We start from the raw sequence: 112034 nt of genomic DNA on the forward strand, positions 1-112034 counted from the left end.
GACGACGGTGATGCGGTGCGCGGCGGCCGGCTCATCGGCGAAGCGCGACAGCAGGGCCTCCACGAGCCGGTGGGCGGCGGGGCCGCCTCCGACGATGAGCGTGTTGCGGGACGTCATGCGTGCCCCCTCCGGTTCGGTGGTTCCCGAGCGTACGAGCGCGCGATTTCCCGACCGTTTCGGCAATGTATCCGTAACATGACAGCGCCCGCACACGACGAGCGGAGGGTTGTGAGGGGACTTTCACACGGCCGACACATGCCGCGACCGCAGCTGAAACACGCGCGACCTACCGTCGTGGCATGACCACCATCACGCAGACCAGGTCCCGTGTCGTCTCCTCGCGCACCGCCCCGGTGCGCACCGTGTGGGAGCGCGCATGCCGCGTCGACGACCTCGAGCCGTCCTGGGGCGAGGCCGTCCTCATCCGGATGAGGCAGATCGCCGTGTTCCTGCTCTCGCCGCGCGAGGTCTACGCGGTCGAGCACAACGATCCCGCCGCAGACGGCGCGCCGGTGATGGCGCGCGGGATCGTCGGATCCAGGGGCGATCGTCCCACCCTCGCGTCGCCCCTGCACAAGGAGATCTACGACCTCGGCACGGGGGAGTGCTATTCGGATCCGGCTCTGCTGCTGCGGACTTTCCGCACGCGCATCGTCGGAGGCTTCATCGAGATCGAACTCGACGACTGAGCCTCATCCTGCGGCGCGGCCGAGCAGCATCGCGGGCCCGCCCGGGGACGGAATCGCCTCGGTCGCCGTCAGCCCTCGGCGAACGACGGCCGACGGGGTCCGGCGCGGGCGGAGACTGCTGGTCATGGACGACGGTGAAGCGCTGGACGCGTATTCGACCATCGTGGTGCGCGTCGCCGAGACCGTGCTCCCCGCGGTCGCGGCGGTCAGCGTGCGCACGGCCGGCGGCGCGGGCGCGGGCAGCGCCACGGTGATCCGCGAGGGGCTTCTGCTCACGAGCGCGCACGTGGTCGCGGGGGCACGCGAGGTGGGTCTCGCGTTCGGCGACGGCACCTCGATCGAGGCCGCGGTGGTCGGATCCGACGTGCTGAGCGATCTGGCGGTGCTGCGCGCCCGCGGGCGGACGCCGGATCCGGTTCCGCTCGGCGACGCCGCACGGCTGCGCGTGGGGCAGCTCGTCGTCGCCCTCGGCAACCCCCGAGGGCTCGCGGGCAGCGTCACCGCGGGCATCGTGTCGGCGCTCGGCCGCTCGCTGCCGACCGCGTCGGGCCGCGTGATCGACGAGGTGATCCAGACGGACGCGGCGCTGAACCCGGGCAACAGCGGGGGCGCGCTGGCCGACAGTGCCGGCAGGCTCATCGGCGTGAACACCGCCGTCGCGGGCGTCGGGCTCGGCCTCGCCGTGCCGATCAACGCCACCACGCTCGAGATCATCGACACCCTCGCCACGGTCGGCCGGGTGCGCCGCGCCTGGCTCGGCGTGGCCGGAGCGAAGACCCCGCTCACCCCGGAGGCCGCCGCGAAGGTCGGCTCCGCGACCGGGATGCAGGTCATGTCGACGGTGCCGGGCAGCCCGGCCGCGCTCGCCGGAGCCCGCCCGGGAGACATCGTGCTCTCGATCGACGGCACGCCGGTGTTCGATCCGACCGGGCTGCAGCGCGTCATGGTCGAGGCGGCGATCGGGCGGCGCATGGAGATGACGGTCTTGCGCCACGGCGCCCTGATCGACCTCGTCCTGGAGCCGGAGGAGCTGCGGCTGGCGTGAGGCCCGCGCCGAGTGGCCGCATGTCGGAGGCGGGGAGCCTCAACAGGCACGAGGATGGTCTCGTGAGCTATGACGCGGACGAGACCGTCTTCGAACATGCGGGACGGCGGATCCGGCTCGAGACGAACGCGCAGTTCGATGCCCTGGTCGGGGCGTTCGAGGCCGCGGTCCCCGCGCTGCCGGAGGAGCAGGCGCTGGCCGAGGTGCGCGGCGGCGACTGGGCGGGGTTCGGGCGGGGGCTGCAGTGGGAGGCGCCCAGCGGGTTCGTCCGGGTCTGGACCTCGCGTCCCGACGCGCTCATGGAGCACGCCGGCAGCGGGGCGCGCAGCGTGGTGTGGCTGATCGCGCACCACGGCATCACTGCGCGGCTGTTCCGGCACGACCCCGGCACGATGCTCTACGCCCCGCTGCGCATCGAGGCGCACACCTCGACGGCGCCGGGAACCACGTTGAGCTTCGAGGTGCCCAGTTCCCGGCTCGCCGGCTTCGGCGTCAACAAGATCACGCAGGCCGGCGCCGAGCTCGACCGCGCCCTCGGTGACCTCGTCGAGGACCTCGGGCTGCCGCGCCCCGCCGCGCTGCGCCGCTGACCCGGCCCACCTCCGGATCGGCCGGTGGCCCTTTCGGGTGATTCGTGGCATCCTCGGGGACACGATCCTCTCGAGCGTTGGGATGAGCCATGCACCTACGCGAAGCGGACGCCCGCACCCGTCATGCGCCCCATTCGACCACCGTCGGCTTCGTCTTCGGTGCTCTCTCCGCCGCCGTGATCCCGGATCCCGTGCTCATCGAAGTGCTGAAGAGTCTCGGACTCACCGACTCCGACGCGCGCGCCACCATCTCACGGATGCAGCGCCTGGGCTGGCTGATCGATGACCGCGGTGGCGAGGGGCCGGTCGTCGCGCACCGTCTGTCGCCCGCGGCGCTCGTCAGGTACCGGGAGCTGGAGGGCACGACGCCGGTGCCGCACTGGTCCGGGGCTTTCCACGGGGTGGTCTTCGACATCGCCGGGGTGCATCCCGAGTTCCGTGATCGCTTTCGCCGGCTGGCGGAGCACGCGGGCTTCGGGTTGCTTCGCCCCGGCGTCCTGATCCATCCGGAGGACCGCTGGCAGCCGATCGCGGAGGGCGTCGGTCGCGCGCCCGAGGACAGCTGGTACTCGTACATCCGCCTCGTGCCCGGCAGCGAGCAGGAGGCTGTGCGGATGACGGCCAAGGCCTGGGATCTCGACGGGATAGCGGACCGCTATCGGGCGGCGATTTCCGAAGTGACGCAGAGCCACGATCTCGTCGTCAGCGGCACCGCCGAACGCGACCCCTGGGAGCTGCTCGACATCTGGCATCGCATGTACGCCAGGGTCATCGTCCTGCGTATGGACGACCCCCGGCTGCCCGGTGAGTTGCTGCCGCAGGATTGGCCGGGCGATGGCTTCGCGCCGGCGCTGCGTGCGATGAACGCGACGATCGCGCCGCGGATCCAGCCGTACCTGCAGGCGGAGGTCTCACAGTGGGACGAGACCGGCGACTGCGTCTTCGCCCCGCCGGCGTGGACGGCGGCGTGAGCGCAGTCCGACGCCTCGGGCGGCTTCCCTCGGCATAGGAGAGGCGTGACGGACACGGAACCCCGGATCGAGACGCTGGGCATCATCGGTGCCGGCCGGGTCGGCGGCGTGCTCGCCAGGCTCGCTGCGTCCGCCGGGTACCGCGTGCTGGTGGCGGGATCGTCGGATCCGGCCCCGATCGCGCGCGCGGTGCGGGCGCTCGGCGCGACGGCGGTCGACGTCGCAGAGCTCGCCCGCAGCGCTGACGCCGTGTTGCTCGCCCTGCCGCTTGCCCGGCACACGGCGCTGCCGGTCGAGCAGCTGCGGGGCAAGCTCGTGATCGACGCCATGAACTACTGGTGGGGCGACGGGCTCCGTGGCGATCTGGACGATCCGCGTACCTCCACGAGCGAGATCGTGCAGCGCTTCCTGACCGGATCCCGGGTCGTGAAGGCGTTCAACCACATGGGCTACCAGGACCTCGAGGATGAAGTCCGCCCGGCGGGCGCGCCTGGTCGCAAGGCGATCGCCATCGCCGGAGACGACCCGGCGGATGTGGCGATGGTGGCCCGGTTGGTCGACGACCTCGGGTTCGACCCCGTGGTCGCGGGTGGCCTGGCCGCCGGCATCATGCTGGAGCCCGGCGCCGAGGCCTTCGGCGCCGACGTCGACGCTGCCGAGCTGCGTGCGATGCTGCAGCGCTTCTGGACTTCGCAGCGCGGCATCGTCGTGGCGAGAGCCCGCGCTGCGGATCCAGCGTCCTGAGCCGGAACCGGTTCAGGACGTGGCGGCCAGTTCTCTCCTGGACGAGGGCTTCGCTGTGCGTCGCATGCCGGTGCTGAGGTGCGTGCCGGCCCGCGCGGCCCGCGGTCGAGCCGAGTCCTCCGGCGTGCCTGCCTCGACCACGACGCGCACCCCGTCGACGAGGGCGTCGGCGGCGCCGCGGACGTAGCCGCCGGGCATCGCCGCGATCCCGCGCAGGAATGCGATCGTCTCGGCGGTGAGGATCTCGCCGGGCAGGACGTTGGGGATCCCGGGCGGATAGGCGGCCAGCGCGTCGGCGGAGACCCGGCCCACGGCGTCCGCCGCCGGGACGATCTCGGTGTGCGCGAAGGCGGCATCCCGCGGGCGCATCACGGCGGGGCCGGTCTTGGGCAACGCGATCGAGCCGAGCTCCCCGCGGGCGGCGAGGTCGCCGACCGGCTGCAGCGCCTCGAGCGCCGCCACGAACGGGGCGGCGTCGGGCGTCGTGCCGGGGCCGACGAACGCGACGATGCAGGATCCGGTCGAGATCTCCGTCATGATCCCCGTGGTGCGCAGGAGCTCCTCGCGCACGGCGTGGCCGTCCAGGCCGGCCGCGCCCACATCGATCGACACCCGCAGCGGATCGTGGTCGACGATGTCGGGGAAGTCGCCGAAACCGTCGCTCACGATCGGGAAGCGTCCCGTCGCACGCACGGCGTCGCGCAGTTCGGCGGCGGCGGTGAGCGACGCGGTGATGCGGTCGTGGCCGTCCTCGAGCGTCGCCCGGGCGAGGTCGAGGGAGGCGAGCAGCAGCGAGCTGGCGCTCGTGGACTGCGTGAACATGAAGGCGCGGTCGATCAGAGGCTCGAGCTCCGCGGCGTAGGGGCCGTCCGCGAGATGGAGCATGGCCGACTGAGTGAGGCTGCCGCCCATCTTGTGCGTCGACGAGACGACGAGGTCGGCGCCGAGCGCGATCGGGTTCGCGGGAAGGTCGGGGTGGAAGCCGAAGTGCGCGGCCCACGCGGCGTCCACGACCAGCGGCACGCCGGCCTCGTGGCAGACCTCGGCGATGCCCTCGACGTCGGCGACCGCGCCGAAGTAACTCGGACTGATGATGTAGGCGGCCTTCGCGTCCACGCCCGTGAGCGCCTCGCGCATCGCGGCGGGCGTCACGCCGTGATTGATGCCATGGTGCTCATCGATCGTCGGCTGCACGAAGCGGGGGTCGAGGCCGCCGAGGATGATGCCGTCGAAGAAGCTGGAGTGCGCGCTGCGCTGCGCGACGACGATCTCGTCCGGGGTGCGGAACGCGGCCAGTGCGAGCGCCGCCATCCGGTTGGCCTCGGAGGCGCCGTTGGTGAGGAACCAGGTGCGCCGCGCGCCCCACGCCCGGGCGGCGGCCTCGCGCGCCTGGGCGAGCGGGTTCACGGCTCCCTTGTCGATGCCGTCCAGCAATGGCTCCACGTCGTAGCGCAGTACGTCCTCGCCGAAGAATTCCGCCAGCAACGGTGCGGCGGTGGGGTCGGCGCTGTGCCCGGGGACGTTGAGGCGCTGCAGGTCGCGTGCGGCGAATCGGCGGATGGCGTCGGCGTAGGGCGTGGATGTCGTCACGGATCGATTCTGACGGCGAGGGATACGATGAGGAATGACGACATATCTTCATTCCTCAATACTCACTATGGAGCGCGGATGCTCGATCTGAGGCAGCTCAAGGCGCTGGAGGCCGTGGCCGAACACGGGTCCGTGCTGCGTGCGGCGGACGCCCTGCAGTGGAGCCAGCCCACCGTGACCCACCACCTCCGCGGCCTGGAGCGCGTACTCGGCGCCGCGGTCGTGACGAGCGGATCCGGCGGCACCCGGCTGACGGCGGTGGGAGAGGCGATGATGCCGCACGCGATCGCGATCCTGGACCGCTCCGAACGCGCCGTCGACGAGCTCAGGGCGCTGGTCGAGTCAGACCGCCGCCGCATCGCGATCGGCGTGTTCCCCTCCGCCGGAGCGAGGCTGCTGCCGCAGGTCGTGCGAGCACTGCAGGAGGCCGGCTTCGACCCGGACGTGAGCGAGGCCGAGCTCGACCCGCTGATGGCGGACGTCGTCGGGCTCCGCCTCGATGCCGCGATCGTGTACGACGCCCCGGGCCGGCCCACCATCTTGCCGCCGGGGTTCCGGATGATCCCGGTCCGCCAGGAGCACCTCGCCGTCATCGTCCCGCCGGCGCACCCGCTCGCCGGCCGCACCGGCGTCGCTCTCGCGGACCTCGGCGACGAGGCCTGGATCGCGGGCGCGACGGAGGCGGATCCGGTCGACGCCGCCCTGGCCCGAGCCGCCGAGCAGGCCGGCTTCACCCCGCGGATCGCGATGCGCAGCGACGACTACGCCGTCGTGGCGGCCTACGTCGCCGCCGGGTTCGGCGCCGCCCTCGTGCCGGAGCTGGCGCTGCCCGCGCATCTGGACACCGTGGCGACCGTCGAGATCGCCGACGCCGTGTTCGAGCGGCGCATCTTCCTCGTCACCGCGCCGACCGTCGACGCAGCGGCGCGGACCGCGCTCGAACAGGCGCTGCGCACGACGGCCGGCGGCTGAGCGGCACGAGCAGGGCCTCGAGAAGCCCCGCGCATCCGGGGCACGCGGCCCGCCGGAGGGCGCCGGAGCGCGGTTGTCGGAATCGGCGCGCAGAATGTGTCGAGAAACGCGCATCGACTCCGACCACATACCGAGGCGGACATCGGGTCGCCCGACGAACAGAAGGAGAACGACCATGAAGTACATGATCCTCATGCAGGTGCGTCAGGACGTGCTGGATGCGCTCACGGCGGAGCAGATGCAGGCGATCGGGGAGGGCCACCAGGCGTTCATGGATTCCATCACCGCTTCGGGCGAGATGCTCGGCACCGTCGCGCTCGCCGACCCCAGCCAGTCGAAGGTGGTGCGCGCCTCGGCGGGCGCTCCCGAAGTGGTCGATGGACCCTTCGCCGAGACCAAGGAGTTCATGGGCGGGTACTACCTGATCGAGGTCGAGTCCGAGGAGCGCGCGGTCGAACTCGCTCAGCAGATCCCGGACGCGGCGATCGACGGTCTCGCCCTGGAGGTCCGCCCCGTGATGTTCTCCGCCGGGTCCGACGTGTGACCGATCGCGGATACGAGGACCTGTGGCGCAGCAGCGCGCCGCAGGTCCTCGCCGCGCTGCTGCGCCGCTACGGTGCCGCACAGCTGGACCTCTGCGAGGACGCGGTGCAGGAGGCGCTTCTCGCCGCGCACCAGCAGTGGCCATCCGAGGGCGCCCCCGAGGACGCGAAAGGCTGGCTGCTCACCGTCGCGCGCCGCCGCATGATCGACCGGATCCGCAGCGAGCACCAGCGTCGCGAGCGCGAGCACGCCTACGTCGATGCCTGGCGACCGCTCGAGGACGCGTCGACCGCAGACGCCGACGACAGCGTGCAGGTGCTGCGGCTGTGCTGCCATCCCGCGCTGAGCATGCCCGCCCAGGTGGCGCTGACGCTGCGCGCCGTCGGCGGTCTGTCGACCGCGCAGATCGCGCGTGCGCACCTGCTGCCCGAGGCGACGATCGCCCAGCGGATCAGCCGCGCGAAGGCGAAGATCCGTGCCGCCGGGGCCGTTTTCCCTGAGCCGTCCGACCCCGAGGACCGTCTGGATCCGGTGCTCGCCGTCCTCTACGTCATGTTCACCGAGGGGCACACCACGACCGAGGGCGCGGAGATCAACGACGTCCGGCTCAGCGACGAGGCGATCCGCCTGGCCCGGATGCTGCACCGCGAACGCCCGGACGACGTCGAGGTCGCGGGGCTGCTCGCGCTGATGCTGCTCACCGACGCCCGCCGGTCCGCGCGCACCGGCACCCGCGGCGAGCTGATCCCGCTCGACGAGCAGGATCGCACGCGGTGGGACCGGGACCGGATCGAGGAGGGCACCGAGATCCTGGACGCAGCGCTCGCCGCAGGCCGCCACGGACCCTACGCGATCCAGGCCGCGATCGCGGCGCTGCACGATGACGCCCCGAGCACCGCGACCACGGACTGGCCGCAGATCCTGGCCCTGTACCGCCTGCTCGAGCGGGAGACCGGCAACCCGGTCGCGACGATCAACCGCGCCGTGGCCCAGGCGATGGTGCACGGCCCGGAATCGGGTCTGGCGGTGATCGATGGGATCGCGGATCCGAGGGTGCGCGGCGACCGCCGCCGCATCGCGTCGGTGCGCGCGCATCTGCTGGAACGCGCGGGGCACACTCCGGAGGCGATCGCCGAGTACCTCGACGCGGCCCGGGCGACGCTCTCGGTCCCCGAGCGCGACTACCTGCGGGCCCGTGCCGCACGGCTGCGGGACTGAGCATCGGCCACCGCCGGGATCGGCGCCGGATGCGGTGCGGACCCCCGACGCGGCGCCGAAGGATCGTAGCCGACGGAGAAGATCGGCCGCCAGTCCCTTCCCGGGCGAGCGACGGCACGGCAGAGTCATCGTGACCGCGGCGGAGTGCCGCCGGTGCGAGAGGAGGCGCGGATGGCCGGGCGGCTCGACGGCGGTTCCCGGTTCCACGGAGCCGGCGGATGACGCGCGGTGCCGCGGGGTCGGGCCTCGTCCGTGCGCGTCCCGACAGCGACCCGGGCTATCGGCGGAGGCGGTCCGGATCCGGGTTCCGCTACACGGATGCGCGGGGGCACGCGGTGTCGGACGCCGATCTCGAACGGATCCGCGCACTCGCCATCCCGCCGGCGTGGCAGGACGTCTGGATCGCGAAGGATCCACGCGCCCACATCCAGGCGGTGGGCGTCGACGCGGCGGGGCGGCGGCAGTACCTGTACCACCCGCGATGGCGGCAGCGCCGGGACCGGAGGAAGTTCCGCCGCGCGATGGCGCTCGCCGCCGCGCTGCCGGGCGCGCGCGCCAGGGTGACGCGCGCGCTCGCGCAGGGCGGCGAGGCGGATCGGGAGCGGGTGCTGGCCGCCGCCTTCCGGTTGCTGGACGATGTGGCGCCGCGCGTCGGCTCGCAACGCTATCTGGCACGCCACGGCAGTCGCGGGCTCACCACGCTCCGCTGCCGTGATGTGCGTATCGACGGGGCCACGACCGTGCTCGCCTTCCCCGCCAAGAGCGGGCGTCGCATGCATCTCGAGGTCGAGGATCCGGCGCTCTCGGCGGTGCTCGCGGACCTCTCGGACGGCGCACGCCCGAGCGCGCCTCTGCTCGCGTATCGCCGCGGACGGCGGCGGGTCGCGGTGACGGCCCGGGAAGTGAACGAGCACGTGCGCGCCCTCACCGGCACGGCCTTCACGGCGAAGGACTTCCGGACGCTCCGCGGCACGATCGCGGCGGCGAGTGCGCTGGCAGCTGCGGGAGCGGCGGACGACGCGGCTCAGCGCCGACGTGCGGAACGGGATGCGGTCGAGGCCGCCGCCGCGGCGCTCGGCAACACGGCTGCGGTGGCGCGGGCGAGCTACATCGATCCGCGGGTGTTCCGCCGCTACGCCCGGGGTCGGGTGCTCGATACGACCGTCACTCCCGAGTCCGCGATCCGGCACCTGCTCGAGAACTGATCCGGGTCTGGCGGAGCCTCTGGTGGCGTGCCCCGCCGAGTGCCACACTGAGGCATGGCGAACGGCTGACCCGCGTCGTCGCGGGCCCGTCGCTGGCGGAAAGGTCAGCATCATGGCAGTCGTCGGCAACCTCGGTCGGTCATCCCACGCGGCGCCCCGCGGGCTGCTCGCCCGGAATCCGCTCACCTCCTACTTCGTGATCGCCTACCTCGTCTCGTGGCTGATCGAGGTGCCGGTCGCGCTGTCGGCGCAGGGCGTGCTGCCGGCCCTGCCGAAACCGGTGATCGCGATCGCGGTCGTCGCCGCGACCTTCGGACCCACGGTCGGTGCCTTCGTCATGACGGGCGTGCTGGAGGGGAAGGCAGGAATCACCCACCTGCTCCACCGGTACGTGCAATGGCGAGTCGGGATCGTCTGGTACCTGTTCCTGCTCGTCGGGGTGCCGATCATCATCGTGCTGGGCACGATCGTCGTGCCGGGGGCGCTGTCGTCGTTCCAGCCGATCGTCGGGCCGCTGCTCGCCGCCTACCCGCTGGCATTCCTGATGACGTTCCTCCTCGGCGGCCCGCTGGGCGAGGAACCTGGATGGCGAGGGTTCGCCCTGCCGCGGCTGCAGGACCGCTACGGTCCGCTGACGGGGAGTGTCATCCTCGGCCTGCTGTGGGCGTTCTGGCACTTCCCGCTCTTCTGGAGCGGGGTGTGGACGCCGCCGACGCTCACGAACATGGTGATGTTCGTGGTGATGATCACGGCGCTGACGATCATGATGACCTGGGTCTTCAACCACGCGGCGGGCAGCGTGCTGATCACAATGCTGATGCACGCCTCCTTCAACACCTTCGCGAACAAGGTGGGCGCGCCGCTCTTCCCCGCGCCGATCTTCAACGACTACGGGCTTCTGCCGGTGCTGATCGGCTTCACGGTCACGGCTCTCGTGCTGATCCTCGTGACCCGCGGCCGGCTCGGCCTCCCGAAGGGGGCGCGATCGCCCGGACTGGACGCGACGACGACAGCGACGTGAGCCGCGTCTCGGCGGCACGCGGCGATCAGTCGATCCGCTGCGGATCCACCATGGTCATGCCCGCCACGGTGGCCCGGTCGAAGCCCGGCAGCAGCGCCGCGGCCTCCTCGAGACCGATGGTGCGCTCGATGAGACGCTGCGGGGCGAGGCGCCCTTCGGCGATCAGCGCCATCATCGCGGGGTAGTCGGCGGCCGCCATGCCGTGGCTGCCGAGCAGGTCGAGCTCCCAGCCGATCACGCGGTCCATCGGCACACGGGGATGCCCGTCGATCGGCGGGAGGAGGCCGATCTGCACGTGCCGACCGCGCCGGCGCAGCCCCAGGATCGCGTCGGCGAGGGTCTGCTCGCTGCCCACGGCATCGACGGAGACGTGGCTTCCGCCTCCGGTCAGCGCGGCCACGGCGGCCGGGATGTCGGTCCCGTCCGCGAGGAGCGTGTGCTCGGCGCCGACTTCGGCGGCCACGGCGAGGGCCTCCGGGTTGCGGTCCACGGCGATGACGCGCGCACCGGCCGCCCGGGCGATCATCACGGCGCTGAGCCCGACGCCGCCGGCTCCGATCACCGTGACCCATTCGCCGTCGCGCACCTGCGCGCGTCCGACGAGCGCGCGGAACGCGGTGGCGAAGCGGCAGCCGAGACTCGCCGCCGTGGCGAAGTCCACCTCGTCCGGCAGCGCGACCAGGTTCACGTCGGCTGCGTGCAGGGCGACGGCCTCGGCGAAGGATCCCCAGTGCGTGAAGCCGGGCTGCTGCTGGTCGGGGCAGACCTGCGCGTTGCCGGAGAGGCACCATTCACAACGCCCGCAGCCGCACACGAACGGCACGGTCACGCGATCGCCCACCTGCCAGCGGGTGACCCGCGGTCCCACCTCGGTAATGATCCCGGCGAGCTCGTGCCCCGGCACATGCGGGAACGCGATGTCGTCGTGCCCGGCCCAGGCGTGCCAATCGCTGCGGCACATCCCCGTGGCCATCACCCGGACGAGGACGCCGTCATCGGGCACGTCCGGCTCGGGGACCGAGCGCACCTCCGGCTGGGAGCGGACCGCATCGAACACCACTGCACGCATGGGCTCATCCTGCCAGGCGGCGGGCCCCGCGTTACAGCTTGTTCACGTCGGGTGCGTTCGACGAAACGGAATGGAAACACAGCGCGCGTCGAGGCGAAACGCACGGGTGACAGTCTGACCTCACCCGACGCTGCAGGAGCGTTCTCACTGAGAGAGGAGCGGACCCATGGATCAGGGAAACACCGCCTTCGTTTTGATCTGTGCAGCCCTCGTGCTGCTCATGACGCCAGGTCTGGCGTTCTTCTACGGTGGCCTCGTCAAGGCCAAGAGCGTGATCAGCATGATGATGATGAGCTTCGGCGCGATCGGTCTGATCGGCGTGCTGTGGGTCGTCTTCGGCTATGCGATCGCGTTCCCCAGCGGTAAGGGCCTGATCGCCCCGTGGACCATCGACTGGTCCGCGATCGGCCTGAACAGCCTGCTCGAGGTTCCGAAGGGCGCAGCGTACCCGCCGCTCGCGTTCGTCGCGTTCCAGGCGACCTTCGCGATCATCACCGTCGCCCTCGTCTCCGGCGCCATCGCCGACCGTGCCAAGTTCGGATCCTGGATGATCTTCGCCGGCATCTGGGCGACGGTCGTCTACTTCCCGGTCGCGAGCTGGGTCTTCAACTTCGGCCTGAACAAGGACGGCACCTTCGCCTACGGCGGCTGGGTCACCAAGGGCCTTCAGGACTGGCTCGGCGTCGGTGCGATCGACTTCGCAGGCGGCACCGCGGTGCACATCAACGCCGGAGCCGCCGGTCTCGCGCTCGCCCTCGTGCTCGGCCGCCGCATCGGCTTCCAGAAGGGCGCCGACGTGCCGCACAACCCGCCGTTCGTGCTGCTCGGCGCCGGCCTGCTGTGGTTCGGCTGGTTCGGGTTCAACGCCGGTTCCGAGCTCGGCGCCGACGGCACCGCCGCGATCGCGTTCGTGAACACCCTCGCGGCTCCCGCGGCCGCTCTGCTCAGCTGGCTGGTGATGGAGAAGATCCGCAACGGCAAGCCCACCTCGGTCGGCGCCGCATCCGGTGCTGTCGCCGGTCTCGTCGCGATCACCCCGGCCTGCGCCGCGCTCACCCCGATCTGGGCGGTCGTGCTCGGCCTCCTCGCCGGTGCGGTCTGCCAGCTCGCGATCGACCTGAAGTTCAAGCTCGGCTTCGATGACTCGCTCGACGTGGTCGGCATCCACCTCATCGGCGGCATCCTGGGAACGCTCTACCTGGGCGTGTTCGCCAACGGCACCGGCCTGATCTTCAGCGGCAGCTTCGCACAGCTCGCGGCCCAGGCGCTCGCAGCAGGCGCAGTGCTCGTCTACTCGTTCGCACTCGCCTTCGGGATCGGATTCGTCATCGAGAAGCTCCTCGGATTCCGGGTGAAGAACGAGGACGAGATCGCAGGGCTCGACACCGTGGTGCACGGCGAAGAGGGCTATGTCCTCATCGGCGCGCGGGTCTGAGCCGGTGAACCCCGCCTTCCTCGCGGCGAGCTCCGCCACGGCCGGTCTCCTGCAGTTGCGGAACCTGCCGAGGCGCGGGCTCGCCGCAGGAGGCGGCCATGTGCGCGAGATCTGCGGACTGCGCGGTCCGAATGGAGAGCTGCACTGGGCCCTGCAGCTCGTCGAGCTGCGGGGCCCGGTGGGCATCCTGCATCTGGTGGACGAGGCGACGCACGTGCTCGCCGGGATCGGCGGCCCGCAGGTCGACGTCGGTCCTGGCGCGCCGGTCGGGCTCCGCAAGGAGCGGGTGCTGCGGCACACGGGCCCGCTCCTGGAACTGCGCCGGCCCCGGCTCCGTGCCGCGGAGCTGAGCCGGATCCTCGTCCTGTCCACGGTGACATCCCGGGCGAGGCCGGCGCTGGTCTTCGCCGACCTGCACGGTGCATCCGATCTGCCCGAGGATACGCGCGCGGTGGTCGTGCGCTCGGGGCGGGTGAGCATGGGCGGCAGCACGGCATCGGCGATGGAAGCGCTGGTGCTGCCGTCCGCAATGACGGGGGACAGTGCGGTCACTCGCGGACCCGGGATCGTCGCCGATGACGCCCGGGTCCTCATGGTCGTCGGCTGAGGCCGCCTCGAACCGGCGGCCCTCAGCTGGCCGGATCAGCCGCGTCGGATCAGTCGCTCAGGATCAGCCGTACCGGATCAGCCGCCCAGCACGGCGATGATCGCGAGGTGATCGCTGGCGCCGGCCGAGGCCGTCCGGCCGGAGGCGGCCGCGAAGCCGCGCTGGAAGAGGTGGTCGATCCGGACCGCGGGGAACGAGGCGGGCCAGGTGAACGAGGGGCCGATCCCGCCGAACCGCACCTCGCCGAGCCTCCCGGCGATCGCGGCGAGAGCCGGATCCGTCGACACGGCATTGAAATCGCCGAGGGCGATCACGCGATGGCTCCGATCCGCACCGATCTGCTCGCCCAGCGCGGAGAGCATCCCATCTCTGGCGCTCTGCGCGCCCGGGCGCAGCGAGGCGGCGTGCACAACGTAGACGCTGACGGGGCCGCCGGGTGCGTCCACCTCGACGCGCAGCGCGCGCTTCCAACCCAGCCCGAGGTCGAGCGCTTCCTCGTCGAGGATCGGGTACCGGCTCCAGACCCCGACGGTGCCGACCCGGTAGGCGTGCGGGTACGCATCGGCGAGCTCGTCCGCGATCGCCGCCCCCGAATCGCCGTCGAGCTCCGTGAATGCCAGGATCTGGGCGCCCTGGCCGGCGAGGGCGCGCGCGGACGCCGCCCCGGTGCCCGATCCTGCCTGCACGTTCTGCGTGGCGACCAGCAGGCCTGAGGCTCCGGGGGACGGATCGCCCTGCCACGGCACGGGGAGGAACCCCCACAGCGCCACGGTCCAGGCGACGACGGGCACCGCCGCGATCCATGCCGTCCGCGGCCGGATCAGCAGGGCGGCGATCACGAGCGGTGTCAGGAGCAGCCCCAGCCAGGGCAGGGCCACGGCGATCGCCGTGCCGAGCGGGCCGGGGACCGATCCGAGCAGCACGGCGACGGTCAGCGCCATGGCTGCCATCAGCAGTGCGACGATGGCACCGCGGCGGGGCGCGGCGCGTGTCGTCCTGACCGGGTCCCGCGTCGCCTGACTCACGGATCCATCCTTCCGGTCCCGGTCTGAGGAACGGCTGACGGTCCGGTTCCGGGGTGCTGCTGCTGGCCTCGTCAGTCGTGCGAGCGGTACGGCAGCCCAGGCTCGGGCCCCGTGTCGGTCAGGCCGGGCACAATGGATCCGAGCCGATCGCCGGAGGGAGCGCCATGGATCCGTTCTGGGACCCGCGCAGCCGCCGGCGCCGGCAGCAGCCGGTCGTGGCAGTGCACCCGGCCGATGACGCACCCTCCGCGAGCGGCACGTGGCCGGCGAGCATTCCCGCGGTCGCCCAGGTGCTGCGGGAGGGCATCGACCTGGATCCGGGAGTGACGTTCCTCGTCGGCGAGAACGGCAGCGGCAAGTCGACGCTGGTCGAGGGCATCGCGGTCGCCTACGGGCTTTCGCCGGAGGGCGGATCCCGCCAGGCCCGGCACAGCACCCGCCCGACTGAGTCGCCGCTGTCGGAGTGGCTCCGCATCCAGCGCGGTGTCGGCGCGAACCGGTGGGGCTTCTTCCTGCGCGCCGAGACGATGCACTCGTTCTACACGTACCTCGAGGAGAACCCGTCAACCGGACCGGAGCCGTTGTTCCACGAGATGAGCCACGGCGAGTCGTTCCTCGCCGTGCTCGAGACGCGCTTCGACGATCCCGGCTTCTACTGCCTCGACGAGCCCGAGGCGGCGCTCTCGTTCTCCTCGACCCTGAGCCTCATCGCCGTGCTGCGCCGGATCGCCGACGAGGGAGGGCAGGTGCTCTGCGCGACGCACTCGCCGGTGCTCGCCGCGCTGCCGGGCGCGACGATCCTCGAGGTCGGGGAGTGGGGCCTGCGCCCGGCGGTGTGGGAGGACCTGGAGCTCGTGCGGCACTGGCGGTCCTTCCTCGACGAACCCGGACGCTACACCCGGCACCTGCTGGACTGAGTGGTGCACGTACTGGACGGGCCCGGTCTGCCAGGGCGACGTGGGCCGGAGGGCCGAGCCGTCACGCGGCTGGGCGGCTCTCGACGGATCAGCCGAGGTCGTGCGTCTCCTCCGAGTGCGCCGTGGAGGGCGGGGTCATCGCGGCGAGCAGGGCGGAGACCTCGACGTGCGCGACGCGGATGCGCTGATCGTCTACCCCGTACGGGATCCACAGCACCCCGTCGTGGACGAGGCCGCCGCAGCTGTAGACGACGTTCGGCACGTAGCCGCCCCCGTTCCGCGGCGGTTCGATCAGCGGCGTGGGGAGCACGCCGATGACCTGGGACGGATCGTCGAGATCCAGCAGCAGCGCGCCGATGCTGTAGAGGCGGAACGGTCCGACGCCGTGCGTGAGGACGATCCAGCCCTGCGGGGTCTCGATCGGTGAGCCGCAGTTGCCGGTCTGCACGATCTCCCAGGGGGCGCTCGGAATGTGCAGGATCGTCTCGTCCTCCCAGACCAGGCCGTCCACGGACCTGGTCAGGGTGATCGACTCGCCGTCGCCGCGACCGAGCGCGAGATGCGTACCGTGGACGGGCCGGGGGAACAGGGCCATACCCTTCGTCCGGGTCGCGGATCCGACGAGGCGATGAATCGAGAAGTCCCGGAAGTCGTCTGTCGTCAGCAGACGCGACGAGATCGCGTGACCGTCGTAGGCCGTGAAAGTCCCCGCGTACGCGGGCCCATCGACGCGCGGTGTCCGGACGAGCCGGAGGTCTTCGATGCCCTGCCGCTCTTCGTCGGCGGCCGGGAGCAGCACGCGTGCGGTGAGCGCGCTGCCCGCCGGGAAGGTCGCGTGATAGGCCGAATCGGCGACGATCCGCATCGCGTCGAGATGCGCACGAGCACCCGCCCGTCGCAGGAAGGGAGCACGCAGCGTCTGAATGGTCTGCTCGATCAGACCGCTCCCGAACCGGTCCGGGAGGATCTGGCCGATCGCGTCCGTGAGCTCGTCGGTGCCGCCGTCGTGCTCGAGAGCACGCAGGAAATGCTCCTTCTGCCACTCGCCCTCGCTGACGGACGCAAGGCGCGGCGGGGCCTGCCTTGGCAGGAAGCGCCATGTCCGTCCCGACCCGATCACCGCTTCGCAGAACTGGATCGAGGAGACGTGCCCCTCGCCGATCGAGCGCAGCGACAGCAGCACGCGCAGTTGCCCGTCGGCCAGGCCGGTCTGATCCGGATGCGGCACGGTGCTCGGGTTGCACAGCGCGGCGCCTTCGAGCGAGTACTCCGCGGTGAAGGTCGCCCCGATGACGAGTGCGGCGTCCTCGTCGAGCTCTGGCGCGTCAGCGAGGCGCACCATGGCGGCGTTCTGAAGGACGCCGCTCAGCAGAGACGGATCCCGCCCCGAGAGACGGTCGCGAACGCGGTGCGCGCAAGCGGCGAGCACATCCGCGGGCAGGGCCAGCACCCGATCGAGCACCGCCTGCGTGCGGGAGGATCCACCCGGGGTGCTCTCCCCGGGGAGGAAGAGCCGAGCGACAACCCGGTCGGACTCCGCGCCGAGCTCGATGCCGGCGTCTTCGGCGAGGACCGTCATCTCAGGCCGGCCCGCGCGGAGCGCGCGCACTGGAAGGCGCTGAGCGCTGCGAGGGTCGACTCCGCCCCGCGGTTCTCGTTGCGTCCGGTCGGCGTGAGCCCGTCGTAGCCGGCGCCTGTGAGCGAGTCGAACATCGCGATGCCGGCGTCGTTCTCGCCGGTGAACCAGGCCCAGATCCGCAGCGACTCGTGGTGCCAGCGCTCGTCGCGCGTGACCGAAGCCGCGCGCAGGCAGGCGTCGGCGATCGTGGCGGGCTCGATCGGCTGCTGGTCGCCCGCCCGCTCCCGATCCGACCGATCCCGTCCCCCGGGGCCCGCGAACGACAGCATCCCCGACGGTCTCGTCTCCAGCCGCAGCAGCGTGTCCAGCATCTCCAGGCCGGTGTCGATCGCATCCGACCGCTGCAATGCCTGCCCTCCCGCGATGAGCGCCTCGCACAGGGCGCCGTTCGCGTAGCGCAGCCGCTGTTCCGGCCAACCCCGATCGGCGCCCTCCGGCCGGGGGACGCGGCGCAGGCCGTCGGCCAGCAGCATCCGGGCGGCGGTGAGCTCCGGGAAGGCGAGGAGGGCGTCGGCCGCGCCGATCGCCGCGAAAGCGGACGCGCGCACGTCGGGGGAGCCCTGCTGCGCTGCTCGCAGGAAGACACGAAGTGCACGTGCGCGGATCCCCGGGTCCCGTGAGTGCCGGATGGCTGCACCGAGTCCGAGGACGGCCCGCCCCCACCAATCGCCGATGCTCGGCGGATCGGTCCAGGTGCCGTCCGCCGCCCTCCGGTTGCGCACAGTACCGTCGGGGGCGACCGCGCTCTCCAAGAAGGACAGGGAGAGCTCGATCAGGTGGTGCAGCTCCACGGTGTTGGGCGAGGCGCGTCGGGACGGTTCCCGGACGGCCACCGCGAGTACCCGGGCGACGTCGTCCGTGCAGTGCCCGTGTTCGAGGCGAGGGGTCTCGCACAGAGCGTGCTCGTAGACCCCGTACGGGCCGGTCAGCGCGATGAGGTGCCCCAGGGGAAGGGGTCCCGCGGTCGTCGCCGGCGCGTCCGGAACCGCGATGGCGGTGGCGGCCGCGTTCATCCGGCCACCTGCAGCGCCATCGTCAGGTCGGCGGCGAGCGCCCGATACTGATCGGCGACCGACGTCCAGCCGTTGGCGAGCGCGCCGTGCGCCGTCCGTGACGCCGCGCTGCGAGCCGGGGCGGGTGCGCGCAGAACCGTGCCGATCGCGGCTGCGATCTGCGTGGGGCTCTGATGCGCGACGAGGATGCCCGCACCGTCGGACAACAGTTCCACGGCGTGCGGGAACCTCGTCGCGATCACGGGTCGTCCCGCCGCGATGGCCTCCACGAGCACGCCCGAGGTGGTCTGCTCGCGGGAGTCGTAAGGCAGGAGCACCACGTCGGCGGTGACCACCTCGAGCGCGAGCTCGTCCTGCGTGCGATATCGCGCGTCGATCTCGACCAGATCTCCCACGCCCAGTTCGTCCGCGAGCGCCCACAGGGATCGGCGGTACTGCTGACCATGCTCCGCGAGGACCTTCGGGTGCGTCTGCCCGAGCACCCGGTAAAGCGGAGGGGACGCGATCCCGGTGCGGCGCATCACGGCGATCGCCATGATGCCCCATTCGATCCCCTTGCCGGGACCGAGCAGCCCCCAGGTCAGCACCGTCGGTCGATGGGGAGCATCGGAGGCAACGACGGGACCCCACTCGTCGACGCCGTGCGGGATGACGCGCAGCCGCGACGCAGACACCCCGAATTCGTCGACGAGCAGTCGCGCTCCCGACTCCGTCATCGCGACGACGGTGTCGCTGTGGTCCACGACCGCGGTGGTGACCCGGCGCTGATGCGGGCGGGGCGCGGCGAGGATCGTGTGCATGACCGTGATGACCGGCCGCCGGATCAGATCCAGCAGATCGATGATCTCCGCGCCGTCCGGACCGCCGTAGATCCCGAACTCGTGCTGCACGATCACGACGTCGCAGCCGTTCAGCGCCTGTGCGGCTGCGCGTCGGCTCGGCGGATCCCCCGGGCTCAACGTCGTGGCGATCCGCAGGCGGAGGCCTGGGACGGAAGGGCCCGCCGGCACGCCGTCGTCGACGCGGACGATCACCGACTCGTCGCCCGGGCTCTTCGACAGGGCCCCCGCCAGCGCGGCGGTGAACGTCGCGAGGCCGCATCGTGTCGGGGGGAACGTGCTGACGAATCCGAAACGTGTCATGAGAAGCACGCCTTTCCGCTCGGGCTCGCGCTGCAGCGCGGAGCCGATGGCGAGACGTCTGCCGAAGGGCACCTCCCGTGGAACCGCGATGCGCGACCCGGTCAGCGGCCGGCCGATCGGCCCAGGTGCCGCTGTTGATCCTCAGCGTACGCCCGCCGAACCGCCTTCGGGGCCGGCCGTCTCGCACGTTCGGGATACCGTGACCTCGGTTCTCGCCGTTCGATGCCCTCAGAACGCGTGTGCGAGCTTGTCGGGGTTGCAGACCTGGCGGAGCCCGTGGATGAGGCCGTCGGCGCCGAACTCGAGGGTGAGCACGTCGGTGCGACCGGAATGCGTGAGTGCGACCGCGGGCTCGCCGTTGACGTCGAGCCGCGCGACTCCGAAAGGCAGCGACGGGTCGGCCGTGGCCTTCTCCAGCACACCGAAGAGGAAGCGCCGCACGCGGTCGGCGCCGAAGATCGGGTTGAGGGCCGCGCGCACTCGCCCGCCGCCGTCGCTCCACAGGATCGCGTCATCGGCGAGCAGTGCGAGCACACCGGAGATGTCGCCGTGCTCGACCGCGGCGAGCAGAGCACCGAGCGCCGCCGGATCCGCCGCCCGCGTCGAAGCGGGATCGTCCGCGAGGTGCAGTCGGCGTTCACCGCGCGAGATGAGCTGCCGCACGGCGGCGGGGGAGCGCTCCAGGATGCGTCCGATCTCCACGGCCGACATCCCGAATGCGCGGTGCAGCACGACCGCCGCTCGCGCATCGGGCGCGAGCTGCTCGGCCATGTGCAGCAGCGCGAGCGAGAGCAGCTCGCGATCGGCCACCGCATCCTCGGGCAGCCGCGTGGTCGCGACGGGCTCGGGCAACCACGGGCCGACGTAGTCCTCCCGCATCGCCGCGAGCGCGCGCACGCGGTCGATCGAGCGGCGCACGCATACCGTCGTCAGCCACGCGGGCCAGGAGCGCACGCGTCCCGCCGAGGAGGAGCTGTCCGCACCCGGCTCGTCCGCACCGGGCCTGTCGAGCCCGTCCGCGTCGCGGCGCTCGGCGCGCTCCTGCTGCAGCGCCTCGATCGCGACCTCGGAGACCACGTCCTCGGCGTGCCCGTAGTCGCCGAGCATCCGGTAGGCGATGCCGATCAGACGCCCGCGCTCCGCCTGCCACGCGCGGGTGGCAGGCGAGGCGAGCGTCATGGGCCCACGGTAGCGCGCCGCCTCCGATACCACTCAGACGATCGGGTGCTTGTCGTCGATCGGCGGCGCCATCTCGGTGGCGATGGCCACGCGGTTCCAGACGTTGATCGTGCAGATCGCCAGCACGAGGGCGCCGAGCTCGCCCTCGTCGAAGTGCTGCGCGGCAGCGTTCCAGATCTCGTCCGTCACGGTCTCCGGATCGAGCTGCGTGACGGCATCGGTCAGGGCGAGTGCCGCCAACTCCTTCTCGGCGAAGAAACCCCTGGCGTGCTGCCACGCGCCGACCGCGTGCAGGGTGCGCTGGGGGATGCCGCGCTTGGCGCCCTCGGTCGCGTGCGTGTCGACGCAGAACCCGCATCCGTTCAGGATCGAGGCACGCAGCTTGATCAGCTCGTACAGCCGCGGCTCCACGCTCTTGCGGGAGTAGGCCTCCAGCCCGAGCACCGCGGCGTAGCCGAGCTTGTTGGTGCGGCCCATGTCGATCCTGGTCATCGTCGTTCCTCTTCCGGCCGACGCCCCGGCGGATCTCGTCGGCGTTCGTGCGGCTCTCATCAGGGATGTCGGAGCGCGGTGCGAAAGTGTGACACGGGTGCTGCATCGATCGCCGGATCGGTGTCGCGGGTGACGATCTGCGGGCGTTGTCCGCGATGTCGGATCCCCGGCGTACGATCGGCGCGTGACCTTCTCCGGCTCGATCGCGACGCCCGTGGGCGTGCTCTCCGTGCACAGCGACGGCACGGCGATCCGCCGGGTGCATTGGCCGCGCCGCGGGCATTCCACGCCGGCGGTTCCGGGCATGTCGTCCGACGCCGCGCGGGATCCGCTGCTCGCCGAGGCCCTCGCCCAGCTCGGCGCCTACTTCGCGGGGGAGCGGGCCGTGTTCGACCTGCCGTTCGACCTCGGACCGCAGTCCGACGTCACGAACGCGGTGCTGCACGCGCTCTACGACACGGTCCTGCACGGCGAGACCGTGACCTACGGCGAGCTCGCCGAGCGTAGCGGCACGTCGGTCCCGGCCCGCGCGATCGGATCCATCATGGGAGCGAACCCGATCCCGATCATCGTGCCCTGTCATCGCGTGGTCGCGAGCGACGGCCTCGGCGGCTACTCCGGCGGTGCGCCCGGCGAGGGACTGCACACGAAGCGCTGGCTGCTCGAGCACGAGGGGGCGCTGCCGCAGGCGCTGTTCTGAGCCGGATGCGATTCTCGTCGGGATCCGTTCCGCGATGGATTTGGCTGCGGAGTACTCTTCCCACTGTCGAAGATATGTTCTATAATTGACGCATGGAGAAGCCCCTCGATCACTACCTCCGCCGTAGCGCGGAGATCGTCGGGGAGTGCGCAGAACTGGGCCGCGAGATCGCTCGGCTGCACGCGCGCCAGGCGGCTCTCGCCCACGAGCGAGTGGCGCTGCTGCTCGAAGAGATCCGCCCCGGATCCGACGGGTTCGACCCGGCTGAGCGGTCGATGATCAGTGAGCTCTCGGCGGGAATGCACGTGTCCCGCTACGCCGCCGCGAAACTCCTCGCCACAGGGCATACTCTGCACGAACGATTCCCCGTGACCTGCGCGGCACTCGAGACGGGGGAGGTCTCGCTCGGTCACGTGGAGGCGATCCTCGAAGCCGCCGCAGACATCCCCCACGACGACACCGCCGCGCTGGCCGAATACGAGGCACAGGTCGTGCCGCTGGCGACCGCCGAATCGCGGGCGCGCACGAAGGCCTTCGCCGAGACCGTGGCCGCGGCGGTCGCGCCGGTCACCCTGACCGAGGTGCATCGACGCGCCCACGATGATCGCGCTGTGAGCGTGACCGACGACGGCGCCGGGCAGGCCACGATGCACGCGACCGGGCCGGCGGCGCTCATCCACGCCGCGTTCGACCTGCTCACGCAGGAAGGCCGTGCCCTCCTCGACGCCGCCAAGCAGGAGGGTGCCGTCGAAGACGTGCGACGGCTGGACCAGGTGCGCTTCGACCGGTTCCTGCTGAAGATCCTCACCGGCCGCATCGCCGACGACGCCGACCTCCTCGACCGCGTCCATGCCACTGTTCAGGTCACGGTCGCAGAGACCACTCTTTCCGGCCACGATGACCGGATGGCGGAACTCGACGGGCGCGGGCCGATGGATCCCGACCTCGCCCGCCGCTTCGCCGCCGCCGCGTTCAGCTGGGAACGGCTCGAACTCGACGGCAGGGGAATGATCGTCCGGACCAGCCCGTACCGACCTCCGGAAGCGATGAAACGGTACCTCCGCGCCCGAGATCGGAACTGCCGGTTCCTGAACTGCCGGATGCCGGCCCGGCGATGTCAGGTCGACCACAACCACGACTATGCCCGGTTCGGGCCCACCGATCCCGTGAACCTCGCGTGCTTCTGCGAGACCCACCACGCGCTCAAGCATCCCGACCTCGACCCGCGCTGGCGCTGGACCGCGCGACAGCGTCCTGGCGGCGTCATCGTCTGGACCAGTCCGTCCGGCGTCGAGTACACCGACGCACCACCGCCGCGCGTGATGTTCACGGATGCGGAAGACAGCAGGGCCGACGCTGCCTGAAACAGGCGGGCGTCGACCCTGTCATCACCCCGCGGTGACCGCCATCACCCCGCAAGCCGCCTGACACCAGCCGACTCGACCCGACAGGGTCAGAACCGGGCGGCGAACAGCTGCGCCCGGTGCGCGACCTCCAGGCAGGCCGGCTCGAGCTGCACGCTCTTTGTTTCTGTACGAGGCGTTCCCGTACGAGGCGTTCCCGTACGAGGCGTCTCCGTACGAGGCACCTCCGCGCGAGGCGTCACTCCGGATCCGCGGCCCACGATGGTCTCGGACGCGGCGACGGCGACAGAGGCCAGCGACTCGGCCGGGCGGAAGCGGACGTTCATCGCTCTGTCTCCGTCCTGACGCGGAACGCGTGGTGGATCCGCGGCCACTCGGAATCGACCCACTCGCCGACGACGCTCGCACGATCCTCGACGGCAGCGGCCGGGAACGCCAGCCCGCGGGTCGGCACGCTCGCGCCGAGTTCCACGAGGAGCGGTCGAAGGGTCGTCTCCACCGCGAGCGCATGCGTCGGGGCTCCGATCGTGAGCACCGGCACCGCGGTGAGACCGCGCAGCCCGTCGGATCCGTAGCGGTCCAGGAACGCCTTCAGCAGGCCTGTATAGGCGGCCTTGTACGTCGGGCTCGCGATCACCGCCACGTCCGCGGTCGCCACCCGGTTCAGCAGGTCGTCGAGCCTTGGCTCGGGGAAGCGGAAGAGCGCGTCCGCGACGTCCGCGAGGTCGATCGTGGCGTCGATGCCCGCGCCGCTGCGCGCACCGAGCAGGGCCGCCACCTCCTCGGCGACGAGACGGGTGCGCGAAGCGGGCTGGGGGTTTCCCACCAGCACTGCGATCCGGGTCATGGGTTTGCCTCCGAGAGTGAAGTCTTGGTCAGAATGACGTCAGGTTGGCGCGCAGACCGCCGTCGGCGTAGCCGTCGCGCAGGATGCCGCGGCGACGAAGCACCGGCACGAGTTCATCGAGCGTGCGGTGGATCGTGACCGGGTGCAGGTCGCCGGAGAAGATGAGGCCGTCATTGCCGGCGTCGTCGCCGAGCGCTTGGATGACATCGGCGATCTCCTCCGCGGTGCCGACCGTCCCGCCGCGACCGTCGGTGATGCGGCCCAGCCGCGCCTTGCCGGCCAGGATCTCCCGCAGCGGCACCCCGTCGAAGGAGTCGTGGTGGCCGAGGAGTCCCCGGATCGTGCCCTTCGACACGTGATCGCCGAATGCGGCGGCGGGATCCAGGGGACTGTCTAGATCGAACGCCGTCAGATCCGTCTCCAGATCACTGGACCAGGCCTCGGCGACCTCGCGCAGCGTCGCCTCATCGGGCGACAGCGACGCCTGCACGATCCGGTCGGACTCCTCGACGCTCGCCGCGACGATGGGCTTGAACACGAACAGGATCGAGATGTCCTCAGGGGGGCGACCGTGCGCGGCCGCGGCCTCGTGCACCCTGGTGCGGTAGGCCCGGATGCTCTCGACGTCGAGATTCGACAGCGCGAGCTGGATCTCGGAGTTGCGTCCGGCGAAATCGATCCCGCGCGGCGACCCGCCGGGAGAGGCGACGATGGGATCCCCGGTCGGCAGCGGTTCGGCGTTGAGCGGCCCATCGAACGAGAAGTACTGCCCGCGGTGCTGCACAGCTCGGATCTTGGATCCGTCGGCGTACACCTGCGAGATCGGGTCGGCGATGAGCGCGTCGTCGTCCCAGCTGTGCCAGAGCAGCCGCAACGCGTCCAGCCACTCCTGCGCCCTGTCGTAGGCCTGATCGTGCGGCAGCCGGTCGGTGCCGAAGTGATGGGCGCTGCCGACGTCCGTGACCACGTTGAGACCCAGGCGGTTGCCGCTCAGATGTGCGAGCGATGCGAACTGCCGTGCCGCGAGGTAGGGCGGGTACGCCGCGGGATTCGCCGTCGGGATCACACCGAGGTGGCTGGTCGCCGCGAACAGGTACGGGGCAAGTGTCCAGGGGTCGTGCTTGGGGCCGCCGTACGCCTTGCGCACCCGCAGATCCAGCGTCGCGGGGGTGATCCCGACCGACAGCGCGTCCTCGATGAGGACGAGATCGAACCCGGCCTGCTCCAGGTCCCGAGCGGACTGCTGATAGATGTCGGGACGCTGCCAGGCGTAGTTCCATTCCTGGTACGGGCGGGCCCAGCCGTGCGGGCCGAAGCCGCGTGACAAGAACCAGCCGAAGTGCTGGGGACGGGTCATCTCACTCCTGCTCTCGTGAGGATCTCCGCCTCGGACGCCACGGTGAGCGCCTGATCGAGGTCGGCGATGAGGTCTTCCGGATCCTCCAGCCCGATCGACAGGCGCAGCAGCCCCTGCCCGATGCCGGCCGCGGCGAGCTCGGTCTCGTCGCGCAGCACGTGCGTCGTCGATGCCGGGTGCAGCACGAGCGAACGGGTGTCGCCGAGATGAGTCATCCGGGTGAACAGGCCCAGCGCATCCGTGAACGCGCGCGCGGCATCGCGCCCGCCGTGCACGGTGACGGAGAGGACGGCGCCGTGGCCCCGCGGGAGGTAGTGCTCGGCGAGCCGTCGCTGCGGGCTCGATGACAGGCCGCAGTAGTCCACCGATGCGACCGCCGGGTGGCTCTCCAGCCACTGGGCGAGGCGCAGGACCGTCGCCGACTGCCGCTGCACGCGCAGGGACAGCGTTTCGATGCCCTGCAGGATCAGGAAGGCGTTGAACGGAGAGGGCGTGGGACCGTAGCGCATCGCGACGTGCCTGGCCTGCTCCAGGAACGCGCCGGCTCCCGAGCGCTCGACCCGGGTCAGCCCGTCCGCCCCGCGGTCGACGGCGAGCTGTGGGTACCGGGTGGCCTGGGCATCCCAGGGAAAGCGTCCGCCGTCGACGATGACACCGCCGAGCACGGTGCCGTGACCAGCGAGGAACTTGCTCGCCGAGTGCACCACGACGTCCGCGCCGTGCTCGATCGGACGCAGCAGGTAGGGCGTCGCCAGTGTGTTGTCGACGATGAGGGGGATCCCATGCCCGCGGGCGATCGCGGCGACGCCGGCGATGTCGAGCAGTTCGTTCTTCGGGTTCGCGATCGATTCGGCGAACAGTGCGCGGGTCTCCGGCCGGATCCCGGCCTCCCAGGCGGCGAGGTCGTTCAGCTCCGAGACGAACGAGGTGTGCACGCCCAGGCGGGAGAGGTCGTCGCGCAGAAGCTCTCGGGTGCCCTCATAGATGCTCGGTGAGGCGAGGATGTGATCGCCCGCGGAGACGAGGGACAGGAGCGTGACCGCCACGGCCGCTTGCCCGCTGCCCACCAGGAGGGCTCCGGCACCGGACTCCAGATCGGCGATGCGACGTTCTGCAGCGGCATTCGTGGGATTCGACACCCGGGTGTAGGAGAACCCGTCCGCGGACCCCGCGAACCGTGCGTGCGCCTCGTCGAAATCGTCGAACACGAAACCTGCACTGAGGTGGATCGGCGTGGCACGCGGCCGATGCGGATCAGCGGAGTCGGCGCCCGCGTGCAGCTGCCTGGTCGCGAAGCCGAGGACGGCGGGGCGGGTCATCGCGTCTCCGCAAGCACGCGGTCGTCCGCGGCGGCGGGCGTGCGGACAGCGAGAAAAGTGGTGTGCCGGCGCAGGACGAACCCGAGGCGCTCATAGACGCGGATGGCTCCGACGTTCGTCGCCGCCGCGTGCAGCAGCGCCTTGTCTCCGCGCCGCTGGATGTGGAAGGCGACATCGAGGACGAGACGCGATGCGATGCCCTGACCGCGGTGCTCCGCATCCGTCGAGACCGCGCTGATCTCCGTCCACCCCTGCGGATGCAGTCGTTCCCCGGCCATCGCGATGAGGCGGCCCCCGCGCCGGATCCCGATGTAGCGACCCAGTTCGACCGTGCGAGGACGGAAGGGGCCCGGCTGGTTGCGCTCGACGAGGGCGAGCATCTCGGGAACGTCGTCAGCACCCAGCTCGATCGCATCGTCGTCCGGGACTGGCCGCAGCGCGTCGGTCTGCACCAGCTGCACTCCCTCGCCACGGCCGAGCTCCTCCCACCCCACGGGGAGTGCGGGATCGGCGCCCGAGATGCCGATCTCCTGCCCGGGGCCGACCAGCTCGGCGAGGGCCTGCCACACGGTCGGGTCCTCCCAGGTGCGCACCGCGACGAAGGGGGCGACGTCGGACGGATACCGGCGCACCAGGTCGCCGCCGAGCGCGAAGGTCGCGTGCGGGCCGGTCAGTGCATGCCACGCCGGGTTGTCGAGCACGTGGTCGCCCGAGGTTGTGGATGCCATGACGCGGATCCCTCTCCTGCATTCGTTGGGTCAGGGACACCCACAGTAGGTACCGCGTGGTGATCTCGGCGAGGGGTGCAGCCGACTGTGTCGCCCGGTGACACGATGCGACGCCGCGTGACGGAGCACGACGGTTCTTGACCGTCTGCATCAGCCCATGACTCCTGCTCGCGACCCGTGCCGCCGCCGATAGGAGCATCGCTCGAACGGAGCCCTCGTGCTCCGCAGATTCCCCGGATCCATGCTGCGAAGCGCGAAAGGAGCACCCCATGTCGACAGCGAATTCGTCTCGATCGGCCGTTGCGCGCTATGTCGCATCGAGACTCGGCCAGGCAGTGATCGTGCTGTGGGCCGCGTACACGGTGTCGTTCCTCGTGCTCTACGCGCTGCCCAGCGATCCGGTGGCGCTCAAGACCGGCGGCGACGCCAGCGACATCACCCCGGAGCAGCTCGCCGCGCTGAAGGCGAAGTACGGGCTCGATCGGCCCCTCCTCGTGCAGTACGTGCTGCGCCTGGGCCACGCGCTCACGGGCGACCTCGGCACGTCGATCGACACGGGGCGACCCGTCTCGCAGGTGATCGGCGAGGCGATCCCGCCGACGCTGCAGCTGGCGGGCCTCGGCTTCGCCATCGCCGTGCTCACCGGCGCCGCGCTCGCCGTGGTCGCGACGTTCGTGCGCAGCCGCGCGCTGTCGACCTTCCTGCTCGGGCTGCCACCGCTCGGCGTCGCGATCCCGGCGTTCTGGTTCGGGCTGATCCTCATCCAGCTGTTCTCGTTCCAGCTGCCGCTGTTCCCCGCGATGGGAGACCGCGGCTTCCCCTCACTCGTGCTCCCGTCCATCGCCCTCGCGCTGCCGACCGGAGCGATGATCGCCCAGCTGCTGTCGAAGAGCCTCACGGCCGCGCTGCGCGAGCCCTACATCGACACCGCTCGCGCCAAAGGTGCGGGGGGTGCCCGGATCCATCTGGGCCACGCGCTGCGCAACGCCGCGCTGCCGGCGCTGACGGTGACGGGACTCATCGTCGGTCAGCTGCTCAGCGGCACGGTCGTCACCGAGACGGTCTTCTCCCGGCCGGGCATCGGCCGGGTCACCGCGACGGCCGTGCAGCAGCAGGACATCCCCGTGGTCCAGGGTGTCGTGCTGTTCGCCGCTGTCGTCTTCGTCACCGTGAATCTCGTCGTGGATCTGATCTATCCGCTCCTGGATCCGCGGATCGAGCTGACATCGGCGCCGCGCCGCCGGCGTCGCCCGCGCGCCGCGACCCCCGCCACGACCCCCGCTCCCGCAGAGTCGACCTCGGTCGACATCGACGCCGTCCTGGAAGAAGTCCGATGAGCGACACCGTTGCCCTGCTGCCCGACGGCACCCAGCACCCCGCGGACGGATTCGGCGGGACGGCCGCGAACCGGTTCGACGATGCGGTCGCGGAGCGCGCCTCGCACCGCGGACGCGAGGCGTCCAGCCCGCGCAGGCGGAGCTGGTTCGCCCGGCGCCCGGCGGCCGCCGCCTCCCTGCTCTGGTTGGCCGTCGTGCTCGTCGCCGCGGTCGCACCGGTTCTGCTCGCTCCTGGTGATCCGCTGGCCGGCGTCCCCGCCGACCACCTCCAGGCGCCCTCCGCGGCGCACTGGTTCGGTACCGACCAGATCGGGCGCGACCTCTACACCCGGGTCGTGCACGGCACCTCGCTGACGATCAGCGCCGCGTCGCTGGCCGTGGCCGTGGGTGTGGTCGCGGGATCCGCGATCGGCCTGCTGAGCGGTTTCGCCGGTGGCCGGACCGACGCCGTCCTGATGCGGGCCGCGGACGTGCTCCTGGCGATCCCGAGCCTGCTGCTCTCACTCGCCGTCATCACGGCTCTGGGGTTCGGAACCGTCAACGTCGCGATCGCCGTCGGTATCGCGAGCGTCGCCTCGGTGTCGCGCATCATGCGCGCCGAGGTCATCAAGGTGCGCGGCTCCGCCTACGTCGAGGCCGCGCGCGCCTCGGGCAACAGCTGGATCCGGGTGCTTCTCCGGCACGTGCTGCCCAACTCCACCGGGCCGGTGATCGCCCTCGGCGTGCTCGAGTTCGGGGGCGCGATCCTCGCCGTCTCCGCGCTCAGCTTCCTCGGATACGGCGCGCCCGCGCCTGCGCCCGAATGGGGCGCCCTGGTGTCCGGCGGCCGCGACTTCCTCCGCAACGCCTGGTGGCTCACCACCTTCCCGGGACTCGTCATCGCTCTCACCGTCCTCGCCGCGAACCGACTCGCACGGGGGCTCGACACCGAACGGACGGACGGATCATGAACGCGCAGAGCCCGCTGCTGGAGATCGAGTCGCTGTCGGTGGCGTACCGGACGTCGCGCGGACGCGTCGACGCAGTGCGCGACGTGAGCCTGTCGGTCGCGCCCGGCGAGACCGTCGCGATCGTCGGCGAATCCGGATCAGGCAAGTCCACGACCGTGCACGCCGTGATCCGGCTGCTCCCCGGTGCGGCGGACATCGCCTCCGGCGCCATCCGATTCGACGGAGTCGACCTGGCCGCGGCGTCGAACGCGGCATTGCGCTCGGTGCGCGGACGCCGGATCGGGTTCGTGCCGCAGGACCCGACGGTGAGCCTCAACCCGGTTCAACGGATCGGCACGCAGGTCGCCGAGGTGCTGCGCGTGCACGGGCTCGCCGATCGGCAGGGCGCCGCGGAGCGCGCGGTGCAGGCGCTGGAGCGCGCCGGGCTCCCCGATGCCGCGCTGCGCGCCCGCCAGTATCCGCACGAGTTGTCCGGAGGGATGCGGCAGCGCGTTCTCATCGCGATCGCGATCGCGGCCGACCCGCAACTGATCATCGCCGACGAGCCGACGAGCGCGCTCGACGTCACCGTGCAGCGGCAGATCCTCGACCATCTGGACGGGCTCAAGCGCGAGCGCGGGGCGAGCCTGCTGCTCATCACGCACGATCTCGGCGTCGCCGCGGACCGCGCCGATCGCATCATCGTGATGTCCCAGGGCCGCATCGTCGAGGAGGGCACCCCCGAGCAGGTGCTGCTGGCGCCCGAGCATCCGTACACCCGTCAGCTGATCGCGGCCGCCCCCGGCCTGAACGCGCGTCACGAGCCGGTGATCGCCGCAGCCTCAGCGCCGGTCGTGCTGCGCGGACGCCCCGGCGATCCCTTCGCCGCCCGGGACGCGGGAGTGCCGCCGACCAGCCCGGCGATCGTCGAGCCCGTGCTGGAAGTCGACGCGCTCGTGAAGGAGTTCGCGGTGCCCGGGACGGGCGGGGCCGTGCAGCGCGCCGTCGACGGCGTCGGCTTCCGGATCGAACGCGGCCAGACGCTCGCCCTGGTCGGCGAGTCGGGGTCGGGCAAGACGACCACCGCCCGGCTGGCGCTGCGCCTCACCGACCCGACCTCCGGCACCGTCCGGTTCGACGGCGCCGACGTCACCGCACTCCGCGGCGCGGAGCTGCGACAGCTGCGCCGCCGGGTGCAGCTCGTGCAGCAGAACCCCTATGCCGCGCTGAATCCGCGGCTGACCATCGAGCGCATCATCAGCGACCCGCTGATCGCGTACCGCCTCGGAGACCGGACCCAGCGCCGCGCCCGCGCCGTGGAACTCGTCGACGTCGTCGCACTGCCTTCCTCGGTGCTGCAGCGCAAGCCCTCGGAGCTGTCCGGCGGGCAACGGCAGCGCGTCGCGATCGCCCGCGCGCTCGCGATCTCGCCCGAGCTCATCGTGCTGGACGAGCCCGTCTCCGCCCTCGACGTGTCGATCCAGCACCAGATCCTCACGCTGCTCAGCACCATCCAGCGCGAATTCGGCCTCAGCTACCTCTTCATCTCGCACGACCTCGCCGTCGTCCGGCAGATCGCGCACACCGTCGGCGTCATGCAGCGCGGTCGCGTCGTCGAGTCCGGCACCGCGCGGGAGATCTTCGACCACCCGCGCACCGAGTACACCCGCACCCTGCTCGACGCGATCCCCGGCGGCCTGCGGATCGCCCTCTGACCATCTCCCACCCGATTCCCCCTCCGTCCCGCACCGGACCGCCCCCCACCAAGGAGCCACCATGAACCCGACCCGAACGGCGTCGCGCCCGCGCACCGCCCTGCGCCTGCGAACGACGGCGCTCGCCTCGATCGCCGTCATCGCCGGCCTCGCCCTCAGCGCCTGCGCGCCCGCGGCGCCCGCGGCCGCACCGACGAGTGCCGGGGCCAAGCCCGTCGACGGCGGAGCGCTCACGTTCGCGATCGCCAACGACCCGACCTCCCTGAACCCCTCCGGGATCGGCTCCGGCAACGACACCTGGTACGTCACCCGGCAGCTGGTCGACTCCCTGCTCTACCAGAACCCCCAGACCGACGAGCTCGAGCCGTGGCTCGCCACCTCCTACAAGAGCAACGCCGACGCGACGTCGTTCACCTTCGAGCTGCGCCACGGCGTCACCTTCTCCGACGGCACGCCGTTCACCGCGGCGAACGTCAAGGCCACCTTCGACGACATCCAGACCGGGGGTGCCCTGACGCAGACGACCAGCAACTTCGTCGGCTACAAGGAGACCAAGGTCATCGACGACGACACCGTCGAGGTCGACTTCAGCACCCCGAACGCCGCGTTCCCGAACTCGACGGCCAGTGTCGGCCTGGGCATCGTCGGCAACGCCACCCTCGCCGTGCCCTTCGCCAACCGCGCCGACGGCAAGGCCATCGTCGGCACCGGCCCGTTCACGCTCGACAGCTACACCAAGAACGTCTCGACCGTGCTCACCGCCCGCAAGAACTACGCCTGGGCGCCCAAAGCGCTCGGCAACACCGGTCGCGCCCACCTCGACACCGTCACGTTCCAGGTCGCGCCCGAGGCGGGCGTGCGCACCGGCAGCCTGACCAGCGACCAGGTCGATGTCATCGGCGGCGTCCAGCCCACCGACGTGCAGACGCTTCAGGACGCCGGGTACCCATTGATCTCGCGTGGCAATCCCGGCATCAGCTTCGGGCTCTCGTTCAATCTGGCCCGCCCCATCGTCTCGGACATCGCCGTGCGGGAGGCCATCTCCGCGGCGATCGACCCGGCCGTCGTGCGGGACACCGCCCTGAACAAGCTCTTCAACGTCGCCACGAGCACGCTGGCGAAGAACACGCCGTCCTGGGCCGACGAGAGCAAGCACTTCTCCTACGACCCGAAGCACGCTGCCGCGATCCTCGACAAGGCGGGCTGGACCAAGGGCGCGAACGGGATCCGCACCAAGGGCGGTGCTCCGCTGACGCTGCAGCTGGCGTGGATCACGAACTTCGGGCCGAACCAGACCTCGCTCGAACTGATCCAGCAGCAGCTCAAGAAGGTCGGCATCGACGTGGTCCTCTCCGGCAGCACCGTGCCCGAGTTCCTCGCGAAGCAGGCGTCGGGCGACTTCGACATCGTGTGGGGCAACCTCTCCCGCGCCGACGGCGATGTGCTGCGCACGCAGTACTCCAAGGCCACCACGAAGCTGCACATCGACGACCCCGAGCTCGAGACGCTGCTGCAGGGGCAGCTGGCGGCGGGCAACCCCGCCGCGCGCGACAAGATCCTCGCCGAGGCGCAGGCGCGCATCGCGGCGCAGTACTACCAGATCCCGGTGCACGAGCTCACCTCGATCCTGTCGACCCAGTCCACCGTGCACGGCATCAGGCTCGGAGCGGACTCACGCCTGGACTCGCTGGTCTCCGCCTGGAAGGACGCACACTGATGAGCACCGCGACCATCGCCTCCGCCGGCTTCACCCTGGCCGGGAACTACCCCGAGGCCGATCCCACGGCAGGACTCGAGGACACGCTGCGGCTGTTCGAGTTCGCCGAGGAGATCGGTCTGCAGGTGGCCGGAATCCGCCAGCGCCATCTCGAGCGCGGCGTCTCATCGGCGCTGACCTTCCTCGCCGCAGCCACGCAGCGCACCGAGCGGATCCGCCTGGAGACGGCGGTGGTGCCGCTCGGCTACGAGACGCCGTTCCGCCTCGCTGAGGACTTCGGCACGGTCGATGCCCTGTCGAACGGCCGGTTGAACGTCGGAGTCAGTTCGTCGGCGCCGCACGGGGCGCTGCTGCGACACCTCGGCCGCATCGAGGACGACGGCGACGTCGACGCCTACGTCCTGATCGGACGCTTCCTCGAGGCGCTGGAAGGCCATGCGCTCGGCGCGGACATCCCCACGCCGTACGGCCCGCAGACCCCGCGGGTGCAGCCGCACATCGCGGGGCTGCGGGATCGGGTGTGGCTCGGCGGCGGCTCCGCCCGCTCGGTGCGGTGGGCCGCCGACCAGGGACTCAAGCTCCTGCTCGGGAACATCACGGCCGCCGCGGGAGCCGCCTCCTTCGAGGACGCGCAGCGCGCCCACATCGACGACTACCACGCGCACTTCGCCGGCGCCGGCACCGGGTCGGTCGGCGTCGAGCGGGTGATCCTGCCGATCGACAGTGCCACGGCCGGCCAGCGCGACCGCTACACCGCGTTCGCGGAGAGCAGGCAGGCGCGCACCGAGCAGCCCGCGAACGGGCACCTGTTCCAGCGGGATCTGTTCGGCACCGCCGAGGAGATCGTCGAGCGGCTCGCCTCCGACCCCGCGATCGACGGCCTCACCGAGCTGCGCATCGCGCTGCCGTATGCGCTGTCGCTCGACGACTACCGGCAGATCCTCTCCGACATCCGCCACGCGGTCCTGCCCCGGCTCGGCTGGGCGCCGGCCGCAGCAGCGCTCGCTTCGGCCGCCGCGTAGCGGGTTCCCCTCGACCGCCCCAGACACATCGACCGTCCCTGACACATCGACCGTCCCAGACAAGGAGCACATCATGAGTTCACGACTTCGCGTCGGCGTCGCCCTCGAGGGCGCCGGCTGGCACCCTGCCTCCTGGCGGGAGCCGTCATCGCGGCCCGCCGAGCTGTTCACCCCCGAGTACTGGACCGACCTCGTCCGCACCGCGGAGGAAGGGCTCCTCGACTTCGTCACGATCGAGGACTCCCTCGCGCTGCAGTCCTCGGATCCCGTCCGCGGGGACGAACGCACCGACGAGGTGCGCGGACGCCTGGACGCCCTGCTGATCGCGTCCCGTGTGGCGCCCGTCACCTCTCGCATCGGGCTGATCCCGACCGTGACGACCACGCACACCGAGCCGTTCCACGTCTCCACGGGCATCGCCACGCTCGACTTCGCGAGCGAGGGTCGCGCAGGGTGGCAGGTGAAGGTGTCCGGGCGGGCCGACGAGGCCGCCCATTTCGGGCGCCGCGCGCACCCCGGCGATCAGATCGTCTGGGGCGATCCTGCCTTCGACGCTCTGGTCGGCGAGCTCTTCGACGAGGCCGCCGACCACGTCGAGGTCGTTCGGCGGCTCTGGGACAGTTGGGAGGACGACGCCGAGATCCGCGACGTCGCGACCGACCGGTTCCTCGACGCCGACAAGGTGCACGAGATCGACTTCGAGGGCCGCTGGTTCAGCGTGCGAGGGCCGTCGATCACTCCGCGCCCGCCCCAGGGGCAGCCGGTCGTCGCCGCGCTCGCGCACGCCGAGGTGCCCTACCGGCTGGCCGCGCGCTCGGCGGACCTCGTCTTCGTCACCCCGGCCGACGCGACGCACGCGGAACGGATCCTGACGGAGGTCGCCGCCGCCGCGGACGGCCGCGGGGGAGAGCCCCTCCAGGTCTTCGCCGATCTCGTGGTGTTCCTCGACGATCCGGACGGGGAGTCCGCCGCCGATCGACTCCGGCGTCTCGACGCCCTCGGCCGCCCGCTCGCGAGCGACGCGCGCGTCTTCACCGGCTCCGCACCCGAGCTCGCCGACCTCGTCGCCCAGCTCGGAGCCCTCGGATACGCCGGGGTCCGCCTGCGGCCCGGGGTGCTGACCGACGACCTGCCCCGCATCGCCGGCGCGTTCGCCGCGGAGCTGCGCGCACGCGGCCTCTTCCACGACGCCTACGAGGCGGGCACCCTGCGCGGGCTGCTCGGCCTGCCTGAGCACGTCCCCAGTCGCTACGCCGCCGTCTGACCGATCAGAGGAGAACACCATGACCACGAGAGCACGCAAGCAGATCATCCTCGCCGCGTATGTCGGCGGAGTGAACGAGCACACCCTGTGGGAGCACCCGGAGGCGGGCAGTCAGATCGACTTCTCCACGTTCCGGCACGTCGCGCAGACGGCCGAGCGTGGGCGCTTCGACTACTTCTTCCTGGCGGAGGGGCTCGCCCTGCGCGCCAGGGCAGGCCGCATCTTCGACCACGACATCGCCGGACGCCCCGACACGCTCGCCGTGCTCGCGGCGCTGGCCGCGGTGACCGACCACATCGGCCTGGTGGGCACGCTGAACGCGACGTTCAACGAGCCCTACGAGCTCGCCCGCCAGATCGCCAGCCTGGACCATCTGTCGGGCGGTCGGGCCGGATGGAACGTCGTCACCTCGTTCGACGCGTTCACCGGCGCGAACTTCCGCCGTGGCGGCTTCCTTCCGCACAGCGAACGCTACGTGCGCGCGGAGGAGACCGTCGCCACCATCCGCCGGCTGTGGGACTCGTGGGCCGAGGAGGCGATCGTCGCAGACAAGGCGACGGGCGTCTTCCTCGCGGACGCCGACGCCGGCGCGTTCGCCCAGTCCAGCACGCAGTTCGACATCGCGGGCCGTTTCACCGTGCCGCGCAGCCCGCAGGGGCGCCCGGTCATCGTGCAGGCCGGGGTCTCGCCGCAGGGCCGGGACTTCGCGGCCTCCACGGCGGACGCGATCTTCTCGCCCTACGCGACGCTCGCCGAGGGCAAGGCGTTCTCCGCCGACATCCGGGAGCGCGCGGCCCGTTTCGGTCGCGGACCGGACGAGATCAAGATCCTGCCCGCGGCGGGATTCGTGATCGGGGACTCGGCCGCGGACGCCGAGGAGAAGGCCCGCCACATCCTGGAGCAGCAGCTCACGGACAAGACCATCCAGGTCACCTTCGAGCAGGTATGGAACCGCGACCTGTCGGCCTACGACCCCGACGGACCGCTGCCGGACGTGGACCCGGATCCCGAAGCTCCGCCGATCATCCAGGGCCGCGCCTTCGTGTTCCAGGACCGGTTCGAGACGGTGCGCAGATGGCGTGAACTCGCCGACGAGCGGGGTCTCACGCTGCGCGGCCTCGCGCACGAGATCAGCCGCGGACCGGGATACGTGGGCACTGCTGTGCAGGTCGCCGATCAGCTCGACGCGTTCGTGCAGGAGGACGGCGGAGACGGTGTCGTGCTCGGCTCCCACCTGGTTCCGTCGGGGCTCGACGAGTTCGTCGACGAGGTCGTGCCGCTGCTGCAGGAGCGCGGTTCGCTGCGCAGCGAGTACGGCGGCACGACGCTGCGCGCGAACCTGCGCCTGCCGTTGCCGGCGCGCGCCGAGGAGCTCGCCGGGGCGACGGAGACGGCACGATGACGCTCCCTACCCCGGTGGAGACAACGCCCGCGCAGACGGCAGACGCGTTCGCGCGGGAGTGGGAGGACTGGCACGAAACGCATGAGGAGCGCCGTGCCGACCCGCACGGGTTCCTCGCCGTCAGCGGCCTGTTCTGGCTGACGGCGGAAGCGCGCCGCTTCCCCGGCCTGCCCGGCGAGTGGTTCACCGGCGTCACCGGGCCCGTCGTGGTCCTCGCGGACGGCGAGGCCCTCACGGTCGACGGCGCCGAGGTCACGGACACGCACGCGTTCGGCCCCCTCGCGGAGCGCGACGGCGTGACGGTCGGGTTCGAGGGAGGCGTCGTCGAAGTCGCCAAGCGTGGCGGACGGGACATCCTGCGGCCGCGCCGCCCCGACTTCCCGTTCCTGTCCGCCTACACGGGGACAGCCGCATTCCCGCCCGACCCGCGCTGGCGGATCCCGGGCCGGTTCGTCCGGTTCGTCGCGCCGAGGGCGATCGAGGTCGGTGCAGCCGTCGACGGCATCAGCCACGTGTACGACTCCCCGGGCTACGTCGAGTTCCTCGTCGACGACGAGCCGTTCCGGCTGCTCGCGTTCGACGGGCACCGACCCGGTTCGCTGTTCGCGTTGTTCACCGACGCGACCAGCGGCGTCACCACGTACGCCGCGAACAGGACCGTGTCGTTCGAGGTGGCCGAGGGCTCCGACGCGGCCGTGGTCGACTTCAACCGGGCGACCAACCTGCCGTGCGCGTACACCGACTTCGCCACCTGCCCGCTGCCTCCCGCGGAGAACCGGCTCCGCATCGCGGTGACGGCGGGAGAGCAGACGCCGGACCGACGTGTGCACGGCGAGGTCTCCGCCGAGGGCCTGATCCCAGCCGAACACCCCGGGGGTCGTTGAGCGAGCGCAGCGAGACGAAACGCGGTGCTCTCGCGAGGGCACCGCGTTTCGTCTCGGTCGCGCTGCGCGCGTCCTCGCTCAACGACCCCAGTACTTTCGGACCCATCGCTCTGAGTACCCGACCTCGGCGCTGAGTCTTGGGTGCCGCGTCGACAGTGCTCTCCGCAGGCTACGTCATGCGTCGGAGGTCTCCGCCGGCGCGATGTCGAGGCCGAACGCCAGAAGCTCGAGGAACACCCCTGGCTCGACCTCGACGCTCTGCTCGCGTTCGTGCAGCCTGCGGAAGCCGAGCTTCGCGTAGAGGGCGTGCGCACCCGTCATCTCAGGTCCGCTGTTCATGACCACTCGTTCGGCCCGCCGCTCGGCGGCGAGGGCGATGACATGCCGGGTGAGGGCCTCCCCGACGCCGCGTCCGCGGGCCGTCGGTGCCACGGCGAGCTGGCGGAAATCGAGTTCGCCGTCGCGCGCCACCTCCGACAGATGCGCACCGGCGCGCGGGACCCAGACACTACCGACGATCACATCCGTCTCCAGCGCGACCCATATGTCTCCCAGCGCCGCGCGCGCGGCCACGTCGCGCAGCGACCGGAGGTACGCGGCCGACAGCTCGGAGTAGCTCGAGACGTAGGCGTCCTCGGTGAGGCGCCCGACGATTCCGTACTCGTCGGGCACGGCGAGCCGGATGGCGAGCGCCGTCGCTGTCGGGCTCATCGCCCGCGCGCCGTGTCGAGGACCCGGGGCGCGCTGCTCTCGGAACCCCATGCGTCGGCGAGCAACGCGAACGAGCGCTCGCGGTCCCGGGGGTCGTGCGTGATCGTGGTGAGCAGCAGCTCGTCGGCGCCGGTCACGCGCTGGAGGGTGTCGAGCCGCTCCACGACGGTCTCCGCGTCGCCCACGAAACGGGTGTCGAGGCGGTCGCCGACCACGCCGAGCAGGTCGGCCGGGTACGGTGCGACGAGGGCATCGTCGGGGTGCGGGTAGGCGATCGCGCCCTGGCCCGCGCGGATGCTGTGCACCCACTCTGCGTACCCGCGGCCGATGCGCTCCGCCCCGGTCGCCGTATCCGCGACGAGCACGTCGGCCGAGACGATCACGCGCGGCTCGGCGAGCGCGCCAGGCCGGAAGGCACGCCGATAGGCCTGCACAGCGTCGAGCACGAAGCTCCCCGCGACGTGGAAATTGGCGCCGAACGGCAGCCCGAGACGCCCGGCGAGCTCGGCGCTGATCCCCGCAGTGCTGCCGTGCAGCCACACCTGGATGTCCTGCCCCTCGGCCGGCGTCGCGTGGATCGGCACGCCCTCGGGGGCGATGTAGGTGCCCGCGATGAGCGCGAGGATGTCGAGCACGTCCTGCTCGAACCGGTCGGCGTCGCCTGCGGTGCGGCGCAGCAACCGTGCCTGTGCGGCGAACCGGGCGGAGTCGAAGGCGAACGGCTTCGCGGCCGGCAGCAGCAGACCGTCCACGACGCGGGCCTCCGCAGGGGCCGATGCGCTCGGCGCCGAGGGGTGCGATGTGGATCCGGATCGGCCGATGCCGAGGTCGAAGCGCCCGGGGTGGAGGGCGGCCACGACGCCCGCGGCCTCCACCACCTGGAGGGCCGCGTAGTTGCCGATGATGGTCGCGGCGGTGCCGATCCTGATGCGCTCGGTCGCCGCGGCGATGGCCGCGAGCAGCACGTGCGGGGCGGCGCCGGCGACGCCGGGGTTCAGGTGGTGCTCGGCGAGCCAGAAGCGGTGGTAGCCGAGTCGTTCCGCGGTCTGCGCGAGCGCGATCGTGTCACGGAGGCCCTGGCCCGCGGTCGCCCCTTCGCCGAACGGGGAGAGCTCGAGGATGCTGAGCGGTGCACGGTTGGTCATGTGTTCGTCTTTCTCGGGTGCGGATACACGGAAAGGTGCGGGCCGGCATCTGCCGCCGGCCCGCACCTCGGATTCAGGACTTGGGCAGCCCCGGCGGGTTGATCTCCGACTTCGTGACCCCCTCCGAGTCGAGCCCCCACCCCTTGAGCACCTGGGCGTATTTCCCGTTCGCGATGAGCTCGTTGAGCACGATGTTGACGGGCTCGATGAGTCCGTTGCCCTTCGCGGTGCCTGCCGCGATCGCGGCCGCCTGCGGCCACCCGCCCGGGACGATGCCCACGAGCTTCGTGGCGCCGGTCTCCCTGGCCGCCCACGCGGAGGAGGCGTTCGGGCCGAAGGTGGCATCGACGCGGCCCGACTGCAGCGCGAGGGTCGCGGCCGCGTTGTCGTCGTAGTACTGCAGGTCGGCCGGTGCCTTGCCCGCGGTCTTGAGCTCCTCGTTCCACTTCAGGAGCACCTGCTCCTGGTTGGTGCCGGATCCGACGACGATCTTCAGGCCGGAGATGTCCGCGGCCTTCTGGATCTTGGAGATCGTGCTGTCGGACTTCACGTAGAAGCCGAGCAGATCCTGACGGTAGCTGGCGAAGTCGAAGAGCTCCTTGCGCGCCTCGGTGACCGTCACGTTCGAGGTGATCAGGTCGTACTTGCCGGACTGGATCCCGAGCGGCCAATCGGCCCAGGCGACGACCACGGGGTTGTAGGTCAGGCCGAGTCCCTGCGCGATCAGGCTGCCGATGTTCGGCTCGGTGCCGGCGGGCAGGGTCTTGCCGTCCGGGACGTAGCTGAGCGGCGGCACGAAGGCGCCCACGGCGACGGTGAGCTTACCCGGCTCGACGGGGTGGAAGCCGCTCTTCTTGAGAGCCTCGACGGCCTTCGGGACGACCTCGCCCTCGACCCACTTCACGTCGTCGGCCGAGACCTTCGCCGCGCTCTTCGTGGGCTTCGGTGTGCTGTCGGCGGCGGTCGCCGCCGCCGGCTGGTTGAGGGCGACGACCGCGCCGACGGCGACGATCGCGGCGACCGCGACGGCGGCGATGCCGACCACCGCGCCCTGCTTCTTGCTGAGTGCCATGCTGTGTTTCTCCTTGTGGTGAGGGGCCTTGCGATGATGCGGCCGTGCCGCGTTCGGGTCGTGCGGATCAGTTCAGGACCTTGGCCAGGAACTCTCGGGTTCGCGGATGCTTCGGGTGATCCAGGACGTCGGCGGGACGTCCTTCCTCGATCACGGTCCCGTGGTCGAGGAAGACGACTCGGTCGGCGACCTGGCGGGCGAAGCCGATCTCGTGGGTGACGATGATGAGCGTGGTGCCGAACCGGGCGAGGTCGCCGATGACCTCGAGCACCTCGCCGACGAGCTCTGGATCCAGCGCACTGGTCGGCTCGTCGAACAGCAGCACCTTGGGCTTCAGGGCGAGTGCGCGGGCGATCGCCACGCGCTGCTGCTGGCCTCCCGAGAGCTGCCGGGGGTAGGCGCCGGCCTTGTCGGCGAGGCCGACGCGATCGAGCAGGCCGAGGGCGAGCTCTCTGGCGTCCGAGGCGGCCAGGCGCTTGAGAGCGATCGGCGCCTCGACGATGTTCTCCAGCGCGGTGAGATGCGGGAACAGGTTGAAGTGCTGGAAGACGATCCCCACCTGCGTGCGGCGCCGCAGGATCTCCCGCTCGTGCAGCTCATGGAGCTTCTCACCGCGCAGCTCGTAGCCGATCAACTCGCCGTCGACCGTGACCGATCCGCGATCCACGCTCTCCAGGTGATTGATGGTGCGCAGCAGGGTCGACTTGCCGGAGCCGCTCGGGCCGAGCAGCGCGATGACCTCGCCGGGCTGCACGGTGAGATCGATCCCCGAAAGCACCTCGAGCCCGCCGAAGCTCTTATGGACGTTGTGGATCTCGACGAGTCCGCTGGTGGCGGTCTCCGCGCTGATGGTGCTCATGCGCTCGCCTTTCCGGTGGAGCGGATCGCGGCACCGGCCGGTGTCGGATCATCGCCGAGCCGGGCCCATTGCGAACCGACCCAGCGCCGGGCCTGCTGCAGAGGGGTGGGCGGCAGCGCCCGGGCGGAGCCGCGCGCGAAGTGCCGCTCGATGTAGAACTGCGCGATGCTGAGGATCGTGGTGATGATCGTGTACCAGACGACCGCGACCAGGAGCAGGGGGATGACCCGGCTGTTGCGGTTGTAGATGACCTGCACCGCGTAGAAGAGTTCGGGGATCGCGATCACGAACACCACGGACGCGCCCTTGACGAGGCCGATGACCTCGTTCGTCGCGTTCGGGACGATCGAGCGCGCCGCCTGCGGGAGGATGATCCGGAACAGCCGCCGGCCCGCCGGTATGCCGAGGGCGGCCGCCGCCTCGGACTGCCCCTGGTCGACGGAGAGAAGCCCTCCGCGGATGATCTCCGCCGAGTATGCGGCCTGGTGCAGCCCGAGGCCCAGGATGGCTGCGGCGAACGCGCTGACCAGCTGGACGGTGGGGAACTCCACGATCCAGAAGTCGGTGGTGAACGGCGTGCCGAGTCCCAGCTTCGGGTACAGGTAGCCGAGGTTGTACCAGACGATGATCTGCACGACCAACGGCACCGAGCGGAAGAACCAGATGTACGCCCACGCGGCGGAGCTGAGCAGCGGGGACTTCGACAGCCGTCCCAGCGCGATGATCGTGCCGAGCACGAAGCCGACGATCGCCGAGACGGCGGTGATCGCGAGCGTGTACCCGATGCCGATGAGCACGGGGCCCGAGAAGAAGTACTCGGCGAACGTCCCCCACTCGTAGCGGCTGTTCGTGACGAGGCTCCAGCCGAACTGGGCGACGACGAAGAGGATGAGCGCGGCGAACGTCCAGCGCCACCAGTGACGGGTGTGCACCACGGGGACGGCACTGATGTCGACCCTGGTCCGAGTGCGATCCTCCGGTCGGCTCGGTTCGTGGTCGACCGAGCGGCCGAGAGGCGGTGCGGCGATGTCGGTCATGATGCTCCCTCGTGGTTCCTCAGCGCAGCGGGTGCTGCGTGAAGCCACGGTATGAGCACCTTCGGCTGCCTCCACAGCCGGGGATTCACACGCGGCAACCGGCTGATATCCGATGCAACCGGCTGATATACGGCGTAACGGAGCGATGTCCGGCGTCACCCAGGCGCAGAGGACAGGGCGCCGGTCCATGGTCGGACCGGCGCCCCGTCGGCAGGTCGGTTCAGGCGTTGCGGAGGATGTGATCCGTGACGCGCGTCGAGAAGTACACGGCCTCCACCGGGATCCGCTCGTCCGCGGCGTGGAACTCCCCGAACACGTCGAAGTCGGCCGGAACCCGCAGCGGCACGAAGCCGTACCCGCGGATGCCGAGCTGCGCCAGGTGCTTGTTGTCGGTGCTCGCCGGCAGCAGATAGGGCACGACGAGGCCGTCGGGATCCTCGGTCGCGATCGCATCCTGAAGCACCTCGAGCAGCGGAGAGTCGATCGGCGACTCGATCGCGGGCACCGGGCGCCCCCACGAGAGATCGACGTCGTCGCCGACGAGAGCCGCCAGCTCCTGCTGCAGTGCGGCATCCGCCCCCGGCAGGGCGCGGATATCGAGACGTGCGGTGGCTTCGGCGGGGATCACGTTGGTCTTGCCGCCGGCGCTGAGCACCGTCGGCGAGACCGTGTTGCGCGCGGATGCCGTGACGATCGAGGAGACGAATCCGAGCCCGGCGAGCTCCTCGTCCAAGCCGTCGTCCGTGAACCGGATCCCGCGATGCTCCCCGAACACCTGCAGGAAGCGCTTCAGGGCGGGGGTCGTCACGACGGGGAAGCGGTGCGCCCCCACTGCGGCGACAGCACGGGACAGGCGCACCACCGCGTTGTCCGACGTCGGCCGCGAGCCGTGCGCCGCGTGCCCGCGCGCGGTGAGGGTGGCCCACGTGACGCCCTTCTCAGCCGTGGCGACCAGGTAGGCCCTCCGCTCGTCGGTGAGCGGGATGGAGAACCCGCCGACCTCGCTGATCGCCTCCGTGGCGCCGTCGAACAGCTCCGGCCGGTTGTGCACGATCCACCGCGCGCCCCACACGCCGCCTGCCTCCTCGTCCGCGAAGAACGCGAAGATGAGATCGCGGCGGGGCACGACGCCCTCCCTACGGTAGGCCCGGGCGAGAGCGAGGATGGTCCCCGCGTAGTTCTTCATGTCGACGGCGCCGCGTCCGTAGAGGATGCCGTCGTGGATCTCCGCGCCGAACGGCGGATGGGCCCAGTCCGCTTCCACGACGGGCACGACGTCGAGATGCGCGTGCACCACCAGCGCCCCGGCGTCCGGATCCGTCCCGGCCAGCCGGGCGACGACACTCGCCCGGCCGGGTCGCGGTTCGACCAGGTCGACGTGATAGCCGATCTCCTCGAGCTTCTGCTTCACGAACAGAGCCGCCCGGGTCTCGCCGTCGCCGATGGTGGCCGCGTCGCCGGTGTTGACGCTGTCGATGCGGATGAGGTCGCGGATGAGCTCGAGGGCCTCCGCCTCGACGGGCGAAGGAGTCGTCACTGCGCGCCCGCGTGCTCGTGCCCGTGCGCGTGCTCGACGCGCGCGTCGCCGGCGAGCTTGAACGCGAGCCTGCCGTGGGCGTAGCCGCCTCCCGCGCGGATCGCGGTCGCGACCCAGGCGGCCTCGGCGAGCTCCGCCTCGGTGGCGCCCGCGCGCACCGCGTTCTGCGCATGCGCGTCGATGCAGTACGCGCACTGTGTGGTGATGCCCACCGCCAGCGCGATCAGCTCGCGGAACTTCAGCGGGATGGCGCGCCCCTCCTCGGCGAAGACCGCCTGATCGAACGCGGCGAACGCGGCGAGGATGTCAGGCGTCTCGCGCTTGTAGACGCGGGTGAAGGTCTTGTCTGCGGTGCGATCGAAGTAGTCCGACACGTGCTCTCCTCGGAGTCCAGGCCGCGCGAGGGCACGGCGCGCCCTCACGCTAATCCGGGGGCGCGATGCTTCCGAAGCGCACCGTCATCGGGCGACTCGCGGCGTCTTCGACGACGGAATGTTCCGCCGCATGTCGCCGGATTTCGCTCGGGATCCGCGCTCCGCGGCGCGAGCGGAGACTCGTGGGATGACGCATCCGATCGCCCCCCACGCCGCGCGTCGCCCGCCGGTCCTCGAGCAGACCTGGGCGGAGCTCCTGCCCGAGCTCTCCCGCCCGGCGTCCCCCGTGCGCACGCCGGATCCGCGGCTGATCGCGCTGAACGAGGAGATCGCCGGTGAGCTCGGCCTCGAACCCGGCTGGCTCCGGTCCGACGACGGGGCGCGCTTCCTCACCGGCGAGTCGCGGGCCGACGGGACGGCCCCTGTCGCCCAGGTGTACGCGGGCCACCAGTGGGGCGAGTTCCGGCCGATCCTCGGCGACGGCCGCGCCGCCCTGCTCGGGGAGAGACGCGACCGGCGGGGACGGCTGCGCGACGTGCACCTCAAAGGCATCGGCCCGACCTCGATGTCGCGCGTCGACGGCTTCGCCACGGTCGGCCCGATGCTGCGCGAATACCTCATGGGCGAGGCGATGCACGCCCTCGGCGTTCCCACGACCCGAGCGCTCGCGGTCGTGTCGACGGGCGCTCCGCGCGAACGCGACGGCCAGGTGCTGCCCGGTGCCGTGCTCGCCCGCACGGCCGCAAGCCACGTCCGCTTCGGCTCGTTCGAGTACGCCGGCACGCACGAGGATCCCGGCCTGCTCCGGCGCCTCGCCGACCACGTCATCGCCCGCCACTACCCGCAGGCCGCGCGCGCGGAGCATCCCTACCGCGCCCTGCTCGCGGAGATCGTGGAGGCAGCGGCCGCGCTCACCGCGGACTGGATGCGGATCGGGTTCGTCCACGGCGTGCTCAGCACCGACAACGTGCTCGTCTCCGCCGAGACCATCGACTACGGGCCCTGCGCGTTCCTGGACGTCTACGAGCCCGGGGCTCATTTCAGTTCGATCGACGAGTTCGGCCGCTACGCCTACGACAGGCAGCCTGTCATCATGCGGTGGAATCTCGAACGCCTGGCGGAGGCGATGGCGCCCCTGCTCGACGACCACGCGGCCACCGCCGAGCGGATCGCGGCCGACATCACCGCCTCCTTCGACAGCGGCTACCACGCTCGCAGATCCCTGACGTTCGGCCGGAAGCTCGGCGTCGGTCAGAACGTTGAACAGACGGAGGTCGACGCCCTGGCCGACGCGGCCCTCAGGATCCTCGCCGAGCACGCTGTCGATTTCACCGGATTCTGGCGGGATCTCGCCGCGGCCGCGGCCGGCGACGAGCGCCCGGTCCGCAGCCGCTTCCTCGGTCCGGTCCCCGAGCTCGACGCGTGGCTGCACCGGTGGCGCGCCCTCGGCCCCGACGACGAACTGATCCGCAGGGCCAACCCCGTGTACATCGCACGCAACCACATCCTGGACGAGGCGCTCGCGGCGGCGGTCGACGGCGACATCGCGCCGTTCACGCAACTGCTGGGCCTGCTGCGCACACCCTTCATCGAGCGCGCGGGAGATCAGCACCGCCGCTATACCCGCCCCGCACCGGACGGCGCGCCGAGACACCTCACCTACTGCGGCACCTGACCGGCCGCCGTCACTCGATCCGGGACGGCTCTCCCAGGGCATGCCAGGTGCGGCTCACATAGACCAGTGGCGTTGCGGCGATCCCGGTCTCGGACGGCTCGGGGAGGGCGGCGTCGAGCGCGTGCACGATCACCACCGTGGACGTGCCCGCCCGCAGGCGATGCAGCACACGGCCGCGGACCCAGGTGCGCGCCGCGGGGAAGTAGGGCTCACCCGTATCCAGGCGGCTCCAGATCGCGCGATCCGCGAACCGGTCGATGCCGCTGGTGGCGCCCAGCTTCGCCAGGCCGAGCTGCGCAGAGGAGAGCAGGTGGACGATCACGGTGTCCGCGCTGTTGATCGTGGTCGACGCCGACGACTGATCGGAGATCGAGAACACGAGCAAAGGCGGTTCCGCGCTGACCGAGGACACGCTCGTGGCGGTCAGCGCGACCGGCCCGTCGCCGGCTTCGGCCGTGACCAGCGCGACGCCCGCGGGGTGCTCCCGGAACACGCGTCTGAACTCCTCCGCGGAGAGAGCCTCCACCCGGTCGGGGCTGCTGTCCTCGAGTCGGTGGCTCTCCACGCTCCGCGGCCGGTCGATCTGCTGGGTCGACATGACGGATCCCTCCTTCTGCTCGAGACGATGCGGCGGTGCGCGGCACATGCCGGCTCCGTGGCGCCCAGCCTGCCGTCACGACGGCACGCGGAAGCCTCTGTGTCGTCAGGTGCAGAACTGTTGCGCGGGATGACGTCGGGTGACGACATCCGGCGCCCAGCGCACGGCCGCGATCTAGCGTCGCGGTGAGAGGGACAAGACACAGCGACGCGGACGGAGAGGGATCATGGTGACCGGTGAATGGTATTCAGAGCTCGCGGACGATACGTTCGCAGGGCTCTCCTCCGCCTCGCTGTCGCCCGATCCGCCGATCGACGACCTCGGATTCGAGAGCCTGGGCTCGTACGTCTTCGCGCAGGATTGGCAGCACTGGCACGACGATCTCGATGAGCGCAGGCGGGATCCGCACGGACCTCTCGCGTACACAGGACTGCACTGGCTGAGCGCGCGCCCGCAGCGCGTGCCGAGGGTGCCGGGATCGTTCCGCGCGATTCGCGGGTCCGTGCTCCTCTCCCTCGATCCTGACGAGCGCGCCCGATACTCGGGCGTCGACCTCACGGGCGAAGCCCGCATCGACCCCGGTGAGAACGGCACCCTCGAGTTCGCCGGGGGCACGGCCGAGTTCGCCCGGCTCGGCGGCCATGCGGTGCTGCGGAGCCGGCTGGAGCCGAGTCCGTTCCTGGAGAGCTTCGAGGGCACCCCCGCGTTCCGCCCGAACGAGGCGTGGGTGATCCCCGCCGTGTTCCACGCGGATCCGCGTGCATACGAGGTCGACGCCGCCGTCGGCGACTTCCTGCATCTCCTGCAGTCTCCGGGCACGCTGCGGTTCACCATCGGCGGGCGTGGGCACGAACTCGCCGTCTTCGAAAGCGTGTCCGGCAACGGCTGGCGCCTGCCGTTCACCGATGCGACCTCGGGCCGTGAGACGACCGTCTGGGGCCGCGACGTCGTGGTGGACCCGGTCTTGGACGGCGAGACGGCGATGATCGACTTCACCCGATCCAGCAACCTCCCGTGCGCGTACAGCGACATGACGACGTGTGCGCTGGCGCCGCGGTCGAACCGGATCCGGACGAGGATCACCGCCGGCGAGAAGACGCCCCGCCTGCGCCTCATCGCGGGAGCCGACGGGCCGATCGTGGTCAGCGAGCGCTGACCACGATCACCCGGGTGGTCACTGCGCGACGAAGAACGGGATCGCGCCGGTCAGGAGGCCGACCGCCAGCATCACCAGCGAGACCACGAGCGCGCGCCACAGCACCTTGCGGTGGTGGTCGCCGAGGTTCACGCTCGCGAGCGAGACCAGCAGCAGGATCGCCGGAACCAGCGGGCTCTGCAGGTGCACGGGCTGGCCGGTGATCGACGCGCGGGCCATCTCGACGGGGTCGATGCCGAAGTGCGCGGCACTCTGCGACAGCACCGGCAGGATCCCGTAGTAGAACGCATCGTTCGACATGAAGAACGTGAACGGGATCGACAGGATCCCGGTGATCGGCGCGAGGAACGGACCCAGCGCCGGGGGCAGCACATTCGTGATCCACGACGCCATCGCGTCGACCATGCCCGTGCCGGTGAGCACGCCGACGAGCACACCCGCCGCGATCACCATCGACACCACGCCGACGATGCTGGGCGCGTGCGCGACGATCTCGGACGCCTGATCCTTGAGCTTTCGGAAGTTCACCACGAGCGCCAGGGCGGCGCCGACCATGAACACGTAGGGCAGCGGCAGCAGGTCGGCGATGAGCAGCACCATGACGGCGACCGTGAGGGCGAGGTTGAACCAGATCAGCCGCGGGCGCAGCGTCGCCCTGTTCGGGTCGAGCATGGTGTCGGCCATCGCGGTGTCGGTCGGGTCCACCCCGGCCGCGGCGACGGCGCCATGACCGCCGGCGACGGTGACGATGTTGCCGGTCCGCAGCGAGGCGCGCGCGCCAGGCTTGGCGTCGGAGCCGCGGAAGATCGCGGGCACCGCGGCGAGCAGTCCGCCCTCGGCGGTGCCGGTCAGGCGGCTCTCGTCGAGCGCACCGAGGCGGCGACGCTCCTGCAGGCCGAGCATCCAGGCGAAGCCGAGGGAGACGATCAGCCCGATGCCCAGTGAGGGCAGCATCGGCACGAAGATGTCCGTCGGCTGCACACCGAGCGCGGTCGCGGCGCGCACGGTGGGGCCACCCCACGGCACGATGTTGAGCGTGCCGTTCATCAGGCCCGCTACGCAGGTCAGCACCACGGGGCTCATGCCCAGGCGCAGGTAGATCGGCAGCATCGCCGAGGTGGTGATGATGAACGTCGTGGATCCGTCGCCGTCCAGCGACACGGCGCCGGCGAGCAGAGCCGTGCCGATGACCACCTTCGCCGGGTCGTCGCCCAGCACGCGCGTGATCAGGCGGATCAGCGGGTCGAACAGGCCGACGTCGATCATGATGCCGAAGAACATGATCGCGAACATCAGCAGCGCCGCCGTCGGCGCCATCTTGCCGATCGCGTCGAGGATCATGTCGCCGAGGCCCAGTCCGGCACCGGCGAAGAGGCCGAACACGGTGGGGACCAGGATCAGCGCCACCATCGGGGTGAGGCGTTTGGTCATGATCAGCGTCATGAACACCAGCACCATCACGAAGCCGAGGATCACCAGGACCCATTCGGGTGGCGCGAAGGCGATGTCGTACGAGGGCTTTTCGTCGGCTGCGGCGAGCAGACCGGTGAGAACCGTGGGCATGAGGTGACTCCTTCGTCATCCGCCTGTCGTCTTCGACGGACCTCGCCGAGATTAGGGAACGCAGGCGCTGCGGATCCGGAAAGTCGCATTCCGCCGCGTTGTGCGCGTAGCGTGACTTCTGCGCATATTGCTCAAGGAGGACGGATGCCCCGCAGAAACCGGATGCGGTTCGCGACGCGGACCCTCCTGCTGCAGTTCGCGACGGTGGTGCTCGTCGTCGCGCTGTGCACCGGCGTGTATCTGCTGCTCGCCGTGCAGCAGCTGCGTGCCGAGGCCGAGTCCTCGGCACTCGGTATCGCGCGCACGCTGGCGGAGGATCCGGAGATCCGCGCCGAGGTCGCCCGCGCCTCCGCCGACCCCGGCACGCCGCAGGCGGACGACCTGCGGGACGGAGTGCTGCAGCGCACCGCGACGGCGACCGCCTCCCGCACGGGCGCCCTGTTCATCGTGATCACCGACGACCACGGGATCCGGCTCGCGCATCCGGATCCGGCTCGTCTCGGCCAGGAGGTGAGCACCCCGTTCCAGGACGTGCTCGCCGGCCACGAGGTCATCGAATGGGAGACCGGCACCCTGGGCGACTCGGCCCGGGCGAAGGTGCCCGTGCGGGACGGCGGAGGAACCCCGATCGGCGAGGTCAGCGTCGGCTTCGCTCGCGCGGGCGTGTTCGACGACCTGCCGCCGCTGCTCGCCGTGATCGGCGTCGCCGCCGTGGGATCGCTGCTGCTGGCCGGCGTCGCCGCGCTCGTGCTGCGCCGCCGCTGGGAGCGGCTCACCCTCGGCGTGCAGCCGGAGGAACTGGTCGCGCTCGTGCAGAACCAGACCGCCGTGCTGAACGGCGTCGACGACGGCGTGCTCGCGGTCGACCCGGACGGGGTGGTGCGGGTCTGCAACGCCGCCGCCGAGCGGCTGCTGTCGGTGCACGACCTTGTCGGCGTGCCGTTGGATCGGACCGGCCTTCCGGGCGCGGTGCGCGAGGCCGTCTCCGGAGGACGGGCACTCTCGGAGGCGGTGCACGGCGACCGGGTGCTCTACCTCGACACCCGGCCCGTCGAGCGCGACGGGCGACCGCTCGGCACGGTGGCCGTCATCCGCGATCGCACCGAGCTGGTCGCACTCTCGGAGCGACTGGAGACCGTGCGCACGATGACGGCCGCCCTCCGCGTGCAGCGCCATGAGTTCGCGAACCGGATCCACGTCGCCGCCGGGCTCATCGATGCGGAGCGCGTGCAGGACGCCAGGGACTTCCTCGCCGAGCTGATGGTCCGGGGATCCGTGGACTTCCCGGTGGAGGGGCGGGAGCGGCTGACCGACCCGTTCCTGCGCTCGTTCCTGGGCGCGAAGGCGCTCGAGGCGTCCGAGCGCGGCGTGACCCTGCGGATCGCCGAGGACACGCACCTGCTCGGCGCCGTGGTCGAGGCCGAGGACGTCGCCGCGGTGCTGGGCAACCTCGTCGACAACGCCGTGACCGCGGCGGTCGCCGGAGCCGCTCCGCGCTGGGTCGAGGTCACCGTGCTCGACGACGGTGCGGCACTGGTCGTCACGGTCGCGGATTCAGGGGCAGGCCTCGATGCGGCGCTCGAGGAGGGTGCGCCGGGCGACACCGACCCCGACAAGCCCGGCCCGGACGACCGCGCCGACTCCGATGACGCCGGGGCCGTGCACGGTCATGGGCTGGGCCTGCCTCTGTCCCGCGAGATCGCCCGGCGCGGAGGCGGCGATCTGTGGATCATCGACCGTGGCGGCGACGAGCACGGAGCAGTCTTCGCCGCGCGTCTCGACAGGGCGGTCGCACCGCTGGGAGGGGCCGGCCGCGCGGACACCGACGGCGAACGAACCAGTACCCGCCCCGACAAGGAGGAGAGCAGATGACGGATCCGATCCGCACCCTCGTGCTGGACGACGACTTCCGGGTCGGCCGGCTGCATCAGACGATCGTCGACGAGCGCCCGGGGTTCGTCGCGCTGGAGCCCGTGCGCACGCTCGCCGAGGCCCGCGCCGCGATCCGGGACCTGTCTCCGGATCTGCTCCTCGCCGACGTCTACCTGCCCGACGGCGACGGGATCGGCCTCGTGCGGGAGGCGGGCATCGATGCGATCCTCGTGTCGGCCGCCGATGACCCGGCGACGGTGCGGCGCGCACTGCGCTCCGGCGCCCTGTCCTACCTGATCAAGCCCTTCGAGAGACGCACCCTCACCGGGGCGCTGGATCGATACGCCCGCTTCCGCAACCTGATGGCGGGCGATCGAGCCTTGCAGCAGAAGGACCTCGACCGTGCGCTCGCGATCCTGTACGGATCGGGAGAGGCTGCGACGCCCTCGCGATCGGCGACGGAGCAGGTCGTGCTCGCCGCGCTGGGCGAGGCCGAGGCCTCGGCCGCAGAGATCGGCGAGCGCGTGGGGATCTCCCGGGCCACGGCGCAACGGCACCTCGCCGCGCTCGCCGACCGCGAGGAGGTCGAGGTGCGGCTCCGCTACGGCGCCACCGGACGACCGGAACACCGCTACACGCGTCGCGGGTGACGGGGCACCGGCGTTCCCGACGCGCGGACTCGAGCTCAGCGGATCCGGGCTCCGCCGGGGCTCAGCGACCGATCGTCAGCCCCGCCCGAAGAGCGCGCCGCCGTTCACCTGGATGATCTGCCCGGTGGTCCAGCCGCCCTCGGGGCCGGCGAGGTAGGACACGGCGCCGGCGACCTCGTCCGGCGTGCCGGCACGGTTCATCGGCACCTGCGCGAGCCGCGACGCCACGATGTCCGGCGTGCGCCGGCCGTCCCAGAACCCGGTGTCGGGCACGTAGCCGGGCGCGATGGCATTGACCGTCACGCCCTCAGGGGCGAGGTCGGCGGCGAGGCCCATCATCCAGCCATGGATCGCAGCCTTCGCCGCGCCGTAGCCGTTCGCTCCTCGAAGCGCCGCGATCGAGCTGATCGAGATGATCCGGCCGCCCGGCCGCGCGATGCGGGGCAGCAGCGCCTCGGTAAGCAGCACCGCGGTGAGCACGTTCAGGCGTATGTTGGCCTCGTAATTGGCGGCGATCCCGGCGAGGCCCTCACCGCGGTCCAGCACGTTGCCGCCGGCGTTGTTCAGCAGCACCTCGACGCCGCCGGCGATCTCGCCGGCGGCGCGCTCGACGGCGTCCGGATCCTGCAGGTCGGCCGTGATCGTCTGCACCCGGGCGTCCGGCGTCTGCGCGAGGACGCGGTCGGTCGCCTCCTGCAGCACGCCGGCGCGGCGTCCGATGAGCGCGAGGTCGAAGCCGTCGCGCGCGAGGCGCAGGGCCGAGGCGAGACCGATGCCCGTGCCTCCGCCGCTGATGACGGCGAGCGGGCGGGCGGATCCGGAGGACGACTGCGGGATGCTCATGCGCCCAGCCTAAGTCGCGGGCCTGCGGTCGGATCCGGTCCGGTAGCCTTCCTGGCGTGACGACCGCGCGCACGCCGATCGATCCCGCCGGGTGGCGGACGTGGACCGGCGCGCTCCTCGTCATGCTCGCCTGGTGGGTCACCACCTACGGTTTCGGCTCCGTCCCGATCCCTGCCCTGCAGCCGGGCTGGTTCCCGCAGCTGGGGGTCGTGGTCACCAACGGGCTCAGCCTCGCCGTCGCCTGGCTCGTCGCAGCCCTGGTGCACCGCGCCGGATGGTGGGGAAGCACTCCGCTGCGGCGGATCGCGGGGTGGGGCTCCGGCCGGGTCGACGCCCTCGGCTGGCTCGCGCCGGTGCTGGCGATCCAGCTCTCCTACATCTGGATCGGACGGCAGGGCATCCCCGGGATCGCGGGCTCGCCGGGAATGCTGCTCAGCGTCGCCGCCGGAATGCTCGCCGTGGGGATCTCCGAGGAGACGGCGGCACGCGGCCTCGCGCTGGGCGCGGTGATGAGGCGGCACCCCTGGCTCGGCGTCGCCGCGACGTCGCTCGTATTCGGCCTGTGGCACCTCGGCAACGGGCTGTTCTTCGGCAAGAGCGTCGAGGAGACGTGGTGGCAGGTGCTCGGTGCGGCTACCTTCGGCGTCTGCTTCGCCGGCGCCCGGCTCATGATCGGGTCGATCTGGGCACTCGCGTTCCTGCACGCCCTGGGGGACTGGACCCAGGTGCTCTCCCCGGGTGCGGCCCCGCTCTGGTACGAGATCGCGGTGATGGTGTCCGAGCTGACCTGGGGCATCGTGCTGACCGCGGTCGCCGTGCGACGCGGGTACCATTAGGCGCTCTGACCCGACCTCGCGCGCCCGTCTGCGCCGCCGCGACGGATGCGCATGCGCGGCTAGCATGGCCACGATGACTGACGTGCCCCCGATCGCCGAACGCCTGTCGCGGATGATCCAGCTGCCCACGGTGTCCGCCGAACTCGACGAGCGCGGATCCGCGCCGTTCGAGGACTTCGTGGCGCTCATCGCCGAGCTCTACCCCCGGGTGCACGCCGAGCTGACTCTCGAACGCCACACCGACTTCGGGCTGCTGTTCCACTGGGCAGGGCAGCGCACGGCGGCCGACGGGCCGCTCGTGCTCATGGCGCACTACGACGTCGTCCCCGTGGACGAGTCCGACGCATGGACGCACCCGCCGTTCGCGGGCGTGATCGAGAACGGATCCGTCTACGGCCGCGGCGCCCTGGACGACAAGGGGCCGCTCATCGTGATCCTCGAAGCCGTCGAGAACCTGCTCGCGGAGGGCTTCACGCCCGCCCGCGACGTCTACCTCTCCTTCGGAGGCAACGAGGAGACGTTCGGATCCGCCGCCATCGCGATCGCAGATGTGCTGAAGGACCGTGGGATCGTGCCCTGGCTCGTGCTCGACGAGGGCGGCGCGGTGGTGGACGCGCCCCTGCCGTTCGTGCCGGGGAGCGCGGCGATGATCGGTGTCGGCGAGAAGGGCGTGATGACGGTGAGGCTCAGCGCGCGCGGCGAGGGCGGCCACGCCTCGGCCCCGCCGCCGCGCACCGCCGTGCGGCGCATCGCGCGTGCGGTCGACCGGTTGGGCCCCGGCACCTTCCGTCCGCGCACGCCGCGGGCGATCTCGCACATGCTGACGCAGCTCGCAGGCTCCGCCTCCGGGCCCGCGCGCCTGCTGCTGCGCACGCTCGGAGCGCTCCCGCCCGTGTCTGCGCGGGTATTCGCCGCGCTCGGCGGCGAGGCGGCGGCCCTCGTGCGCACGACCGTCGCTCCCACGATGCAATCCGGCGGCACCGCAGCCAACGTGCTGCCGTCGCAGGCCTCGGCCACCGTGAACCTGCGGATCGCCCTCGGCGAGACGGTGCGGAGCGCGACCGCACGCGTACGCCGGCGCATCGCGGATCCGCTCGTGACCGTCGAAGTACTGGAGGGCAGCGATCCGTCGCCCGAGTCGCCCACGGACACGGCGCCCTTCGCTCTTCTTGCGGAGGCGCTCGCTGCGTCGCACCCGGGGATCCCCGCCGTGCCGTACGTGACGATGCAGGCCACCGACTCCCGGCATTTCCACCGGTTCTCGCCCGTGGTGTTCCGGTTCGCGCCGCTGGAGATGTCGAACGCGCAGCGCACCACGATCCACGGTGTGGACGAGAGCGTCGAGATCGCGGCGCTCGAGCGCGGGGAGCGGTTCCACCGCGCGCTCATCGAGCGGTTACAGTGAGCTGACCCGCCTGCGGGCGCCGAGCAGGTCGGCGTATCCGCACCACGTTCCGCCGAGACTGCGGGACTGCACGAAGGAGCAGCGATGACGCGCACCGCCACACTCGGCACCCTGGTGGCCGTCGTCGGATTCCTGGCCTTCGTCGAGTTCACCAGCGGCGTGCTGCAGGGTTACTACACGCCGATGCTGAGCGACATCGCACGGCACCTGGGCATCCACGACGCCGACGTGAACTGGTTCGAGGGCGCGCAGCTCATGCTCTCGGCTCTGGTGGTGCCGGCCTTCGCGAAGCTCGGCGACATGGTCGGGCGCAAGCGCATGCTGCTCATCTCCACGGCGCTCACCGCGGTCGCCGCGTTCGTGCTGCCGTTCACCGCCACCTTCGGCGTCTTCCTCGTGGCCTGGGCGCTGATGGGCTTCTACGTGGTGTGGCTGCCGCTGGAGATCGCGCTCATCTGGTCGCGTGCCCGGCGCATCGAGGGCAGCTCAGCGATCACCGCGAAGGCGGCCGGGATCCTGGTCGCAGCCCTCGAGGGCGGCGCGATCATCGGCGCTCTCGTCGGTGGGGCGCTCGTCGACCATCTGCCGCTCACGGTCGTACTGCTCGTGCCCGCGGTGCTCATCGCGGCGTGCTTCTTCGTGATCCTCTTCGGCGTGCAGGAGTCGCCGGAGAAGACCGGCGGCGTCTTCGACACGACAGGACTCGTGCTGATCTCGCTGTCGCTCATCGGCCTCACCGGCGGGCTCAGCCTGCTGCGCCTGCCCGGCGGCGTCGCGGACCCGCTGTCCTGGATCGTGATCGTGATCGGCGTGCTGCTCATCGTGCCGTTCGCCCTGTGGGAGCTGCGCCAGCAGGATCCGCTCATCGACGTGCGGATGTTCCGCAGCCCCGCGCTCGGCCCGGTGTTCCTCACGGCCGGCCTGTTCGGCGTGAGTGTGCTCGGCGCGCAGGCGCCGCTGTCGACCTTCGCCCGCACGGATCCGGCGGTCTACGGCTATGGCCTCGGCACCACCGGCTTCGCGACCTCTCTGATCATCGGCGTCTACCTCGTCGCGATGATCGCGGGCGCCCTCGGCTACCCGCAGATCGCCCGGTTCGCGACGCCCCGGATCACGCTCATCGGCGCCTCCGTGCTCGTGGGGATCGGGTTCCTGCTGTTCCTGCCGTTCCACGCGGCCTACGGGCAAGTCATCACGAACATGGTGATCGTCGGGATCGGATCCGGAGCGCTCGTCGCCGCGCTGCCCGCTGCGGCGGCCTCGGCGGCGCCGCACACCCAGACCGGGGTCGCGACCGGGCTCACGAACTCGGTGAAGACCGTGGGCGGCGCGATCGCCTCGTGCGTGTTCGGGATCGCGCTCATGCACGCGGTCGCCGGATCCGCCGCGGCCGAAGGCACCGCCGGATCCTTCTCGGGTTACGTCACGGTGTGGGTGGTGTGCGGCGTGACCGCGCTCGCCGCTGCGGTCCTGCTGCTCTTCGTCCCGAAGCAGGCATTCACCGATCGCGCCGGCCACGCCGCCGCCACGGAACCTGCGATCGGTTGACGCCCGGGGCGCGGATGACGCTCAGCGTTCCCTGCGCGACAGCTTCGAGGGCCACCACACGACGCGACCCACGTCGTGCACGAGTGCCGGCACGAGCAGCGAGCGCACCACGAACGTGTCCAGGAGCACGCCGAACGCCACGATGAAGGCCAGCTGCGCGAGGAACAGGATCGGGATCACCGCGAGCGCGGCGAACGTCGTCGCGAGCACGAGGCCTGCCGAGGTGATGACGCCGCCGGTGATCGCAAGACCGCGGCGCACGCCCTCGCGCGTGCCGTGGATCCGGCTCTCCTCCCGCACTCGGGTCATGAGGAAGATGTTGTAGTCGATCCCGAGGGCGACGAGGAAGACGAAGCCGTACAGCGGCACGGCCGGATCCGCCCCCGGGAAGTGAAGGATCCCGTTGAAGACGAGCGCCGAGACGCCCATCGCGGTGCCGAACGACAGCACGGTGGTCACGATCAGCAGCACGGGCGCGACGACCGCGCGCAGCAGGATCATCAGGATGAGCATGATCACGACGAGGATCACGGGGATGATCAGGGTGCGGTCGTGCAGCGAGGCGTCGTCCGTGTCGGTCGCCGTCGCGGTGACGCCGCCGACGAGCGCACCGGTGCCCTCGAGCGAGGTGCGGATCCGCCGCACCGTGTCCTCCGCGGCCGTCGAATCCGCCGCGGAGGTGAGCGTGCCCTGCAGCATCACGTCGCCGTCGACCACGGTCGCCTCCGGGGCGGGAGTGCCGGGCCGTCCGACCTGCTGGACGCCGTCCTGGGTCACGGGTGCCGAGCCGCTCGGCGAATCCTTCGCGGTGACGGTGACGCCGTCGATGCCCTTGTCGGCGAGCAGCACGTCGGCCGTCCTCTGCAGGGAGTCCTTGGCGACGACCACCTGGACCGGGCTGCCGGATCCGCCTGGGAAGTGCTCGCCCAGCACCTTCTGGCCGTCGCGAGCCTGCGACGAGCCGAGCACGAGGTCGGACTGCGGCACGCCGGAGGCGTCGAGCTGGAGCACGCCGAGCGTGCCGATCGCGAGCACCAGGGTCGTCGCGATCCAGATCACCCGCGAGCGGCGCCGGATCAGCTCGGCCAAGCGCGCCCACACGCCGGTCGTGGGCATGCCGCCCTCGGCCGCGACCACCTCGGGGGCGTACACCGGCCGGCGCGGCCAGAACGCCGCGCGCCCGAACGCCATGAGGAGAGCGGGCAGCAGGGTGAGCGCCGACAGCATCGCGAACGCGATCCCGATCGCCGCGACGGGGCCCAGCGCGCTGTTCGACTTCAGATCGCTGAGCAGCAGGCAGAGCAGGCCGGCGATCACCGTGCCGCCCGAGGCCAGGATCGGCTCGAAGGAGCCCTTCCAGGCCGAGAGCACCGCCGTGGCGCGATCCTGCTCGACGCGCAGGGCTTCGCGGAAACGCGACACGAACAGCAGCGCGTAGTCGGTCGCGGCGCCGATCACGAGGATGAACAGGATCCCCTGGGTCTGGCCGCTGAGCAGCAGCACGCCCCACTTCGCGAGCCACCACACCAGCAGCAGCGCGGTGCAGAGGGCGAACAGGCTCGTCAGGAGCACGACGACGGGCAGCAGCAGCGAGCGGTAGACCAGCACGAGAATCACGAAGACCGCGGCGAGGGCCACACCGAGCAGGATCCCGTCGATGCCGGCGAAACCGGCGACGAGGTCGGCGCTGAACCCGGCAGGCCCGGTGATGTAGACGTGCACCCCCTCCGGGGCGGCCTTGTCGAGGGATGACCGCAGCTCCGCGACCACATCGCCGAGCTCTGCGTCGGAGCGGATCGGGATGAACGCCTGCACGGCCTTGCCGTCATCCGAGACCAGCGCGGGGGAGACGTCGTCGCCTACGCCCGCGATGTCCGTCGTGGCCGTGACTGCATCGGACAGGGCGGTGCGCTGCGCCTCCGTGAGTGCGTCGTCGGAGGAGGCGACGACGATCGCGGGGATCTCATCGGATCCGGCGAAGCGCGTCTGCAGCTCCTGCACCCGCGCGGAGTCGGAGGAGGACGGGAGGTACGCCGTGCGGTCGTTCGAGGAGACCTCGTCGACCTTCCCGAACAGGGGGCCGCCGAGCGATGCCGCGACCAGCCACGCGACGATGATGAGGGCGGGTAGGAGGATCCGCAGAGCGCGGCGGAGGCGGTGCGGTGGTGCGACGTGCTGCGGGGCGGTCATCGGGTTCCTTCCGTCCTCGGCAGGATAGTTCGAGTTAGCTAGCTTGGCAAGTAATCATCCTGGCATGAAAAAGGCTCGGTGTAGCATGACGGCATGGCGGAGCGGCGCGACGAGGCGGATGAGCGGGGCCTCGGGACGCGCGCCGAGGCGACTGCGCGTGACGGCGTCGAGGCGAGCGCCGTCTACGACATCGAGGCGAGCGATCCGGACGGCGTGCTGCTCGATCGCGCCGGCATGGACGAGAGCGCGATCCGGCAGATCGCAGAGCTGATGGCGTCCCTCGGCGAGTTGCGCGACGCCGAGCAGCGCCTCGCCGAGGCGTCCCGCCGGTACATGAAGCTGAACGAGACCGACATGCGCGCGCTGCACTACCTGATCGTGTGTGCGAACCGTGGCGCGGTGGCGACCCCCGGCGGGATCGCACAGCACTTGGGCATCTCGACCGCGTCGACCACCAAGCTGCTCGACAGGCTGGAGAGCGGCGGCCACGTGGTGCGGTCAGCGCACCCCTCGGATCGACGTGCGCTGGCGATCTCGATCACACCCGAGACGAAGAAGGCGGCCATGGAGACGGTCGGACGCCAGCAGGCGCGCCGCTTCCACTCGGCGGCGCGCCTGACGGAGGCGGAGCGCGAGGTCGTCATCCGCTTCCTGCGCGACATGACCAAGGAGCTCGCGCTCGACGGCGTCGAATGGGCGACCGCCGAGCCCGAGCTCTGAATCACGCCGGCCCCGAGGAGCGGTCGGCGCGGTCAGGCCTGGCTCCGCCCCGCGGAGCCAGGCGTGCAGATCAGGCGTTGCCCTCCCCGCCGGAGAACATCCAGTCGACGCCGAACCGATCGGTGAGCATGCCGAACTGCCCGCCCCACGGCGCGGGACCGTAGGCCTGGCTGACCGTGGCGCCGTCGGCGAGTTTGTCCCACGCGGCGTGGATCTCGGCCTCGTCCGAGCCGCTCAGTGACACGGAGACACCCTGCGGGGCCTTGTACTCCATGTATCCGGGGGTGTCGGAGGCCATCAGCACCAGGCCGCCGGGAGTGGTCAGCTGAGCGTGCATGACGAGCGTCTGCTCGGCCTCATCCTGCAGCATGCCCGGCATGTCGCCGAAGGTCATCACCTGCAGATCGCCACCGAGGGCCTGCTGGTAGAACTCCATCGCGGCGCGGGCGTCGCCGCGGAACGAGATGTACGGATTGAGGTTGGTCATCGGTGTCCTCCGTGCTCGGATCGACGACGCCGCATCGGCGCCGCACTCAGTCTGAGGCCGGCCTCCGACATCGGCAATGGTGTGTCGCGGATCAGCTCACGGAGGCGTCGCGTGGCGGGTTGTGCACGATCTCGAGCCTGATGCCGTTGTCGTCCTCGACGAAGGACGCGTAGTAGCGATCGCTGAAACGGGGGTACTCCTTCGGCGGGCGCACGGCGGTCCAGCCCGCGTCGATCGCGATGTCGTGCACGCGGTCGACTTCGGCGCGCGAATCGACCGCGAACGCGAGGTGCTGCCAGCCGACGCGCCCGTGCTCGTGCGGGCCATCCGCGTTGTCGCGCGCGGGGTAGAGCAGGATCTCGGGCAGGCCGTCCTGCCGCCAGTACGCGAGATCGGGAGCATCGTGCCTGCGGACGTAGCCGAGTGCGCTCAGCACCGGATCGAACTGCGCGGAGGCGCCGGGCACGTGGTCGACGCTGATGCCGAGATGATCGAGAGTGGCCATGCCCCCCAGCATCGCGGATGCCGGGGACAATGCTCGAGGACCGGTCAGTACGGCGGGCCTCAGCCCTCGACGGATTCCCGCGGCGGGTTGTACATGAACTCGATCCGGATGCCGTTGTCGTCCTCGACGAATGACGCGTAGTAGCGATCCGAGAACCGCGTGAAGACCTTCGGATCCCGCACCGTCGTCCAGCCGGCGTCGACGGCGATGGCGTGCAGGCGCTCCACCTCGGCACGCGAGTCCACGGCGAAGGCGAGATGCTGCCAGCCGATCCGTCCGTACCTGTGCGGCTCGCCGTCGGGCTCGGGGGCGCGGTAGAGGATCAGCTCGGTCTCGTCGTCGCGGGACCATGCCATCCCGCCCTCCAGCTCGCTGCCGTCGGAGAGGCAGCCGAGCGCGGTGAGCACCGGATTCCACTGGGCGTAGGCGCGGTCGAGGTCTTCGACCGTGAGGCCGATGTGGTCGAAAAGAGGCATGGGTTCAGTCTGCCGGACCCGGGTGCGGCCCACCGGTGCGACAGACTGTGGGCATGACAGCCGTGACCCTCATCCACGCCGCGGAGCTCTCCGATGTCGCGCAATACGCCAACGCGGCCACAGCGCCGAAGGATGCGCGGCTGATCTTCCTCGCGGGCGCCTGCCCGCTGAACCGCGACGGATCCACGGCGTCGGTCGGCGACTACGTCGGCCAGGCCGCGAGGTGCATCGAGAACCTCGAGACCGCGCTCGCCGCCGCGGGAGCGGTATTGACCGACGTGATCAGCACCCGCGTGCTCGTCGCCTCGACCCGTCAGGCGGACCTCGGAGCCGCTTGGGCAGTGGTGCGCGAGGCGTTCGGTGCTCACAACGCGCCGAGCACGCTGATGGGTGTCACGGTGCTGGGGTACGACGACCAGTTGGTGGAGATCGAGGCCGTTGCCGCCGTGCTCGACGAGGACTAACCGCGGCCCGTTACTGACCGTGGACCGCCAGGGGCAGGGGCCGACGTTCTCGACCTGTTGGCGGCCTGAAGACGTCAGTGCGGTGCGTGGTACTCGGCCTCGCCGCGCTTCCAGTAGCCCTTCACGACGGCGTGGGCCGTGTCGACACCCCAGCGTGCGAGGAGGGCGCGGCCCGGCTTCACGATCGACGATTCCGCCGCGACGAAGACGAGCGGGGCCTCACCCGGGCGATCGTCCGCACTGAGCGACTCCAGGAAGGCGACGAGGGCGGATCCGGCCGGAGCGTCGCCGCGATGGATCCACTCGACCGGCACGGGTGCGTCGAGAGCCAATTCATGCTCGGCGCCACGCACCTCGATCGCGATGCGGGCGGGGGTGCCGGCGGGGATCTGCGCGGCGAAGCGGCGGATCGCCGGGATCGCGGTCTCATCTCCGGCGAGGAGCCAGCCGTCGGGCTCGCCATCCAGCACCATCGAGCCACGCGGACCGCCGACGCCCACCGTCGAGCCCAGGGGAGCGCTCGCCGCCCAGGGGGCCGCGACGCCCTCGTCGCCGTGCACCGCGAACTCGACGTCGAGCCAGTCCTCGCCCCATGCGAGCGGCGTGTACTCACGACTCGGGGCCGCCCGCAGCTCTTCGACCGATTCGGTCGGACCGTCAGCGAAGAACAGCCGCATGTGGTCGTCGGCGCCCAGGGAATCGAAGCCGGCGAGATCGGATCCGGTCAGCCGCACGCGCACGAAATCGGGTGCGATCCACTCGCGGGAGGAGAGGGTCAGCGTGCGGAAGCGCAGCTCGAGCGGGCGTCGCCCCAGGGCGAAGCCGGATTTCGCGTTGTTCATAAGGTAAGGCTAACCTGTGTACGGCCTCGGTCGAAGTTAGGTAACCCTAACCCGGTGGACCGGTGGTCAACACAGCACATCCCGCAGAACAGGAGCATCTCCATGTCCGTGCCTAGGATCCTCACCGCAACCACGCTCGGCCTCGTCGCCGCCGTCGCCCTCGCCGGCTGCGCCTCCGGCCCCGCCGCGACCCCCACGGAAAGCGCGACCGCCCGCACGAGCACCGTGACCATCGAGGACAACAACGGGGAGCACACGATCTCGACGCCCCCGGCCTCGGTCGTCGCCACCGACAACCGCACGTTCCAGACGCTCGCCGACTGGGGAATCCCGGTTAAGGCGGCTGCGGTGTCGCTCATGCCGGGGACCGTGTCGTACGTCATGGATAAGAGCATCATCGATCTCGGCACCCACATGGAGCCCGACCTCGAGTCGGTCGTCGCCGTGGCCCCCGACCTCATCGTGAACGGTCAGCGCTTCACCCAGCACCACGACAAGCTGGCCGCGCTCGTTCCCGATGCGACCATCCTCGAGCTCGACCCGCGCGACGGGCAGCCCTTCGACGCCGAGCTGAAGCGCCAGGTCACCGTGCTCGGCGAGGTCTTCGGCAAGCAGAAGGACGCGAAGAAGCTCGTCTCCGACTTCGAGGCGGCGGTGGACCGCGCCAAGAAGGCCTATGACGGATCAGGCGTGATGGCCGTCACCACCTCCGGTGGGAAGATCGGCTACCTCGCGCCGACCGTCGGCCGCACGCTCGGCCCGGTGTTCGACCTCCTCGGACTGAAGCCCGCGCTGACCGTTGAGGGCGCCGACGACAATCACACGGGCGATGACATCTCGGTCGAGGCCATCGCGGCCTCGAACCCGTCCTGGATCCTGGTGATGGATCGCGATGCGGTGTTCGCGAAGGACGACCCCTCCTACGTGCAGGCCGCGGACATTCTGGAGAAGAACCAGGCGCTGGCCTCCGTCAGCGCGATCCAGCAGAAGCATGTCGTCTACATGCCCTCAGACACCTACCTCAACGAGGGCATCCAGACGTACACGACCTTCCTCAACTCCTTCGCGGACGCCCTCGAGAAGAGCGCGAAGAAGAGCTGACGCCCCAGCGCATCCGGCCATGACCACCCGGCTCACCCGCCTCGCCCCGGGCAGCGCCTCCGCTGCTGCCCGGGGCAGGGCGCGGCTCTTCGATCCCGCTCTGCTCGTCGGCGTTCTCATCGTCGCGGGCCTCCTCGTGCTGTCGCTGTTCGTCGGTGTCTACGACGTGACCGGATCCGCGGATGGGGCGGAGATGTTCGCGATCACGCGCATCCCGCGAACGACTGCGCTCGTGCTCTCCGGGGCTGCGATGGCGATGGCGGGCCTGGTCATGCAGATGCTGACGCAGAACCGCTTCGTCGAACCGACCACCACCGGCACGACGGAGTGGGCAGGACTCGGTCTGCTCGCCGTCTCCATCCTCGTACCGCATCCGAGCATCCCGTTGCGGATGCTCGGTGCCGTGCTGTGCGCCTTCGTCGGAACCCTGGTGTTCTTCGCGTTCCTGCGGCGGGTGTCGCTGCGCTCCTCGCTGATCGTCCCGATCGTCGGCATCATGCTGGGCGCGGTGGTCGGATCCGTCTCGACCTACCTCGCCCTCGCGACCAACACGCTGCAGACCCTCGGGGTGTGGTTCGCCGGGAGCTTCACCTCGGTGCTGCGCGGGCAGTACGAGCTGCTCTGGATCGTCGCGGTCGTCGGGGTGATCGTCTTCATCGTCGCCGACCGGTTCACCATCGCGGGGCTCGGCGAGGAGATCGCCACGAACGCCGGCCTGAATCACGGCAGGGTCGTCCTGCTCGGAACCGTGCTCATCGCCGCGACCACGGGCGTGGTGACGGTGGTCGTCGGCAACCTGCCCTTCGTGGGACTGATCGTGCCGAACCTGGTGTCGATGATCCGCGGCGATGACCTGCGGAGCAACCTGCCCTGGGTGTGCCTGCTCGGCGTGGGCCTGGTCACGGTGTGCGACCTCATCGGACGCACCATCATCATGCCGTTCGAGGTGCCGGTGTCGCTCGTGCTGGGCCTCGTCGGGGCGGCGGTGTTCATCGTGCTGATTCTGAGGCAGCGTCCCCGTGGCTGAGGTGCTGAACTACGCGCAGGTGCCCGCGATGCCGGCGACCGAGCGCTCATCCGGCGCGTTCCCGACGGGCCGTGCCCGGCGACGATACGTCCTCGTGATCGCCGTACTGACCGTGCTCGCGGCGGCAGCGCTGATCGGGCTGCTCGTGCACGGCAACCCCGTGCCGTTCGGCACCGACGGCTTCTGGCGTGTCGTGCAGCTGCGGGTCACGAGCGTCCTGGTGATCCTCGTGGTCGCCATCGCTCACGCCACCGCGACCGTGGCGTTCCAGACGGCGGCGAACAACCGGATCGTGACCCCGTCGATCATGGGGTTCGAGTCGCTCTACACGGCGATCCAGACCACGGCGGTGTTCCTGCTCGGAGCCGCCGGCGTCACCGCGCTGCAAGGAGTGCCGCAGTTCGCGCTGCAGATCGTGCTGATGACGGGGTTCGCCGTGGCGCTCTACGGCTGGCTGCTGTCCGGACGGCGCGGCAGCATGCACGTGATGCTGCTCATCGGGATCGTGATCGGCGGAGGGCTCGGCGCCGTGTCCACGTTCATGCAGCGACTGCTCACCCCGAGCGAGTTCGACGTGCTCGCTGCACGCCTGTTCGGCAGCGTCGCGAACGCCGACGCCTCCTATCTGCCGCTCGCGATCCCGCTGTGCCTGGCCGCATCAACGCTCCTGTTCCTGCGCGCGCGCCGCCTGAACGTGCTGGCGCTCGGGCCCGACGCCGCGAACGCGCTCGGCGTCGATCACCGGCGTGAGCAGCTCCGGGTGCTGCTGCTGGTCGCCGTGCTCATGGCCACCTCGACCGCGCTGGTCGGGCCGATGACGTTCCTCGGCTTCCTCGTCGCGACGCTCGCGTATCAGCTGGCGGACACGCACGACCACCGTCTCGTGCTCCCGGTCGCGATCCTCACCGCGATCGCCGTGCTGGGCGGCGCGTACTTCGTGATGAAGCACGTCTTCGCGGCGCAGGGCGCCGTCTCCATCATCATCGAGCTGGTCGGCGGATCCGTCTTCCTGCTCGTCCTGCTCAGGAAGGGACGTCTATGAACGCCAACGACAGATCCGCGAGACTCCAACTCCGCGACGAGACTGCGGTCCGAGAGCGCAGTCTCGTCGCCCAGATGAAGTCTCGCGGTCAGGGGGAGAGGGCCGGGAGCGGGGCCGGGGCCGGGAGCCGGAGCGGGGGCGTGGGGCGAGGCGGAGTTTCCATCGTGGGGGTGCGCAAGCGGTACGGCGGCAGGGCGGGGCTGGGCGACGAGGTGTCGATCGGTCCGGTCGACCTGGAGATCCCCGCCGAGGGTGTGACGGCGCTGATCGGCCCGAACGGCGCCGGCAAGTCGACGCTGCTCACCATGATCGGGCGACTGCTCGGAATGGACCACGGATCCATCCGGATCTCCGGCTTCGATGTCGGGACCACGAAGTCGAAGGATTTGGCCACGGTGGTCTCGATCCTGCGCCAGGAGAACCACTTCGTCACGCGGCTCACCGTGCGCCAGTTGGTCGGGTTCGGGCGGTTCCCGCATTCGCGCGGTCGGCTCACGCGCGCGGATGAGGAGGTGGTGAGCCGTGCGATCGACTTCCTCGAGCTGGGGGAGCTGGATAAGCGCTACCTCGACGAGCTCTCCGGCGGGCAGCGGCAGCGCGCGTACGTCGCGATGGTGCTCGCGCAGGACACCGGCACGGTGCTGCTGGACGAGCCGCTCAACAACCTCGACATGAAGCATGCGGTGCGCATGATGCGGCATCTGCAGCGGATCTCGGGCGAGCTCGGCAAGAGCGTCGTCGTGGTGCTGCACGACATCAACTTCGCCGCGCGCTACGCCGACCGGATCTGCGTGATGAAGGACGGCGCGGTGGTCGCCTTCGGTCCGGTCGCCGAGATCATGCGCGGCGACGTGCTCACCGAGGTGTTCGAGACGCCCGTCACCGTGATCGACGGTCCGGACGGTCCGCTCGCCGTCTGGCACTAGCCGTCGCGCGACGTGCGCTCACCGCTTCCGGTGGTCCTCCGGGGCCAGGCGCGGGCCGCGTCGGGGCTCCAGGGCGCCGCTCATCCGGATGAGTCGCACCACGCGCTGGCGATGCCCCGCCCAGGGTTCGAGGAGCTCGAGCATGCCCGCATCGTCGGTGCGGTGGCCGGTGAGGGCGAAGCCGACCTCGTGCGGGAGGTGGTAGTCGCCGACGCTCACCGCGTCGGGGTCGCCGAGGGCGCGGATCCGTGTTTCTGCGGCCGTCCACAATCCGACGCCCGGAAGGCTCGTGAGTGCCCTGTCGCGCGTGGCGCCGTCTGCGGCCGCATGCACCGCGCGCTCTATCGCGATGGCGCGCTCGGCCGCACGGACGATCGTGCGGGACTGCGGCGGCTCGACGCCGGCGCGGTGCCACGCCCACGACGGGATGCGACGCCAGACGGTGGCATCGGGGGCGACGGACATCGGGCGCGGGGCGGGGCCGGGAGCGGCGTCGCCGAAGCGCGTGACGAGCGAGCGCCAGGCGCCGTACGCCTGCAGGCCGGTGACCTTCTGCTCGAGCACGACGCCGGCGAGGGCGTCGAAGACCGCACCCGTGCGTGTCAGGCGAACGCCGGGGTGTCGCTGTGCGGTCGCCGCGAGCAGTGGGTGGGAGGACGGGTCGAACCCGTCGGGGTCGTCGTGCGCGCCGCAGAGCGCGGGAACGAGGTCGAGGGCGGCATCGGCGCCGGGGCCCCAGGCGCTCGCCCGCACCTCACCCGACCCCGTGCGCAGCGCGAGCGTCGCGATGCCGGCGTCGGTGCGCAGCGCGAGCCAGAGCACCGCGCCGTCGTGCGCGACCGTGGGGTCGCGCGGCCCGCGGCCCAGGATGCCGACCGTGGCGTGCAGATCGAGCGGTCGCCCCGGCCGATACGCACTCTCGCGCATCGGCCACGCGCGTGGCGCGGGATCCGCGGCGAGGGTCATGGGAACACCCTAGATCCGTCCGCCGACAGCGGGATTCAGGATCCGATTCACACGGATCCGATTCACACGGATCCGATTCACACGGCGCGAACCGGAGAAGCGCTCAGAACCGGTCGGGGGAGGGCGTGCCGACTCCGTAGCGGATGACGACGTCGGCGTGGCGGTCGAAGCGGTAGCCGACGCCGCGCACGGTGCGCACGATGTCCTCGTAGCGGCCGAGCTTGGCGCGCAGGCGCCGCACGTGCACATCGATCGTGCGCTCGCCGGGGGCCTCCTCGTCGGAGGTCTGCCACAGGGCGCCCACGAGCTCGCTGCGCTCGATGGTAGAACCCTCGCGCAGCACGAGGTACTGCAGCAGCTCGAACTCCTTGTACGTGAACGCGGCGGAGTCGCCGTCGATCAGCACGCGCTTGCGGGAGATGTCGACCACGACACCGCCGCCGTCCTCCGGCTCGCGCTCCTCGGCCTCGGCCTTGGAACGGGCGATCGCGCCGGGCTCGTGCAGGGCGAGGCGCACGACGTCGAGGTCGCGGCCGCCGGTCCCCTGCGGGGCGAGGGCGACGGTGGCGTGGGTCTCGGCGTCGGGGGCGAGCTCGGCGAGCGTGCGGCGCAGGGCGTCGACGAGCAGCGGCAGGCTCACGCCGTTCGTGGCGGCCTTGAGCTCGTCGATGCCGACGTAGAGGGCGAAGCCGCGGGGCGACCGGGCCGGCGGCGCGTCGACGGCAGGAGCCGGCGCATCGATCTGAGTGCGCGGCACGGCGTGCAGACGGGGCGCGGCGACGGGGGAGACGGTGACGGGACGCTCGAGGAGGGCGGTGTTCGACATGATGATGGGTCCTTGAAAGGAGGGAGTCGGTCGACGACTCGGAGGGTGTTGCGAATGACCGGCGAGCCGGAGAGATCGAGCACGCGGATGGGTGCTCGGAGACTCAGCTCGCGAAGATCACGACGAGCGAGTCAGACGGAGTGCTGTGGCTTCAGCGACACATTCGGCAACACATACCAACGCAACCGGGCATCATCATCCCGGTCGTCCCGTTCGCCTCCTGGGCGGACAAGGGGCGTGCGTTGGTGGTCATGGGCCCGATTATTACCGACGGTGACCTCCCGTGTCAAAACGGACCCGGTCGAACAATTCGGGCGTAGCGTGAAATCGTGGTGAATTCTGCAGGCCCGGATCGATTCGTACTCACTCGCGAAGTCGATGCGTCGCGCTACACGCTGACGCGCGACGGCGTCCTGGTGAGTGTGCTCGACTATCACGACGACGGACGCACGATGGCGCTGACGAGGGCCTTCACCATCCCGTCTTTCCGCGGATCCGGCTACGCCGCCAAGGTCGTGGCGGGCGCCGTCGACGACATCGCGACGCGAGGGGATCGGCGTATCGACGCGGTCTGCTGGTACGTCGCCGACTGGTTCGACGCGCACCCCGAGCGGGCCGGCCTGCTGCGCGTGCGCTGAGCCTTATCGTCGCGCGCGCCGAGTGTGACGTTCTGTTACACGCAGCGAGGACAGTTCGCCGGGTGGCGCTCCGGCCGCCTCTCCGGCACGCCTCGACGGCAATGTCGGACACCGTCCGTAGCGTTGAGGGCATGAAGATCCTGCACACCTCGGACTGGCACATCGGCCGGACCTTCCACGGGCACTCCACCCTGGAAGCGCTCGCCGAGGTGCTCGCCGCCCTGGTCGTGCAGGTGCAGGAGAACGGCGTCGACGTGGTCGTCGTCGCCGGCGACGTGTTCGACTCCGCCGCCCCGGCCGCTCCCGCCTACACGCTGCTCACCGACACCCTCGTCGCGCTGCACGCGACGGGTGCCCGCGTGATCGTCACGAGCGGCAACCACGACTCGGCGGCCCGGCTGGGCTTCCAGGCACGTCTGCTGCGCGAGGGGATCCACGTCGTCACGGATCCGCGCAGCATCGGCGAGCCGATCACGATCGAAGACGCCGACGGTCCGGTCCATTTCTTCGGGATTCCCTACCTCGAGCCCGCCATCGTGCGGCAGCATGCCGTGTTCTCCGGCGACGCCGAGGGGCGCCCGCTGCGCACCCAGGCGCAGACGCTTGCGCACGCCATGGGGCTCGTCCGGGCCGGGATGGCCGAGCATCCGGGGCGCGCCGTCGTGATCGCGCACTGCTTCACCGCCGGCGTCGACGCGACGGTCGGTCTCGAGCGCGAGATCCGGCAGGGCGGCATCGACATGGTGCCGGTGTCCGTGTTCGACGGCGCCGACTACGTCGCGCTCGGGCACATCCATGGGCGTCAGGCGCTCACCGAGCGCGTGCGCTACGCGGGTGCGCCCCTGCACTACAGCTTCGGCGAGCAGCACAAGCCCCGCGGATCCTGGCTCATCGACCTGGCGGCCGACGGCACGGTCGATGCGCAGTGGCTGGAGCTGCCCGTGCCGCGCCGGCTCGTGACCCTGACCGGGCCCCTGGACGAGATCCTCTCGGCCGAGAACGTCGCAGCGCACCACGACGACTGGGTGTGCGCGGTCTACACCGATGATCTGCCGCAGACCGAGCCGATGCGGCGCCTGCGCGAGAAGTACCCGTTCTGCGCACTCGTGCAGCACGAGCCCGCGCGCACGTCTGCGGTCGAGGAGCGTTCCTACAGCGAGCGGCTGCGCACCGCCGCGACCGACGAGGAGCGCATCGACGCTTTCCTCGAGCATGTGCGGGACGGCGCGGGGGCGACCGCACGCGAGCAGGAGCTGATCCGTGAAGTGCTCGACGACCGCGCGCTGGCGGAAGCCCTCGTCTAGTGCAGCTGCATCGACTCGAGATCGAGGGGTTCGGCCCGTTCCTGCGGCGGCAGACGATCGACTTCGACGCATTCGCCGACGACGGCGTCTTCCTCATCGGCGGTCGCACCGGCGCGGGCAAGTCGAGCATCCTCGATGCCGTGTGCTTCGGGCTCTACGGCAACGTGCCGCGCTACGAGGGCGGCGAGAAGCGCCTGCGCAGTGACCACTGCGAGCCCGCGGATCCGACCGAGGTGGTCGTCGAGTTCAGCACCGTCGCCGGCCGATTCAGGGTCACGCGATCGCCCGAGTATCAGCGCCCGGCGAAGCGCGGCGGCGGGCTGACCAAGCAGGCGTCCGCCGTGGCGCTGGACGAGCTCGTCGGCGGGAACTGGATCGGCCGGGCTGCGCGGGAGGTCGACGTCGCGCACGAGCTGGATGAGATCCTGCAGCTGAACCTGCAGCAGTTCCTGCAGGTGATCCTGCTCGCGCAGGGGCGCTTCGCACGATTCCTGCTCGCGGACAGCAGGGAGCGCCAATCTCTGCTGCGCCGGCTCTTCGGCACCGGCCGGTTCGAGGACTACCAGGCCCGCTTCGACGAGCGCCGCCGCGCGTCGGAGCAGGCGCTGGGCGCGGGACGCGCGACCGTGGTGGCCCGCGTCGAGCAGGCCGAGCAGCTCGTCGCCGAGAACGACCTGCACGGCGCCGGCGCCGGTGCCGAGACGGTGCCGGCCGACGCCGACGCCTCGGTCGACGCACGTCTCGACGCGCTGCACCGGGCAGGAGCGCGGGCGGACTACCGCTCCGAGCAGCGCCGCCAGGAACGCGACCTGGCCGAGGCTGCGCATCGCACCGCGACCACCGCGCTCGCCGCGGCGCGAGAGGAACGCCAGGCGCAGACGGAGCGGGATCGCGCGCGCGCCGCGCTCGCCGCGCTCGACGCCGAAGCCCCCCGGATCGCCGCCGATCGGCGCACCCTGGACGATGCCAGGGCCGCTGAAGCCCTCCGGCATGTGCTGAGCACGGCGGAGCGCGCCGCGGGCGCCGCCACCGCTGCGGCCTCGGTGGCCGCCGAGGCCGCAGCGGCATGGCGAGGGATCGCCGCGGGCGATGATCAGGCGCCGGACGGATCCTCCGCGGAAGCACTGCGGACGTGGGCATCCGACCTCACCCGGGCCAGCGGCGCCTGGCAGCAGGCTGCCGCGACCGAGGGGCAGCTCGCCGGCCATGAGGCGGCGGTGAAGACCGCCCTGAGCGAGCAGGCGGCCGCGGCAGCGGACCGCGCGATCCACGAATCGGAGCGCGCCGCTCTGCCTGCCGCGATCGATGCCCTGACCGCGGAGCGCGACGATCTGCGCCGACGAGCCGATCGTGCCGCGGACCTCGAGACCGCCGTGGCATCGGCGGCGGTGCGGCTCGAGGGCGCCAGGGACGCTGCGGCACGCACCCAGGAGCGGAGTGCGGTCGAGCGGACGGTCGCCGACCGCGAGCAGGAGGCTGCAGCCGCCTTCGCGCGTGCTGCGGATCTGCGCCGCCGCCGCGACGCGGGGATGGCCGGTGAGCTCGCCGAGGCCCTGATTCCGGGCGAGGCCTGCAGTGTGTGCGGATCCACCGAGCACCCGGCGCCGGCCGCGCATGCGGATCCGGTCTCGGCGGACGATGTGGCCGAGGCCACGGACGCGCGGGAGCGCGCCACCGAGCTCGTGCGCGCGGCCACGAAGGCACTGGCTGCGCTGGCTGCCGAGCTGGCTGCCGCGGCCGTACGCGCCGACGGGCGCACGGTCGAGACCGCCGAGGCGGAACTCGTCGCTGCGCGCGCGGAGCAGGACGCCGCTTCGGCCGCGCAGACGGCGGCCGCGGAGGCGGAGCAGCGCCTCGCCGAGCTGCGGGGCAAGGGCGTCCGTCTCGACGCGACGATCGCCGATCTGTCCGCCCGTCACGCCGAGGCGAGCGAGCGCGTGGTGCTCGCGCGGCAGGTTCTCGCCACGGCGCAGGAGTCCGTTGCCCAGGCGCGTGGTGCGTTCGACAGCGTCGCCGCGCGGATCGACGATGCGGCGGTCCGGATCTCCGCCGCGAATGCGCTCGCCACGGCGCTGGACGAGAGTGAGGCCCGCGCCGAGTCCGCAGCTGCCGCGCTCGCAGAGCAGCAGGAGGCGCTGACCGCGTCGCCGTTCGACGATGCGACCGCGGCCGGAGCCGCGCTGCGCAGCCCGGCCGATCAGGTCGGGCTCGAGGAGCGGATCGCCGCACATGCCGCGGAGCGCACCAAGGAACGTGCGATCCTCCTCGATCTCGAACTGCGCACCCTCCCTGACGAGCCGATCGACCTCGCTCCCCACGAATCCGCCGAATCCACCGCGCGCATCGCGTGGACGGCCGCCGTCGACGCCGCCAGCCGGGCCGACGCGATCGCCGCTCAACTCCGAGCCCTCCTCGAGACGGCGGCGGCCGAGCATTCCCGCGGTGCGGCGGCCGCCGCGGACCACGAGGTGCTGCAACAGCTCGCCGATGCCGTGGCCGGCCGTGGGGCGAACACCTATCGGATGAACCTCGAGACCTTCGTGCTCGCGGCCGAGCTCGAGGAGATCGTCGCCGCGGCGAATCTGCGCCTCGCGGACATGTCATCGGGCCGCTACCAGCTGCAGCACAGCGACGCCAGGGCCGCACGCGGGGCCGCCTCCGGTCTCGGGATCGTCGTGTTCGATGCGTTCACCGGCCAGACTCGGCCCGCGCAGTCGCTCTCCGGCGGGGAGACGTTCCTCGGCTCGCTCGCGCTCGCGCTCGGCCTCGCCGAAGTCGTCACCGCTCGTGCCGGCGGCATCCAGCTCGACACCCTGTTCATCGACGAGGGCTTCGGATCCCTCGACGGCGAGACGCTCGACGTGGCGATGCGCACTCTGGACGAACTGCGCGCAGGTGGCCGCACGGTCGGCGTCATCAGTCACGTCGAGGCGATGAAGGAGCAGATCCCCGCCCAGATCACGGTCCGCGCGACCCCCGACGGCCCGAGCGTGATCGAGCCCTGACGGGCGGGCGTGTGTCCGAATCGTGGAAGCCGAGCGCCGTCAGATCAGTTCGTACACCGTCGCGTTCGCCATGCCGCCGCCCTCGCACATCGTCTGCAGGCCGTAGCGGATCCCCTTCTGCTGCATGTGGTGCAGCAGGGTCGTGGCCAGGCGTGCGCCCGATCCGCCCAGCGGATGCCCCAGGGCGATCGCCCCTCCGCGCGGGTTGACGAGGTCGGGATCCGCGCCGGTCTCGGCGAGCCAGGCGAGCACGACCGGGGCGAAGGCCTCGTTGACCTCGAAGGCGCCGATGTCGGCGATGTCGAGGCCGGCGCGCTTCAGCACCTTCGCCGTGGCCGGGATGGGACCTGTGAGCATGAGGATCGGATCCGAGCCCACGACCGCGACGCTGTGCACGCGCGCGATCGGGGTGAGCCCGAGCTCCGCCGCCCGCGCGCTCGTCATCATGAGCACGGCGGCCGCGCCGTCGGAGATCTGGGAGGCGCTGCCGGCCGTCACCACACCGCCGGAGAGGAACGGCGTCGGCAGGGTCGCCAGGCGTTCGACGGTCGAGTCGGGCCGGATCCCCTGATCAGTGGTCACGACACCTGCGGCGGTGGGGACGGGAACGATCTCATCGGCGAACAAGCCGGAAGCGGTCGCGGACGCGGCGCGCTGATGCGAGCGCACCGCGAACTCGTCCAGCTCGGTGCGGGTCAGGCCCCACTTCTGCGCGATGAGCTCGGCGCCGACGCCCTGGTTGCCCAGATCCGGGAAACGCTCGTGCATGAGCGGGCCGTAGGGATCCGCGCCGGCGACGCTGGAGAACATCGGCACGCGCGACATGACCTCGACCCCGCCCGCCACCACGATGTCCGCGTAGCCCGCGATGATCGCCGCGGCGGCGCTCTGAATCGCCTGCTGCGACGAGCCGCACTGCCGGTCGATGGTCATCCCCGGCACATGCTCGGGCAGCCCCGCGGCGAGAGCGGCGTTGCGGCCCACGTTGAACGACTGCTCGCCCACCTGCGACACGCACCCCCACAGCACATCGTCGACGAGGGCGGGATCCACACCGGTGTCCGCCAGCACGGCCCGGATGGGATGCGTGGAGAGATCGACCGGGTGGACGCCGCTGAAGACGCCGCGTTCGGGCTTGCCGATGCCGACCGCCGTGCGGCGGGCGGCGACGATGACGGCGTCTCTGCTGCTCATGAAACCATTGTCTCTCTGCCGGGCAGGCCGGGCGCGTGCGGCGGTCCCGCGATCACTCCACGGTCACCGACTTCGCCAGGTTTCGGGGCTTGTCGACGTCGTGCCCGAGCCGGACCGCAGCGAAGTATGCGAGCAGCTGCGTCGGGATGGTCAGCAGGATCGGATCCAGCTCCGGCTCGTTCTTGGGCACGACGATCGTGCGGGCGTCGAGGTGCGCGAGATCGACTCCGGCATGGGTGATCGCGATGAGTGGCCCCTTGCGCGCGAGGATCTGCTCCGCGGCTCCGAGGTTGCGGTCGGTCAGCTCGTCCTCGGGGATGAGTGCGACCGTCGGCATGTCGGGGTCGATCAGTGCGAGAGGACCGTGCTTGAGCTCGCTCGTCTGGTAGGCCTCCGCGTGGATGTAGCTGATCTCCTTGAGCTTCTGCGCGCCCTCCCTCGCCACGGGGAACCCGCGCACGCGACCGATGTAGAACGCGCTCTTGGCCTTCGCGATGTCCTCGGCGACGTCCGCGATCGGATCCGCATTCTCGAGGATGTCCCGGATCTGCTCGGGGATGCGCTGCAGACCGCGCAGGATGCGCTGTCCGTCGGCGTGCGACAGGTCGTGCAGACGGCCCAGGTGCAGCGCCAGCAGGGCGAACGAGAGGGCCATGTTGGTGAGCGCCTTGGTGGAGGCGACGGAGATCTCCGGCCCCGCGTGCAGGTAGATCCCGCCGTCGACCGTGCGGGCGATCGTCGAGCCGACCACGTTGACGACGCCGATGACGCGGCCGCCCTTGCGCTTGATCTCCTCGACGGCGAAGGCGGTGTCGGCGGTCTCGCCGCTCTGGCTCACCGCGACGTACAGCGTGTCCGACTCGATGATGGGCTGGCGGTAGCGGAACTCGGATGCGGCTTCCGCGTCCGCGGGGATGCGCGCCAGGTCTTCGATGAGCTGCGCGCCGAGCTGGCCCACGTAGTAGGCGGATCCGCAGCCGAGGATCTTGATCCGCCGGAAGCCGCGGAGCTCCCGCGGATCCAGTCCGAGTCCGTCCAGGCGGGCAGTGGCGAACCGCTCGTCCAGCCGGCCGCGCAGGACCATCGCGGCGGCGTCGGGCTGCTCGTGGATCTCCTTGAGCATGTAGTGCTGGTAGCCGCTGAGCTCGAGGTCCTCCGCGGCGACGCTGATCTCGACGGGCTCCGAGCTGGTCGGGGTGTTGCCGCGGTCGAAGGTGCGGAAGCCGGTCGCGGTCACGGTCGCCAGCTCGCCGTCGTTCAGGTGCACGACCCGGTCGGTGTGCCGCACGAGCGCGGCCACGTCGCTGGCGACGAGCATCTCCTTGTCGCCGATGCCGATGATCAGGGGGGATCCGCTGCGCGCCAGGACGATCCGCTCGGGGTGCTGCTCATCGAGCACCGCGAGGGCGTAAGTGCCGGTGATCCGCCCGAGCGCGGAGAGCACGGCCTCCTCGAGGGTCGCCGCCTCCGACTGCGCGATGAGGTGCGCGATGACCTCGGTGTCGGTGTCGCTCGTGAGCGGGACGCCTGCCTCGGCCAACTGCGATCGGAGGGCGGCCGCGTTGTCGATGATCCCGTTGTGCACGACGCTGATCCGGCCGTCCTGGCTGCGTTGGGGGTGCGCGTTCTGCTCGATGGCGGGGCCGTGCGTCGCCCAGCGCGTGTGGCCGATCCCGACCGTGCCGGTCAGCCGCTTCGGCAGGGCGGCCTCGAGCTCGCGCACACGGCCCACGCGGCGGATCGCCGAGGTGCCCTTGCTGCCGAGGACGGCGACGCCGGCCGAGTCGTAGCCGCGGTACTCGAGGCGGGTGAGGCCTTCGACGAGGACGGGGGCGGCGGCCTGGTGGCCGATGTATCCGACGATTCCGCACATGGTGGGCTCCTCAGAGGTCGATGGTGGATGGAGATCCGTGGGGGATGAACGGGGCGGGCTGGGCGGGCGGTGCTCAGCCGTACACGATGCGGCGCAGCTGCCGCTCGGACAGGTCCGGGGCCGCGACGCGACGCCCCCGCAGCTCCGCGGCGATGAGGGCGAACGCCTCGGCGTTGCGCGTGCCGTAGAGCTGCAGTTCACTGTGGCGGCGCCGCACGAAGGCCTCGACCGGCTCGTCGTACCAGGCGAGCACGTCGTCGACGACCCGCGCGGCGACGCTCACCGGCAGACCGGTCGACGCCGAGATCCGGTGGATCAGGTCATCGTCGGTCATGACACGAGTATGCGGATCCGACTCGCCGAATGACAAGAATCTGCCCGAATTCGGGCAGATCTCGTCGGTTGTCGGGCCGATCCGCCCGACGCCTGTCAATTCGAAGCGCGCAAATGGCTGGATCTACCTCCGGATGCAGCCATCTGCGCGCTTCGAAACGAAAGTTCTCAGAGTCCGAGGCTGCGGGCGATCAGCATGAGCTGCACCTCGGTGGTGCCTTCGCCGACCTCGAGGATCTTCGAGTCGCGGTAGTGCCGGGCCACGCGGTACTCGTTCATGAAGCCGTTGCCGCCGAACACCTGGGTGGCGTCACGAGCATTGTCCATCGCCGCATCGCTCGCGGTGAGCTTGGCGATCGCCGCCTCCTGCTTGAACGGCTTGCCCGCGAGCATGAGCGCGGCCGCGTGGTAGTAGGCGCGACGGGCGACCTGGGCGCGCGCCTCCATGCGGGCGATCTTGAACGCGATGGCCTGATGCCCGCCGATGTGCGTGCCGAAGGCCTGACGCTCCTTCGCATAACGGACGGCGTCGTCGACGCAGCCCTGCGCGGCGCCGACCGCGAGGGCCGCGATCGCGATGCGTCCCTCATCCAGGATCCGCAGGAAGTTCGCGTAGCCGCGCCCGCGCTCGCCGAGCAGGTTGTCGGCGGGCACGCGCACGTCGTCGAACGACAGTCCGTGGGTGTCCGAGGCGTTCCAGCCGACCTTGTCGTACGGCGGCGCGACGGTGAAGCCCGGCGTGCCCGAGGGCACGATGATCGTCGAGATCTCCTTGCCCCGCTCGGTCTCGCCGGTCACGGCCGTGACGGTCACGAACGCGGTGATGTCGGTGCCGGAGTTGGTGATGAACTGCTTCGAGCCGTTGATCACCCATTCGTCTGCGCCTGAACCAGCGGTGTCGAGGCGCGCGGTGGTGCGGGTGCGGCCGGCGTCGCTGCCCGCGTCCGGCTCGGTGAGGCCGAAGCCCCCGAGAGTCGTGCCGGCGGCGAGCGAGGGCAGCCAGCGCTGTCTCTGCTCCTCGGTGCCGAAGCGGAAGATCGGCATGGCGCCGAGCGAGACGCCGGCCTCGAGGGTGATGGCGACGCTCTGATCGACCTTGGCGAGTTCCTCCAGCGCCAGGCAGAGCGCGAAGTAGTCGCCGCCCATGCCGCCGTACTCCTCGGGGAACGGCAGGCCGAACAGGCCCAGCCCGGCCATGCCGGCGACCACTTCGTAGGGGAAACTGTGCTCCCGGTCGTGCTGGGCGGAGACGGGAGCGACCACCTGCTCGGCGAAATCGCGGACGGTCGCGGACAGCTCGCGGTACTCCTCGGGGAGTTCGGACGGGATCGCCTCGGACACGCTGATCAGCTCCTCAGTGAACGATCGGTAACTGAAACAAATGTTAGCGCGCGTTCACTCGACTGTCCAGGATCGCTATCCTTACGGGATGACCACCGCGAGGGCGCAGGGGAAGGCACGGACGAGGCAGCTGTTCCTCGACGCCGCCGCCCGGCTCTTCGCCGACCGCGGGTTCCACGCGGTCTCGATCGGCGAGCTCGGCACCGCGGTCGGGGTCAGCGGGCCCGCTCTGTACCGGCATTTCCCGAGCAAGGAGGCGATGCTCGAGGAGATCCTGCTCGGCACCAGCGAGTTCCTGCTGCGCGGCGGATCCGAGATCGCCGGCGCACTGCACTCGTCCGATCGGGCACTGCTGGATGACCTGATCGACTTCCACCTCACGTTCGCCCTGGCGCACCGGGATGTGATCCGGGTGCAGGACCGCGAGCTCGGCACGCTGCCGAAGGCCGCGAACCGTCAGGTGCGCAAGCTGCAGCGCCAGTACCTCGACCTGTGGGCCGAGGTCGTCGGGCGCATCCGGCCCGAGCTCGAGAAGGCCGACCGCCAGGTGATGATGCACGCGGTGTTCGGGTTGCTGAACTCCACCGCGCACAACTCCGTCGCCGGATCCGTGCACGAGCGCGCGATCCTCGCGGCGGCCGCCCGGTGCGTTCTCGTCGGAGGGTGAGCCCCGCCGTTCAGGGTCACAGGGACAGCTCGGAGCAGCCGGTCACGATGCGGGCGTAGCCGAGGACGAGCTCGCGCGCGCGACGGGGGCTCGCCGAGCGGTTGCCGCTGATGATGTGCAGCTCGTAGGCGTCCTCGAGGGAGACGAAGTTCTGCGCGAGGTCGATGATGGGGCCGGCGAGTCGGAAGTGCCCTTGCGCGACGCCGAGCTGCAATGCGGCGAAGTACAGCGCGACCTGTCGGTCGTAAAGCGCCTGCAGCAATGGACCCATCGTGGCGCTGCCTCTGCGGAACAGGTCGATGTCGTGCATGGCGATGACGAGCGCGTCGTCCTCGCTCTTCGGGATGCCCGCGTCGATCATCGCGACGAGCTGCTCCCGCGCATCCGGGATGTCGGCGAGGGCCTGCAGGCGCGTCGTGTAGAACCGCTCGCACGCCCACGTGTAGACATCGTCGATGAGCTGATCGAGGTCGTTGAAGTGGTAGTGCACGGTGCCGGTCGACACCCCGGCCCGTTCGGCGACGTCCTGGACGCGCAGGTTCGCGATCCCGCGGTCGCGGATCGCATCGAGCGTCGCCAGGATCAGCTGGTCGCGACGCTCCGGCGTCTTCTTCGCGCTAGCCATGCGCCCATCCTCTCAGGGTGGGGAGTCGTCCCGCGGATCCGATCGAGATCCTCTCCGAATGTTACGAGTTTGATTCGTGAGTCAAAAGTTCGCGGCCAACCGTTGACTTAACAGGAATCCTACTTTTGACTGGGCAATCAAATAACCCATTCGAGGAAGGGCTCGACGATGAGCGACGGATTGCAGGAAGAGCTCGGCGAGGCGGCCGGCGCGCTGGGGGCGAAGGCTCCAGGGGTCGTGCCCGACGCGGGGAAGTACGAACAGCAGCTCTCCCGGGGGCTGACCTTCAAGGAGAACATCCTGATCACGCTCTCGGCGGTGACGCCCGCGTCGAGCGTGTTCATCATCGTGCCTGCGATCATCAACGGCATCGGCGGGGCGTCGGCCCTCGCCTTCCTGATCGGCGCTCTCGTCGGCGTCTTCGTCGCGCTCTGCTATGCCGAGCTGTCCAGCGCCTTCCCGATCACCGGCGGCGAGTACGCGTTCGTGGCGCGCACGCTCGGCAAGCCCTGGGGCTTCGGGCTGTTCCTGCTGAACCTGGTCAGCGGCGTGCTCATCATCGGCGTGATCGCTTCGGGGGCGGGCCAGTACCTCGGGGTGCTCTCGGAGGCTCTCGGGGGCGGGTGGGTCGGGATCGTGGTGATCCTGGTGACCACCGTGATCGCCTGCCTCGGGATCAGGACCAATGCGTGGGTCACCGGCGTCTTCCTGATCCTGGAGATCGGCGCGCTGGTGGTGCTCACAGTGGTGGGCTTCCTGCACGTGAGTCAGCCGATCTCCACGCTGTGGACGGTGGCCACGAGCGGGCCGGGAGGCGTGCTCGTGAGCGCCTCCGCCGGCCTCGTGGTCTCCTACACGGCGACCGCCCTGTTCGCCTTCAACGGCTACGGCGCCGCGGTGTACTACGCGGAGGAGACCAAGAACGCCCGCTCCACGATCGGTCGCGCGATCCTGTGGTCGCTGCTCATCGCCGTGGTCGCGGAGATCGTCCCCACGATCGCCGTGCTGCTGGGCTCGAAGGACCTCGCGGCCCTCGTCGCTTCTCCCTCGCCGATGACGCAGTTCCTCACCGAGCGTGCGGGGCCGGTCGTCAACACCCTGGTCAGCGTCGGGATCGCCGTCGCCGTGATCAACGCGGTGCTCGCGATCATCCTGCAGTTCGGCCGCACCCTGTTCTCCTCGGCACGCGACCGCTCCTGGCCCGACGCGATCAACCGCCCGCTGGGCCGGATCCATCCGACGCTGCGCACCCCGGTCATCGCGACGATCATCGTCGGCGTGATCGCCGCGCTCTGCCTGTGGCTGGTCCCATTCAACGTCCTGCTCGTCGCCACCAGCGCCGGGATTGTGATCCTCTACGCCTTGGTCGGTCTCGCCGCGTTCGTCGGCCGGATCAACCACACGACCGACGCCGCCGAGTACCGGATGCCGATGTGGCCGGTCGCGCCGATCCTGATGACGCTCGCAACCCTCGTGATCCTGGTGATGAGCCTGATCGCCGACTGGATCCCGGTCGCGGTCGCCGTCGGGATCTTCGCCCTCGGCATGCTCTACTACGCGCTCTACCTGCGCGGGAAGCCGGATCGCTGGACGCTGCCGCTGCCCGCGGACGAGGAGCTCGAGGACGAGGTGCGCGGATGAGCCGGGCACGCGCGCGGGATCTCGGGCTGGTGCGCGGGGGGATCCCTGGTGCGCACAATGCGATCACCGACGTGCCGGGCGTCGAAGTCGGGTACACCACTCTCATCGAGGACGGCGAGGCTCTCATCGAGGGCGGCGAGGCCGTCGTCGTCCGCACCGGCGTCACGGCGATCCTGCCGCGCGGCCGCGCCGGCGCCGGAACTCCTGTCGCAGCCGGAGTGCACTCGCTGAACGGCAACGGCGAGATGACCGGATCCGTGTGGATCGCGGAGTCGGGGAGCCTCGGCACCCCGGTTCTCATCACCAATACGCACTCCGTCGGAGCCGCGCATGAGGGCGCCATCCGCTGGATGCTCGACACGGTTCCGGGCGCGGCGGATCAATGGCTCCTGCCGGTCGTGGCGGAGACCTGGGACGGACGCCTGAACGACATCAACGGTCTGCATGTGCGGCCCCGGCACGCCGTCGCGGCGCTGGACGCCGCCCGGTCAGGGGTCGTCGACGAGGGAGCCGTCGGCGGAGGCACCGGCATGATCTGCTACGGATTCAAGGGTGGATCCGGGACGGCCTCGCGCCGGGTCGTGCTGGGAGATGCCGAGTACACGGTCGGCGTCTTCCTGCAGGCGAACTTCGGCGAGATGTCGGAGCTGACGGTGCGCGGGGAGCCGGTGGGTTCGGTGCTCAAGAACGAGGTGGCCGCGGAATCGGGCGACGTCGCATCGTCCGCGGCGGGATCGGCGACGCCGCCGCAGGGCGCCGGCAGCGTGATCGTGGTCGTGGCGACGGATGCGCCGCTGCTGCCCGGACAATGCACGGCGCTGGCGCGGAGAGTCTCTCTCGGCCTCGCGCGCACGGGGACCGCGGGATCGCATTTCTCGGGCGACATCTTCCTCGCCTTCTCGACGGCGAATCCGGGTGCGCTCGCCAGCCGCTTCCCGGCGGAGGGCGAGGAGGTCGTGCTGGACGAGGTGCGCGCCGTGCCCTGGGGGCGGATGGATCCGTTCTACACGGCGGTGGTCGAGGCGACGGAGGAGGCGGTGCTCAACGTTCTGGTCGCGGGGGAGGACATGGCCGGGCACCGGCAGAGCGTGCGAGGACTGCCGATCGAGCGGGTGCGCGAGCTGCTCGAGGAACGGGCGCTGACGAGATAGGGGCGAGGTCGGGGTCGACGGTGGGCGATGCTCGGGCGCGGCGATCAGCGCCCGAGGATCGCCCTGGCCTGCCGCAGTACGGGCTCGTCGACCATGCGGCCTTCGAACCGGAACACCCCCGGCTGTCCTTCTGCTTCGGCGAGCACGCGCTCGGCCCAGTCGCGCTCGGCCGGGGTGGCGGCATAGCCCTCGCGGATCACGGCGACCTGGCTCGGGTGGATGCACGCGGTGGCGTCGAAGCCGCTCGCCGCGGCATCGAGAACCTCGGCGCGCAGACCGTCGACGTCGGCGATGTCGAGGTGAACGGAGTCGATCGCGGCCTTCCCGAACGCCTTCGCGGCCAGCAGCACGCGAGAGCGCGCGAGGCGTGCGACGTCTCGATAGCGGCCCGCGTGGGCGCCCGCGGTGAACCGGCTCGAGCGTCCTCCCATGCTCGCGACGAGATCCTCCGCGCCCCACATGAGCCCGATCGTCGCGGGGTGCGCGGCGATCTCCTCGGCGTGGACGACACCGCGCGCGGTCTCGCACAGCGCCAGCACGCGGTGCCCCGCAGCATGCAGGGCGTCGAGGTCGGCGGCGGACTCGGCCTTGGCCAGCATCACCGTGCGGTACACGGTGCCGGCGAGGGCGGCGAGGTCGAGCGCGTGATCGGGGGTGTCCGCCGGGTTCACCCGCACGATCGTGCGCCGCGGATCCAGGCCCGCGGCGGCGAGGCGCACACGGGCGGCGGGCTTGTCCGCGGGGGCGACCGCGTCCTCCAGGTCGAGGATCACGGAGTCGGCGGCGGCGAGGGCCTTCGCGTACCGGTCGTCGCGGTCCGCGGGGCAGAACAGCAGTGCGGGGCCCTGCAGCGCGCTCATCGCGCGGCCTCCGCGGGAAGGCACTGCATGAGGGTGGACCGCGTTGCGAGGGCGACCACCGTGCCGTCCTGATTGCGCCCGGTGTGCGCGAACTGAACGACGCCCTGCCCGGGGCGCGACGACGACAGCCGCTTCGACACGATCAGCGTCTCGGCGTAGAGGGTGTCGCCGATGCGCACCGGCGCGGGGAAGGACACGTCGGAGAAGCCGAGGTTCGCGACGATCGTGCCCATCGTGAGCTGCGCGACGGAGAGCCCCACGAGCGTGGACAGGGTGAACATGCTGTTCACGAGCCGCTCGCCGAACTCGGTTCCGGCGCTCCACGCCGCGTCCAGATGGAGGGCCTGGGTGTTCATGGTCAAGGTCGTGAAGAGCACGTTGTCGGCCTCGGTCACGGTGCGCCCCGGGCGGTGCAGGTAGACCGCGCCCTCCTCGAACTCCTCGAAGTAGAGTCCCCGCTGCTCGATGCGCTTCCCCGTCATTCCGCGACCTCCTCGACATCGGTCCCCGAACCGGCACCCGGTTCGGTCCCTGAGCTTGCCGAAGGGTCCGGAGTGATCACGGCCAGGGTCTGCCCTCGGGCCACCGTGTCGCCTTGCGCGACGTGGACGGCGACCGTGCCCGCCACCCCGGCGCGCAGCACGTGCTCCATCTTCATCGCCTCGACCACGAGCACCGGATCGCCCTCCGCGACGTGCGCGCCGTCGGCGGCGTGCACGAGCACGACCGTCCCGGGCATGGGGGAGTCCAGATGCGGGCGGTTCTCCGCCGCCGTCGCACCCGCATGCGAGACCCGCTCCACGGCGACCTCGAACACTGCACCGCTGTGCGCGATGGCAACCCGGCCGGATTCGATCTCGAGCGCGGCGACCGTCCGCGTCATGCCATCGATCGTGATCGTGCGGTGCGAGGCTCCCTCGGCGCGCGAGGCGGCGGCCACCGGACCGGATCCGTCGACCTCGACCGACAGGCGGGATCCGGATCCCGTCACGCGCACTTCGGCGCGGTGCTCGCCGCAGACCAGTCGGTAGCGACGCGGGGCGGGAACGCCGAGGCGCCAGCCATCGCGGCGAGTCCACGGGCCGGACACCGTCGCGGCCTCGGAGCGCGGCGCGGCATCGAACAGCAGCGCCGCCTCGGCGAACACGCGTGCGCCGGCCTCGGCGAAGGCGAGATCGTCGAAGCGGCGGGCGATGAGGTCCGTGTCGAGGTCGCCGGCGACCACCTCGGGAAGCTCGAGCAGCGCCCGCACGAACTCCACGTTCGTCGGGAAGCCGAACACCGCTGTCCCGTCGAGCGCTCGCACCAGTCGGCGGCGGGCCTCGTCACGATCCGCGCCGTGCGCGATGATCTTCGCGAGCATCGGGTCGTAGTCGATCGAGACGTCCAGGCCGTCGGCGATCGCCGTGTCGACCCTGATCCCCTCGCCCTCGGGGTGGATCACGCGCCCCACACGGCCGCCCGTCGGTAGGAAGCCGGAGGCCGGATCCTCGGCGTACACGCGCGCCTCGATGCTGTGCCCCCGCAGCACGACATCCTCCTGCCCGAAACCGAGCGGAGCACCGGCGGCGATGAGCAGCTGCTGCTCCACGAGGTCGAGCCCGGTGACCTGCTCGGTCACGGGGTGCTCGACCTGCAGACGCGTGTTCATCTCCATGAAGAAGAACTCGTCCGGCTTCGCCGCCTCGACGATGAACTCCACGGTTCCGGCGCCGCGGTAGTCCACGCTCCGGGCGGTCTCGCACGCGGCCGCGCCGATCGCCGCGCGCGTGGACTCGTCGAGCAGCGGGGACGGAGCCTCCTCGATCACCTTCTGGTGCCGGCGCTGCAGCGAGCACTCGCGCTCGCCGAGGTGCACGACGTTGCCGTGTGCGTCGGCGAGGATCTGCACCTCGATGTGCCGCGGGGTGGCGAGGTAGCGCTCCAGGAACAGCGCGTCGTCGCCGAAGCTCGCGGCGGCCTCGCGCCGAGCGGCGGCGATCGCGTCGGCCAGGTGCGCCTCGTCCGTGACCACGTGCATGCCCTTGCCGCCGCCGCCCGCCGAGGGCTTGATCAGCAGCGGGTAGCCGATCCCTCCGGCGGCGGCGATGAGGTCGGCATCGGTGAGGCCGGGGCGTGCAACCCCCGGAACCGTGGGCACGTCGCGCTCCGCGACGGCCAGCTTGGCCGTGATCTTGTCGCCCATGGCGCGGATCGCGGCGGCGGTGGGGCCGATGAACACGATCCCGGCGTCGGCGCACGCCTGCGCGAAGGCGGCGTTCTCGGCGAGGAACCCGTAGCCGGGGTGGATCGCCTGCGCGCCGGTCGCCCTGGCGGCGTCCAGCACGGCGTCGATGTTCAGGTAGCTCTGCGCCGCGGGTGCGGGGCCGATCCGCACGGCGACGTCGGCGAGGGCGACGTGGCGGGAGCCCGCGTCGGCGTCGCTGTAGACGGCGACCGAGCGGATCCCCAGACGGCGCAGCGTCGCGATGACGCGGCAGGCGATCTCGCCGCGGTTGGCGATGAGGACGGTGTCGAACACGTAAGGCTCAGTGCGGTGCATCTCACTCACATCCGGAAGACGCCGTATTGCCGGCTTGCCGCTGCGCCGGCGGCCGGCTGGTCGGTCGAAGGGGCCCGCATCACGACGTCGAGCGCGAGGCCGAGCACATCCCGGGTCTGGCCGGGCTCGATGATCCCGTCGTCCCACAGTCGGGCGGTGGAGTAGTAGGGGCTGCCCTGCTCGTCATACGCCGCCCGGATCGGGGCCTGGAACTCGGCCTCCTCCTCGGCCGACCAGGATCCGCCCGCCGCCTCGATCTGATCGCGGCGCACGGTCGACAGCACCGACGCGGCCTGCGGTCCGCCCATGACCGAGACCCTGGCGCCCGGCCAGAGCCAGAGGAACCGCGGCGAGTACGCCCGTCCGCACATCGAGTAGGTTCCGGCGCCGAAGGATCCGCCTACGACGACGGTGAGCTTGGGCACCGTCGCGGTCGCGACCGCGTTCACCATCTTCGCGCCGTGCTTGGCGATGCCGTTCGCCTCGTACTCGCGACCGACCATGAAGCCGGTGATGTTCTGCAGGAACAGCAGCGGGGTGCGGCGCTGCTCGCAGAGCTGGATGAAGTGCGCGCCCTTGAGCGCCGACTCCCCGAACAGCACGCCGTTGTTGGCGATGATCCCGACCCGGTGGCCGTGGATGTGCGCGAACGCGGTCACCAGGGTGGTGCCGTACTCGGCCTTGAACTCGGTGAAGGCGCCGCCGTCGACGATGCCGCGGATGATCTCGCGCGCGTCATAGGGCACGGTCAGCTCGACCGGGACCACGTCGAGCAGGTCGACGACGGGGGGATCCGCGACCGCAGCGAGGGGATCCGGGAGCTGCGGCGACGGCGGCAGCGTCGCCACGATGTCCCGGACGATCTGCAGCGCATGCTCGTCGTTCTCCGCGAGGTGGTCGGCGACGCCCGAGACCCGGGTGTGCACCTCGCCGCCGCCGAGGTCCTCCGCGGTGACGACCTCGCCGGTCGCCGCCTTCACGAGCGGGGGGCCGCCGAGGAAGATCGTGCCCTGATTGCGCACGATCACCGTCTCGTCGCTCATCGCCGGCACGTACGCGCCGCCGGCCGTGCTCGACCCCATCACCGCGGCGATCTGGGGGATCCCGTCCCGCGACATCCTGGCCTGGTTGTAGAAGATGCGCCCGAAATGATCGCGATCGGGGAACACCTCGTCCTGCATCGGCAGGAAGGCGCCGCCCGAGTCGACGAGGTAGATGCAGGGCAGCCGGTTCTCCGCCGCGATCTCCTGCGCGCGCAGGTGTTTCTTCACGGTGATCGGATAGTAGGTGCCGCCCTTGACCGTGGCGTCGTTCGCGACGACCATGACGTGCCGCCCGTGCACGAGCCCGATCCCGGCGACCACGCCGCCCGAGGGGGCGTCACCGCCGTACAGACCGTAGCCGGCGAGCGGTGCGACCTCCAGGAACGGGCTGCCGGTGTCGAGCAGGTGATCGATCCGGTCCCGGGCGAGCAGCTTGCCGCGCTCGGTGTGGCGGAGGCGGCTCTTCTCCGGTCCGCCCAGGGCGGCTTCGGCGCGCCGGGCGCGCAGCTCGTCGACGAGCTCGCGGTAGGTCGGCGCACCGATGCTCGGCGCGGTTGATTCGGACACGGCACCCTCCGTTGGGCGACTTCGCAGCGGTCGTGGACTCGTGATTCAGATTAGCGAGCGTTAACTGAAATGTCCACGACCGGTCGACTGCGGTGCGTTCTCAGACTCCGTACTCGTCCCGGATCTGCTCGCGCAACTGCACGCTGCAGGCCGCGACGGTCTCGTCCCAGACGGTGGTGGCGCCGTCCTGAGCGGTGTCGGAGATCGCGCGCAGCACGCGGATCGGCACGTCGAACTGGTCGGCGACCCAGACGTAGGCGTAGGTCTCCATGTCGACGAGCACCCCGCCGAGGCCGCGGATCCGCTCGACCACGGCGACGTCATCGACGAAGCTGTCCCCGGTCGCGATGACGAGTCCGTCGCGGCCGGTCGCGACACGCGGCGGCAGCGAGACGTGCTGCCCGATCACGCCGTCGAGGTCCTGGACGTCGTGCTGGATCGCCGCGGTGATCTCGTACACGCCGCCGGGGAGATCCGGATCCACGCCTCCCGCCGTGCCGACGACCACGATCTCCTCGTAGGGGGCCGCGTCCAGCGCGCGGGTCAGGCCGTACGCGGCCTTGAGCTTGCCGGGGCCGGTCACGAGCCGGTCGAAGCCCGGAAGCTCCTCGGGGAAGGCCTGCAGTTCGGACGCGAGGGCGGCGACGAGGAGTCTCATGCCTCCATCCTCGCAGGCGCCGCCGGAGCCACGGTGGCGTTCACGCGCGCGAAACGTCGCCGTTGGATACTGGTTCCACGACCGAAGGAGAAGCATGACCCTGCAGCAGGACATCGCCACAGGCCTCGGGGTGCGCCCCGACATCGACCCCGCCGCGGAGATCGACCGCCGGGTCGGCTTCCTCGTCGACTACCTCCAGCACACGCGCGCCAAGGGTTATGTGCTCGGCATCTCGGGCGGACAGGACTCGACGCTCGCCGGGCGGCTCGCGCAGCTCGCCGTCGAGAAGGTGCGCGCCGAGGGCGGCGAGGCGACGTTCATCGCCGTGCGCCTGCCCTACCGGGTGCAGCACGACGCCGACGATGCGACCGCGGCGATGGCGTTCATCGCCGCGGACGAGGGGGTCGAGGTCAACATCGAGCACGGTGTCGACGGGCTCGAGAACGACCTCGAGGCGGCGGGCCTGGAGGACGTGGCGGACTTCCACCGCGGTAACATCAAGGCGCGTCTGCGCATGGTCACGCAGTACGCGATCGCCGGACAGCGCGGCATGCTCGTGATCGGCACGGATCACGCGGCGGAGGCGGTGACCGGCTTCTTCACCAAGTTCGGCGATGGAGCCTGCGACCTCACCCCGCTCGCCGGGCTCTCCAAGCGCCAGGGCAGGGCGCTGCTGCTGGCGCTCGGCGCGCCGGACCGCCTGGCATACAAGGTGCCCACGGCCGACCTGCTGGACGGCACGCCCGGCCGTGCCGACGAGGACGAGCTGGGCCTCACCTACGAGCAGATCGACGACTATCTGGAGGGGCGCGAGGTGGCGGCCGACGTGGCGCAGCGCATCGAGGCGCGCTACCTCGCGACCTCGCACAAGCGCCGCCAGCCGGTCACGCCCGACGACACCTGGTGGCGCTGACGCCGGCCCGTGATGTCGGGGGTCCCGTCTAGGGTCGAAGCGACGGCCCGATCGGTCGCCCCCGAACGACAGGAGCCCTCGTGCGCGTGATCACCGCTTCCGCATCCGATCAGAACGTCGGATCCGACCGGAAGCGCGTGATCTGGAGTGCCACGGATCTCAAGCTCGCGGCCGAGTGCGAGTTCGCCTGGGCGCGCGCGGTCGACGCCAAGCTCGGGAGAGTCGAGCCGGTCGAGGATCCGGAGGACGCGACGCTCGCCCGCGCCGCGGCGATGGGCGACGCGCACGAGCTCGTGGTGCTGGACGACTACATCGCGGAGCTCGGACGATCCGTCGACGGCGGGCCGGGCGTGATCGAGCTGCCCAAGGTGTCCTCGACCGATGCCGAGGCGCTGGCGGAGGTCGTCGCTGACACGCTGCGCGCGCTGCGGTCCGACGCGACGGTGATCTACCAGGCCGCGTTCTCCACGCCCGAGTTCGTCGGGTTCGCGGACTTCCTGCGGTGCGACCCCGATGGGCGGTGGCGCGTGCAGGACTCCAAGCTCGCCCGCACCGCGCGCGTGACGGCGCTCATGCAGCTGGCGGCATATGTCGATCAACTCGACCGCGTCGGCATCCCGCGTTCCGACGAAGTGGATCTGATCCTCGGCGACCGCAGCATCTCGACGCATGCGGTGAGCGATTTGCTGCCGCTGTTCCACGTGCGCCGTGCGCGCCTGCGCGCCCTCATCGCCGACCGCCGCATCGACGAGGGCGCGGCGGGTGCGCCGCTCGCCTGGGGCGACGACCGCGGAGATCTGCAGATCGTCGCCTGCGGGCGCTGCGCCACCTGCGAGCTCGAGGTGGTCGCCCACCGGGATCTGCTGCTCGTCGCGCGCATGCGCCCGGTGCAGCGGGCGCGACTCCGCGCCTCCGGCATCAGGACCATCGACGACCTTGCCGCGGCGGAGGATGCGCCGGAGGGCATGAACGTCGAGACGTTCCAGGCGCTCCGTGCGCAGGCCCGGCTGCAGCTCGCCGCGATGGCGGCCGAAGACGCCGGCGAGCCTGGACGGGACGGCGCACACCCCACGCCGCCGTTCGAGGTCGTCTCGGCGGCGGCGATCGGACTGATGCCGCGGCCCAGCCGCGGCGACCTGTTCTTCGATTTCGAGGGGGATCCGCTCTACACCGAGCCGGGCGAAGGGCAGGCTCGGGAGAACAAGCACTGGGGGCTCGACTACCTGTTCGGCTGGGTCGACGACGCCGAGCAGTACACCGCGCTGTGGGCGCACGACTTCGCGGCCGAGAGGCAGGCGCTGCAGGACTTCCTGGACTTCGTGAAGGCGCGCAGGGCGGCGCACCCCGATATGCACATCTACCACTACGCCCCCTACGAGACCTCGCATCTGCAGAACATGGCGGAGCGCTACGGCGTGGGCGAGGCCGACGTCGACCGGCTGCTCCGGGAGGGCGTGTTCGTCGACCTGTATCCGCTGGTGCTGCGGACGGTGCGCATCGGATCGCGGTCGTACTCGATCAAGAAGCTCGAGCCGCTTTACATGGGGGCCGAGGTGCGCACGAGCGACGTGCAGAAGGGCGACGACTCGATCGTCCAGTACGTGCAGGCGCGGGGGCTCGCCGCCTCGGGCCGCACCGCCGAGGCCGAGGGGATCCTCGCCGACCTCGCCGATTACAACCGCTACGACTGCGTCTCGACGAGGCGGCTGCGCAACTGGCTCGTCGGCCTCGCGCGCGAGGCGGGCGTGCTGCCGGCTCCGCCGGACGAGCCCGAGACGCGCGCCTACGAACCCGCGCCGCTGTCGCTCGCCCTGCAGGCCGAGGGGCAGCGTGAGCAGGATGAGGCTCGGGGCGCGGGCGCGACGGGCGCTGCACTCGAGCAGGCCGGTCAGTTCCATCGAGTCGCGGCGGCCGCGATCGATTATTTCCCGCGCGAGGCGAAGAGCTTCTGGATCTCGCACTTCCAGCGCCTGCGCGAACCGGTGACGCTGTGGGAGTCGACGCGCGATGTGCTGCGGGTGGACCCGGATCGCTCGGCCGTCGCGCAGGACTGGGGCATGGAGGAAGGCGCCCGCGCCGTCACGCGTCTCGTCGACCTGCACGGTGAGGTCGCGCCCGGCAGCACTCTGAATGTCGGCGGCAGTCCGTTCGCGCTCTACGAGGCTCCCGCGCCGTTCTTCGGTGAGTTCCCCGCGCGTGTGATCCACGTGCCGCACGAGGTGGAGATCGTCGAGGTGCTCGACGACGGCTACCGCATCCGCGAGCGCTCGATCGGCGGGCAGACCTGGGACGAGCTGCCGCTCGCCCTCACCCCTGCCTCGCCACCCCGAGTGAAGTCCCTGCAGGGAGCGATCGAGGAATGGGCCGGATCCGTGCTGTCGGCGGCCCCCGCGTTCCCGCAGGATGCGGCGACCGACGTGCTGCGCCGTGTGGTGCCGCGGACTGTCTCGGGCGAGCCGCTCCCGGTCCTGGAGCCGCGGCCGGACGGGCATCCCGGCGGGAACGCCGACACCGCGGACAGCGCCACGTCACCGGATGATCGTCTGCCGGAGGCTGCTGACGCGATCGCGCGAGGTGTGCTCGACCTGGACCGCAGCTACCTCGCTGTCCAGGGCCCTCCCGGCACCGGCAAGACGTATACCGCCTCGCACGTCATCGCCCGGCTCGTGAACGAGCACGGCTACCGCATCGGCGTGGTCGCGCAATCGCACGCGATCGTGGAGAACCTGCTCGAACGGGTGGTGGCTGCCGGGGTTCCGGCCGCCCAGGTGGCGAAGGCGCCGAAGGATCCGCACGGGTCGGAGCCCGTCTTCACCGCGATCCGCAAGGACGGCATGGCCGCGTATCTCGCCGAGCAGCGCGCCGCGGGCCTCGGCTGCGTGGTGGGCGGCACGGCCTGGGACTTCTCCAGCACCAGGCGTGTGCAGCGCGGCGAGCTCGATCTGCTCGTGATCGACGAGGCGGGGCAGTTCTCGCTCGCCTCCACGATCGCCGTGGCGGTGGCCGCGCAGCGGCTGCTGTTGCTCGGGGATCCGCAGCAGTTGCCGCAGGTGAGCCAGGGCACGCACCCCGAGCCCGTCGACACCTCGGCTCTGGGCTGGGTCATGCACGACAAGGCGGTCATCGACCCCGCGCACGGAGCGTTCCTCGCCCGGACCTGGCGGATGCATCCGGAGGTCGCCGCCCCGGTCTCGCAGCTCGCCTACGCGGGCGCGCTGGCGTCGGCGTCCGGCACGGAGCGCCGCGTGATCGACGGTATCGAGCCAGGGTTGCACGTGCGGCCGATCCGGCATCGCGGCAACGCCACGCAGTCGCCCGAGGAGGCCGCGGAGGTCGTCCGCATCGTGCGCGCCCTGATCGGGCGGGACTACACCGACGGCATGGCGCGCGCACTGCCGCGCCCGCTCGAGCAGGCCGACATCATCGTCGTCGCGCCGTACAACGCCCAGAAGCAGCTGATCCTCGACGCGCTCGCGGATGCCGGCCTCGAGGAGGTCGCGGTGGGCACTGTCGACAACTTCCAGGGCAGGGAGGCGGTGGTCTCGATCACGTCGCTGGCCGCATCGAGCGGACGCGATGCCCCGCGCGGGCCGGAGTTCCTGCTGCTGCAGAACCGGTTGAACGTCGCGATCTCGCGGGCCAAGGTCGCCGCCTACCTGGTCCACTCGCCGGCCCTGCTGGACGACCTGCCCTGGACGCCCGAGGGCGTCGCCCGGCTCAGCGCGTTCGCGCACCTCGTCGGCGCCGATCAGGACGCAGAGGCACAGGGCGATGAGCACGATGTCGCCGGCGATGCGCTCGTCGCGGCGGGATCCTCCCGGGATGCCGATGCATTCTGAGACCGAGATCGCCCGCGCCTCGGCAGCCTGGGTGTGGTTCCCGCGTGGGAGCGAGCAGGAGAAGTCCGCTCTGCAGCTGGTCCGCTACCCGGCCCGGTTCGGCGGCGGTGTGCGCGCTTCGCAGGTCGCATCCGACCTCGACGCACCGTCGGTGCTGGACCACGCGATCGCACGCACCCGGGCGTGGGACGAGGACCGGTTGACGTTCTGGACGAACGCCGCCGACCGTCCCGACCTCGAGGACGAGTTGCGACGGCGCGGAGCCGTGCACGACGACACCGTGACCGTGTTCGCGCGCCCGATCCCGGGCGATCCGATCGCAGTGCCGGTCGGCGTCGAGGTCGCTGCGGTGCGCACCGTGCTCGACGTTCGAGATGTCGACACTGTCAACGTCCCTGTCTGGGGCCAGGAGCCGCTGAGCGAGGCCGGCCTGCGTACCGAGGTCGCCGAGGTGACGGCCGAGCTCGAAGCTCGCACGGGGGCCCGCGCACTGGCCCGCATCGACGGGCGCCCCATCAGCACGGGCGGCTGCACCGTCGTCGACGGCTTCCTCCGTCTCTGGGGCGCGGCGACGCTGCCCGAGTTCCGCGGGCGCGGCGCCTACCGGGCGGTGCTCGCCGAGCGGTTGCGCATCGGTGCCGAGTTCGGGGCGACCACGGCGCTCGTCAAGGGGCGCGTCGAGACCTCGGCGCCGATCCTCGCGCGCTGCGGGTTCATGGCCTACGGCGAGGATCGCTGCTACGTGCTGGCCGTGTGATCGCCGGTCTCAGACCGTGCCGTACAGGCGGTCGCCCGCGTCGCCGAGGCCGGGCACGATGTACCCCTTCTCGTTCAGACGCTCATCGAGGGCGCCGAGCACCAGGGTGACGTTGCGGTCGCCCACGAGTGCTTCGATCGCCGCCACACCCTCGGGCGTGCCGAGCAGGCAGATCGCGGTGACGTCGTCCGCACCGCGATCGAACAGGAACTGGATCGCGGCGGCGAGGGATCCGCCGGTCGCGAGCATCGGGTCGATCGCGAAGCACTGGCGTCCGCTGAGGTCATCCGGCAGGCGCTCGGCGTAGGTCGTCGGCTCGAAGGTCTCCTCGTCGCGGACCATGCCGAGGAAGCCGACCTCGGCGGTCGGAAGCAACTTGACGAGGCCCTCGAGCATGCCGAGACCGGCGCGCAGGATCGGGACCACGATCGGCCGCGGCTCCGAGATCTTCACGCCCATCGTCGTGGTGACCGGAGTCGTGATCTCGATCGGGCTCACCCGCACGTTGCGCGTCGCCTCGTAGGCGAGCAGCGTCACGAGCTCCTCGGTGAGCTGGCGGAACACCGGCGACGGCGTGCGCGCGTCGCGCAGCACCGACAGCTTGTGGGTGATGAGGGGGTGGTCGGCCACGTGAACGCGCATAGAGACAGCGTATCCGGTGAGGGGCATGCGGCTAGGCTCGACCGTCGGGAGGACCGGTGAGCGCAGCACGACCCGTCACGGACGACACGGCGATGGAGCGCGCCCTCGCCCTCGCCGCCGCAGCCGCAGCCGCGGACGAGATCCCGGTCGGCGCCGTCGTGCTCGACCCGGAGGGCCGGCCCATCGGGGAGGGGCGCAACAACCGTGAGGAGACGACGGATCCGACCGGCCATGCCGAGATCGTCGCCCTGCGCGCGGCCGCCGCCGCACACGGGTCCTGGAATCTCACCGGCTGCACGCTCGTCGTCACGATGGAGCCGTGCGTGATGTGCGCCGGCGCCATCCTGCAGTCCCGGCTCGCCCGCGTGGTGTTCGGCGCCTGGGATGAGAAGGCGGGGGCCGCCGGTTCGCTCTACGACGTGCTGCGCGACCGCCGGCTGCCGTACCGGGCCGAGGTCATCGGCGGCGTCCGTGAGAACGAGGCTGTGGAGCAGCTGCGCGCGTTCTTCGCAGAGCGGCGCTGACCCCGGCGCACGAGACCGTCGCGAGGTTCCGGATCAGGCCTTGGGGCGTCGCGACGCCAGCCGGGCCAGGCGCTGCACGGCGAACAGATACGCCTGCGCACGCGGGTCGAAGTAGCCGCGGTGCCGCTCGCCGTGCTCGTCGACCTCGGTCTGCGAGGCATGCCCGTCGGTGGACTCGCCCTGCTCGCCACCTGACCCGGGGATGGGGCCGCCATCGGAGGAGTAGACGATCGCGCCCTCGATGTCGCGGGGGTCGACCGGATGCGCGCCGAGCCGTCCGAGGGGCGCGGTCGCGTCGCTCGAGGCCTCCGTCGCGTAGAACGAGAAGGAGCGCTTCGAGATCGCCTCGGCCACTGCATCCGCGGCCATGTGCGTCATACCGGCCGAGGCGATCGAGAACGCCATGGATACGGGGCCCGCGCCGTCCAAGAGCACCAGCTCGCCGAAAAGCGTCGACGAGTACGAGTATGCGAGCAGTGCGATGTGCGCCTGCGGATGGCCGTGCCGCATCCGCACCAGATCGCCGGCCAACCGCGCCGCCCCCACGGTCGCGTGCTTCGTCGCGAGCGCGGACAGGTGGGTGCCGGAGTCGTAGCCGAACCAGGCGACGGTCGCGATCCGGGCGGTCCCCCCGCGCAGCGTGCTCGCGCGGATCGTGTCGGCGCACAGCCGCTGGGCGATGCCCGCCCAGCCCGCGAACGCGGCGAGATCCGTGTCGATCCCGTGCAGCACGACCACGATCAGCTCCGCCGCGTCGACGTCGCCGAACGCCACGGCGGCGCGGGGCTCCTCGCCCTCGAAGAACAGCGAGATCAGGCGAGCCTGCGGATCCTCGCGCAGCACATCCTGCACATGCTGCAGCTTCTGCCGCGCGTCCGCGGAGACCGTGGGGTCGGCGAGTGCGGCCGCGAGCGGGTCGACCACGACGGATCCGCCCGGTCAGTCGGCCGAACGCAGCACGAACGCGTCGGTGGAGGGGGAGGGGTCTTGAGCCGGCCGGTAGATGTCGGGCTCGAGATAGATCACCCGTGCGGCCGGAACCGCCTCGCGGATGCGCGCCTCGATCGTGTCGATGTCGTCGGCCGCGGCCCGCACGGTCTTGTCCGAGGTCAGGGCGATCTTCGCGGCGACGAGCAACTCGTCGGGGCCGAGGTAGAGGGTCTTGATGTGGATGAGCTTCTCGACCTCGTCGCCCGCGTGGATCGCATCGACGATGCGGTCGAAGTCGGCTTCGTTGGCCCCTTCGCCGACGAGCAGGCTCTTGGTCTCGATGCCCAGGACGATCGCGATGAGCACGAGCAGGAGGCCGATCATCAGGGTGCCGAGAGCATCGAAGACCGGATTGTGCGTGAGGAGGGTGAGCCCCACGCCGAGCAGGGCGAAGAGCAGACCCGCGAGCGCGCCGGTGTCCTCGAGCAGCACGACGGGCAGCTCGGGGGCCTTCGCGCGCCGGATGAACGAGATCCACGACTGCCCCTTCGGACGCACGTGGTTGCTCTCCTTGATCGCGGTGCGCAGCGAGAACGACTCCAGCACGATCGACACGATCAGCACGGCGAGCGGCAGCCACCACCAGGTCTTGTCGAGTTCGTGCGGTTCGATGAGCTTCTGCACGCCCTCGTAGATCGCGAACACGCCGCCGACGGAGAAGAGGATGATCGACACCACGAACGCGGACACGTAGCGCTCGCGGCCGTATCCGAACGGGTGCTCGCGATCCGCGCGGCGCTGCGCCTTGCGGCCACCGAGCATCAGCAGCAGCTGGTTGCCGGAGTCGGCGACGGAGTGGATGGCCTCCGCGAGCATCGAGGCGGATCCGGAGAGCAGCCACGCCACGAGCTTCGCGAGAGCGATGCCCATGTTCGCGAGGAACGCCGCCAGGATCGCCTTGCCACCACCGGATGCACTCATGCCACGAGTCTATGCGCGGCGGCGGGACGCATGACGGCCCGACCGGCATCGGCAGCGGGCGGACGCCGGCCCTGCCACCGCACGGAGCGGGCTCGTAGGATGGCGGCATGGTCGATGCCCTTCCCTCTGTCGCGTTCCTCGGTGCCGGTTCGATGGGAGGCGCGATCCTGCGCGGCCTCGTCGCCAGCGGGATCCCCGTCGACGGCGGCATCACCGCCACCAATCGGACCTCGGTGCGCGCGGCCGAGCTCGAAGGTCTGCAGGGTGTGCGCTCGATCGCGCTGGAGCAGGAGCCCTCCGGCAATGACGTGGCAGCGGGCGCGCGGATCGTGGTGGTGGGCGTCAAGCCGGCCATGGTGCCCGACCTGCTCGACGAGATCGCTCCGCATCTGCGGGAGGACGCGATCGTCGTGAGCATCGCGGCCGGCGTCACCCTGGCGACCTTCGCCGCGCATCTGCCGGCCGGCACGAGCGTGCTCCGGTCCATGCCGAACACACCGGCCACCGTGGGCCGCGCGGTCACCGGTCTCGCCGCGGCTCCCGGCGTCACCGACGAGGAGCGCGCCCTCGTGCGCCGGCTGTTCGAGACGGTCGGATCCGTGATCGAGGTCGCGGAGGAGCAGATCGACCCGCTCTCCACGATCTCCGGATCCGGTCCCGCCTACGTCTTCCTGCTCATCGAGGAGTTCACGAAGGCCGCGATCGGCAAGGGCTTCGCCGAGCCCGAGGCGAGACTGATGGCCGAGCAGACCTTCATCGGCGCGACCGCGCTGCTGGAGGCGTCGGGCGAGGATCCTGCAGAGCTGCGCCGACGCGTGACGAGCCCCAAGGGCACCACCGAGCGCGCCATCGCCGTGCTGCAGGACGCCGCTCTGGACGGCCTGTTCGCCCGCGCCACCGACGCCGCGCTCGCGCGGGCACGCGAACTCGCCGCCGGGGCCTGACGCAGAGGGCCCGATGTACCGGGCCCTCCGTCCTCACGCCTCGCTGGCGACCTCGGCGAGCACCTCGGGCCAGCGCCGCTCCAGGATCCGTCCGCCCAGCACCGCGCCGCCCCACATGGCGAGGCCGCCGCACACCAGGCCGAATGCGAGGCTCAGCCAGCCGAGCCACGGCGTCCAGATCGCGGCGATCGCAAGGCCGAACGCCGGCCCTCCTATCGCCAGGCTCAGCGGCGTGATGATCATCATCGCGACCATCGACTGCACCCCGCCGGAGGATCCGCGTCCGAACGGATTCGCCTCAGGGGCGGGTGCGCGGCCGGGCAGGAATGCGCCCACCCACACCCCGAGGCCGGCCGCCGCCGTGCCAAGGCCCAGGGCTGCGCCCAGGCTGGCCGGGATGAGGTCCATCCGCCCCGCGAGCATGCTCGCCGCGACGCACAGCACGATCGTCACGGGCACCGCGATGATCCCGAACCCGAGCAGACGGCCCGCGCGATCCGCCCGTCCCGGCACGCCGCTGTGGATATGCAGGGCGATCGCGTCGTTGTCGTAGGCGATGCCGAGCTGCAGGATCGTGCCGATCAGCAGCGCATTGATCGCCGGGATGAGGATCGCGGCGGGGCCCAGCGCGAATGAGCCCTCCCCGCGTCCGTTCATCAGAGTCATCCCGATCAGGAGCGCGGGCAGCAGCACCATCATCACGGTGTTGATGACCTGGCGCGGATCGCGCGTGGCATAGCGCAGGGTGCGGGCCGCGATCGCTCCGATCGGGGAGGCGGGGAGTACGCGATCGAGCAGTCCGCCCGAGCGCACGCGGCCGCCGCTGCGGCTCTGGATCGGCGCGACCAGGCGTGCGGCGAGCAGCCCGCGCGCGGCGAACCACAGGGCCGCGGCCGTCGCGAGGGCGATGAGCAGCCGAATGCCCGCCGCGAGCAGATCGCCCTGGGCGAGCGCGGCGGAGACGCCGAATACGGCGCCCAGCGGCGTCCATCCGGCGGCGTCGGCGATCGCGGGCAGGACCGCTGAGGGGTCCGAGAGCCGGGCGAAAGCGCGCACGAGCACGTTGATCAGCAGGCCGGAGCAGGCGACGAGCAGCACGCCGAGCGTGATCACCAGGTCGCGCGTCCGCCGTCCGGCCAGCCACCCGGCGAGCACGCCGCTGACCACCCTGGCGCCGAGCACGCACGTCGCGAGCGCGAGCGGGATCAGCACCACGGCGGCCACGAGCGCGAGCGGGCTCACCGACCACCCGACGAGCATGAGCAGCAGCGCCACGGTCGTGCCGATGCCGCCGATCGTGGTGGCGCCCGCGACGACGAGCCCCGGCAGCAGCGATCGTGCCGTGACCGGCAGCAGGGCGAAGCGTTCGGGGGCGAGTGAGTCGTCGACGCTCACCACGATCGAGCCGATCCACCACACGAGCACGATGCCGGAGCCGACGACGACCAGCGTGCGCACGGCCGCATCGGGCGCCGCGATCCGCAGCGCCACAAGACCCGCCGCGAGGGCGGCGAGAAGGCCGAGGGCGATCATCCCCGAGATGATCAGGGACACGATCATCCACGGGTTGCGCCCGAGCTGATGGCCGAGCTGGCGCCAGCGCAGGCCTACGAGGAGCGCAACCATGCGAGCGTCTCCGATCCGAGTTCGTGCGCGCCGACCAGGGAGAGGAAGCGTTGCTGCAGCGTCTCGCCCGCGCGCACCTCGTCGAGGGTGCCGTTCGCGAGAAGGCGCCCATCGGCGACGATCGCGACCCGATCGCACAGGGACTCGACGAGCTCCATGACGTGGCTGGACAGCACGACCGTGCCGCCGCCGTCGACGAACGCCCGAAGGATCTGCCGGATCGTCTCGCCCGAGACGGGATCGACCGCCTCGAGCGGTTCGTCCAGGATGAGCAGGCGCGGCGCGTGGATGAGCGCGCACGCAAGGCCGATCTTCTTGCGCATGCCCGCGGAGTAGTCCACGACCAGCGTGCTGCCGGCGTCGGCGAGCCCCAGCGCGTCCAGCAGCTCGCCGGTCCGGGCGACGACCTCGGCCTCGGTCATGACGCGCAGCAGACCGGTGTAGCGCAGCAGCTCGGCGCCGGTGAGGCGATCGAGCATCCGCACGCCGTCTGGCAGCACCCCCATGCGGCCCTTGGCGGCGGCGGGATCCCGCCAGACGTCCGCACCGAGCACCTGGGCGGAGCCGGCATCGGGGCGCAGCAGCCCCGTGGTCATCGCGAGGGTCGTTGTCTTGCCGGCGCCGTTGGGGCCGAGGAGGCCGAGCATGGATCCGGCGGGGACATCGAGCCAGAGGTCGTCGACAGCGACCTTCTGTCCGAACTGCTTGCGAAGGCCCTGCAGCGAGAGCACCGGCGGCGCGGCGGCGAAGGGCGCTGTGAAGTCGGTCATGTCTCCATCCGACCACGCGCCGGCGCGGTCGGCATCCCCCTCGCGACGGACATGCCGTGACCGCGAAACCGATTCTGCGTGCCGAGACAGCAGATCAGAACGTCGGTCTCGGGACGAGGGTTCGGTCTCGCGGTCACGCCGGGCACGCCGGGCGCCACGTACCGACGGAGGTGCCGGCCCGGTGCCGCGCAGGCTCAGCGATCCAGCGAGGAGAACCGCTCGATGTCGCTGTTCGTGCCCGACACGATGATGAGGTCGTGGTTGGTGACGACGGTGTCGGCCTCGGCGTAGCGGAACGGCTTGCCGGGGCTCTTCACGCCGACCACGGTCACGTTGTACTTGCTGCGCACACCGGACTGGTTCAGGCCCACGCCGCGGATGAACTTCGGCGGATACATCTTGGCCAGCACGAAGTCGTCGTCGAACCGGATGAAGTCGAGCATGCGGCCCGACACGAGGTGCGCGACGCGCTCCCCGGCCTCGCGCTCGGGGTAGACGACGTGGTTCGCCCCCACTCTGGCGAGGATCTTGCCGTGCGACTGCGACACCGCTTTCGCCCAGATCTGCGGCACCTTGAGGTCGACGAGGTTCGCGGTGATGAGCACCGAGGCCTCGATCGAGGATCCGACGGCGACGACGGCGACCTGGAAGTCCTGGGCGCCGATCTGGCGCAGCGCGTCGATGTTGCGGGTGTCGGCCTGCGCGGCGTGCGTGACCCGCTCCGACCACTTCTGCACCAGCTCGAGGTTGGTGTCGATCGCGAGCACTTCCCGGTCGAGGCGGTCCAGTTCGCCGGCGCAGGCGGCGCCGAAGCGGCCCAGGCCGATCACGAGCACCGGAGCGTCGTTGCGCAGCACTTCAACCATGTCGCCCACTTTACTGTCCGCCGCTGGGGCGTTCCGCGTCAGCCGAATCGGGGGAGGACGTAACGCCCCTCGCGACTCCGCCGACCGCGGCTGCTGCGGGTCAGCCGACGATCGGCCGCTCCACGGGCAGCGAGTACAACTGATTGCGCGACGTCGCGGCCACCGCGGCCGCGAGGGTCACCGTGCCGACGCGTCCCATGAAGATCGTCGCGGCGAGGATGTACGTCGCCGCATCCGGCAGCCTCTCGGTGACGCCCGTCGACAGGCCCACGGTGCCGAAGGCCGAGACCACGTCGAAGAGCACCTCCTCCACGGGGTACTTCGTGATCTGGCTGATGGCGATCGTGGACAGCGCGACCGTCGTGGCCCCCCAGGCCACCACGCTGAGGGCGACGCGCTGCACGTCCGAAGGGATCCGGCGCCCGAACGCCTGCACCGAAGGACGTCCCTTGGCCTCGCTGATCACGGCAAGGGCGAGCACGGCGAGCGTGGTGACCTTGATGCCGCCGGCCGTGGACGCGGAGCCGCCGCCGACGAACATGAGCATCGAGGCGGCGAGCATCGAGGATCCATTCAGATCCCCCATGTTCACCACGCTGAAGCCGCCCGAACGCGTCATCGCGGACAGGAAGAACGCCTGGAACGTGGTGTCGCCGGCATCCATGGATCCGAAGGTCTTCGGATTGTCGAACTCGAGCAGCAGGAACACGGCGGCGCCGACCACGAACAGCACGATCGTGGTGAGCATGGTCAGCTTCGCGTGCAGCGACCAGCGCCGCACGTGCCAGCGCTGCCGGGTGAGCGTGTAGATCACCGGGAAGCCGAGGCTGCCCAGGAATACGCCGAGCATGAGCACGCTGAGCACGTAGTAGTTCTGCGCGAACGGCTCGAGCCCCCCGGGGTTCGGGGTGAATCCGGTGTTCGTGAACGCCATCGCCGCGTAGAACGGCGCCTCCCACAGGGCGTTGACCGGATGCACCCCCGCGGTCAGCAGCGCGGGGTAGAGCAGCACCATGAGCCCGGCCTCGATCGTGAACGCCGAGATCGCCACGGTGCGCAGCAGGGATCCGACCTCGCCGAGGCGCACGGTCTGGCTCTCGTTCACGGGGCCGCCGTGCGCTCGCATCGGGTTGGTGTCGCCCGCCGCGATGAGCTTGGCGCGCAGCCCCAGCCGCTTCGAGATCGCCAGGCCCATCACGCTGGCAAGGGTCAGCACGCCGAGGCCGCCGATGTTGACACCCACGAAGATCACGCCGAGCCCGAAGCCCGACCAGTGCGTGGACATGTCGACGGTGGACAGGCCGGTGACGCAGATCGTGGAGACCGCCGTGAACAGCGCGTCCGCGAGCGGCGTCACCGTGCGGTCGGCGCTCGCGATCGGCAGCGACAGCAGCGCCGTGGTGATCAGGATGAGCGCCGAGAACACGACGATCGCGAACCGAGAGGGCGATGAGGTCGTCAGGGTCTTGCCGAGACGGACGGTCCGTCGGGCGATCTCGGAGAAGGATCGCGGGGCAGCGGTGCGCGCCATGGTCGAGCCCCTCCGATCCTCCGTCCGCCAAGCCTTCGTCATGGTACTCCGCCCTCGGCGCGGCTACTGTGAAGGCATGACCGACATCTTCGACGTGATCGCCGACGGCACGAGACGGGACATCCTGCAACTCCTGCGCCAGCGGTCAGAGGACGGGGACGCCGGTACCAGCGTGACGCAGATCGTCAGCGAGCTGGGCATCAGTCAGCCCACCGTCTCGAAGCACCTCAAGGTGCTGCGCGAGGCCGAGCTGGTCACCGTGCGCGAAGACGGACAGCGCCGCTTCTACAGCATCGAGGCCGCGCCTCTGGAAGAGGTCGACGACTGGCTCGTCCCGTTCCTCGCCGACGCGTACGGGGACTCCGCGCCCGACATCTCCGGGCTCATCGGGGTCCCGCCCCTGCCCGACGGCGCCGCGCACGCGGCCGAGGTGGTCGGTCGCGCCGCGGCATCCGCCAAGCACGTCGTGCAGACCGCGCTCAAGCGGCTCGGAGCCTGACGCGCGCGACGCCCGGATCCGGGCGGATCCGGGCGTCGCGTCGATCCTGCGAGGGTGAGCGAGCAGCTGCTCAGCGCCGCGCCTTGCCGAACAGCCAGCGACCCCACAGCACGGAGATCAGGAGGATCGCGGCGCACCAGCCCAGTGCCCAGTACGGCTGGGCGTGCAGGGGCGTGCCCATGAGCAGGCCGCGGATCGTCTCGATGATCGGCGTGATGGGCTGGTTCTCCGCCACCCACTGCAGCCAGGTCGGCATCGTGTCCACCGGCACGAACGCGCTGGACAGGTACGGCACGAACATCAGGATGAACCCGTATCCCGCGGCGGCTTCAGGGCTGCCCGCGGCGAGGCCGATGGCGGCGTAGAGATACGTGATCACGAGGATGTAGACCGCGATCACGCCGAACGCGGCGATCCACTGCAGAACACCCGCGCTCGGGCGGAAGCCGAGCAGCAGCGCGACACCGAACACGACGGCGGTCGACACCAGGTTGCGCGCCAGGCTCGCGATCACGTGGCCGGTGAGCACCGATCCCGGTCGCAGCGGCATGGTGCGGATCCGGTCGATGATCCCGGTGGACATGTCGCGCGACACGTATGTCGCCGTCGACGCGGCGCCGAAGCCGGCGCACAGCAGGATGATGCCGGGCACGACATAGTCGACGTAGCTGCCGTCGTCCTCGATCGCCCCGCCGAAGACGAAGGTGAACAGCAGCATGAGCGTGACCGGCAGCATGATCGACATCGACAGGGTCTCGCCGTCGCGCAGCGACAGGATGAGGCTGCGGCGGACGAACACGCGCTCGGCGGCGAAGCCGCGCAGGCGCGGGCGGATCCCCGACGCGGGCGACGGGACCGGATCCAGCGGGCGCGGGGCGACAGGGGCGGACAGAGCGGTCATGCGAACTCCCGGATGGTCGTGCGGTCGGCGTCGCCGGTCGCGGTCAAGGTGAGGAAGACATCGTCGAGCGTGGGGCGGCGCAGCTGAACGCGTGCCGTCGGATGCGCGGCCTCGAGCTCGTCCAGCGCGCGGCGGATACCGTCGATCGATCCGTCGGTCGCGATCTCCGCGAGCGAGGCCCCGTCGGCGCCCTCCGCGACGAGCACGTCGCTGCCGAACTGCGCCTTCAACGCCGACGCGGTGCCGGTGCGGACGATGCGCCCCTCGTGCAGGACCGCGATGCGATCCGCCAGCTGGTCGGCCTCCTCGAGGTACTGGGTGGTGAGGAAGACGGTGGTGCCCGCGTCGGCGAGACCCCGGATGACCGCCCAGAGGTCCAGGCGACTGCGCGGATCCACGCCGGTCGTGGGCTCATCGAGGAAGAGCACCTGCGGGGTGACGACGAAGCTGAGCGCGAGATCGAGCCGGCGCCGCATGCCGCCGGAGTACGTGGAGACCTTGCGCCCCGCCGCTTCGGTGAGGGCGAACTGCGCGAGCAGCTCGTCCGCACGGCGGCGGGCGGCACGCGGGCTCAGCCCGGAGAGCCGACTCAGCATCACGAGGTTCTCCACGCCGGTGAGCGCGTCGTCGACCGCGGCGGACTGCCCCGTGAGGGAGATGCGCTGCCGCACGCCCTCGGGGTCGCGCCGCACGTCGCACCCGGCGACGACGGCGGTGCCGGCGTCGGCACGGGTGAGCGTGGTGAGGATCGAGATGGTGGTGGTCTTGCCGGCGCCGTTGGAACCGAGCAGGGCGACGATCTCGCCCTGCTCTGCGGTGAGGTCGACGCCGCGCAGCACGGGGGTGCCGCGGTACTGCTTGGTGAGTCCTGCGACTTCGATGGCCGTGGTCATCGCCGTTCCTTTCTGTGTACGGATGAAACTGTTTATGACCATAACACACTGTTTACATCGTAAACAGTCCTATTCTGGATTCATGACCGAAGAGCCGGATCCCGTCGACCTGCCCGATCTGCCGCGCGGCATCGCACTGGCCTGGGGTATGGCGGCCAGTCCGCAACGCGGGCCGAAGCGCGAGATGAGCGTGGAGCGCATCGTCGAAGAGGCGGTCGCGCTCGCCGACCGCGACGGGCTCGGGGCCGTGTCGATGGCGGCCGTCGCCAAGGCGCTCGGATTCACGCCGATGTCGCTCTACCGCTATGTCACCGCGAAGGACGACCTCCTGCTGCTCATGCAGGAGGAGGCGTCGGGACTCCCGCCGCTCCCGGAGCCCGGTGAAGTCGATCCGGGCTGGCGGGAGGAGGCGGAGCGGCTCTACCGCGCGCATCTCGACGTCTACCTGCGGCATCCCTGGCTGCTCAGCCTGCCGATCAGCGGTACCCCGGTCACGCCGGGGACCGCCGCCTGGATGGACGCGTACCTTGCGGCCTTCGCAGAGACGCCGCTCGATCAGGATGAGCGGATGGGTGCGATGCTCGCCATCATGGGACAGGCTCGGTGGTTCGGCACGGTGGCGGCAGGCTATGCGGAGGCCGCGCGCTCGAGCGGGCGGACGCTCGAGGAGGTCGGTGCGCAGGAGGCGGCCCTGTTCCGGGCGCTGATCGACGCGGACGCCTATCCGCACACGCGCGCCGCGCTGGACGAGGGGGCGATCGACGGCGACCGGGACCCGATGCTGTTCGGCATCGAACGCGTCCTGGACGGGATCGCCGCCCATATCGATCGTCTCGCCGCCGCGCGGCCGGACGGCGCTCGGACTTCTCCCGTCTTCGTCCCGGAAGACCCCGCGCTCGCCGCAGACAAGCGCGTGCGTGCGGCGGTGAAGAGCGTGCGCGAGGCCGAGAAGGCGTTGCGGGCGGCGCAGAAGAACGAGCGCCAGGTGCGCAAGGACGCCGCGGAGCGCATCGCGAGATCGGCCGCGGTCTGAGCGTCCTCTGTCACAGCGTTCACATGGGTTTACACGTGTCGCCAGCAGCCCCTACAGTTGTCGCAACCCGCCGTGCAGCTCGCGCGACGGGAGAGGGGTGGATGGGGATGCCCGAACAGCTTCCGGACGTGAAGTTCCTGACCGTCGCCGAAGTGGCGGCCATCATGCGCGTGTCCAAGATGACCGTGTACCGGCTGGTGCACGCCGGCGAACTGCCCGCGATCCGCTTCGGCCGCAGCTACAGAGTGCCCGAGTCCGCCGTCACGGCGGCCCTGCAGACTCCGATCGCCGACGCGGGCTGAGCGCGCGCGAGTCCCGCCCGGACCGCCGCGGAGCGTCTCGAACGCTCGTGCGTCAACGTCGGCGGCGCCGTGCGCTAGACTGTTCCGAGGCATTTTTTCATGCCCCGATCCCGGGCATCGTCCGTGTGCGACGCCCAGCCCCTGACTTAGTGAGGTTTCCGTGGGTTCTGTCATCAAGAAGCGCCGCAAGCGCATGGCGAAGAAGAAGCACCGCAAGCTGCTTCGCAAGACTCGCCACCAGCGCCGCAACAAGAAGTAAGCGGCCGCGCGTAGCGCGCAAGTCACTGAGCGCCCCCGATCTTCGGATCGCCGGGGCGCTTCGTGCATTTCCGGCACCGATGGTCCGGCGCGCCTGCGGACACGGGCGTCTGGAAGAATCGGATCCATGAAGACGATCACCGTCGCCCAGCTGGCCGAGCGCACCGAGACGCCCCTCATCGATGTGCGCGAGAGGAACGAGTTCGCCACCGGGCACGTGCCCGGCGCCGTGAACCTGCCGATGTCGGAGCTCGGAGACCTGCTGCATGAGCTTCCGGATGGCGCGTTCGACGTGATCTGCCAGCTCGGCGGGCGCTCGGCTCGTGTCGTGGAGGCCCTCGAGGCCCGCGGCTACGACGCCACGAACGTGGAGGGCGGCACGGCCGAGTGGATCGCGGACGGACGCGCGATCGAGACCCCCGCGCCGTGATCGCACTGACCCTGATCGGCAAGCCCGACTGCCACCTGTGCGACGTGGCGTCGGACGTGGTCGACGCGGTCGTCGCCGAGCTGCCGGATGCGCTCGCCGAGGATATGGAGATCACCGAGCTGTCCATCCTCGACGACCCCGTCCTCTACGAGAAGTACTGGGAGAAGATCCCCGTGCTCCTCATCGACGGCGAGCTGCACGGCCACTGGCGCATCTCGCCGGAGCGGCTGCGCGAGGCCCTCGCCGAGAAGGCCGGCGCAGCGGGAGATGCAGGACGAGCCGCGGACGCGGCGGGAGGAGAGAAGCGATGACGCTGCGGCATGTGGTGACCTGGAAGATGGCGACGACGGATCCCGCCGAGCGCGCGGAGCATGCCGCGGGGGTCGCCTCACGGCTGGAGGGCCTCGTCGGCGTCGTGCCGTCGATCCGCGCGCTCACCGCCGGTGTGAACGCTCTCGCGATCGACGGCAACTGGGATGTGACCCTGATCGCCGACTTCGACGATGCCGCGGGCCTGGATGCGTACCAGGTGCACCCGGCGCACCAGGAGGTCGTGGGCTATGTGCGCTCGGTCTCGGGCGGACGTTCGGCCGTCGACTTCGAGGTCTGACTAGCGGGGGGATCGGGCGTCACCGGACAGTCTCCCCAGGCATCGTCTCGGATCTCAGACATTCTGGGCGGCCCGGAAGAGCCGAGAACCGCGGGAATCCGCGGCTTCCGACCTGCCGATACCGAACCGAGACGCCCGCGCGTCCCGTTCCGTTACCCGGCAGTAACACGACCGTGTCAAGATTGTCGGCAACCCGCACCAGGACGCCCGCGTCCTCGACACAGGAGTCGCACATGGAACGTCGCTCGAAGATCGCCTACGGACTCGCCCTCGCGGCGGCCACCACCCTCGCCCTCGCCGGCTGCTCCGGAGGCGGCGCCACCCCTACCGAGAGCGGATCCGCCGCTGCCGGCAACACGGACTACGGCCTGATCACCTCGGGCACGCTCACGGTGTGCTCGGACATCCCGTACAAGCCCTTCGAGTACGAGGAGTCGGCCGGCTCGGGCAAGTACACCGGCTTCGACGTCGACCTGCTCACCGCGATCGGCGACAAGCTGGGCCTCAAGACCCAGTTCCAGGTGACCAACTTCGACACCCTGCAGTCGGGCGCCGCCCTGCTCGCGGGTCAGTGCGACATGGGCGCCTCCGCGATGACCATCACGGACGAGCGCAAGAAGAACATCGACTTCTCCGACGGCTACTACGACTCGCTGCAGTCGCTGCTCGTCAAGACCGACTCCGGCATCAAGGACATCAACGGCCTGAGCGGCAAGAACGTCGGCGTGCAGCAGGGCACGACCGGTGAGAACTACGCCAAGGAGCACGCCAAGGGCGCCAACCTCGTGCAGTTCTCCGACGACGGCGTGCTGTGGCCGGCCCTCCAGGGTGGTCAGGTCGACGCGATCCTTCAGGATCTGCCGGTGAACCTGCAGCACGAGAAGGACGACGCGTCCTACAAGGTCGTCGAGACCTACAAGACCGATGAGCAGTACGGCTTCGCCTTCGCGAAGGGCAAGAACGAAGCGCTGCGCAAGGCCATCAACGAGCAGCTGAAGGCGCTCAAGGACAACGGCGAGTACAAGAAGATCTACGACAAGTACTTCACCGCGGCGAAGTGACCGGGGTCTGACTCACGCCGATGGCACTGAAGAAGCGGACCCGCACGCGGGTCTACCACTACACCGTCTATGCGGTGATCATCGCGCTGGTCGTGTGGGGGGCGTTCGCCACCGACTGGCCGACGGTCGCCAAGCAGTTCGCGAACCCCGAGGTCGCGCTGAAGATGCTCCCGGGCATCATCACGGTCGGACTCAAGAACACGCTGTTGTTCACGATCGAGTCGTTCGCCGGCGGCCTCATCCTCGCGATCATCCTGGCGCTGATGAAGCTCAGCAGCATCCCGCCGTTCCGGTGGGCGGCGACCGTGTGGATCGAGTTCTTCCGCGGCATTCCTGCGCTGATGACGATCTTCGGCTTCGCGCTCATGCTGCCGATCGCGCTGCACGTCAGGATCCCGGGCGGCCCGGTGGGAGCCGCGACGCTGGGCCTCATCGTGGTGAGCTCGGCGTACATGGCCGAGACCATCCGCGCGGGAATACAGGCGGTCCCGAAGGGACAGACGGAGGCGTCGCGATCGCTCGGCATGTCGCCGACGAGGACCATGGTCTTCATCGTGCTGCCGCAGGGATTCCGCATCATCATCCCGCCGCTGACGAACGAGTTCGTGCTGCTGTTGAAGGACACATCGCTGTTCTTCATCGCAGGGGCGACGCCGCTCACCTATGAGCTGACGACGTACGCGCGCAACGGCCTGTCCACCTATGCGAACGCCACGCCGATGGTCATGGCGGCGCTGCTGTACCTGGTCGTGACGATCCCGCTGACGCGGTTGACGGCCTGGCTCGAGCGAAGGATGGCGAGGGAACGATGACCACCGACCTGATCAATCTGAGCGCGCCTGCGATCGACGTCCAGGGGCTCGTCAAGCACTACGGCGACAATGAGGTGCTCAAGGGGATCGACCTGACGGTGAACGCCGGCGAGGTCGTCTGCGTGATCGGCCCCTCGGGGTCCGGCAAGTCGACGCTGCTGCGCTCGGTCAACATGCTCGAGGAGCCGACCGGCGGGAAGATCGTGATCGAGGGCATCGACATCACGGATCCCGACATCGACATCGACCGGGTGCGCGCGCGCATCGGCATGGTGTTCCAGAGCTTCAACCTGTTCCCGCACATGAGCGTGCTCGGCAATCTCACGATCGCCCAGCGTCAGGTGAAGAAGCGCGGAAAGGCCGAGGCGGAGAAGGTCGCCAAGGCGATGCTGGAGCGCGTGGGCATGGGCCACAAGGCCGACGCCTATCCGAGCCACCTCTCCGGCGGTCAGCAGCAGCGCGTGGCGATCGCACGCTCCCTGTGCATGAACCCGGACATGATGCTCTTCGACGAGCCCACCTCGGCGCTCGACCCGGAGCTCGTGGGCGAGGTGCTGCAGGTCATGCGCACGCTTGCCGACGAGGGCATGACGATGATGGTGGTCACCCACGAGATGGGCTTCGCCCGGGAGGTCGGCTCGCGCCTGATCTTCATGGACGGCGGCCACATCCTCGAGGAGGGCGACCCCCGCGAGGTGCTCGCGAACCCGCAACACCAGCGCACGAAGGACTTCCTCGCGCGCGTGCTGTGACCCGCTGAGACGCTCCGAGGACCTTAGCCGTCCCCGGAGCGTCTCATAGGTTTCTCCAAGCTCGGTCAGGGCCACGGCACCGGTTCCCCTGAGGCGGCACGGATTACGATGGGTCGTCGCCCCGTCCGGAGGCGGGATACGGAGCACGCCTTTCATGCCGCGCTGGTTGCTGGAGCTGAACCTCGCCGACGGACCGGTCCCCTGGATCGTCTGGGGGCTCGCCGCCGCAGGCGTGGTCGCGCTGTTGATCCGCCCACTGCGGCGCCGCTGGGTCATGCGCGCGCTGATCGGCCTGGCGATCGGCGCCGCCATCGGCTGGGGGCTCGCCGCGTGGTCCGACGCTACCAACGCTTTCGAGCTCCCCCTGCCCGCCGCGGTCAAGTGGTGGACGATCGGCGGCTTCGCGGCGGTCGGGCTGTCGATCGTGAGCCTGTGGGACTCCCGCTGGTGGCGCAAGATCGTCGCGATCGTCACGGTCATCGGCGCGGTGCTCTCGATGGGCATCGGCATCAATCAGGCGTTCGGGCTCGACCGCACCCTGGGTGACATCCTCGGCGTCAACACCCTGGGCGCCCTCGACCATTTCGCTCCACCCCTGAAGCCCGGTGAGGACCCGCCCGCGTCGCTCGCGGCGGTCTGGAAGGCTCCCGCCGACATGCCCGCACAGGGTCGTTACGGTGCGCTGAGCGGCGACAACGCGCCCCGTTCCACCGCGGGATTCAAGCCCCGCAACGCGACCATCTATCTCCCGCCGGCAGCGCTGGTGAAGAATCCTCCCGCACTGCCCGTCGTGGTCTTTATGATGGGGCTGCCGGGCTACCCCAATCCGCATCCGATGGTGGACGTCATGAACGAGTTCGCCGCGAAGCACGACGGCCTCGCGCCGATCGTGATCATCGCCGACCAGCTCGGCGCGCAGGATCAGAATCCGGGCTGCATCGACTCCGCCGCCTACGGGGGCGTCGAGACGTACTTCAACACCGACATCCCGAACTGGATCCGCGGACATCTGCGCGTCCTGCAGGATCCGAAGTACTGGACCATCTCGGGCTACTCCAACGGCGGAGCGTGCGCGTTCATCTACGGCGCCAGGCATCCCGACATCTGGGGCAACATCGCCACCGCGTCCGGCGAACCGTGGTCGGGCTTCGGGGATCCGAAGTCGGTGGAGAAGGCGTTCCGAGGGGACAAGGCCGCGTTCGACGAGAACAAGCCGCAGGCGATCCTCGCCGAGCACCCCGGTGCCTACGCCGGGCACTACGCGATCTTCGCGGCCGGAGCGCTCGACAAGAAGTACGGGCCCGCGAACAAGGTGTCGGCGGGCCTGGCCGAAGCGGCCGGATTCACCACGACCTACTATCTCGTGCCGAACGCCACGCACACCGGGCCGGGGCTGCGGGGCGGCCTGGAGAAGGCCTTCGACGTGCTGTATCCGTACCTGGGGCTCGCCCGATGACCGCCTGGCGCGAGACTGCGGCGGCCGTGGGCCGCAGGGCAGGGCGCTATGCGCGCAGCCATCCGTTCGCGATGGTGCTGAGCGTCCTGCTGCTGGTCAGCGGTCTGGTGCTCGGTCCGCTGCGGGGTCATCGCCCCGTGGGAGTCGGGCTCAGTCCGCTCGCGTTCGGCCGGGAGCGCGAGTGGTGGACGCCGCTGACCGCGCTGCTCGTGCCGGACTCGTGGGGCGGCCTGCTGCTGGCCGTGCTGCTCGCGCTCACGCTGCTGGCCTACGCGGAGCGGTTGATGGGAACGTGGCGCGTCGTCGGCGCCTTCCTCATGACGGGCATGCTCGGCGGCCTGCTCGGTCTGGGGATCCAGTCGCTGGCGTGGTCCTGGGGGCAGGTGTGGGCGCGCGTGGACGCGCGAGGCGCCGTGCTCGATCCGTCGATCGGAATACTCGGGGCGATCATGGCGGGCAGCGCCTTCGCCCCCGCGCTGTATCGACGGCGCATCCGCCTGCTCGGCCTCTCGCTGCTGGTCACCTACACGCTTTACGGTGGCGATGCGGACAGCGTGTACCGGCTGCTGGCCGGGCTGACGGGCCTTGTGCTGGGCGTGATCCTCACGAGCGGCCGACCTCGGCCTGCCTGGTACCGCAGCTCCTACCGCGAGACCAGGACCCTCATCGCGGCGATGGTCGCCGTCACCGGCCTCGGCCCGCTGATCGTGTTGCTGACGGGGGTCGGCATCGGGCCGCTGGCGCCGGTGGTCGCGGGCCTCCGCGGCGTGGACATCTCCGGGATCACCGACGCCTGCGCGCGGAACAACGCGTCGGCGCACTGCGTCGCCGGAGTGAGCACGGCGGTCGCCGCCGGCACCGGTGTGGTGCTGATGAGCCTGGTGCCGCTGCTGCTGAGCCTCATCGCCGCGTGGGGCCTGCGCGCGGGACGCCGCGCGGCCTGGTTCCTCGCGATCGGCGTGAACGCCGTGATGGCGCTGCTCACGGGGCTCAGCGTAGCCGCGCATTCGCTCAAGGAGCCGACCGACGTGGTCGAGATCGACCGCCAGTTCCCCGGCTTCTCCGTGCTGGCGATCCTCATCCCGGTCGGGATGTGCATCGTGCTCGCGATCACCCAT

Annotated in this window: 108 protein-coding genes (2 of these 108 cut by a window edge); 59 read left to right on the plus strand and 49 right to left on the minus strand. The window is 70.8% G+C overall.

The annotated features are described in order from the left end of the window. A protein-coding gene (nirB, locus tag AC1DCT_RS13850) for a nitrite reductase large subunit NirB (RefSeq protein WP_441975563.1) crosses the window boundary here: on the minus strand, positions 1 to 117 show its 5' portion. It extends 2478 nt beyond the left edge of the window; only the first 117 of its 2595 coding nucleotides appear in the window; it begins with the start codon at positions 115 to 117; the stop codon falls past the left edge of the window. A gap of 182 nt (positions 118 to 299) precedes the next feature. Here nirB and nirD point away from each other — a divergent pair, with 182 nt between their 5' ends. The 5 genes from nirD to AC1DCT_RS13875 all read left to right on the plus strand — a co-directional run bounded on the left by nirD (position 300) and on the right by AC1DCT_RS13875 (position 4039). Beyond that, a complete protein-coding gene (nirD, locus tag AC1DCT_RS13855; protein WP_477429862.1) occupies positions 300 to 689 on the plus strand; it encodes a nitrite reductase small subunit NirD in 390 nt (129 codons plus the stop codon). Positions 690 to 813: 124 nt separating this feature from the next. Beyond that, a complete protein-coding gene (locus AC1DCT_RS13860) occupies positions 814 to 1734 on the plus strand; it encodes a S1C family serine protease (protein WP_477429864.1) in 921 nt (306 codons plus the stop codon). A 62-nt stretch (positions 1735 to 1796) separates the two neighbouring features. Then, positions 1797 to 2324, plus strand: a complete 528-nt coding sequence (locus AC1DCT_RS13865) for a hypothetical protein (RefSeq protein WP_477429865.1) — start codon at positions 1797 to 1799, stop codon at positions 2322 to 2324. Positions 2325 to 2413: 89 nt separating this feature from the next. Next, positions 2414 to 3295: a PaaX family transcriptional regulator C-terminal domain-containing protein gene (locus AC1DCT_RS13870; RefSeq protein ID WP_477429867.1), complete on the plus strand. Its 882-nt coding sequence runs from the start codon at positions 2414 to 2416 to the stop codon at positions 3293 to 3295. A gap of 45 nt (positions 3296 to 3340) precedes the next feature. Then, positions 3341 to 4039, plus strand: a complete 699-nt coding sequence (locus tag AC1DCT_RS13875; RefSeq protein WP_477429869.1) for an NADPH-dependent F420 reductase — start codon at positions 3341 to 3343, stop codon at positions 4037 to 4039. Positions 4040 to 4051: 12 nt separating this feature from the next. Here AC1DCT_RS13875 and AC1DCT_RS13880 read toward each other — a convergent pair whose 3' ends face one another. Next, positions 4052 to 5629, minus strand: a complete 1578-nt coding sequence (locus AC1DCT_RS13880; RefSeq protein WP_477429871.1) for an aminotransferase class I/II-fold pyridoxal phosphate-dependent enzyme — start codon at positions 5627 to 5629, stop codon at positions 4052 to 4054. A gap of 78 nt (positions 5630 to 5707) precedes the next feature. Here AC1DCT_RS13880 and AC1DCT_RS13885 point away from each other — a divergent pair, with 78 nt between their 5' ends. The 5 genes from AC1DCT_RS13885 (at position 5708) to AC1DCT_RS13905 (ending at position 10588) form a co-directional block, all read left to right on the plus strand. Next, positions 5708 to 6601 (plus strand): LysR family transcriptional regulator, encoded by an 894-nt coding sequence (locus AC1DCT_RS13885; RefSeq protein WP_477429873.1) that lies wholly within the window; start codon positions 5708 to 5710, stop codon positions 6599 to 6601. A 175-nt stretch (positions 6602 to 6776) separates the two neighbouring features. Then, positions 6777 to 7145 carry a YciI family protein gene (locus tag AC1DCT_RS13890; protein WP_440734798.1) on the plus strand — a complete coding sequence of 123 codons (369 nt, stop codon included), beginning with the start codon at positions 6777 to 6779 and terminating at the stop codon, positions 7143 to 7145. Then, the gene (locus AC1DCT_RS13895; protein WP_477429875.1) at positions 7142 to 8362 is read left to right on the plus strand and encodes an RNA polymerase sigma factor; all 1221 of its coding nucleotides are present in this window, start codon (positions 7142 to 7144) and stop codon (positions 8360 to 8362) included. Before AC1DCT_RS13890 ends, AC1DCT_RS13895 begins: the two co-directional genes overlap by 4 nt. A 218-nt stretch (positions 8363 to 8580) precedes the next feature. Then, positions 8581 to 9567 carry a DNA topoisomerase IB gene (locus AC1DCT_RS13900; protein WP_477429877.1) on the plus strand — a complete coding sequence of 329 codons (987 nt, stop codon included), beginning with the start codon at positions 8581 to 8583 and terminating at the stop codon, positions 9565 to 9567. Between the two features lie 112 nt (positions 9568 to 9679). Beyond that, the gene (locus AC1DCT_RS13905; protein ID WP_477429879.1) at positions 9680 to 10588 is read left to right on the plus strand and encodes a CPBP family glutamic-type intramembrane protease; all 909 of its coding nucleotides are present in this window, start codon (positions 9680 to 9682) and stop codon (positions 10586 to 10588) included. 25 nt (positions 10589 to 10613) lie between these two features. Here the strand turns inward: AC1DCT_RS13905 and AC1DCT_RS13910 are convergent, their stop codons facing one another. Continuing rightward, the gene (locus AC1DCT_RS13910) at positions 10614 to 11657 is read right to left on the minus strand and encodes a zinc-dependent alcohol dehydrogenase family protein (RefSeq protein WP_477429881.1); all 1044 of its coding nucleotides are present in this window, start codon (positions 11655 to 11657) and stop codon (positions 10614 to 10616) included. Positions 11658 to 11823: 166 nt separating this feature from the next. Between AC1DCT_RS13910 and AC1DCT_RS13915 the strand changes: the two genes are divergently transcribed. Both AC1DCT_RS13915 and AC1DCT_RS13920 read left to right on the plus strand, forming a co-directional pair. Beyond that, positions 11824 to 13092, plus strand: coding sequence for an ammonium transporter (locus AC1DCT_RS13915; RefSeq protein WP_440734803.1), 1269 nt, complete (start codon positions 11824 to 11826; stop codon positions 13090 to 13092). After that, positions 13067 to 13699, plus strand: a complete 633-nt coding sequence (locus AC1DCT_RS13920) for a hypothetical protein (RefSeq protein WP_440734804.1) — start codon at positions 13067 to 13069, stop codon at positions 13697 to 13699. Before AC1DCT_RS13915 ends, AC1DCT_RS13920 begins: the two co-directional genes overlap by 26 nt. Before the next feature lie 77 nt (positions 13700 to 13776). On the opposite strand, the gene AC1DCT_RS13925 is transcribed toward AC1DCT_RS13920, so the two are convergent. After that, positions 13777 to 14724 carry an endonuclease/exonuclease/phosphatase family protein gene (locus AC1DCT_RS13925; protein WP_477429883.1) on the minus strand — a complete coding sequence of 316 codons (948 nt, stop codon included), beginning with the start codon at positions 14722 to 14724 and terminating at the stop codon, positions 13777 to 13779. Positions 14725 to 14888: 164 nt separating this feature from the next. Here AC1DCT_RS13925 and AC1DCT_RS13930 point away from each other — a divergent pair, with 164 nt between their 5' ends. Next, positions 14889 to 15641, plus strand: coding sequence for an AAA family ATPase (locus tag AC1DCT_RS13930; RefSeq protein WP_441975590.1), 753 nt, complete (start codon positions 14889 to 14891; stop codon positions 15639 to 15641). A gap of 88 nt (positions 15642 to 15729) precedes the next feature. Here AC1DCT_RS13930 and AC1DCT_RS13935 read toward each other — a convergent pair whose 3' ends face one another. The 5 genes from AC1DCT_RS13935 to AC1DCT_RS13955 all read right to left on the minus strand — a co-directional run bounded on the left by AC1DCT_RS13935 (position 15730) and on the right by AC1DCT_RS13955 (position 21106). Further along, positions 15730 to 17220 carry a glycoside hydrolase family 130 protein gene (locus AC1DCT_RS13935; RefSeq protein ID WP_477429885.1) on the minus strand — a complete coding sequence of 497 codons (1491 nt, stop codon included), beginning with the start codon at positions 17218 to 17220 and terminating at the stop codon, positions 15730 to 15732. Continuing rightward, a complete protein-coding gene (locus tag AC1DCT_RS13940; RefSeq protein ID WP_477429887.1) occupies positions 17217 to 18293 on the minus strand; it encodes a glycosyltransferase in 1077 nt (358 codons plus the stop codon). The genes AC1DCT_RS13935 and AC1DCT_RS13940 overlap by 4 nt, the downstream gene beginning before the upstream one ends. Continuing rightward, a complete protein-coding gene (locus tag AC1DCT_RS13945) occupies positions 18290 to 19435 on the minus strand; it encodes a glycosyltransferase (protein WP_477429889.1) in 1146 nt (381 codons plus the stop codon). Before AC1DCT_RS13945 ends, AC1DCT_RS13940 begins: the two co-directional genes overlap by 4 nt. Before the next feature lie 228 nt (positions 19436 to 19663). Continuing rightward, complete coding sequence (locus AC1DCT_RS13950; RefSeq protein ID WP_477429891.1) at positions 19664 to 20614, minus strand: sigma factor-like helix-turn-helix DNA-binding protein; 951 nt, start codon at positions 20612 to 20614, stop codon at positions 19664 to 19666. A gap of 33 nt (positions 20615 to 20647) precedes the next feature. Next, on the minus strand, positions 20648 to 21106 hold the full coding sequence (locus AC1DCT_RS13955; RefSeq protein WP_477429893.1) for a carboxymuconolactone decarboxylase family protein: 459 nt from the start codon (positions 21104 to 21106) through the stop codon (positions 20648 to 20650). 184 nt (positions 21107 to 21290) lie between these two features. Here AC1DCT_RS13955 and AC1DCT_RS13960 point away from each other — a divergent pair, with 184 nt between their 5' ends. Beyond that, on the plus strand, positions 21291 to 21806 hold the full coding sequence (locus AC1DCT_RS13960; protein ID WP_477429895.1) for a methylated-DNA--[protein]-cysteine S-methyltransferase: 516 nt from the start codon (positions 21291 to 21293) through the stop codon (positions 21804 to 21806). Positions 21807 to 21898: 92 nt separating this feature from the next. After that, a complete protein-coding gene (locus AC1DCT_RS13965) occupies positions 21899 to 23170 on the plus strand; it encodes an HNH endonuclease (RefSeq protein ID WP_477429897.1) in 1272 nt (423 codons plus the stop codon). Positions 23171 to 23492: 322 nt separating this feature from the next. Here the strand turns inward: AC1DCT_RS13965 and AC1DCT_RS13970 are convergent, their stop codons facing one another. The 4 genes from AC1DCT_RS13970 to AC1DCT_RS13985 are packed head-to-tail and all read right to left on the minus strand — an operon-like array spanning position 23493 to position 27421. After that, positions 23493 to 24017 carry an NADPH-dependent FMN reductase gene (locus AC1DCT_RS13970; protein ID WP_477429899.1) on the minus strand — a complete coding sequence of 175 codons (525 nt, stop codon included), beginning with the start codon at positions 24015 to 24017 and terminating at the stop codon, positions 23493 to 23495. A gap of 28 nt (positions 24018 to 24045) precedes the next feature. Next, the gene (locus tag AC1DCT_RS13975) at positions 24046 to 25374 is read right to left on the minus strand and encodes an NtaA/DmoA family FMN-dependent monooxygenase (RefSeq protein WP_477429901.1); all 1329 of its coding nucleotides are present in this window, start codon (positions 25372 to 25374) and stop codon (positions 24046 to 24048) included. Beyond that, a complete protein-coding gene (locus AC1DCT_RS13980; protein ID WP_477429903.1) occupies positions 25371 to 26693 on the minus strand; it encodes an O-acetylhomoserine aminocarboxypropyltransferase/cysteine synthase family protein in 1323 nt (440 codons plus the stop codon). The genes AC1DCT_RS13975 and AC1DCT_RS13980 overlap by 4 nt, the downstream gene beginning before the upstream one ends. Next, positions 26690 to 27421, minus strand: a complete 732-nt coding sequence (locus AC1DCT_RS13985) for a GNAT family N-acetyltransferase (RefSeq protein ID WP_441975602.1) — start codon at positions 27419 to 27421, stop codon at positions 26690 to 26692. Before AC1DCT_RS13985 ends, AC1DCT_RS13980 begins: the two co-directional genes overlap by 4 nt. A gap of 269 nt (positions 27422 to 27690) precedes the next feature. Here AC1DCT_RS13985 and AC1DCT_RS13990 point away from each other — a divergent pair, with 269 nt between their 5' ends. From AC1DCT_RS13990 to AC1DCT_RS14025, 8 genes are all read left to right on the plus strand, one after another. Further along, positions 27691 to 28758, plus strand: coding sequence for an ABC transporter permease (locus AC1DCT_RS13990; protein ID WP_477429905.1), 1068 nt, complete (start codon positions 27691 to 27693; stop codon positions 28756 to 28758). After that, on the plus strand, positions 28755 to 29708 hold the full coding sequence (locus AC1DCT_RS13995; RefSeq protein ID WP_477429907.1) for an ABC transporter permease: 954 nt from the start codon (positions 28755 to 28757) through the stop codon (positions 29706 to 29708). The genes AC1DCT_RS13990 and AC1DCT_RS13995 overlap by 4 nt, the downstream gene beginning before the upstream one ends. Continuing rightward, positions 29705 to 31402: a dipeptide ABC transporter ATP-binding protein gene (locus tag AC1DCT_RS14000; protein ID WP_477429909.1), complete on the plus strand. Its 1698-nt coding sequence runs from the start codon at positions 29705 to 29707 to the stop codon at positions 31400 to 31402. The genes AC1DCT_RS13995 and AC1DCT_RS14000 overlap by 4 nt, the downstream gene beginning before the upstream one ends. 61 nt (positions 31403 to 31463) lie before the next feature. Continuing rightward, positions 31464 to 33119, plus strand: a complete 1656-nt coding sequence (locus AC1DCT_RS14005; RefSeq protein ID WP_477429910.1) for an ABC transporter substrate-binding protein — start codon at positions 31464 to 31466, stop codon at positions 33117 to 33119. After that, positions 33119 to 34141 carry an LLM class flavin-dependent oxidoreductase gene (locus tag AC1DCT_RS14010; RefSeq protein WP_477429912.1) on the plus strand — a complete coding sequence of 341 codons (1023 nt, stop codon included), beginning with the start codon at positions 33119 to 33121 and terminating at the stop codon, positions 34139 to 34141. Before AC1DCT_RS14005 ends, AC1DCT_RS14010 begins: the two co-directional genes overlap by 1 nt. A gap of 73 nt (positions 34142 to 34214) precedes the next feature. Further along, positions 34215 to 35405 carry an LLM class flavin-dependent oxidoreductase gene (locus AC1DCT_RS14015; RefSeq protein ID WP_477429914.1) on the plus strand — a complete coding sequence of 397 codons (1191 nt, stop codon included), beginning with the start codon at positions 34215 to 34217 and terminating at the stop codon, positions 35403 to 35405. Between the two features lie 19 nt (positions 35406 to 35424). Beyond that, positions 35425 to 36807 carry an NtaA/DmoA family FMN-dependent monooxygenase gene (locus AC1DCT_RS14020; RefSeq protein WP_441975609.1) on the plus strand — a complete coding sequence of 461 codons (1383 nt, stop codon included), beginning with the start codon at positions 35425 to 35427 and terminating at the stop codon, positions 36805 to 36807. Then, complete coding sequence (locus AC1DCT_RS14025) at positions 36804 to 37691, plus strand: DUF1684 domain-containing protein (protein WP_441975610.1); 888 nt, start codon at positions 36804 to 36806, stop codon at positions 37689 to 37691. Before AC1DCT_RS14020 ends, AC1DCT_RS14025 begins: the two co-directional genes overlap by 4 nt. A gap of 174 nt (positions 37692 to 37865) precedes the next feature. On the opposite strand, the gene AC1DCT_RS14030 is transcribed toward AC1DCT_RS14025, so the two are convergent. The 7 genes from AC1DCT_RS14030 to AC1DCT_RS14060 form a co-directional block, all read right to left on the minus strand. Continuing rightward, entirely contained in the window at positions 37866 to 38402 is a 537-nt protein-coding gene (locus AC1DCT_RS14030; RefSeq protein WP_441975611.1) for a GNAT family N-acetyltransferase, read from the minus strand. Continuing rightward, entirely contained in the window at positions 38399 to 39547 is a 1149-nt protein-coding gene (locus tag AC1DCT_RS14035; protein ID WP_477429916.1) for an LLM class flavin-dependent oxidoreductase, read from the minus strand. The genes AC1DCT_RS14030 and AC1DCT_RS14035 overlap by 4 nt, the downstream gene beginning before the upstream one ends. Positions 39548 to 39620: 73 nt before the next feature. Continuing rightward, a complete protein-coding gene (locus tag AC1DCT_RS14040) occupies positions 39621 to 40619 on the minus strand; it encodes an ABC transporter substrate-binding protein (RefSeq protein ID WP_477429918.1) in 999 nt (332 codons plus the stop codon). Positions 40620 to 40686: 67 nt separating this feature from the next. Beyond that, positions 40687 to 41478: an amino acid ABC transporter ATP-binding protein gene (locus AC1DCT_RS14045; RefSeq protein WP_477429920.1), complete on the minus strand. Its 792-nt coding sequence runs from the start codon at positions 41476 to 41478 to the stop codon at positions 40687 to 40689. Continuing rightward, complete coding sequence (locus AC1DCT_RS14050) at positions 41475 to 42515, minus strand: amino acid ABC transporter permease (protein WP_440734831.1); 1041 nt, start codon at positions 42513 to 42515, stop codon at positions 41475 to 41477. Before AC1DCT_RS14050 ends, AC1DCT_RS14045 begins: the two co-directional genes overlap by 4 nt. Positions 42516 to 42735: 220 nt before the next feature. Continuing rightward, positions 42736 to 44052: a M20/M25/M40 family metallo-hydrolase gene (locus AC1DCT_RS14055; protein ID WP_477429922.1), complete on the minus strand. Its 1317-nt coding sequence runs from the start codon at positions 44050 to 44052 to the stop codon at positions 42736 to 42738. Continuing rightward, positions 44049 to 44426 (minus strand): carboxymuconolactone decarboxylase family protein, encoded by a 378-nt coding sequence (locus AC1DCT_RS14060; protein ID WP_477429924.1) that lies wholly within the window; start codon positions 44424 to 44426, stop codon positions 44049 to 44051. Before AC1DCT_RS14060 ends, AC1DCT_RS14055 begins: the two co-directional genes overlap by 4 nt. A gap of 187 nt (positions 44427 to 44613) precedes the next feature. On the opposite strand from AC1DCT_RS14060, the gene AC1DCT_RS14065 reads away from it, so the two are divergent. After that, the gene (locus AC1DCT_RS14065; RefSeq protein ID WP_477429926.1) at positions 44614 to 46101 is read left to right on the plus strand and encodes a protein adenylyltransferase SelO; all 1488 of its coding nucleotides are present in this window, start codon (positions 44614 to 44616) and stop codon (positions 46099 to 46101) included. Positions 46102 to 46111: 10 nt separating this feature from the next. Here the strand turns inward: AC1DCT_RS14065 and AC1DCT_RS14070 are convergent, their stop codons facing one another. After that, positions 46112 to 46699 carry a flavin reductase family protein gene (locus AC1DCT_RS14070; RefSeq protein ID WP_441975619.1) on the minus strand — a complete coding sequence of 196 codons (588 nt, stop codon included), beginning with the start codon at positions 46697 to 46699 and terminating at the stop codon, positions 46112 to 46114. A gap of 226 nt (positions 46700 to 46925) precedes the next feature. Here AC1DCT_RS14070 and AC1DCT_RS14075 point away from each other — a divergent pair, with 226 nt between their 5' ends. Beyond that, positions 46926 to 47855, plus strand: a complete 930-nt coding sequence (locus AC1DCT_RS14075) for a DUF1684 domain-containing protein (protein ID WP_477429928.1) — start codon at positions 46926 to 46928, stop codon at positions 47853 to 47855. Between the two features lie 18 nt (positions 47856 to 47873). Here AC1DCT_RS14075 and AC1DCT_RS14080 read toward each other — a convergent pair whose 3' ends face one another. Beyond that, positions 47874 to 49418: a CitMHS family transporter gene (locus tag AC1DCT_RS14080; protein WP_477429930.1), complete on the minus strand. Its 1545-nt coding sequence runs from the start codon at positions 49416 to 49418 to the stop codon at positions 47874 to 47876. 144 nt (positions 49419 to 49562) lie between these two features. Between AC1DCT_RS14080 and AC1DCT_RS14085 the strand changes: the two genes are divergently transcribed. Then, the gene (locus AC1DCT_RS14085) at positions 49563 to 51290 is read left to right on the plus strand and encodes a sensor histidine kinase (protein ID WP_477429932.1); all 1728 of its coding nucleotides are present in this window, start codon (positions 49563 to 49565) and stop codon (positions 51288 to 51290) included. Beyond that, positions 51287 to 51940, plus strand: coding sequence for a response regulator (locus AC1DCT_RS14090; RefSeq protein WP_440734839.1), 654 nt, complete (start codon positions 51287 to 51289; stop codon positions 51938 to 51940). The genes AC1DCT_RS14085 and AC1DCT_RS14090 overlap by 4 nt, the downstream gene beginning before the upstream one ends. Before the next feature lie 75 nt (positions 51941 to 52015). Here AC1DCT_RS14090 and AC1DCT_RS14095 read toward each other — a convergent pair whose 3' ends face one another. Further along, entirely contained in the window at positions 52016 to 52783 is a 768-nt protein-coding gene (locus AC1DCT_RS14095) for an SDR family NAD(P)-dependent oxidoreductase (RefSeq protein ID WP_477429934.1), read from the minus strand. Between the two features lie 56 nt (positions 52784 to 52839). Here AC1DCT_RS14095 and AC1DCT_RS14100 point away from each other — a divergent pair, with 56 nt between their 5' ends. The 3 genes from AC1DCT_RS14100 to AC1DCT_RS14110 all read left to right on the plus strand — a co-directional run bounded on the left by AC1DCT_RS14100 (position 52840) and on the right by AC1DCT_RS14110 (position 56572). Beyond that, positions 52840 to 53619 (plus strand): lysostaphin resistance A-like protein, encoded by a 780-nt coding sequence (locus AC1DCT_RS14100; protein WP_477429936.1) that lies wholly within the window; start codon positions 52840 to 52842, stop codon positions 53617 to 53619. A 73-nt stretch (positions 53620 to 53692) separates the two neighbouring features. After that, positions 53693 to 55024 (plus strand): M20/M25/M40 family metallo-hydrolase, encoded by a 1332-nt coding sequence (locus AC1DCT_RS14105; protein WP_477429938.1) that lies wholly within the window; start codon positions 53693 to 53695, stop codon positions 55022 to 55024. Between the two features lie 84 nt (positions 55025 to 55108). Further along, complete coding sequence (locus AC1DCT_RS14110; protein WP_477429940.1) at positions 55109 to 56572, plus strand: MFS transporter; 1464 nt, start codon at positions 55109 to 55111, stop codon at positions 56570 to 56572. Positions 56573 to 56593: 21 nt separating this feature from the next. On the opposite strand, the gene AC1DCT_RS14115 is transcribed toward AC1DCT_RS14110, so the two are convergent. Further along, positions 56594 to 58762, minus strand: a complete 2169-nt coding sequence (locus AC1DCT_RS14115; protein ID WP_477429942.1) for an MMPL family transporter — start codon at positions 58760 to 58762, stop codon at positions 56594 to 56596. Between the two features lie 93 nt (positions 58763 to 58855). On the opposite strand from AC1DCT_RS14115, the gene AC1DCT_RS14120 reads away from it, so the two are divergent. Then, on the plus strand, positions 58856 to 59482 hold the full coding sequence (locus AC1DCT_RS14120) for a MarR family winged helix-turn-helix transcriptional regulator (RefSeq protein ID WP_477230419.1): 627 nt from the start codon (positions 58856 to 58858) through the stop codon (positions 59480 to 59482). Positions 59483 to 59552: 70 nt separating this feature from the next. Here the strand turns inward: AC1DCT_RS14120 and AC1DCT_RS14125 are convergent, their stop codons facing one another. From AC1DCT_RS14125 to AC1DCT_RS14135, 3 genes are all read right to left on the minus strand, one after another. After that, entirely contained in the window at positions 59553 to 59969 is a 417-nt protein-coding gene (locus tag AC1DCT_RS14125; protein ID WP_440734846.1) for a VOC family protein, read from the minus strand. A 91-nt stretch (positions 59970 to 60060) separates the two neighbouring features. After that, entirely contained in the window at positions 60061 to 60474 is a 414-nt protein-coding gene (locus AC1DCT_RS14130) for a VOC family protein (RefSeq protein WP_440734847.1), read from the minus strand. A 59-nt stretch (positions 60475 to 60533) separates the two neighbouring features. Continuing rightward, positions 60534 to 60950, minus strand: a complete 417-nt coding sequence (locus tag AC1DCT_RS14135; protein ID WP_441975628.1) for a VOC family protein — start codon at positions 60948 to 60950, stop codon at positions 60534 to 60536. Between the two features lie 53 nt (positions 60951 to 61003). Here AC1DCT_RS14135 and AC1DCT_RS14140 point away from each other — a divergent pair, with 53 nt between their 5' ends. Further along, positions 61004 to 61414, plus strand: a complete 411-nt coding sequence (locus tag AC1DCT_RS14140) for a RidA family protein (protein WP_477429944.1) — start codon at positions 61004 to 61006, stop codon at positions 61412 to 61414. Between the two features lie 74 nt (positions 61415 to 61488). On the opposite strand, the gene AC1DCT_RS14145 is transcribed toward AC1DCT_RS14140, so the two are convergent. Further along, positions 61489 to 62256 (minus strand): siderophore-interacting protein, encoded by a 768-nt coding sequence (locus AC1DCT_RS14145; protein ID WP_477230417.1) that lies wholly within the window; start codon positions 62254 to 62256, stop codon positions 61489 to 61491. 102 nt (positions 62257 to 62358) lie between these two features. Between AC1DCT_RS14145 and AC1DCT_RS14150 the strand changes: the two genes are divergently transcribed. The 4 genes from AC1DCT_RS14150 (at position 62359) to AC1DCT_RS14165 (ending at position 66352) form a co-directional block, all read left to right on the plus strand. Beyond that, complete coding sequence (locus AC1DCT_RS14150) at positions 62359 to 63357, plus strand: siderophore ABC transporter substrate-binding protein (RefSeq protein WP_477429946.1); 999 nt, start codon at positions 62359 to 62361, stop codon at positions 63355 to 63357. A gap of 19 nt (positions 63358 to 63376) precedes the next feature. Further along, positions 63377 to 64384 carry an ABC transporter permease gene (locus tag AC1DCT_RS14155; RefSeq protein ID WP_441975631.1) on the plus strand — a complete coding sequence of 336 codons (1008 nt, stop codon included), beginning with the start codon at positions 63377 to 63379 and terminating at the stop codon, positions 64382 to 64384. A 28-nt stretch (positions 64385 to 64412) separates the two neighbouring features. After that, positions 64413 to 65426 carry an iron chelate uptake ABC transporter family permease subunit gene (locus AC1DCT_RS14160; protein WP_477430500.1) on the plus strand — a complete coding sequence of 338 codons (1014 nt, stop codon included), beginning with the start codon at positions 64413 to 64415 and terminating at the stop codon, positions 65424 to 65426. 170 nt (positions 65427 to 65596) lie between these two features. Then, positions 65597 to 66352 carry an iron ABC transporter ATP-binding protein gene (locus tag AC1DCT_RS14165; protein ID WP_477429948.1) on the plus strand — a complete coding sequence of 252 codons (756 nt, stop codon included), beginning with the start codon at positions 65597 to 65599 and terminating at the stop codon, positions 66350 to 66352. Positions 66353 to 66370: 18 nt separating this feature from the next. On the opposite strand, the gene AC1DCT_RS14170 is transcribed toward AC1DCT_RS14165, so the two are convergent. Next, entirely contained in the window at positions 66371 to 67318 is a 948-nt protein-coding gene (locus AC1DCT_RS14170; protein WP_441975633.1) for a DNA-3-methyladenine glycosylase family protein, read from the minus strand. Between the two features lie 103 nt (positions 67319 to 67421). Then, positions 67422 to 68144, minus strand: coding sequence for a winged helix-turn-helix domain-containing protein (locus AC1DCT_RS14175; protein WP_440734855.1), 723 nt, complete (start codon positions 68142 to 68144; stop codon positions 67422 to 67424). Positions 68145 to 68473: 329 nt separating this feature from the next. Here AC1DCT_RS14175 and AC1DCT_RS14180 point away from each other — a divergent pair, with 329 nt between their 5' ends. From AC1DCT_RS14180 to AC1DCT_RS14190, 3 genes are all read left to right on the plus strand, one after another. Then, a complete protein-coding gene (locus AC1DCT_RS14180) occupies positions 68474 to 68782 on the plus strand; it encodes a GNAT family N-acetyltransferase (RefSeq protein WP_477429950.1) in 309 nt (102 codons plus the stop codon). A 131-nt stretch (positions 68783 to 68913) separates the two neighbouring features. Further along, positions 68914 to 70086, plus strand: a complete 1173-nt coding sequence (locus tag AC1DCT_RS14185; RefSeq protein WP_477429952.1) for an exonuclease SbcCD subunit D — start codon at positions 68914 to 68916, stop codon at positions 70084 to 70086. Next, positions 70086 to 73091, plus strand: a complete 3006-nt coding sequence (locus AC1DCT_RS14190) for an AAA family ATPase (protein WP_477429954.1) — start codon at positions 70086 to 70088, stop codon at positions 73089 to 73091. The genes AC1DCT_RS14185 and AC1DCT_RS14190 overlap by 1 nt, the downstream gene beginning before the upstream one ends. Positions 73092 to 73130: 39 nt before the next feature. Here AC1DCT_RS14190 and AC1DCT_RS14195 read toward each other — a convergent pair whose 3' ends face one another. The 4 genes from AC1DCT_RS14195 to AC1DCT_RS14210 form a co-directional block, all read right to left on the minus strand. Next, the gene (locus AC1DCT_RS14195) at positions 73131 to 74285 is read right to left on the minus strand and encodes a thiolase family protein (protein ID WP_477429955.1); all 1155 of its coding nucleotides are present in this window, start codon (positions 74283 to 74285) and stop codon (positions 73131 to 73133) included. Positions 74286 to 74337: 52 nt separating this feature from the next. Further along, positions 74338 to 76158 carry a glutamine--fructose-6-phosphate transaminase (isomerizing) gene (glmS, locus tag AC1DCT_RS14200; protein WP_477429957.1) on the minus strand — a complete coding sequence of 607 codons (1821 nt, stop codon included), beginning with the start codon at positions 76156 to 76158 and terminating at the stop codon, positions 74338 to 74340. Between the two features lie 73 nt (positions 76159 to 76231). Next, complete coding sequence (locus AC1DCT_RS14205) at positions 76232 to 76492, minus strand: hypothetical protein (protein WP_477429959.1); 261 nt, start codon at positions 76490 to 76492, stop codon at positions 76232 to 76234. A 167-nt stretch (positions 76493 to 76659) separates the two neighbouring features. Then, a complete protein-coding gene (locus AC1DCT_RS14210) occupies positions 76660 to 77832 on the minus strand; it encodes an acyl-CoA dehydrogenase family protein (protein WP_477429960.1) in 1173 nt (390 codons plus the stop codon). 88 nt (positions 77833 to 77920) lie between these two features. Between AC1DCT_RS14210 and AC1DCT_RS14215 the strand changes: the two genes are divergently transcribed. After that, positions 77921 to 78499 carry a TetR/AcrR family transcriptional regulator gene (locus AC1DCT_RS14215; RefSeq protein ID WP_440734863.1) on the plus strand — a complete coding sequence of 193 codons (579 nt, stop codon included), beginning with the start codon at positions 77921 to 77923 and terminating at the stop codon, positions 78497 to 78499. 16 nt (positions 78500 to 78515) lie between these two features. On the opposite strand, the gene AC1DCT_RS14220 is transcribed toward AC1DCT_RS14215, so the two are convergent. After that, a complete protein-coding gene (locus AC1DCT_RS14220) occupies positions 78516 to 79124 on the minus strand; it encodes a TetR/AcrR family transcriptional regulator (RefSeq protein ID WP_440734864.1) in 609 nt (202 codons plus the stop codon). Between the two features lie 168 nt (positions 79125 to 79292). Here AC1DCT_RS14220 and AC1DCT_RS14225 point away from each other — a divergent pair, with 168 nt between their 5' ends. Then, positions 79293 to 80765 (plus strand): APC family permease, encoded by a 1473-nt coding sequence (locus AC1DCT_RS14225; protein ID WP_477230410.1) that lies wholly within the window; start codon positions 79293 to 79295, stop codon positions 80763 to 80765. Continuing rightward, a complete protein-coding gene (locus tag AC1DCT_RS14230; RefSeq protein WP_477429962.1) occupies positions 80762 to 81916 on the plus strand; it encodes a DmpA family aminopeptidase in 1155 nt (384 codons plus the stop codon). The genes AC1DCT_RS14225 and AC1DCT_RS14230 overlap by 4 nt, the downstream gene beginning before the upstream one ends. 44 nt (positions 81917 to 81960) lie before the next feature. On the opposite strand, the gene AC1DCT_RS14235 is transcribed toward AC1DCT_RS14230, so the two are convergent. The 5 genes from AC1DCT_RS14235 to AC1DCT_RS14255 form a co-directional block, all read right to left on the minus strand. Further along, the gene (locus AC1DCT_RS14235; RefSeq protein WP_477230408.1) at positions 81961 to 82776 is read right to left on the minus strand and encodes an HpcH/HpaI aldolase/citrate lyase family protein; all 816 of its coding nucleotides are present in this window, start codon (positions 82774 to 82776) and stop codon (positions 81961 to 81963) included. Beyond that, on the minus strand, positions 82773 to 83258 hold the full coding sequence (locus AC1DCT_RS14240; RefSeq protein WP_441975643.1) for a MaoC family dehydratase: 486 nt from the start codon (positions 83256 to 83258) through the stop codon (positions 82773 to 82775). The genes AC1DCT_RS14235 and AC1DCT_RS14240 overlap by 4 nt, the downstream gene beginning before the upstream one ends. Beyond that, a complete protein-coding gene (locus AC1DCT_RS14245; protein WP_477429964.1) occupies positions 83255 to 85318 on the minus strand; it encodes an ATP-binding protein in 2064 nt (687 codons plus the stop codon). The genes AC1DCT_RS14240 and AC1DCT_RS14245 overlap by 4 nt, the downstream gene beginning before the upstream one ends. Positions 85319 to 85323: 5 nt before the next feature. Further along, positions 85324 to 86928 (minus strand): carboxyl transferase domain-containing protein, encoded by a 1605-nt coding sequence (locus AC1DCT_RS14250; protein WP_477429966.1) that lies wholly within the window; start codon positions 86926 to 86928, stop codon positions 85324 to 85326. A 100-nt stretch (positions 86929 to 87028) separates the two neighbouring features. After that, positions 87029 to 87586, minus strand: a complete 558-nt coding sequence (locus AC1DCT_RS14255; protein ID WP_477230404.1) for a phosphorylase family protein — start codon at positions 87584 to 87586, stop codon at positions 87029 to 87031. Positions 87587 to 87680: 94 nt separating this feature from the next. Here AC1DCT_RS14255 and nadE point away from each other — a divergent pair, with 94 nt between their 5' ends. From nadE to AC1DCT_RS14270, 3 genes are all read left to right on the plus strand, one after another. After that, entirely contained in the window at positions 87681 to 88499 is an 819-nt protein-coding gene (nadE, locus tag AC1DCT_RS14260; protein WP_477429968.1) for an ammonia-dependent NAD(+) synthetase, read from the plus strand. Positions 88500 to 88579: 80 nt separating this feature from the next. Then, positions 88580 to 92338: a TM0106 family RecB-like putative nuclease gene (locus tag AC1DCT_RS14265; RefSeq protein WP_477429970.1), complete on the plus strand. Its 3759-nt coding sequence runs from the start codon at positions 88580 to 88582 to the stop codon at positions 92336 to 92338. Further along, positions 92322 to 93095, plus strand: coding sequence for a GNAT family N-acetyltransferase (locus AC1DCT_RS14270; protein ID WP_477429972.1), 774 nt, complete (start codon positions 92322 to 92324; stop codon positions 93093 to 93095). Before AC1DCT_RS14265 ends, AC1DCT_RS14270 begins: the two co-directional genes overlap by 17 nt. A gap of 9 nt (positions 93096 to 93104) precedes the next feature. Here AC1DCT_RS14270 and upp read toward each other — a convergent pair whose 3' ends face one another. After that, positions 93105 to 93737, minus strand: a complete 633-nt coding sequence (gene upp / locus AC1DCT_RS14275; RefSeq protein WP_440734876.1) for a uracil phosphoribosyltransferase — start codon at positions 93735 to 93737, stop codon at positions 93105 to 93107. A gap of 56 nt (positions 93738 to 93793) precedes the next feature. Between upp and AC1DCT_RS14280 the strand changes: the two genes are divergently transcribed. Next, positions 93794 to 94261 (plus strand): nucleoside deaminase, encoded by a 468-nt coding sequence (locus tag AC1DCT_RS14280; protein ID WP_477429973.1) that lies wholly within the window; start codon positions 93794 to 93796, stop codon positions 94259 to 94261. A gap of 33 nt (positions 94262 to 94294) precedes the next feature. Here AC1DCT_RS14280 and AC1DCT_RS14285 read toward each other — a convergent pair whose 3' ends face one another. Then, on the minus strand, positions 94295 to 95185 hold the full coding sequence (locus AC1DCT_RS14285) for an alpha/beta hydrolase (protein ID WP_477429975.1): 891 nt from the start codon (positions 95183 to 95185) through the stop codon (positions 94295 to 94297). Between the two features lie 15 nt (positions 95186 to 95200). Further along, positions 95201 to 96172 carry a cation diffusion facilitator family transporter gene (locus AC1DCT_RS14290; RefSeq protein WP_440734879.1) on the minus strand — a complete coding sequence of 324 codons (972 nt, stop codon included), beginning with the start codon at positions 96170 to 96172 and terminating at the stop codon, positions 95201 to 95203. A gap of 107 nt (positions 96173 to 96279) precedes the next feature. Between AC1DCT_RS14290 and proC the strand changes: the two genes are divergently transcribed. Then, entirely contained in the window at positions 96280 to 97116 is an 837-nt protein-coding gene (proC, locus tag AC1DCT_RS14295) for a pyrroline-5-carboxylate reductase (RefSeq protein WP_477429977.1), read from the plus strand. 33 nt (positions 97117 to 97149) lie between these two features. Here proC and AC1DCT_RS14300 read toward each other — a convergent pair whose 3' ends face one another. The 4 genes from AC1DCT_RS14300 to AC1DCT_RS14315 all read right to left on the minus strand — a co-directional run bounded on the left by AC1DCT_RS14300 (position 97150) and on the right by AC1DCT_RS14315 (position 101909). Beyond that, positions 97150 to 98742, minus strand: coding sequence for a hypothetical protein (locus AC1DCT_RS14300; protein ID WP_477429979.1), 1593 nt, complete (start codon positions 98740 to 98742; stop codon positions 97150 to 97152). Beyond that, complete coding sequence (locus tag AC1DCT_RS14305) at positions 98724 to 99512, minus strand: ABC transporter ATP-binding protein (protein ID WP_477429981.1); 789 nt, start codon at positions 99510 to 99512, stop codon at positions 98724 to 98726. The genes AC1DCT_RS14300 and AC1DCT_RS14305 overlap by 19 nt, the downstream gene beginning before the upstream one ends. Before the next feature lie 194 nt (positions 99513 to 99706). Then, positions 99707 to 100378 (minus strand): potassium channel family protein, encoded by a 672-nt coding sequence (locus AC1DCT_RS14310; RefSeq protein ID WP_045272962.1) that lies wholly within the window; start codon positions 100376 to 100378, stop codon positions 99707 to 99709. Positions 100379 to 100478: 100 nt separating this feature from the next. Then, positions 100479 to 101909: a TrkH family potassium uptake protein gene (locus AC1DCT_RS14315; protein WP_441975654.1), complete on the minus strand. Its 1431-nt coding sequence runs from the start codon at positions 101907 to 101909 to the stop codon at positions 100479 to 100481. Positions 101910 to 101985: 76 nt separating this feature from the next. Here AC1DCT_RS14315 and AC1DCT_RS14320 point away from each other — a divergent pair, with 76 nt between their 5' ends. After that, positions 101986 to 102408: an ArsR/SmtB family transcription factor gene (locus AC1DCT_RS14320; RefSeq protein ID WP_440734884.1), complete on the plus strand. Its 423-nt coding sequence runs from the start codon at positions 101986 to 101988 to the stop codon at positions 102406 to 102408. Positions 102409 to 102478: 70 nt separating this feature from the next. On the opposite strand, the gene AC1DCT_RS14325 is transcribed toward AC1DCT_RS14320, so the two are convergent. After that, entirely contained in the window at positions 102479 to 103309 is an 831-nt protein-coding gene (locus AC1DCT_RS14325) for an ABC transporter permease (RefSeq protein WP_477230395.1), read from the minus strand. Continuing rightward, positions 103306 to 104202, minus strand: coding sequence for an ATP-binding cassette domain-containing protein (locus AC1DCT_RS14330; RefSeq protein WP_440734886.1), 897 nt, complete (start codon positions 104200 to 104202; stop codon positions 103306 to 103308). The genes AC1DCT_RS14325 and AC1DCT_RS14330 overlap by 4 nt, the downstream gene beginning before the upstream one ends. On the opposite strand from AC1DCT_RS14330, the gene AC1DCT_RS14335 reads away from it, so the two are divergent. The 11 genes from AC1DCT_RS14335 to AC1DCT_RS14385 form a co-directional block, all read left to right on the plus strand. Beyond that, positions 104189 to 105235, plus strand: coding sequence for a TetR/AcrR family transcriptional regulator (locus AC1DCT_RS14335; protein WP_477429983.1), 1047 nt, complete (start codon positions 104189 to 104191; stop codon positions 105233 to 105235). The two genes, AC1DCT_RS14330 and AC1DCT_RS14335, sit on opposite strands and share 14 nt — an antisense overlap. Before the next feature lie 107 nt (positions 105236 to 105342). Beyond that, on the plus strand, positions 105343 to 105537 hold the full coding sequence (locus AC1DCT_RS14340; RefSeq protein ID WP_440734888.1) for a helix-turn-helix domain-containing protein: 195 nt from the start codon (positions 105343 to 105345) through the stop codon (positions 105535 to 105537). A gap of 160 nt (positions 105538 to 105697) precedes the next feature. Then, positions 105698 to 105796, plus strand: a complete 99-nt coding sequence (locus AC1DCT_RS14345) for a 30S ribosomal protein bS22 (RefSeq protein WP_003792170.1) — start codon at positions 105698 to 105700, stop codon at positions 105794 to 105796. 126 nt (positions 105797 to 105922) lie between these two features. Continuing rightward, on the plus strand, positions 105923 to 106225 hold the full coding sequence (locus AC1DCT_RS14350; RefSeq protein ID WP_440734889.1) for a rhodanese-like domain-containing protein: 303 nt from the start codon (positions 105923 to 105925) through the stop codon (positions 106223 to 106225). Then, positions 106222 to 106536, plus strand: coding sequence for a glutaredoxin family protein (locus AC1DCT_RS14355; RefSeq protein WP_477429985.1), 315 nt, complete (start codon positions 106222 to 106224; stop codon positions 106534 to 106536). The genes AC1DCT_RS14350 and AC1DCT_RS14355 overlap by 4 nt, the downstream gene beginning before the upstream one ends. Then, positions 106533 to 106835 carry a Dabb family protein gene (locus tag AC1DCT_RS14360; protein ID WP_441975659.1) on the plus strand — a complete coding sequence of 101 codons (303 nt, stop codon included), beginning with the start codon at positions 106533 to 106535 and terminating at the stop codon, positions 106833 to 106835. The genes AC1DCT_RS14355 and AC1DCT_RS14360 overlap by 4 nt, the downstream gene beginning before the upstream one ends. Positions 106836 to 107068: 233 nt before the next feature. Next, positions 107069 to 107896 carry a basic amino acid ABC transporter substrate-binding protein gene (locus AC1DCT_RS14365; RefSeq protein WP_477429987.1) on the plus strand — a complete coding sequence of 276 codons (828 nt, stop codon included), beginning with the start codon at positions 107069 to 107071 and terminating at the stop codon, positions 107894 to 107896. Positions 107897 to 107916: 20 nt separating this feature from the next. After that, a complete protein-coding gene (locus AC1DCT_RS14370) occupies positions 107917 to 108708 on the plus strand; it encodes an amino acid ABC transporter permease (protein ID WP_477429989.1) in 792 nt (263 codons plus the stop codon). After that, on the plus strand, positions 108705 to 109460 hold the full coding sequence (locus tag AC1DCT_RS14375) for an amino acid ABC transporter ATP-binding protein (protein ID WP_477429991.1): 756 nt from the start codon (positions 108705 to 108707) through the stop codon (positions 109458 to 109460). Before AC1DCT_RS14370 ends, AC1DCT_RS14375 begins: the two co-directional genes overlap by 4 nt. Before the next feature lie 154 nt (positions 109461 to 109614). Beyond that, positions 109615 to 110916 carry an alpha/beta hydrolase gene (locus tag AC1DCT_RS14380; RefSeq protein ID WP_477429993.1) on the plus strand — a complete coding sequence of 434 codons (1302 nt, stop codon included), beginning with the start codon at positions 109615 to 109617 and terminating at the stop codon, positions 110914 to 110916. Continuing rightward, positions 110913 to 112034, plus strand: the beginning of a protein-coding gene (locus AC1DCT_RS14385; protein WP_477429995.1) for a bifunctional lysylphosphatidylglycerol flippase/synthetase MprF. The gene runs 1341 nt beyond the window's last position; 1122 of the gene's 2463 nt are visible here — the first part of the coding sequence; it begins with the start codon at positions 110913 to 110915; its stop codon lies beyond the right edge, outside the window. The genes AC1DCT_RS14380 and AC1DCT_RS14385 overlap by 4 nt, the downstream gene beginning before the upstream one ends.

It is taken from the genome of Microbacterium sp. 10L49 (assembly GCF_056395125.1).

Bases quoted from the DNA above. Each gene is read 5' to 3' on its own strand.
- nirD (WP_477429862.1), top strand. From the start codon at position 300: ATGACCACCATCACGCAGACCAGGTCCCGTGTCGTCTCCTCGCGCACC.
- AC1DCT_RS13860 (WP_477429864.1), top strand. From the start codon at position 814: ATGGACGACGGTGAAGCGCTGGACGCGTATTCGACCATCGTGGTGCGC.
- AC1DCT_RS13870 (WP_477429867.1), top strand. From the start codon at position 2,414: ATGCACCTACGCGAAGCGGACGCCCGCACCCGTCATGCGCCCCATTCG.
- AC1DCT_RS13885 (WP_477429873.1), top strand. From the start codon at position 5,708: ATGCTCGATCTGAGGCAGCTCAAGGCGCTGGAGGCCGTGGCCGAACAC.
- AC1DCT_RS13890 (WP_440734798.1), top strand. From the start codon at position 6,777: ATGAAGTACATGATCCTCATGCAGGTGCGTCAGGACGTGCTGGATGCG.
- AC1DCT_RS13900 (WP_477429877.1), top strand. From the start codon at position 8,581: ATGACGCGCGGTGCCGCGGGGTCGGGCCTCGTCCGTGCGCGTCCCGAC.
- AC1DCT_RS13905 (WP_477429879.1), top strand. From the start codon at position 9,680: ATGGCAGTCGTCGGCAACCTCGGTCGGTCATCCCACGCGGCGCCCCGC.
- AC1DCT_RS13910 (WP_477429881.1), bottom strand. From the start codon at position 11,657: ATGCGTGCAGTGGTGTTCGATGCGGTCCGCTCCCAGCCGGAGGTGCGC.
- AC1DCT_RS13915 (WP_440734803.1), top strand. From the start codon at position 11,824: ATGGATCAGGGAAACACCGCCTTCGTTTTGATCTGTGCAGCCCTCGTG.
- AC1DCT_RS13920 (WP_440734804.1), top strand. From the start codon at position 13,067: ATGTCCTCATCGGCGCGCGGGTCTGAGCCGGTGAACCCCGCCTTCCTC.
- AC1DCT_RS13930 (WP_441975590.1), top strand. From the start codon at position 14,889: ATGGATCCGTTCTGGGACCCGCGCAGCCGCCGGCGCCGGCAGCAGCCG.
- AC1DCT_RS13935 (WP_477429885.1), bottom strand. From the start codon at position 17,220: ATGACGGTCCTCGCCGAAGACGCCGGCATCGAGCTCGGCGCGGAGTCC.
- AC1DCT_RS13940 (WP_477429887.1), bottom strand. From the start codon at position 18,293: ATGAACGCGGCCGCCACCGCCATCGCGGTTCCGGACGCGCCGGCGACG.
- AC1DCT_RS13945 (WP_477429889.1), bottom strand. From the start codon at position 19,435: ATGACACGTTTCGGATTCGTCAGCACGTTCCCCCCGACACGATGCGGC.
- AC1DCT_RS13950 (WP_477429891.1), bottom strand. From the start codon at position 20,614: ATGACGCTCGCCTCGCCTGCCACCCGCGCGTGGCAGGCGGAGCGCGGG.
- AC1DCT_RS13955 (WP_477429893.1), bottom strand. From the start codon at position 21,106: ATGACCAGGATCGACATGGGCCGCACCAACAAGCTCGGCTACGCCGCG.
- AC1DCT_RS13965 (WP_477429897.1), top strand. From the start codon at position 21,899: ATGGAGAAGCCCCTCGATCACTACCTCCGCCGTAGCGCGGAGATCGTC.
- AC1DCT_RS13970 (WP_477429899.1), bottom strand. From the start codon at position 24,017: ATGACCCGGATCGCAGTGCTGGTGGGAAACCCCCAGCCCGCTTCGCGC.
- AC1DCT_RS13975 (WP_477429901.1), bottom strand. From the start codon at position 25,374: ATGACCCGTCCCCAGCACTTCGGCTGGTTCTTGTCACGCGGCTTCGGC.
- AC1DCT_RS13980 (WP_477429903.1), bottom strand. From the start codon at position 26,693: ATGACCCGCCCCGCCGTCCTCGGCTTCGCGACCAGGCAGCTGCACGCG.
- AC1DCT_RS13985 (WP_441975602.1), bottom strand. From the start codon at position 27,421: ATGGCATCCACAACCTCGGGCGACCACGTGCTCGACAACCCGGCGTGG.
- AC1DCT_RS13990 (WP_477429905.1), top strand. From the start codon at position 27,691: ATGTCGACAGCGAATTCGTCTCGATCGGCCGTTGCGCGCTATGTCGCA.
- AC1DCT_RS13995 (WP_477429907.1), top strand. From the start codon at position 28,755: ATGAGCGACACCGTTGCCCTGCTGCCCGACGGCACCCAGCACCCCGCG.
- AC1DCT_RS14000 (WP_477429909.1), top strand. From the start codon at position 29,705: ATGAACGCGCAGAGCCCGCTGCTGGAGATCGAGTCGCTGTCGGTGGCG.
- AC1DCT_RS14005 (WP_477429910.1), top strand. From the start codon at position 31,464: ATGAACCCGACCCGAACGGCGTCGCGCCCGCGCACCGCCCTGCGCCTG.
- AC1DCT_RS14010 (WP_477429912.1), top strand. From the start codon at position 33,119: ATGAGCACCGCGACCATCGCCTCCGCCGGCTTCACCCTGGCCGGGAAC.
- AC1DCT_RS14015 (WP_477429914.1), top strand. From the start codon at position 34,215: ATGAGTTCACGACTTCGCGTCGGCGTCGCCCTCGAGGGCGCCGGCTGG.
- AC1DCT_RS14020 (WP_441975609.1), top strand. From the start codon at position 35,425: ATGACCACGAGAGCACGCAAGCAGATCATCCTCGCCGCGTATGTCGGC.
- AC1DCT_RS14025 (WP_441975610.1), top strand. From the start codon at position 36,804: ATGACGCTCCCTACCCCGGTGGAGACAACGCCCGCGCAGACGGCAGAC.
- AC1DCT_RS14030 (WP_441975611.1), bottom strand. From the start codon at position 38,402: ATGAGCCCGACAGCGACGGCGCTCGCCATCCGGCTCGCCGTGCCCGAC.
- AC1DCT_RS14035 (WP_477429916.1), bottom strand. From the start codon at position 39,547: ATGACCAACCGTGCACCGCTCAGCATCCTCGAGCTCTCCCCGTTCGGC.
- AC1DCT_RS14040 (WP_477429918.1), bottom strand. From the start codon at position 40,619: ATGGCACTCAGCAAGAAGCAGGGCGCGGTGGTCGGCATCGCCGCCGTC.
- AC1DCT_RS14045 (WP_477429920.1), bottom strand. From the start codon at position 41,478: ATGAGCACCATCAGCGCGGAGACCGCCACCAGCGGACTCGTCGAGATC.
- AC1DCT_RS14050 (WP_440734831.1), bottom strand. From the start codon at position 42,515: ATGACCGACATCGCCGCACCGCCTCTCGGCCGCTCGGTCGACCACGAA.
- AC1DCT_RS14065 (WP_477429926.1), top strand. From the start codon at position 44,614: ATGACGCATCCGATCGCCCCCCACGCCGCGCGTCGCCCGCCGGTCCTC.
- AC1DCT_RS14070 (WP_441975619.1), bottom strand. From the start codon at position 46,699: ATGTCGACCCAGCAGATCGACCGGCCGCGGAGCGTGGAGAGCCACCGA.
- AC1DCT_RS14075 (WP_477429928.1), top strand. From the start codon at position 46,926: ATGGTGACCGGTGAATGGTATTCAGAGCTCGCGGACGATACGTTCGCA.
- AC1DCT_RS14080 (WP_477429930.1), bottom strand. From the start codon at position 49,418: ATGCCCACGGTTCTCACCGGTCTGCTCGCCGCAGCCGACGAAAAGCCC.
- AC1DCT_RS14085 (WP_477429932.1), top strand. From the start codon at position 49,563: ATGCCCCGCAGAAACCGGATGCGGTTCGCGACGCGGACCCTCCTGCTG.
- AC1DCT_RS14090 (WP_440734839.1), top strand. From the start codon at position 51,287: ATGACGGATCCGATCCGCACCCTCGTGCTGGACGACGACTTCCGGGTC.
- AC1DCT_RS14095 (WP_477429934.1), bottom strand. From the start codon at position 52,783: ATGAGCATCCCGCAGTCGTCCTCCGGATCCGCCCGCCCGCTCGCCGTC.
- AC1DCT_RS14105 (WP_477429938.1), top strand. From the start codon at position 53,693: ATGACTGACGTGCCCCCGATCGCCGAACGCCTGTCGCGGATGATCCAG.
- AC1DCT_RS14110 (WP_477429940.1), top strand. From the start codon at position 55,109: ATGACGCGCACCGCCACACTCGGCACCCTGGTGGCCGTCGTCGGATTC.
- AC1DCT_RS14115 (WP_477429942.1), bottom strand. From the start codon at position 58,762: ATGACCGCCCCGCAGCACGTCGCACCACCGCACCGCCTCCGCCGCGCT.
- AC1DCT_RS14120 (WP_477230419.1), top strand. From the start codon at position 58,856: ATGGCGGAGCGGCGCGACGAGGCGGATGAGCGGGGCCTCGGGACGCGC.
- AC1DCT_RS14125 (WP_440734846.1), bottom strand. From the start codon at position 59,969: ATGACCAACCTCAATCCGTACATCTCGTTCCGCGGCGACGCCCGCGCC.
- AC1DCT_RS14130 (WP_440734847.1), bottom strand. From the start codon at position 60,474: ATGGCCACTCTCGATCATCTCGGCATCAGCGTCGACCACGTGCCCGGC.
- AC1DCT_RS14135 (WP_441975628.1), bottom strand. From the start codon at position 60,950: ATGCCTCTTTTCGACCACATCGGCCTCACGGTCGAAGACCTCGACCGC.
- AC1DCT_RS14140 (WP_477429944.1), top strand. From the start codon at position 61,004: ATGACAGCCGTGACCCTCATCCACGCCGCGGAGCTCTCCGATGTCGCG.
- AC1DCT_RS14145 (WP_477230417.1), bottom strand. From the start codon at position 62,256: ATGAACAACGCGAAATCCGGCTTCGCCCTGGGGCGACGCCCGCTCGAG.
- AC1DCT_RS14150 (WP_477429946.1), top strand. From the start codon at position 62,359: ATGTCCGTGCCTAGGATCCTCACCGCAACCACGCTCGGCCTCGTCGCC.
- AC1DCT_RS14155 (WP_441975631.1), top strand. From the start codon at position 63,377: ATGACCACCCGGCTCACCCGCCTCGCCCCGGGCAGCGCCTCCGCTGCT.
- AC1DCT_RS14160 (WP_477430500.1), top strand. From the start codon at position 64,413: ATGCCGGCGACCGAGCGCTCATCCGGCGCGTTCCCGACGGGCCGTGCC.
- AC1DCT_RS14170 (WP_441975633.1), bottom strand. From the start codon at position 67,318: ATGACCCTCGCCGCGGATCCCGCGCCACGCGCGTGGCCGATGCGCGAG.
- AC1DCT_RS14175 (WP_440734855.1), bottom strand. From the start codon at position 68,144: ATGTCGAACACCGCCCTCCTCGAGCGTCCCGTCACCGTCTCCCCCGTC.
- AC1DCT_RS14185 (WP_477429952.1), top strand. From the start codon at position 68,914: ATGAAGATCCTGCACACCTCGGACTGGCACATCGGCCGGACCTTCCAC.
- AC1DCT_RS14195 (WP_477429955.1), bottom strand. From the start codon at position 74,285: ATGAGCAGCAGAGACGCCGTCATCGTCGCCGCCCGCCGCACGGCGGTC.
- glmS (WP_477429957.1), bottom strand. From the start codon at position 76,158: ATGTGCGGAATCGTCGGATACATCGGCCACCAGGCCGCCGCCCCCGTC.
- AC1DCT_RS14205 (WP_477429959.1), bottom strand. From the start codon at position 76,492: ATGACCGACGATGACCTGATCCACCGGATCTCGGCGTCGACCGGTCTG.
- AC1DCT_RS14215 (WP_440734863.1), top strand. From the start codon at position 77,921: ATGACCACCGCGAGGGCGCAGGGGAAGGCACGGACGAGGCAGCTGTTC.
- AC1DCT_RS14220 (WP_440734864.1), bottom strand. From the start codon at position 79,124: ATGGCTAGCGCGAAGAAGACGCCGGAGCGTCGCGACCAGCTGATCCTG.
- AC1DCT_RS14225 (WP_477230410.1), top strand. From the start codon at position 79,293: ATGAGCGACGGATTGCAGGAAGAGCTCGGCGAGGCGGCCGGCGCGCTG.
- AC1DCT_RS14230 (WP_477429962.1), top strand. From the start codon at position 80,762: ATGAGCCGGGCACGCGCGCGGGATCTCGGGCTGGTGCGCGGGGGGATC.
- AC1DCT_RS14235 (WP_477230408.1), bottom strand. From the start codon at position 82,776: ATGAGCGCGCTGCAGGGCCCCGCACTGCTGTTCTGCCCCGCGGACCGC.
- AC1DCT_RS14240 (WP_441975643.1), bottom strand. From the start codon at position 83,258: ATGACGGGGAAGCGCATCGAGCAGCGGGGACTCTACTTCGAGGAGTTC.
- AC1DCT_RS14245 (WP_477429964.1), bottom strand. From the start codon at position 85,318: ATGCACCGCACTGAGCCTTACGTGTTCGACACCGTCCTCATCGCCAAC.
- AC1DCT_RS14255 (WP_477230404.1), bottom strand. From the start codon at position 87,586: ATGAGACTCCTCGTCGCCGCCCTCGCGTCCGAACTGCAGGCCTTCCCC.
- nadE (WP_477429968.1), top strand. From the start codon at position 87,681: ATGACCCTGCAGCAGGACATCGCCACAGGCCTCGGGGTGCGCCCCGAC.
- AC1DCT_RS14270 (WP_477429972.1), top strand. From the start codon at position 92,322: ATGCCGATGCATTCTGAGACCGAGATCGCCCGCGCCTCGGCAGCCTGG.
- upp (WP_440734876.1), bottom strand. From the start codon at position 93,737: ATGCGCGTTCACGTGGCCGACCACCCCCTCATCACCCACAAGCTGTCG.
- AC1DCT_RS14290 (WP_440734879.1), bottom strand. From the start codon at position 96,172: ATGAGTGCATCCGGTGGTGGCAAGGCGATCCTGGCGGCGTTCCTCGCG.
- proC (WP_477429977.1), top strand. From the start codon at position 96,280: ATGGTCGATGCCCTTCCCTCTGTCGCGTTCCTCGGTGCCGGTTCGATG.
- AC1DCT_RS14300 (WP_477429979.1), bottom strand. From the start codon at position 98,742: ATGGTTGCGCTCCTCGTAGGCCTGCGCTGGCGCCAGCTCGGCCATCAG.
- AC1DCT_RS14305 (WP_477429981.1), bottom strand. From the start codon at position 99,512: ATGACCGACTTCACAGCGCCCTTCGCCGCCGCGCCGCCGGTGCTCTCG.
- AC1DCT_RS14310 (WP_045272962.1), bottom strand. From the start codon at position 100,378: ATGGTTGAAGTGCTGCGCAACGACGCTCCGGTGCTCGTGATCGGCCTG.
- AC1DCT_RS14315 (WP_441975654.1), bottom strand. From the start codon at position 101,909: ATGGCGCGCACCGCTGCCCCGCGATCCTTCTCCGAGATCGCCCGACGG.
- AC1DCT_RS14320 (WP_440734884.1), top strand. From the start codon at position 101,986: ATGACCGACATCTTCGACGTGATCGCCGACGGCACGAGACGGGACATC.
- AC1DCT_RS14325 (WP_477230395.1), bottom strand. From the start codon at position 103,309: ATGACCGCTCTGTCCGCCCCTGTCGCCCCGCGCCCGCTGGATCCGGTC.
- AC1DCT_RS14335 (WP_477429983.1), top strand. From the start codon at position 104,189: ATGGCCGTGGTCATCGCCGTTCCTTTCTGTGTACGGATGAAACTGTTT.
- AC1DCT_RS14330 (WP_440734886.1), bottom strand. From the start codon at position 104,202: ATGACCACGGCCATCGAAGTCGCAGGACTCACCAAGCAGTACCGCGGC.
- AC1DCT_RS14340 (WP_440734888.1), top strand. From the start codon at position 105,343: ATGCCCGAACAGCTTCCGGACGTGAAGTTCCTGACCGTCGCCGAAGTG.
- AC1DCT_RS14350 (WP_440734889.1), top strand. From the start codon at position 105,923: ATGAAGACGATCACCGTCGCCCAGCTGGCCGAGCGCACCGAGACGCCC.
- AC1DCT_RS14360 (WP_441975659.1), top strand. From the start codon at position 106,533: ATGACGCTGCGGCATGTGGTGACCTGGAAGATGGCGACGACGGATCCC.
- AC1DCT_RS14365 (WP_477429987.1), top strand. From the start codon at position 107,069: ATGGAACGTCGCTCGAAGATCGCCTACGGACTCGCCCTCGCGGCGGCC.
- AC1DCT_RS14370 (WP_477429989.1), top strand. From the start codon at position 107,917: ATGGCACTGAAGAAGCGGACCCGCACGCGGGTCTACCACTACACCGTC.
- AC1DCT_RS14375 (WP_477429991.1), top strand. From the start codon at position 108,705: ATGACCACCGACCTGATCAATCTGAGCGCGCCTGCGATCGACGTCCAG.
- AC1DCT_RS14380 (WP_477429993.1), top strand. From the start codon at position 109,615: ATGCCGCGCTGGTTGCTGGAGCTGAACCTCGCCGACGGACCGGTCCCC.